Origin of the sequence: Shinella sp. (genome assembly GCF_035998705.1) — a bacterium.
Lineage (GTDB): Bacteria > Pseudomonadota > Alphaproteobacteria > Rhizobiales > Rhizobiaceae > Shinella.
In genome coordinates, this window is record NZ_DASYHH010000006.1 from 1 (window position 1) to 86,630 (window position 86,630).

The 86,630-nt window shown below is 64.3% G+C and carries 80 protein-coding genes and 2 tRNA genes; 22 read left to right on the plus strand and 60 right to left on the minus strand.

Annotated features, from left to right (window positions below; all coding sequences use genetic code 11):
- The first annotated feature begins 304 nt into the window (after nt 1–304).
- Nucleotides 305–1,249: a phosphoribosylaminoimidazolesuccinocarboxamide synthase gene (locus tag VGN93_RS01185; protein ID WP_327506068.1), complete on the plus strand. Its 945-nt coding sequence runs from the start codon at nt 305–307 to the stop codon at nt 1,247–1,249.
- On the opposite strand, the gene VGN93_RS01190 is transcribed toward VGN93_RS01185, so the two are convergent.
- The 9 genes from VGN93_RS01190 to VGN93_RS01230 all read right to left on the minus strand — a co-directional run bounded on the left by VGN93_RS01190 (nt 1,237) and on the right by VGN93_RS01230 (nt 9,172).
- On the minus strand, nt 1,237–2,064 hold the full coding sequence (locus VGN93_RS01190; protein WP_327506000.1) for an MBL fold metallo-hydrolase: 828 nt from the start codon (nt 2,062–2,064) through the stop codon (nt 1,237–1,239). The genes VGN93_RS01185 and VGN93_RS01190 overlap by 13 nt on opposite strands.
- Nucleotides 2,065–2,066: 2 nt before the next feature.
- Nucleotides 2,067–2,846: a TatD family hydrolase gene (locus tag VGN93_RS01195; RefSeq protein ID WP_327506001.1), complete on the minus strand. Its 780-nt coding sequence runs from the start codon at nt 2,844–2,846 to the stop codon at nt 2,067–2,069.
- A 7-nt stretch (nt 2,847–2,853) separates the two neighbouring features.
- Nucleotides 2,854–4,404, minus strand: a complete 1,551-nt coding sequence (gene metG / locus VGN93_RS01200) for a methionine--tRNA ligase (protein WP_327506002.1) — start codon at nt 4,402–4,404, stop codon at nt 2,854–2,856.
- A 77-nt stretch (nt 4,405–4,481) separates the two neighbouring features.
- Nucleotides 4,482–5,513: a DNA polymerase III subunit delta' gene (locus VGN93_RS01205; protein WP_327506003.1), complete on the minus strand. Its 1,032-nt coding sequence runs from the start codon at nt 5,511–5,513 to the stop codon at nt 4,482–4,484.
- Nucleotides 5,510–6,193: a dTMP kinase gene (tmk, locus tag VGN93_RS01210; RefSeq protein ID WP_327506004.1), complete on the minus strand. Its 684-nt coding sequence runs from the start codon at nt 6,191–6,193 to the stop codon at nt 5,510–5,512. The genes VGN93_RS01205 and tmk overlap by 4 nt, the downstream gene beginning before the upstream one ends.
- Before the next feature lie 107 nt (nt 6,194–6,300).
- Nucleotides 6,301–7,464 (minus strand): D-alanyl-D-alanine carboxypeptidase family protein, encoded by a 1,164-nt coding sequence (locus tag VGN93_RS01215; RefSeq protein ID WP_327506005.1) that lies wholly within the window; start codon nt 7,462–7,464, stop codon nt 6,301–6,303.
- 70 nt (nt 7,465–7,534) lie between these two features.
- Complete coding sequence (locus VGN93_RS01220) at nt 7,535–8,506, minus strand: septal ring lytic transglycosylase RlpA family protein (RefSeq protein WP_327506069.1); 972 nt, start codon at nt 8,504–8,506, stop codon at nt 7,535–7,537.
- Between the two features lie 253 nt (nt 8,507–8,759).
- Nucleotides 8,760–8,975, minus strand: coding sequence for a hypothetical protein (locus VGN93_RS01225; protein ID WP_327506006.1), 216 nt, complete (start codon nt 8,973–8,975; stop codon nt 8,760–8,762).
- A 107-nt stretch (nt 8,976–9,082) separates the two neighbouring features.
- Nucleotides 9,083–9,172 (minus strand) — tRNA-Ser (locus tag VGN93_RS01230).
- Nucleotides 9,173–9,523: 351 nt separating this feature from the next.
- Between VGN93_RS01230 and VGN93_RS01235 the strand changes: the two genes are divergently transcribed.
- The 5 genes from VGN93_RS01235 (at nt 9,524) to ybaL (ending at nt 13,163) form a co-directional block, all read left to right on the plus strand.
- Nucleotides 9,524–9,736, plus strand: coding sequence for a hypothetical protein (locus VGN93_RS01235; RefSeq protein ID WP_319323716.1), 213 nt, complete (start codon nt 9,524–9,526; stop codon nt 9,734–9,736).
- A gap of 198 nt (nt 9,737–9,934) precedes the next feature.
- Complete coding sequence (locus tag VGN93_RS01240) at nt 9,935–10,459, plus strand: DUF992 domain-containing protein (RefSeq protein ID WP_327506007.1); 525 nt, start codon at nt 9,935–9,937, stop codon at nt 10,457–10,459.
- Between the two features lie 183 nt (nt 10,460–10,642).
- Nucleotides 10,643–10,906 carry a hypothetical protein gene (locus VGN93_RS01245; protein WP_327506008.1) on the plus strand — a complete coding sequence of 88 codons (264 nt, stop codon included), beginning with the start codon at nt 10,643–10,645 and terminating at the stop codon, nt 10,904–10,906.
- Between the two features lie 26 nt (nt 10,907–10,932).
- The gene (locus VGN93_RS01250; RefSeq protein WP_327506009.1) at nt 10,933–11,280 is read left to right on the plus strand and encodes a hypothetical protein; all 348 of its coding nucleotides are present in this window, start codon (nt 10,933–10,935) and stop codon (nt 11,278–11,280) included.
- A gap of 95 nt (nt 11,281–11,375) precedes the next feature.
- A complete protein-coding gene (gene ybaL / locus VGN93_RS01255) occupies nt 11,376–13,163 on the plus strand; it encodes a YbaL family putative K(+) efflux transporter (RefSeq protein ID WP_327506010.1) in 1,788 nt (595 codons plus the stop codon).
- Here the strand turns inward: ybaL and VGN93_RS01260 are convergent, their stop codons facing one another.
- The 7 genes from VGN93_RS01260 to pcsA all read right to left on the minus strand — a co-directional run bounded on the left by VGN93_RS01260 (nt 13,164) and on the right by pcsA (nt 20,526).
- The gene (locus tag VGN93_RS01260) at nt 13,164–13,871 is read right to left on the minus strand and encodes a FadR/GntR family transcriptional regulator (protein ID WP_327506011.1); all 708 of its coding nucleotides are present in this window, start codon (nt 13,869–13,871) and stop codon (nt 13,164–13,166) included.
- Between the two features lie 199 nt (nt 13,872–14,070).
- On the minus strand, nt 14,071–15,141 hold the full coding sequence (locus tag VGN93_RS01265; RefSeq protein ID WP_327506012.1) for a BMP family ABC transporter substrate-binding protein: 1,071 nt from the start codon (nt 15,139–15,141) through the stop codon (nt 14,071–14,073).
- Between the two features lie 40 nt (nt 15,142–15,181).
- The gene (locus VGN93_RS01270; RefSeq protein ID WP_327506013.1) at nt 15,182–16,102 is read right to left on the minus strand and encodes an ABC transporter permease; all 921 of its coding nucleotides are present in this window, start codon (nt 16,100–16,102) and stop codon (nt 15,182–15,184) included.
- Entirely contained in the window at nt 16,102–17,196 is a 1,095-nt protein-coding gene (locus VGN93_RS01275; protein WP_327506014.1) for an ABC transporter permease, read from the minus strand. The genes VGN93_RS01270 and VGN93_RS01275 overlap by 1 nt, the downstream gene beginning before the upstream one ends.
- The gene (locus VGN93_RS01280) at nt 17,186–18,760 is read right to left on the minus strand and encodes an ABC transporter ATP-binding protein (RefSeq protein WP_327506015.1); all 1,575 of its coding nucleotides are present in this window, start codon (nt 18,758–18,760) and stop codon (nt 17,186–17,188) included. Before VGN93_RS01280 ends, VGN93_RS01275 begins: the two co-directional genes overlap by 11 nt.
- Before the next feature lie 50 nt (nt 18,761–18,810).
- Nucleotides 18,811–19,782: a quinone oxidoreductase gene (locus VGN93_RS01285; protein ID WP_327506016.1), complete on the minus strand. Its 972-nt coding sequence runs from the start codon at nt 19,780–19,782 to the stop codon at nt 18,811–18,813.
- A 21-nt stretch (nt 19,783–19,803) separates the two neighbouring features.
- Nucleotides 19,804–20,526 (minus strand): phosphatidylcholine synthase, encoded by a 723-nt coding sequence (gene pcsA, locus VGN93_RS01290; RefSeq protein ID WP_319323705.1) that lies wholly within the window; start codon nt 20,524–20,526, stop codon nt 19,804–19,806.
- Nucleotides 20,527–20,775: 249 nt separating this feature from the next.
- On the opposite strand from pcsA, the gene VGN93_RS01295 reads away from it, so the two are divergent.
- The gene (locus VGN93_RS01295) at nt 20,776–21,972 is read left to right on the plus strand and encodes a UbiH/UbiF family hydroxylase (RefSeq protein ID WP_327506017.1); all 1,197 of its coding nucleotides are present in this window, start codon (nt 20,776–20,778) and stop codon (nt 21,970–21,972) included.
- Here the strand turns inward: VGN93_RS01295 and VGN93_RS01300 are convergent.
- Nucleotides 21,940–22,902: an AEC family transporter gene (locus VGN93_RS01300; protein ID WP_327506018.1), complete on the minus strand. Its 963-nt coding sequence runs from the start codon at nt 22,900–22,902 to the stop codon at nt 21,940–21,942. The two genes, VGN93_RS01295 and VGN93_RS01300, sit on opposite strands and share 33 nt — an antisense overlap.
- Before the next feature lie 42 nt (nt 22,903–22,944).
- Entirely contained in the window at nt 22,945–23,694 is a 750-nt protein-coding gene (locus VGN93_RS01305) for a cytochrome c biogenesis CcdA family protein (protein ID WP_327506019.1), read from the minus strand.
- A gap of 231 nt (nt 23,695–23,925) precedes the next feature.
- On the opposite strand from VGN93_RS01305, the gene VGN93_RS01310 reads away from it, so the two are divergent.
- A tRNA-Lys gene (locus tag VGN93_RS01310) sits at nt 23,926–24,001 on the plus strand.
- A 67-nt stretch (nt 24,002–24,068) separates the two neighbouring features.
- Here the strand turns inward: VGN93_RS01310 and VGN93_RS01315 are convergent.
- From VGN93_RS01315 to VGN93_RS01340, 6 genes are all read right to left on the minus strand, one after another.
- Complete coding sequence (locus VGN93_RS01315; protein ID WP_327506020.1) at nt 24,069–25,595, minus strand: caspase family protein; 1,527 nt, start codon at nt 25,593–25,595, stop codon at nt 24,069–24,071.
- Nucleotides 25,595–27,172, minus strand: coding sequence for a caspase family protein (locus VGN93_RS01320; RefSeq protein ID WP_327506021.1), 1,578 nt, complete (start codon nt 27,170–27,172; stop codon nt 25,595–25,597). Before VGN93_RS01320 ends, VGN93_RS01315 begins: the two co-directional genes overlap by 1 nt.
- A complete protein-coding gene (locus VGN93_RS01325) occupies nt 27,169–28,062 on the minus strand; it encodes an OmpA family protein (protein ID WP_327506022.1) in 894 nt (297 codons plus the stop codon). Before VGN93_RS01325 ends, VGN93_RS01320 begins: the two co-directional genes overlap by 4 nt.
- A 67-nt stretch (nt 28,063–28,129) precedes the next feature.
- Nucleotides 28,130–31,477 carry a c-type cytochrome gene (locus VGN93_RS01330; protein ID WP_327506023.1) on the minus strand — a complete coding sequence of 1,116 codons (3,348 nt, stop codon included), beginning with the start codon at nt 31,475–31,477 and terminating at the stop codon, nt 28,130–28,132.
- 47 nt (nt 31,478–31,524) lie between these two features.
- Nucleotides 31,525–32,784, minus strand: coding sequence for a ferredoxin reductase family protein (locus VGN93_RS01335; protein ID WP_327506024.1), 1,260 nt, complete (start codon nt 32,782–32,784; stop codon nt 31,525–31,527).
- Between the two features lie 239 nt (nt 32,785–33,023).
- The gene (locus VGN93_RS01340; RefSeq protein WP_327506025.1) at nt 33,024–33,266 is read right to left on the minus strand and encodes a hypothetical protein; all 243 of its coding nucleotides are present in this window, start codon (nt 33,264–33,266) and stop codon (nt 33,024–33,026) included.
- A 164-nt stretch (nt 33,267–33,430) separates the two neighbouring features.
- Here VGN93_RS01340 and VGN93_RS01345 point away from each other — a divergent pair, with 164 nt between their 5' ends.
- Together VGN93_RS01345 and VGN93_RS01350 are read left to right on the plus strand one after the other, a co-directional pair.
- Nucleotides 33,431–34,786: a M10 family metallopeptidase gene (locus tag VGN93_RS01345; protein WP_327506026.1), complete on the plus strand. Its 1,356-nt coding sequence runs from the start codon at nt 33,431–33,433 to the stop codon at nt 34,784–34,786.
- Between the two features lie 156 nt (nt 34,787–34,942).
- Nucleotides 34,943–35,563 carry a GntR family transcriptional regulator gene (locus tag VGN93_RS01350; RefSeq protein WP_327506027.1) on the plus strand — a complete coding sequence of 207 codons (621 nt, stop codon included), beginning with the start codon at nt 34,943–34,945 and terminating at the stop codon, nt 35,561–35,563.
- Between the two features lie 51 nt (nt 35,564–35,614).
- On the opposite strand, the gene VGN93_RS01355 is transcribed toward VGN93_RS01350, so the two are convergent.
- The 5 genes from VGN93_RS01355 to cysG form a co-directional block, all read right to left on the minus strand.
- Entirely contained in the window at nt 35,615–36,427 is an 813-nt protein-coding gene (locus VGN93_RS01355) for a ferredoxin--NADP reductase (protein ID WP_327506028.1), read from the minus strand.
- Between the two features lie 193 nt (nt 36,428–36,620).
- Nucleotides 36,621–37,112, minus strand: a complete 492-nt coding sequence (locus VGN93_RS01360; protein WP_327506029.1) for a DUF934 domain-containing protein — start codon at nt 37,110–37,112, stop codon at nt 36,621–36,623.
- Between the two features lie 11 nt (nt 37,113–37,123).
- Nucleotides 37,124–38,797 carry a nitrite/sulfite reductase gene (locus VGN93_RS01365; protein WP_327506030.1) on the minus strand — a complete coding sequence of 558 codons (1,674 nt, stop codon included), beginning with the start codon at nt 38,795–38,797 and terminating at the stop codon, nt 37,124–37,126.
- Nucleotides 38,798–38,807: 10 nt separating this feature from the next.
- Entirely contained in the window at nt 38,808–39,125 is a 318-nt protein-coding gene (locus VGN93_RS01370; protein WP_327506031.1) for a DUF2849 domain-containing protein, read from the minus strand.
- A gap of 1 nt (nt 39,126) precedes the next feature.
- Nucleotides 39,127–40,566: a siroheme synthase CysG gene (gene cysG, locus VGN93_RS01375; RefSeq protein ID WP_327506032.1), complete on the minus strand. Its 1,440-nt coding sequence runs from the start codon at nt 40,564–40,566 to the stop codon at nt 39,127–39,129.
- 197 nt (nt 40,567–40,763) lie between these two features.
- Here cysG and VGN93_RS01380 point away from each other — a divergent pair, with 197 nt between their 5' ends.
- Nucleotides 40,764–41,351 carry a nucleoside deaminase gene (locus tag VGN93_RS01380; protein WP_327506033.1) on the plus strand — a complete coding sequence of 196 codons (588 nt, stop codon included), beginning with the start codon at nt 40,764–40,766 and terminating at the stop codon, nt 41,349–41,351.
- 9 nt (nt 41,352–41,360) lie between these two features.
- On the plus strand, nt 41,361–42,197 hold the full coding sequence (gene mazG / locus VGN93_RS01385; RefSeq protein WP_327506034.1) for a nucleoside triphosphate pyrophosphohydrolase: 837 nt from the start codon (nt 41,361–41,363) through the stop codon (nt 42,195–42,197).
- A 169-nt stretch (nt 42,198–42,366) separates the two neighbouring features.
- On the opposite strand, the gene hflX is transcribed toward mazG, so the two are convergent.
- The 9 genes from hflX to dusB form a co-directional block, all read right to left on the minus strand.
- Complete coding sequence (hflX, locus tag VGN93_RS01390; protein WP_327506035.1) at nt 42,367–43,689, minus strand: GTPase HflX; 1,323 nt, start codon at nt 43,687–43,689, stop codon at nt 42,367–42,369.
- Between the two features lie 77 nt (nt 43,690–43,766).
- Nucleotides 43,767–44,009: an RNA chaperone Hfq gene (gene hfq / locus VGN93_RS01395; protein ID WP_023514954.1), complete on the minus strand. Its 243-nt coding sequence runs from the start codon at nt 44,007–44,009 to the stop codon at nt 43,767–43,769.
- A 97-nt stretch (nt 44,010–44,106) separates the two neighbouring features.
- Nucleotides 44,107–44,970, minus strand: coding sequence for a D-amino-acid transaminase (locus tag VGN93_RS01400; RefSeq protein ID WP_327506036.1), 864 nt, complete (start codon nt 44,968–44,970; stop codon nt 44,107–44,109).
- Nucleotides 44,971–44,978: 8 nt separating this feature from the next.
- Nucleotides 44,979–46,355, minus strand: a complete 1,377-nt coding sequence (trkA, locus tag VGN93_RS01405; RefSeq protein ID WP_327506037.1) for a Trk system potassium transporter TrkA — start codon at nt 46,353–46,355, stop codon at nt 44,979–44,981.
- 27 nt (nt 46,356–46,382) lie between these two features.
- Nucleotides 46,383–47,747: a sigma-54 dependent transcriptional regulator gene (locus VGN93_RS01410; RefSeq protein ID WP_319323682.1), complete on the minus strand. Its 1,365-nt coding sequence runs from the start codon at nt 47,745–47,747 to the stop codon at nt 46,383–46,385.
- Nucleotides 47,737–50,007 (minus strand): PAS domain-containing sensor histidine kinase, encoded by a 2,271-nt coding sequence (locus VGN93_RS01415; RefSeq protein ID WP_319323745.1) that lies wholly within the window; start codon nt 50,005–50,007, stop codon nt 47,737–47,739. Before VGN93_RS01415 ends, VGN93_RS01410 begins: the two co-directional genes overlap by 11 nt.
- A gap of 207 nt (nt 50,008–50,214) precedes the next feature.
- Nucleotides 50,215–51,669: a nitrogen regulation protein NR(I) gene (gene ntrC / locus VGN93_RS01420; protein ID WP_319323681.1), complete on the minus strand. Its 1,455-nt coding sequence runs from the start codon at nt 51,667–51,669 to the stop codon at nt 50,215–50,217.
- Nucleotides 51,669–52,814, minus strand: coding sequence for a nitrogen regulation protein NR(II) (locus tag VGN93_RS01425; RefSeq protein ID WP_327506038.1), 1,146 nt, complete (start codon nt 52,812–52,814; stop codon nt 51,669–51,671). The genes ntrC and VGN93_RS01425 overlap by 1 nt, the downstream gene beginning before the upstream one ends.
- On the minus strand, nt 52,811–53,836 hold the full coding sequence (gene dusB / locus VGN93_RS01430) for a tRNA dihydrouridine synthase DusB (protein ID WP_327506039.1): 1,026 nt from the start codon (nt 53,834–53,836) through the stop codon (nt 52,811–52,813). Before dusB ends, VGN93_RS01425 begins: the two co-directional genes overlap by 4 nt.
- A 146-nt stretch (nt 53,837–53,982) precedes the next feature.
- Here dusB and VGN93_RS01435 point away from each other — a divergent pair, with 146 nt between their 5' ends.
- Nucleotides 53,983–55,194 (plus strand): bifunctional 2-C-methyl-D-erythritol 4-phosphate cytidylyltransferase/2-C-methyl-D-erythritol 2,4-cyclodiphosphate synthase, encoded by a 1,212-nt coding sequence (locus VGN93_RS01435; RefSeq protein WP_327506040.1) that lies wholly within the window; start codon nt 53,983–53,985, stop codon nt 55,192–55,194.
- A 2-nt stretch (nt 55,195–55,196) separates the two neighbouring features.
- Nucleotides 55,197–55,691, plus strand: coding sequence for a CinA family protein (locus VGN93_RS01440; RefSeq protein WP_414713979.1), 495 nt, complete (start codon nt 55,197–55,199; stop codon nt 55,689–55,691).
- Here VGN93_RS01440 and VGN93_RS01445 read toward each other — a convergent pair.
- The 13 genes from VGN93_RS01445 to VGN93_RS01505 form a co-directional block, all read right to left on the minus strand.
- Entirely contained in the window at nt 55,688–56,497 is an 810-nt protein-coding gene (locus VGN93_RS01445) for a hypothetical protein (RefSeq protein WP_327506042.1), read from the minus strand. The genes VGN93_RS01440 and VGN93_RS01445 overlap by 4 nt on opposite strands.
- Nucleotides 56,498–56,528: 31 nt before the next feature.
- Complete coding sequence (locus VGN93_RS01450; protein WP_319323675.1) at nt 56,529–56,981, minus strand: type II toxin-antitoxin system RatA family toxin; 453 nt, start codon at nt 56,979–56,981, stop codon at nt 56,529–56,531.
- 9 nt (nt 56,982–56,990) lie between these two features.
- Nucleotides 56,991–57,551, minus strand: a complete 561-nt coding sequence (locus VGN93_RS01455; protein WP_327506043.1) for an AAA family ATPase — start codon at nt 57,549–57,551, stop codon at nt 56,991–56,993.
- Between the two features lie 73 nt (nt 57,552–57,624).
- Nucleotides 57,625–58,602 carry a lipoyl synthase gene (gene lipA / locus VGN93_RS01460; RefSeq protein ID WP_327506044.1) on the minus strand — a complete coding sequence of 326 codons (978 nt, stop codon included), beginning with the start codon at nt 58,600–58,602 and terminating at the stop codon, nt 57,625–57,627.
- A gap of 90 nt (nt 58,603–58,692) precedes the next feature.
- Complete coding sequence (gene lpdA, locus VGN93_RS01465) at nt 58,693–60,138, minus strand: dihydrolipoyl dehydrogenase (RefSeq protein WP_327506045.1); 1,446 nt, start codon at nt 60,136–60,138, stop codon at nt 58,693–58,695.
- 58 nt (nt 60,139–60,196) lie between these two features.
- The gene (locus tag VGN93_RS01470; protein WP_327506046.1) at nt 60,197–60,838 is read right to left on the minus strand and encodes an SGNH/GDSL hydrolase family protein; all 642 of its coding nucleotides are present in this window, start codon (nt 60,836–60,838) and stop codon (nt 60,197–60,199) included.
- A 16-nt stretch (nt 60,839–60,854) separates the two neighbouring features.
- Nucleotides 60,855–62,189: a pyruvate dehydrogenase complex dihydrolipoamide acetyltransferase gene (locus VGN93_RS01475; protein WP_327506047.1), complete on the minus strand. Its 1,335-nt coding sequence runs from the start codon at nt 62,187–62,189 to the stop codon at nt 60,855–60,857.
- 15 nt (nt 62,190–62,204) lie between these two features.
- The gene (locus VGN93_RS01480) at nt 62,205–63,626 is read right to left on the minus strand and encodes a pyruvate dehydrogenase complex E1 component subunit beta (RefSeq protein WP_327506048.1); all 1,422 of its coding nucleotides are present in this window, start codon (nt 63,624–63,626) and stop codon (nt 62,205–62,207) included.
- 19 nt (nt 63,627–63,645) lie between these two features.
- Complete coding sequence (gene pdhA, locus VGN93_RS01485; protein WP_327506049.1) at nt 63,646–64,692, minus strand: pyruvate dehydrogenase (acetyl-transferring) E1 component subunit alpha; 1,047 nt, start codon at nt 64,690–64,692, stop codon at nt 63,646–63,648.
- Between the two features lie 149 nt (nt 64,693–64,841).
- Nucleotides 64,842–65,150 (minus strand): septum formation initiator family protein, encoded by a 309-nt coding sequence (locus VGN93_RS01490; protein WP_319323667.1) that lies wholly within the window; start codon nt 65,148–65,150, stop codon nt 64,842–64,844.
- A 457-nt stretch (nt 65,151–65,607) separates the two neighbouring features.
- Complete coding sequence (gene eno, locus VGN93_RS01495) at nt 65,608–66,882, minus strand: phosphopyruvate hydratase (RefSeq protein ID WP_319324857.1); 1,275 nt, start codon at nt 66,880–66,882, stop codon at nt 65,608–65,610.
- A 129-nt stretch (nt 66,883–67,011) separates the two neighbouring features.
- On the minus strand, nt 67,012–67,851 hold the full coding sequence (gene kdsA / locus VGN93_RS01500; RefSeq protein ID WP_327506050.1) for a 3-deoxy-8-phosphooctulonate synthase: 840 nt from the start codon (nt 67,849–67,851) through the stop codon (nt 67,012–67,014).
- Nucleotide 67,852: 1 nt separating this feature from the next.
- Nucleotides 67,853–68,746 carry a VOC family protein gene (locus VGN93_RS01505; RefSeq protein WP_327506051.1) on the minus strand — a complete coding sequence of 298 codons (894 nt, stop codon included), beginning with the start codon at nt 68,744–68,746 and terminating at the stop codon, nt 67,853–67,855.
- Nucleotides 68,747–68,803: 57 nt separating this feature from the next.
- Between VGN93_RS01505 and VGN93_RS01510 the strand changes: the two genes are divergently transcribed.
- Nucleotides 68,804–70,135 (plus strand): FAD-binding oxidoreductase, encoded by a 1,332-nt coding sequence (locus tag VGN93_RS01510; protein ID WP_327506052.1) that lies wholly within the window; start codon nt 68,804–68,806, stop codon nt 70,133–70,135.
- 9 nt (nt 70,136–70,144) lie between these two features.
- Here VGN93_RS01510 and VGN93_RS01515 read toward each other — a convergent pair whose 3' ends face one another.
- On the minus strand, nt 70,145–71,104 hold the full coding sequence (locus tag VGN93_RS01515) for a GlxA family transcriptional regulator (RefSeq protein WP_327506053.1): 960 nt from the start codon (nt 71,102–71,104) through the stop codon (nt 70,145–70,147).
- Nucleotides 71,105–71,204: 100 nt separating this feature from the next.
- On the opposite strand from VGN93_RS01515, the gene VGN93_RS01520 reads away from it, so the two are divergent.
- Both VGN93_RS01520 and VGN93_RS01525 read left to right on the plus strand, forming a co-directional pair.
- On the plus strand, nt 71,205–71,744 hold the full coding sequence (locus tag VGN93_RS01520; protein ID WP_327506054.1) for a cysteine hydrolase family protein: 540 nt from the start codon (nt 71,205–71,207) through the stop codon (nt 71,742–71,744).
- 196 nt (nt 71,745–71,940) lie between these two features.
- A complete protein-coding gene (locus tag VGN93_RS01525) occupies nt 71,941–73,086 on the plus strand; it encodes a ceramide glucosyltransferase (protein WP_327506070.1) in 1,146 nt (381 codons plus the stop codon).
- A gap of 3 nt (nt 73,087–73,089) precedes the next feature.
- Here the strand turns inward: VGN93_RS01525 and VGN93_RS01530 are convergent, their stop codons facing one another.
- A complete protein-coding gene (locus VGN93_RS01530; protein ID WP_327506055.1) occupies nt 73,090–73,680 on the minus strand; it encodes a TetR/AcrR family transcriptional regulator in 591 nt (196 codons plus the stop codon).
- Nucleotides 73,681–73,798: 118 nt separating this feature from the next.
- Between VGN93_RS01530 and VGN93_RS01535 the strand changes: the two genes are divergently transcribed.
- Nucleotides 73,799–75,025, plus strand: coding sequence for an MFS transporter (locus VGN93_RS01535; RefSeq protein ID WP_327506056.1), 1,227 nt, complete (start codon nt 73,799–73,801; stop codon nt 75,023–75,025).
- A 61-nt stretch (nt 75,026–75,086) separates the two neighbouring features.
- On the opposite strand, the gene VGN93_RS01540 is transcribed toward VGN93_RS01535, so the two are convergent.
- Nucleotides 75,087–75,842 carry an SDR family NAD(P)-dependent oxidoreductase gene (locus tag VGN93_RS01540; RefSeq protein ID WP_327506057.1) on the minus strand — a complete coding sequence of 252 codons (756 nt, stop codon included), beginning with the start codon at nt 75,840–75,842 and terminating at the stop codon, nt 75,087–75,089.
- Nucleotides 75,843–75,976: 134 nt separating this feature from the next.
- On the opposite strand from VGN93_RS01540, the gene VGN93_RS01545 reads away from it, so the two are divergent.
- Nucleotides 75,977–76,870, plus strand: coding sequence for an AraC family transcriptional regulator (locus VGN93_RS01545; protein WP_327506058.1), 894 nt, complete (start codon nt 75,977–75,979; stop codon nt 76,868–76,870).
- Nucleotides 76,871–76,921: 51 nt separating this feature from the next.
- Here the strand turns inward: VGN93_RS01545 and VGN93_RS01550 are convergent, their stop codons facing one another.
- From VGN93_RS01550 to VGN93_RS01565, 4 genes are all read right to left on the minus strand, one after another.
- On the minus strand, nt 76,922–78,550 hold the full coding sequence (locus VGN93_RS01550) for a CTP synthase (protein ID WP_327506059.1): 1,629 nt from the start codon (nt 78,548–78,550) through the stop codon (nt 76,922–76,924).
- Nucleotides 78,551–78,698: 148 nt separating this feature from the next.
- The gene (gene secG, locus VGN93_RS01555) at nt 78,699–79,172 is read right to left on the minus strand and encodes a preprotein translocase subunit SecG (RefSeq protein ID WP_327506060.1); all 474 of its coding nucleotides are present in this window, start codon (nt 79,170–79,172) and stop codon (nt 78,699–78,701) included.
- Nucleotides 79,173–79,295: 123 nt separating this feature from the next.
- Nucleotides 79,296–80,066 (minus strand): triose-phosphate isomerase, encoded by a 771-nt coding sequence (gene tpiA / locus VGN93_RS01560; protein ID WP_327506061.1) that lies wholly within the window; start codon nt 80,064–80,066, stop codon nt 79,296–79,298.
- A 52-nt stretch (nt 80,067–80,118) separates the two neighbouring features.
- Nucleotides 80,119–81,003 (minus strand): alpha/beta hydrolase, encoded by an 885-nt coding sequence (locus VGN93_RS01565; RefSeq protein WP_327506062.1) that lies wholly within the window; start codon nt 81,001–81,003, stop codon nt 80,119–80,121.
- 210 nt (nt 81,004–81,213) lie between these two features.
- On the opposite strand from VGN93_RS01565, the gene parE reads away from it, so the two are divergent.
- A complete protein-coding gene (gene parE / locus VGN93_RS01570; RefSeq protein WP_327506063.1) occupies nt 81,214–83,277 on the plus strand; it encodes a DNA topoisomerase IV subunit B in 2,064 nt (687 codons plus the stop codon).
- A 15-nt stretch (nt 83,278–83,292) separates the two neighbouring features.
- Here the strand turns inward: parE and VGN93_RS01575 are convergent, their stop codons facing one another.
- Nucleotides 83,293–83,865 carry a hypothetical protein gene (locus tag VGN93_RS01575; protein ID WP_327506064.1) on the minus strand — a complete coding sequence of 191 codons (573 nt, stop codon included), beginning with the start codon at nt 83,863–83,865 and terminating at the stop codon, nt 83,293–83,295.
- A 170-nt stretch (nt 83,866–84,035) separates the two neighbouring features.
- Between VGN93_RS01575 and VGN93_RS01580 the strand changes: the two genes are divergently transcribed.
- The gene (locus VGN93_RS01580) at nt 84,036–84,467 is read left to right on the plus strand and encodes a hypothetical protein (RefSeq protein WP_327506065.1); all 432 of its coding nucleotides are present in this window, start codon (nt 84,036–84,038) and stop codon (nt 84,465–84,467) included.
- Here VGN93_RS01580 and VGN93_RS01585 read toward each other — a convergent pair whose 3' ends face one another.
- Nucleotides 84,468–85,595: a DUF2336 domain-containing protein gene (locus VGN93_RS01585; RefSeq protein WP_327506066.1), complete on the minus strand. Its 1,128-nt coding sequence runs from the start codon at nt 85,593–85,595 to the stop codon at nt 84,468–84,470.
- A gap of 132 nt (nt 85,596–85,727) precedes the next feature.
- Here VGN93_RS01585 and VGN93_RS01590 point away from each other — a divergent pair, with 132 nt between their 5' ends.
- A complete protein-coding gene (locus VGN93_RS01590) occupies nt 85,728–86,378 on the plus strand; it encodes a hypothetical protein (protein ID WP_327506067.1) in 651 nt (216 codons plus the stop codon).
- Nucleotides 86,379–86,630 lie beyond the last annotated feature (252 nt).

Consider the following 86,630-nt stretch of genomic DNA (forward strand, 5'->3'; position numbering starts at 1 on the left):
CGGAACACTTCGTTCGACCAACTGATGGAGGCGGCGACGATCGGCGAGGGTGAGCTGTAAATAGCATCGAGACATCCAAAAATCTCCAGGGCGAAGCCGTTGAAATTACTGGCATGTCGCACTTGGAAATAGAATGTACCAGACCCTATCCATAAATCGGATAAGATAGATTATGGAACTAAACGATATGCCGAAATGCCCAAAGACGCTGGAAATCCGGTTTCCGCCTTGACCCGGCACCTCTCACAGCCTTAAGCGAAACGGCAGACGGAACCAACAGCGAAAGCCTGCACCGATGAGCGAGTTGCGCATTCTCTCCGACGCCCACATCCCGGAACTGCCGAACCGCTACAACGGCAAGGTCCGCGAGAATTACGATTTGCCGGATGGCAGCCGTATCATCATCGCGACGGATCGGCTCAGCGCCTTCGACGTCATCCTGACGGCCATTCCCTTCAAGGGCCAGGTGCTGACGCAGACGGCGCGCTACTGGTTCGAGGAAACCGCCGATATCTGCCCGAACCATGTGCTGGCCTATCCGGATCCGAACGTCGTCATCGGCACACGGCTCGATATCCTGCCGGTCGAGGTCGTTGTGCGCGGTTATCTCGCCGGCACGACCAGCACCTCGATCCTGACGAAATACCGCAAGGGCGAACGCCAGATGTATGGCATGACGCTGCTGGATGGTCTTCGCGACAACGAGAAACTGCCCGCGCCGATCATCACGCCCACCAGCAAGGCTTTTGACGGCGGGCATGACGAACCGCTTTCCGGTGAGGAAATCCTCGCACAGGGCCTGCTGACGGCCGAGCAATGGGAAACGGTGTCGCGTTATGCGCTGTCGCTCTTCGCGCGCGGCCAGGCCCGCGCGGCCGAGCGCGGCCTGATCCTCGTTGACACCAAATACGAATTCGGCACGGACAAGGACGGCCGCATCGTGCTCGCCGACGAGATCCACACGCCGGATTCAAGCCGCTACTGGATCGCCGAGAGCTACGAAGAGAGTTTTGCCAAGGGCGGCCGCCCGGCGAGCTTCGACAAGGACTTTGTCCGCGCCTGGGTCACCGAGCGCTGCGATCCCTACAAGGATCCGATCCCGGAGATCCCGCGCGACCTGGTCGAGCAGACGTCGAGGGTCTACATCCAGGCCTTTGAACAGATCACCGGAAAGACCTTCGTGCCGGATCTCTCCGGCGCGACCGTGCTGGAGCGTATCCGCAAAAATCTCGCGCCTTATTTCGCCTGATCGTCGGCGAGTTCCACCTCGAAGCGCAGGCCGTCGAACGCCGGTTCCACATGGGCCGGCGTTTCCTTTTGCACGGTGTCGTAGTCGAGCGGCACATGCATATGGGTCAGGATGGCGCGCGCCGGCTTCAGGCGTTCGATCCATTCCAGCGCCTGGCTGAGCGACAGATGGCTCGAATGGAAGCGGTATTGCAGCGCATCGACGATCAGCACGTCCAAGCCTTGCAGGCGCGGCACCGTCTCGTCCGGAAAGTCGCTGATATCGCTGCAATAGGCGATGTCACCGATGCGAAACCCCAGCGAATGGATCGAGCCGTGCACCTGGAGCAGGGGCTGGAACACGATCGAGCCCCCTGCTCCCGATATCGTCACCGGCGCGTCCATCGGTTCGATCAGGTTCTCCGTCACGATCGGCGGATACATGCTGCCCGCCGGCGTCTTCAGGCAATAGCCGAACCCCTCGCGGATGCGCTCCATGGTGATGGCATCCGCCCAGATCGGCACCTGCTTGCGATTGAGCAGCACGAAGCCGCGGATATCGTCGATGCCGTGGATATGGTCGGCATGGGCATGCGTGTAGAGCACCGCGTCGATGTTTTCGACGGCGGCGGCGATCATCTGCGTGCGGAAATCCGGCCCCGTATCGATGACGACGGTGGTGCAGCCGTCCGGCCCGAACTGCTCGACGAGGAAGGCCGCGCGGGTGCGGCGGTTTTTCGGGTTGGCCGGGTCGCAGGCGCCCCAATCCCCGGTGATGCGCGGCACGCCGGGCGACGAACCGCAGCCGAGAATGGTGAAGCGCCGCCGACAGACCACGGCTACACCCGCGGCATTTTCGAGAAGATGCGGAAGGCGTTTTCGGTGGTGATGCGGGCGATCTCGTCTTCGCTGACACCGACCGTCTCGGCGAGCACCGCCGCGGTATGCGCCACATAGGCCGGCTCGTTGCGTTTTCCGCGGAACGGTTTTGGCGCGAGGTAGGGCGCGTCCGTTTCCACCAGCATGCGCTCCAGCGGCACGGTCTTGGCGATCTCGCGCAGCTCTTCCGATTTCGGGAAGGTCAGGATACCGGAGAAGGAAACATAGCCGCCGAGTTCGACGCCGACGCGCGCAAGCTCCGGGCCGGAAGAGAAACAATGCAGCAGGAAGGGGAAGGCGCCCTTCCCTGTTTCCTCCGTCAGCATCGCCGCCATGTCCTCATCCGCCGCGCGGCTGTGGATGACGAGCGGCAGGCCCGTTTCGCGCGCGGCCGCGATATGGTTGCGCAGGCCGATCTGCTGGGCGTCGCGCGGTGCATTGTCGTAAAAATAGTCGAGGCCCGCCTCGCCGATCGCCACCACGCGCGGGTGTTGCGAAAGTGCGATCAATTCCGAGACCGGGATATCCAGTTCCTCATCCGCATTGTGCGGATGTGTGCCGACCGAGCAGAAAACCGACGGGTACTTTTCGGCGATCGCGAGGATCGTCGGGAATTTCCGCACCCGCGTCGAGATCGTGATCATCTGCTTCACGCCGGCCGCGTGCGCCCGCGCGACGATGTCGTCGCGCTCCGCTTCGAAATCCGGAAAATCCAGATGGCAATGGGTGTCGATCAGCATCGCCGCGTCACGCCTCGGGCGCCACGTAGCGCGGGAAGACCGGCGTGGGCGCCTCCAGCGGCGTGCCGCTGACGAGACGACCGGCCTCGCCGAGTGCCGCAAAGTCGCGTTTTTCGACGGGAGCCGCGACGAGATCGAGCATCTTGCGGCTGGACTTCGGCATGAACGGCTGCAGCAGGATGGCGATCTGGCGCACGACTTCCGCCGTCACGTAAAGCACGGTGCCCATGCGGACCGGATCGGTCTTCTTCAGCGCCCAGGGCGCCTCGCCGGCGAAATAGCGGTCGGCCTCCGAGACGACGGCGATGATCGCGGCCAGCGCCTTGTGGATCTGCTGCCGGCCCATTTCCTCGCGGGTCAGCGCATGAAGCGCGTCGACGGAGGCGAGCATCGCGCGGTCGGCATCGGTGAGTTCGCCGCAGTCCGGCACCTTGCCGTCGCAGTTCTTGACGATCATCGACAGCGAGCGGCTGGCGAGGTTGCCGATGCCGTTGGCGAGGTCGGAGTTGATGCGGGTCGCGATGCCCTCCTCGCTATAGCTGCCGTCCTGGCCGAAGGAGACTTCACGCAGGAAGAAGTAGCGGATCGGGTCGAGCCCGAAATGGTTCACCAGGTTGACCGGATCGACGACGTTGCCGAGCGACTTCGACATCTTCTCGCCCTTGTTGAGCAGGAAGCCATGCGCGAAGACGCGTTCGGGCAGCGGCACGCCGGCCGACATCAGGAAGGCCGGCCAGTAGACGGCGTGGAAGCGGATGATGTCCTTGCCGATGATGTGGATGTTCGCCGGCCAGTATTTTGCCCGCGGGCCTTCCGGGTCGGTCAGGTAGCCGGTCGCGGTAATGTAGTTGGTCAGCGCGTCGACCCAGACATACATGACATGCGCCGGGTCACCCGGCACCGGAATGCCCCAGTCGAAGGTCGTGCGCGACATGGAGAGGTCCTTGAGGCCGGACTTCACGAAGGAGATCACCTCGTTGCGGCGCTCGGCCGGGCCGATGAAATCCGGATTGTCCTCATAGTGCTTGAGGAGCTTGTCCTGGTAGGCGGAGAGGCGGAAGAAATAGCTCTCCTCCTCGACCCATTCGACGGGCGTGCCCTGCGGTCCGTAGCGCACGCCGTCGTCGCGCTTCTCGGTTTCGCTTTCCTGATAGTAGGCCTCGTCGCGCACGGAATACCAGCCGGCATAGCTGTCCTTGTAGATGTCGCCATTGGCGGCCATGCGGCGCCAGATCTCGGCGCAGGCCTCGTAATGGCGCTCTTCGGTCGTGCGGATGAAGTCATCGTTCGACGCATTAAGAAGAACGGCCATATCCTTGAATTCTTTCGAATTCCGATCGGCAAGTTCGCGCGGGGAAATGCCCTCCTTGCGCGCAGTCTGCTGCATCTTCTGGCCGTGTTCGTCTGTGCCCGTCAGGAAGAACACGTCGCGCCCGTCGAGCCGCTGGTAACGTGCCATGGCATCCGTCGCGATCAGCTCGTAGGCGTGGCCGATATGCGGCTTGCCGTTCGGATAGGAAATGGCGGTCGTGATGTAGAAGCGGGACGTATCGGTCATGGCAGCGTTCTGTCTTCGGTTGTGCAATGCCGCAAGGTATTAGACCATGCAGGCGGAGAGGGAAACAGCAAGTTGACTTAAAGCGAGGCGCGGATGTCGTCGAGCACGCTGATGATCGTCTGTTTTCGATCGAGATTATAGGCCTGCGCGACGGTGATGCGCTCGTTAAGCAGCGATGAGAGCTGGGCGAGGCGATCGGCGCTGGACATGTCGCCGGCAAGGGCGGCGGCGCGGGCGGCGTCGGTCACGAAATCGGTGGCGTGCTGGCAGAAGAAGGAAAAGACGGTGTCGCTGTCCTTCGCCGACAGCACGTCGGCGAGTTTGTGCACGTCCCGGCGCGGCGGCTCGGCGGGGGCCGTGACGATGGTGCGAAAAGCCTCGACGATGTCGAAGCCGCCGTAGTTCACCAGCTTCAGCGCTTCGGAAACGCTGCCCCTGGCGGCGGAGAGCACGTCCCCTGCCCGCGGACCCGACGGCGCCGCACCGAGACTGTCGAGCGCTGCGGCCAGATCGTCTTCCGACAGCGGCGACAGCGCCAGCGGCAGGCAACGCGAGCGGATCGTCGGCAGCAGTTTTCCGGGCGCATGGGTCAAGACGAGGAACAGCGAGCGTTTTGGCGGCTCTTCGAGGATTTTCAGGATGGCGTTGGCGGCGTTGCGGTTCAGGTCATCCGCCGGGTCGATGATGATGATGCGCCAGTTGCCGGTGCCCGAGGTCTGCGCCAGGAACTTTCCGGCCTTGCGCACCTCGTCCACCGTGATGGCCGATTTCATCTTGCCGGACTTCTCGTCGACCGGACGGGTGAGATGCAGCAGGTTATGCGAAGCACCCGCAGCCAATTGACGGGTGATGGGTGCTGCGGGTGACGGGTCGGCAATCGTCTCCGGCGCCTCGGCGGGCTCCGAGTGATGCAGCACGTGGTTGGCGAAGCGGAAGGCGAGCGTTGCCTTGCCGATGCCCTGCGGCCCCTCGATCAGGATGGCGTGGTGCCCCTTGCCGGAGCGATAGGAGCGCGCCAGAAAGGCCTCCGCTTCGGCATGGCCGAAAAGCTTCGTCTGCTCGGCGGGGTGAACCGCGCCATCGAGAATGCCAGGCCGCTCGTCGCTCACGAGACGTGCTCCGGCCGACCCTCGGCGGTGATCGGCAGCAGCGGCTCGACGATGGAATACACCTGCGCGGCGATTGCCTCCTGCGTCTGCGTCGCATCCACCACCCGGCAGCGCAGCGGCTCGCGCTCGGCGATGTCGAGGAAGGCCTCGCGGCGTTTTTCGTGCGTTTCCAGCTCTTCCTTCTCGAAGCGATCGGGCTCGGCACTCTCGCCCGCCCCAGTGCTGCGCTTGCGCGCGCGTTCCAGGCCGATGGCGGCCGGCAGATCGAAGATGATCGTGCAGTCCGGCACGACGCCGTTGACGGCCACGCGCTCCAGCGCTTCGATGAACGGCTGCTCCAGATTGCCGGTGATGCCCTGGTAGACGCGCGAGGAATCCATGAAACGATCGCAGAGCACGACGGTGCCCGCCGAAAGCGCCGGGCTAATGACCTGCTCGACATGATCGCTGCGCGCGGCGGCAAAGAGCACCGCCTCCATGCGAATGCCGTAAGGCTCCGCGGCACCGGAAAGCAGCACGTGGCGCACCGCCTCCGCCCCTTTTGAGCCGCCGGGTTCGCGTGTCATCAGCACGGTGAGGCCGCGTTCACGCAGGGACGCTGCCAGAAGCCGGATCTGCGTCGACTTTCCGGCGCCCTCGCCGCCTTCGAACGTGACAAACAAACCCGGTGCGGCAGACAAATCCTACTTCCATTTCCCTGGCAATATCCGGCAAGGCCGGGATGACTCGGGATCACTACTAACCCATGTTTCCGGCAGGCGAAACGCTTTTCGCCCCGCTTTGCCCCTCAGATCCAGAAGAAGAACAGTTCGATCACCGCGTCGAGCGCGCGGGCGCGCAACGTGCCCTCGCCCACGCTGCCCGCCGTCGTCACCGGCACCTCGCGCAAAAGCTGCTTGTCGTTCCAGATTTTCAGCGTGCCGACCGCCTGCCCCGGCGTGACCGGCGCGCGCACCGGCCAGTTATAGACGACGCGCGCGACGAGGCGCTGCGAATTGTCCTTCGGCAGAAACACGTCCACCTGCTCGCCGGCGACCAGCGGCACCGTCGAGGCATCGCCGCCATAGACGCTCGCATCCGCAATTGCCTCGCCCGCCTTGAACAGCGTGCGCCGTTCGAAGGAGGAGAGCGCCCATTCGATGATGCGGCGGGATTCCTCGATGCGCGTCTTCTCGTTCTCCATGCCGCCCATGGCGAGCAGCAGGTGTTTGCCATCCCGGTTCACCGCGGCCACGATGGAATAGCCGCCCTCCTCCGAAAAGCCGGTAACGAAGCCCGTCACGCCGATATTCAGCGCCAGCAACGGATTGCGGTTGCGCTGCTTGATCTTGTTCCACTCGAATTCCGGCTCGAGATAGTAGCGCATGTGCTGCGGATAGGTCGTCTGCAGGTGGCGCGCGAGCAGCACCATCTCGCGCATCGTCACCTTGTTATCCGGGTTCGGCAGGCCGGTCGCATTGGCGAAGTTCGATTTCACCAGCCCGAGCGCCCGCGCCTCCTCCGTCATGCGTTCGGCAAAAGCGCTCTCCGAGCCGGCAATGCCCTCGCCCAGGATGATGCAGGCATCGTTGGCGAACTGCACGGTGACGCCGCGGATCAGATCCTCCACGCGCACATTCGATTTCAACGCCGCAAACATGGTGGAGGTGCGCGACGGCGCGCCGCCGGTCCGCCAGGCATATTCGGTCACGTTGTATGACGTCTCGAGCGTGATGCCGCCGCCGGCCAGCGCCTTGAACACCGTTGCCATGGTCATCAGCTTGGCGAGTGACGCGGCCGGAACGACCTCGTCCTCGGCGCGGGCGAACAGCACCGTGCCCGTCTCCGCCTCGATGAGATAGACCTGCTTGGCCTTGACGTCGAAGCCGGCTTGCGGCGCTGCGGACTGGGTGTGCGCGACGCTGATGAGGGACAGGAAAAAGACGAGGACGGCGAAAAGGCGGCGATGCATGGCGACTCCGGATGTCGTCACACTCCCACAGCCGCCCGCATTGCGCAAACGGCTTTGGGAACGCGGGAGGTCAGCCCGCGTTATCGGCGAGCGCGGAGAGCGGCGTGAGCTTTCCGTCGATCGTCAGGATGGCATCGAAGGCGCCGGCCGCATCGCGCACGCGCTCGTCCGCATAGGCGGCGGCATAGCTCGGGTCGGCGGAAAGCTGCGGAACGAAATTCGGCCGTTCCATCGGCAGCGGACCGATCTCCGGCAGCATGACGAACTGCTCCATCGCCTGGAAGGCATCCGCCGCCGGCGTCGTCTTGGCAAGCGCCGTCATCGTGCTCTTCCCGGGAACCGTAAGCGTGCCCTCACCCACACCCGGCAGCGCGCTGTCATCGGCGGAAGCCACCATCACGCCGGTCGCGATCTGGCCGCCCGGATCGACAGCCGGCACGCGCGAGCCCTTGGTGACGTAAGAAGCCATCAGGTAGGGCATGTCGTTGCCCTCGAGCGGCGCCTTGCCGACATATTGCACGCGCACCTTGGCCGTGCCGGTGCGCTTCATGTCGAGCAGGTCGGCGGTCTTCGAGGAAACGTCGATCACGCGGCCTTCATGGAACGGACCACGATCGTTGACGCGCACGACGACCGACGTGCCGTTCTCCATGTTCGTGACGCGGGCATAACTCGGCAGCGGAAATGTCGGATGCGCGGCGGAAAGATGGAATCGGTCGTAGACTTCGCCATTCGCCGTCCTGCGGCCGTGGAAGGCGGAGCCGTACCAGGATGCAAGGCCGGTCTTGTTGTAGCCAAGCTCTTCCTGCGGCTTGTACCACTTGCCGCGCACCTGATAGGCCTTGCCGAGCTGGTAGCGGCCGCCGCCCTTCGGCACGGCCTGCCCGTCCTCGACGACGCGCGGGCTCGCCTTCACGCCATATTCGGATTCGGAGAAATATTCCTTGCCGCGCACCTTCTTCTTGGTGGGCGCCGGTGTCGTCGTGGCACAGGCCGCAAGGCCCGCGCAGACCAGCGGAATAGCCAGCAACCGCAGGCCCATGCCAAACCGGGTCACGTTCTTCTCGAAGTATTTATGTCCCACGCCGCTATTGTCCCCGACGGTGCGCCAGCCAACCTGCCTTGCCCCTGCAAGCCGGCCGTCAATGCCACTCAGTAAATAACAGTCCATTAATCATGCCAATAAGATGGCAAAATTGCGAATGGATGTGAACCCTGCGACGAGCTTCGATGGATTATGGTTTCCATATGGTTAAAGCGCGCGCAGTTTCATCGGCGCGCTTGGCCCATCGCGCTCAAGATGTCGGTATATGCAGCACGTCGAAGAGCTGTTCGGGATCACGCACGCCGTGTCGGTACAGGGTGATGATCGAGCGGGCGAGCGAACGGGCCCGCGCCTCGTCGAGGCTGGGGCTCTTGGCCGCCGTCAACCGGATGAAAACACCTTTCAGGATATCGAGATCCTGCGGTTCAAACATGCCGATATGCGTAGGGTCCCGAAGCACATCCATTGCCGCCTCCCCATTCTCGCATCCCAGCCGGCAAACATTGCCCGTGGCTGCGTGATAAAGCTAGGACGACAATGCGTCAGCAACAAGTCGGGAAAAGTTGCAGGGTATGGCGGAAGAGGTGGGATTCGAACCCACGGTAGACTCTCGCCTACGCCGGTTTTCAAGACCGGTGCCTTAAACCGCTCGGCCACTCTTCCAGGAAGGCGATCTTTTCCCGGTTCTGGAAAAGCTGCGACACCGGTTGCACGCCGGTTTGCCGCCCCTTCGGCGATGCGGCTTTTTAGCAGCTTTGCCTGTCTCGTCAATGTGGGACTTGTTTTCAACACAATGGCTCCCTATATCACCGTCATCGGCCTTGCTGATGAGCGCTGGAAAGCTTCTGCCGCTCGCGATGGCCGCATCACCTGATGCTTTTGACCACGGATGTACTGGCACGGGTGAACAGGTGATGATGAGGAAGGTCGGTGCGGTTTCGCCCCGGCCTTTTTTATTGCCGGAACAATCGGCGGCGGCAACGGTTTTGGTTCCGTCACCAGAGGAGGCTGGCCATGGAACAGACATCCACCGCAAAACTCGCCGCAGACTATGTCCGCCTCGGCGGGCGCCGGCTCGGAAAGATCGACGACAACCATGTCAGCACGCGGCAGTGGAAACACGAGACGCGCGCCGCCGAAGCGTTCTGGAACGCCCATATCGCACCGCTCGATGAAAAGCGCCGCGACGAGGTGATCACCCATCTGCCGACGATCAACGAGGTGTGAGGGCGCGTCGAACGGGCGCCTCCCCCATATGTTGTTGAAAAGCCTCAACCGGCGGGCCCCGTTTACCCCGACGCGCACTATTTGTTAGCAAAACGTTACTTGCCCACACTCCGCCACGATCTTCACCATGAGATGCGGTGCGACCGGAACCAAAGCACCGGATTCGCCGTTATCGTGCCAGTTAGAAGGAGTGCACAGATGAACAAGAAGCTTGGAACGGTCCTCGCGCTGAGCCTTGCACAGGCTCTCGCAACCACGGCTGGCGCTGCGGACATGGTTATTCGCGAAGAAGCGCCGGTCTCCATCGACCGCGGCGATCGCGACGGTGTCAAGATCGGCATGCTGACCTGCGACGTGGGCGGTGGCGTCGGCTATGTGATCGGATCGGCCAAATCCGTCGATTGCGTCTTCTCGTCGACCCGCGGCGAGCACGACAGCTATTCCGGCGTCATCCGCAAGATGGGCGTCGACCTCGGATTCACCACGCAGGGCCGTATCGTCTGGGCGGTTTTCGCGCCGACGGCCGGCTACCACAATGGTTCGCTCGGCGGCCTCTACCAGGGCGCCACGGCGGAAGCCACGCTCGGCTTCGGCGTCGGCACCAACCTGCTCGTCGGCGGCACGTCCGGCTCGATCCATCTGCAAACGATCAGCGTCAGCGGCCAGATCGGCCTGAACCTTGCCGCCACCGGCACGTCGGTGACGCTCACGCCGCAGGGCTGAGACACGAAACGGGCGGCTTCGGCCGCCCTTTTTTATGGATGCGCGCCGGCGATCTGCTAGAGTTTGTCAGGGAAAAGTGGGAACCGGTTTCCCGAAAAGACAAACGAAAACAAAAGAAACTAGAGTCTGCCTTCAGTCTGAACCAGGCAGACTCTAGATTTCGAGAGGACAGGAGTTCTTACCATGGTCCGCATCGTCCTTGCCTTTGTCGCCGTCGTTTCACTCGCCGCCTGCACCACCGGCTCTCCCCGTGCGATCGAGCCCATTCCCGGCAGCATCACCTATGGCGGCCAGCCGCGCGCGAAACTCGTCAAGGCACCCATCGGCAGCACGTTCGACCACACGTTCAATGATCAATATGGCCGCCCGGTCGTGGAAACCTATCGCATTGAGCCCGATCGCTCGTTAGTTCTGATCCGCCGATACGTGCGAATCGAGTATTTCTGAGGCGATTACGGCAACGGAGACGACCCATGCTTGAAAGCACCGACATCGAACTGGAAGACGAACGGCTGAAGCAGCTCGACATTCTGGCCGAAGAGCGCGCCATGACGCCGCCGGAACTGCTTGCGCATTACACCTCCAGTTCCTTCGGCTTCCATGAGGCGGTGCACACGACCTCGATCGTGCTCGATCTCGTCGACGACCAGCTGCTCCACCACCCCGCCATTGCCGGCAACACGGAATGGTTCCGCCTTGCGGCGCGCGCCAGCGAATCGCTGTTCAACCTCTACCAGGCGATGGGCGCGGCACAGCTCGCCACGCGGGCGGCGGATGAGGGCATGCGGCCGGAAGAGCTGAACGCCAGCAACGACGACTGAAGCGCGTCGCGATCTTTCCGATTCGCGTCTTGCGCGGGGCGGCGGGCCGCCCTACCCTATCCTCTTGAATTCCCACGGAATCAGGATAGACGCGCTTGCCCCATGCGACACCGCTGATCGCCACGCTGGTTGCCGGTATCTGCCTCGCCTTCCTCGCGGGGCTGGTCGCCCATCGTTTTCGCCTGCCGCCGATAGCCGGCTACCTTTTGGCGGGCGTCGTCATCGGCCCCTTCACGCCCGGATTCGTCGCCGACCAGAATCTGGCAAACGAACTGGCGGAGATCGGTGTCATCCTGCTGATGTTCGGCGTGGGGCTGCATTTTTCGCTGAAAGATCTTCTCTCGGTGCGGGCGATCGCCATTCCGGGCGCGCTTGGCCAGATCGTCGTCGCGACGGTCTTCGGCCTGCTGCTGGCGCTTGCGATGGGATGGTCGGCGGGCAGCGGTTTCGTTTTCGGCCTGTCGCTCTCCGTCGCCAGTACCGTGGTGCTGCTGCGCGCGCTGCAGGAGCGCCGCATGGTGGAGACGGAAAAGGGGCGCATCGCGGTCGGCTGGCTGATCGTCGAGGATCTCGTCATGGTCTTGACGCTCGTCCTCCTGCCGCCGCTTGCCGGCGTGCTGGGCGGCACGGCGCAGACCGCCGATATCGACCCGGACCTGACGCGCGCGCTTGGCATCGGCGCGGTCTGGACGGCGGTCGGGGTCACGGCGCTCAAGGTTTCCGCCTTCATCGCGCTGATGCTGGTGGTCGGCCGCAAGGTCATTCCGATGATCCTGCATTACGTCGCGCATACCGGCTCGCGCGAGCTGTTCCGGCTTTCGGTCCTGGCGATCGCGCTCGGCGTCGCCTACGGTTCGGCAAAACTCTTCGGCGTGTCCTTCGCGCTCGGCGCCTTCTTCGCCGGCATGGTGCTGGCGGAATCGCAGCTGAGCCAGCAGGCCGCGCGCGAAACCCTGCCGCTGCGCGATGCCTTCGCGGTGCTGTTCTTCGTCTCCGTCGGCATGCTGTTCGATCCGGTCAACCTCGTCGAGCGGCCGCTGGCGATCCTCGCGACCTTCGTCACCATCGTCTTCATCAAGTCGGCGGCAGCCTACCTGATCGTCAAGGCCTTCGGTTATCCGCGCACGATCGCTCTCACCATTGCCGCGAGCCTGGCGCAGATCGGCGAGTTCTCCTTCATCCTCGTCGTGCTTGGCGTCGGCCTGGACCTGCTTCCTGCCGTGGCACAGGATCTCGTCGTCGCGGGCGCGCTGTTTTCCATCCTGGTCAACCCGCTGCTGTTCATGGCGGTCGACCATTATGGCGCAAAGCTGCATGCCGCGGAGGAAGCGGAGAGCGGCGAGGATGCCGCCGCACAGCCGGAGGAACCGGACGAGGACGAGCCGGAACCGACCACGCTCACCGACCACGCGGTGGTGGTGGGCTATGGCGGCGTCGGCAGGCGTGTCGTCGAACGTCTGCGCGGGGCCGGCATTCCTCTCATCGTCATCGAGGAGCGGGCGGGCGTCGCCGACGCGCTGCGCGAACAGGGAATCGAGGCGATCGGCGAACCGGCGGGCAATCGCGGCGTGCTGGCGCAGGCGAACATTGCCGGCGCGCGCTGGTTCGTGGCCGCCATTCCGGATGCCTTTGCGGCCGGCACGCTGATCGAGCAGGCGCGCTCGGCGAATGGCGCGATCGCCATCGTGGCGCGGGCGGCGTCCCGGGCGGAGGAGGTTCATCTGCGGCAGTTCGGGGCCAATCACATCGTCATCGCCAAGGAGGAGGTCGCCTCGGCCATGGCCGAGCAGTTGCTTGCCTTGGAGGCGGAAAAGGCGCGTCGGTCGACCGATGGCGGTGGCGCGCAGGGCGAGCTGGATCTCCCCGCGCCCTCCCCGACCTGACTAGTTTTCGTGCCGCAGCGCCTGGACGACGCGCTCCCGCCCGACCCTGATGACATTCTCCATGGCGCGGCGTGCGCCCTCCTCGTCCCGCTTGTCGATCTCCTCGACGATGCGGATATGGCTGGTCGACACGTCGGCGATCTTGCCGCGGTCGGCGGCGGGCGACGAGAGCTTGAAGGCGCCGACGAGCCCGGCCTCGATCAGGCTGCCGAGCGTGCGCAGGAAGGGGTTGCGCGAGGCTTCGAGCACGGAAAGGTGGAATTTCAGGTCCGCCATGGCGAGCGTTTCGGCCGTATGCTCCGGATCGCCCATCGCGACGGCAAGGCGCATCATCTGGCTGATATCGGCCTCGGAGGCATGGCGGGCTGCCAGCGCCGCCGCGTGCGGTTCGAAGGCGAGGCGCACTTCGGAAAGGTGCAGCAGAAATTCCTCGTTGACGCCGACGGCGAAATACCAGGTGAGGATATCGCCGTCGAAGAGGTTCCACTGGGTATTTGGCGTGACGCGGGTGCCGATCCGGGCGCGCGGCACGACGAGGCCCTTGGCGGCGAGCGTCTTCATCGCCTCGCGCAAAACCGTGCGGGAGACCTTGAAGCGGGCGGCGAGATCGGCATCGCCCGGCAAGGTCGCACCGACCGGGTAGTCGCCCGCGATTATGGCTCTTCCGAGTTCGTTGACGACCTGCGCGTGACTGGTGCGCGTGTTCATCCCGCTGATGACGGTTTCTAGCAAACCCCTGCGCAAAGACGTCCCTCCTGCGCCCCGGACCCACCCCTTTTGGTCCGGAACATCAGGCAGATATAGAGCGCGCCGCCGATTCCGCAAAGGCCGATCGTGTCATCGCGCTTTCACAATGAAAAAGGCGCCTCTAACGAGGCGCCCCTTTATCGTCGCGGGTCGGGAAAGCTTATTTCGGCAGCTGGTCATCGACGCCGGCGATGTAGAAATTCATGCCGAGCAGCGTGCCGTCGTCGGAGACGGCTTTGTCCGCCAGCCAGTCCGAGCCGTCCTGCTTCTTGATCGGGCCGGTGAAGGGGTGAAGTTCGCCGGCGCGGATTTTGGCTTCCGCCTCTTCCGCGAGCTTCTTAACGTCGTCCGGCATGTTGGTGTAGGGCGCCATGGTGAGGATGCCGTCCTTCAGGCCGTCCCAGACCTGTTCCGACTTCCACGTGCCGTCGATAACGGCCTTGGTGCGCTTGATGTAATAGGCGCCCCAGGTGTCGACGATGGCGGTCAGCTGCGTTTCCGGGCCGGCCTTGATCATGTCGGATGCCTGGCCGAAGGCCTTGATGCCGCGTTCGGCGGCAACCTGCATCGGCGCGGTCGTGTCGGTGTGCTGGGTCAGGATGTCGACGCCCTGGTCGATCAGCGCCTTGGCCGCATCGGCTTCCTTGCCGGGGTCGAACCAGGTGTTGGCCCAGATGACCTTGACCTTGAAGTCCGGGTTTATCGACTGCGCGCCGTGCACGAAGGCGTTGATGCCCATGACCACTTCCGGGATCGGGAAGGAGGCGATGTAGCCGGCGACGCCCTTCTGGGACATTTTGGCCGCGATCAGGCCCTGGATGTAGCGGCCTTCATAGAAGCGCGAATTGTAGGTCGCGACGTTCGGGGCGGACTTGAAGCCGGTCGCATGCTCGAACTTCACGTCCGGGAATTTTTCGGCGACCTTGATCGTCGCGTCCATGAAGCCGAACGAGGTGGTGAAGACCAGCGCGCAGCCGGAGCGGGCCATGCGCTCGATCGCGCGCTCGGCATCCGGGCCTTCCGGCACGTTTTCCAGGAACGGCGTTTCGATCTTGTCGCCGAATTCGGCCTGGAGCGCCTGGCGGCCGATGTCGTGCGCCTGAGTCCAGCCGCCATCGGTCTTGGAGCCGACATAGATGAAGCAGATTTTCGTCGTGTCCTGGGCGTTTGCGGCAGCGGCGAAGCCGAGGACGGCGGCCGAGGTGGCGAGAGCGAGAATGATTTTCTTCATTTTATCCTCTGGGTTGGAAGTGGCTGTTTTTTCTTGTTTTCTATCGATCGGGCACGAAGGGCTTGCCGAGCGAGGCGGGCGTGTTGATCAGCGTGGTGCGCCGATTGTGTGAAATCAGGACGAGGACGATCACCGTGGCGGCGTAGGGAAGCGCCGACAGGAATTGCGACGGGATACCGAGGCCGAGAGCCTGGGCATGCAGCTGGCTGATCGACACCGCGCCGAAGAGATAACCGCCCGCAAGCAGCCGCCAGGGCCGCCACGAGGCGAAGACGACGAGCGCCAGCGCGATCCAGCCGCGCCCGGCCGACATGTTCTCCACCCATTGCGGCGTATAGACCAGCGAGAGTTGCGCACCGGCAAGGCCGGCGCAGGCGCCGCCGAACATTACGGCGAGATAACGCGTGCGGATGACATGGATGCCGAGCGCATGCGCCGAGCCGTGGCTGTCGCCGATGGCGCGCAGCTTCAGGCCGGCGCGGCTCTTGAACAGGAACCAGTTGACGCCGAAGACCAGCGCGATCGACAGGTAGAAGATCAGGTCCTGCTTGAAGAGCAGCGGTCCGAGGACCGGAATGTCGGAAAGCAGCGGGATGACGATCGGTTGCAGCTTGATGCCCGACATGCCGACATAGGGCTCGCCGATCTGGCCGGAAACGCCGAGGCCGAGAATGGTGAGCGCGAGGCCGGTCGCCACCTGGTTGGCGACGAGCGTCAGGGTCAGGAAGCCGAAGAGCACGGAAAACAGCGCGCCGCAGGCGATGCCGGCGAGAATGCCGATATAGGGCGAACCCGTCGCCTGCGTGGCGGCGAAGGCGAGCACGGCGCCCATCACCATCATGCCCTCGACGCCGAGATTGAGCACGCCCGACCGTTCGGTGACGAGTTCGCCGAGGGACGCCAGCACCAGCGGCGTTGCGGCGGTGATGACGGTCAAGAGGATCGCCTCGATGATACCCATCAGTGCGCGCTCCCTTCCGTCGTCTGGCTGAACCGCGAGAAGACCAGCCGGATCCTGTATCGGATGAGCGTATCGCAGGAGAGCACGAAGAACAGCAGCAGCCCCTGGAAGACGCGCGTCACCTTGTCGGAGACGCCGAGCGTCAGCTGCACCGCCTCGCCCCCCACATAGGTCAGCGCCAGGAACAGGCCGGCGGCGATGATGCCGATCGGATTGAGGCGGCCAAGGAAGGCGACGATGATCGCGGTAAAGCCGTAGCCGGGCGAAATGATCGGCTGGAGCTTGCCGATCGTGCCGCTGACCTCGGAAATGCCGGCAAGCCCGGCCAGCGCGCCGGACAGCAGCATCGAAAACCAGATCATGCGCTTCGACGAGAAGCCGGCAAAGCGCCCTGCCCGCTCGGATTGGCCGAGCACGGTGATCTCGAAGCCTTTCAGCGTGTAGCGCATCATGATCCACAGCCCGACTGCGGCGATGATCGCGAAGGCGAAGCCGAGATTGGCGCGGCCGGAGGCGATCATTTCCGGAAGGATCGCTTCCGGCGCAAAATCCCGCGTCACCGGAAAATTATAGGCGTCCGGGCTGCGCCACGGCCCGCGCACCAGCCAGTCGAGGAAGAGCTGGGCGATATAGACCAGCATCAGGCTCGTCAGGATCTCGTTGGTGTTCATATGCGCCTTGAGAAAGGCGGGAATGCCGGCATAGAGCGCGCCGCCGACCATGCCGAAGATCAGCATCAGCGGCAGGACGAGCGACGAATGCCAGTCATGGAAGACGACGGGCACGATGGCGCCCGCAATGGCGCCGGCGATGAACTGCCCCTCGGCGCCGATATTCCAGTTGTTCGAGCGGTAGCACACCGAAAGCCCGACGCCGATCAGGATCAGGGGTGCTGCCTTGATGGCGATCTCGTGCAGCGACCAGATGTCGAGCAACGGCTCGATGAAGAAGGAGTAAAGTGCTGCGACCGGGCTCTTGCCGATGAGCGCGAACATGATGCCACCGGCCACCACCGTCAGCGCCAGCGCCAGGAACGGCGACAGGATGGAGAAGAGCGTCGAGGGATTGGCGCGTTTTTCGAGTTCAATGCGCATGGGCCACCTCGCCGCCTTCCGTCTTGCCGTACATGCCGCCCATCAAGAGACCGATCTTTTCGCGCGTCAGGTCGTGAGCCGGATAAACATCGGACAGCCGCCCCTCGCTGACGACGGCGATTTCCGTCGCCACTTCGAAGATTTCGTCGAGATCCTGGCTGATCACCAGCACCGCCGAGCCCGATTTGGCGAGATCCACCAGCGCCTGGCGGATACGGCTTGCGGCCCCCGCGTCGACGCCCCAGGTCGGCTGGTTGACGATCAGCACCGCCGGCTGGCGGTCCAGTTCGCGCCCGACGATGTATTTTTGCAGGTTGCCGCCGGAAAGCGAGCCGGCCGCCGGGTCATCGCCGCTCTTGCGCACGTCCATCGTCTCGGAAATGCGCTTGGAGGCGATGCGCACGACGGCGTGCCTGATAATGCCGAGCACGCCGCCGGCAAGGAAGGTTTTCCGGTCCGACTGGTTGCGCGCCAGCACGAGATTGTCCGACAGCGGCAAAGCCGGCACCGCGGCGTGGCCGTGGCGCTCCTCCGGCACGAAGCCCGCGCCCATCAGGCGCCGCGCCGTGATGCCGAGATTACCGGCGGCCTTGCCGCGAATGGCGACGGCGGAGGCTTCCGCCACCGGATATTCACCGGAGAGCGCGTCGAAAAGCTCGCCCTGCCCGTTGCCGGCTACGCCAGCGATTGCCAGCACTTCGCCGCCGCGGACCTTGAGACAGACATTCTTCAGCGCAACGGCAAAGGGCGTGCGCGCCGCCACGCTCAGATGGTTGGCTTCGAGCAGCACCTCGCCCTTGGTGTTGGTGCCGGCGGCCGTCACCGAGGCGACATCGCTGCCGACCATCATGCGGGCGAGCGAGGACGGCGTTTCCTGCCGCGGATCGCAGGCGCCGGTCACCTTGCCGTGGCGCAGCACGGTCGCGCGGTCGCAGATGCGCTGCACCTCTTCCAGCCGGTGGCTGATATAGAGCACCGAGCGGCCTTCGGCCTTCAGCTTGGCGAGCGTCTCGAACAGCCGGTCGGCCTCCTGCGGCGTCAGCACCGAGGTCGGTTCGTCGAGGATGATGAGTTCCGGGTTCTGCAACAGCGCGCGCACGATTTCGATGCGCTGGCGTTCGCCCACCGAAAGGTCGGCGACATGCGCCTTCGGATCGAGCGGCAGGCCGTAGAGATGGGACAGGCGCGAGGCCTCTTCCGCCACCTTGGACAGCGAGATGCCGGGGCTCAGCGACAGCGCGATGTTTTCCGCGACCGTCAGCGCCTCGAACAGCGAAAAATGCTGGAAAACCATGCCGATGCCGAGGCGCCGCGCGGCACCTGGGCTCGGGATGCGCACGGGCTCGCCCTTCCACAGGATCTGCCCGCTGGTCGGCGAAAGCACGCCGAAGAGCATTTTCACGAGGGTGGATTTACCGGCGCCGTTCTCGCCCAGCAGGGCGTGGATTTCGCCGGGCCGGATATCGAGATCGATGCCGTTGCATGCGGCAAACGAACCAAAAAGTTTCGTCAGGCTACGGACAGCCAGCAACGGGCTGCCCTCGGACGCTCCAACGGCTGACACTCTGCCCCTCTTTCCTGCGGTCTCAGCCCTCGCCGCCCATTCGGGTCGTGTCAGGGAATGAGCAACGTCGTTCCACTCGTTTTTCTTGCTTCCAGATCCGTGTGCGCCCGTCCTGCCTCGGACAACGGATAAGTCTGATTAATATTGATACGCACTTTGTTGCTTTGCACAATATCAAAGAGCGAGTTTGCACATGCATCGAGTGCATCGCGCGTCGGGATGTAGGCGAAGAGCGTCGGCCGCGTCGTGTAGAGCGAGCCCTTCTGCGCCAGGAGGCCGAGGTTGAAGGCATCGACGGCACCGGAGGAATTGCCGAAGCTGACGAACAGGCCGCGCGGCTTCAGGCAGTCCAGCGACTTCGGGAACGTGTCCTTGCCGACGGAATCGTAGACGACATCGACGCCCGCCCCGCCGGTCAGTTCGCGCACCCGCGCCACGAAGTCTTGCCTGCCGTAGTCGATGACGTGGTCGTAGCCATGCGCCAGCGCGAGATCGATCTTCGCCTGCGACCCCGCCGTGCCGATCACCGTTGCGCCGAGCGCCTTCGCCCACTGGCCGGCAATGAGGCCGACGCCGCCCGCGGCCGCATGAAACAGCAGCACGGTGCCCGGCTTCACCTGATAGGTCTGGAGCAGCAGGTACTGCGCCGTCATGCCCTTCAGCATCATGGCGGCCGCCGTTTCGAGCGAAATGCCCTCCGGCACCTTCACCAGATGTTTCGTCGCCACATTGCGTTCCGCCGCATAGGCGCCATCCGCCGAGGCATAGGCGACGCGGTCGCCGATGGCGAAATCCGTGACGCCCTCGCCGATCGCGGTGATCGTGCCGGCGCCCTCCTTGCCGGGAACGAAGGGCAGCTCCGTCTTGTAGAGGCCGGTGCGGAAATAGACGTCGATGAAGTTGAGGCCGATGGCGGCCTGCCTGATCTGCACCTCGCCGGGGCCGGGTGCCGCAAGCGGCACGTCCTCCAGCTTCAGGACTTCCGGTCCGCCGAGACTGCGGATGACAATCGCCTTGGTCATGCTGGTTCTCCCGAGTGTTGGCTACCGCCCGAGGCTGGGAAAGGCCTGCAGGACGGCGCCGATGACATAAAGATAGAGCCCCGTCGCTACGACACCCCAGACCACCCAGGCCGGCGTGTCGAAATGCAGCAGAAGCGCGTAGCCGCTGAGCAGCGCCCACAGGAAGAAGACGCCGAGGTTGATCGCCCTCAGCCGCTCGACGCGCACGGGATGCAGGAAATTGATCGGCATGAAGGTGAGGACGACGGAGACGAAGACGATGATCGACGCCGTCAATTCGCTTGCCTGGATGACGAAGAGCGTGAACACCACCATGTTCCAGACGACGGGAAAGCCGGAGAAGAAATATTCGTCCGTCTTCATGCCCATATCGGCATAATAGATCGCGCTGGAGACGACGATGGCGCCGGCCGCCACGAAGGACCACGGCTCGCCGATCATGCCGCTCTGGTAGAGCGCGAAGGCCGGCAGCAACACGTAGGTCACATAGTCGATGACATTGTCCAGCGTATCGCCGGACCAGTTCGGCAGCACTTCCTTGACCCGCACTTTTCGCGCGATCGGCCCGTCGATGCCGTCGACGACGAGCGCCAGGCCGAGCCACCAGAACATGTCGACGAAACGGTGTTCGGCCGCCGCCACGACGCCCAAGAAGGCGAGGAACGACCCGGATGCCGTCAGGATATGGACGGAAAAGGCACGGATTTCCGCGTAGGGCACGCGTTTGTAGTTGAAAAACTTCATTGCCTTTGGCTGTCCATCCCTTGAGGGGCTTTCATCGGCCGCAGTCCGCCGAACACGCCCTCTTACGCGGTCACAGCCGGTAATATGCATTGATTGCCCGGCATCGCCAGTAGAAATCGGCTTCCCGTCGGGTGGTTCCCTCGCCTGCGCCGATTCATCCCATGGAAATTGCCTCTTTGCGGGCCTAGTCTTCCCGCAGTAGAAGCACCCAAATCTGTGGGTAACACTTCGCTGCTTCGGAGGTCGGTCATGAAGGAATTCGATATCGCGATCGTCGGCGCTGGCCTTGCCGGCAACCTTGCCGCCCTCGCGCTCGCCGATTCGGGGCGGAAGGTCGCGCTCATCGCCCCGCCGACGCGCGCCGCCGATGGCCGCACGACGGCGCTGATGGACCAGTCGATCGCCTTCCTGAAGGCCCTTGGCCTCTGGGACGAGATCGCCCGCCATGCCGCCGCCCTCGAGACCATGCAGATCCTCGACGGCACGACGCGACTGTTGCGCGCGCCCCCGGTCGCCTTCCGCTCCAGCGAGGTCGGCCTTGCCGCCTTCGGCTACAACATTCCGAATGCGCCCTTCCTCGACGTGCTGAACACGCGGATCATCGCCCGTGAAAACATCGTCCGGCTGGAAAGCGGCGTGACGGCCGCCACCGCCTTCGAGCACGGCGTCGAACTCGTGCTCGACGACGGCGAACGCGTCACGGCGCGCCTCGTCGTCGGCGCCGACGGCAGGAAATCGAAGATCCGCGACAGCGCCGGCATCGCCGTCCGCGCCTGGTCCTATCCGCAGGCCGCCCTCGTGCTCAATTTTGCGCATGAGCGGCCGCACGGCAATGTCTCGACGGAGTTCCACACGGAAAGCGGTCCTTTCACCCAGGTCCCCCTGCCCGGCCGCCGTTCCAGCCTCGTCTGGGTCCTGCCGCCGAAGGAGGCGGCGCGGCTCTGCGAACTCCCCGTCATCGAGCTTAGTCGTGCCGTGGAAGAGCGCATGCAATCCATGCTCGGCAAGGTCACCGTCGAAGGCACGCCGCAGAGTTTCCCGCTCTCCGGCATGACGGCCCGGCATTTCGGCAAGGGCCGTTTCGTGCTGGTGGGCGAAGCCGCGCACGCCTTCCCGCCGATCGGCGCCCAGGGCCTCAATCTCAGCCTGCGCGACATCATAGCGCTGAAGGACCTCATCCCGGAGGGCGATGACGGCATCGGCGAGCGCTTCGATCGGAAGCGCCAGGCGGACATTCGTACGCGCACCATGAGCGTCGACCTGCTCAACCGCTCGCTGCTGTCCGACTTCCTGCCCGTGCAGTTCCTGCGCTCGGCGGGCCTGCACCTGCTCTCGGCACTCGGGCCGCTGCGCAGCATCGTCATGCGCGAGGGCATCGAGCCCGGCGGCTCGCTAAAAGCGTTTCGCGACGGTTTACGGGAACGGGTCGCCCGCAAGCAGGCCTGATTTGATCAGGTAGAGCAGGATCGTCACGGTCGCGACGGAGAGCACCGTCGTGATCAGGATCGTCGCGGAGGCCCGCTCCTGCCACACGCCATATTGCTGGCCGATGACAAACACGTTCGTCGCCGTCGGAAGTGCCGCGAGCAGGACGGCGGTGAACACCCAGACCGGATCGAAATTGCCCGCAAGGCCGAGCACGAAATACATGGTAACCGGCAGCAGCAGCAGTTTCGCCGGCACGATATAGCCGATCTCCATCGGCACGCGCTTCAAGGGCCGCAGCGCCAACGTGACGCCCATGGCGAAAAGCGCGCAAGGCGCCGCCGCCTGGGCCAGATAGTCGATCAATCGTTGCAGCGGCGCCGGCGGCTCGAAGCCGGCGAAGGCCGCGACAAAGCCCGCCGCCGTGGCGATGATGAAGGGATGCGTGACGATCTTGTGCACGATCCCGCCGGCAATCTGCATCGCCGGCCGCTTCTCCCCGCCGGCCAGCGCCATCAGCGCCGGCGCGACCATGAAGTGCAGCATGTTTTCGAAGCAGAAGACCAGCGCCACCGGCACTGCCGCCGGCTCCCCGAACGCCAGCAGCGCCAGGCCCGGTCCCATATAGCCGATATTGCCATAGGCGGCCGCCAGCCCCTGGATCGTCGCCTCGCCGATCGTCGCGCGCCGCAGCCACAGCCCGACGGCGAAGACGAGGCCGAAGATCAGGTAGGTTGCGCTGATATTGGCGACGATGAAATCGACGCGCGTCAGCTGCTCGATCGGCGTCTTGGCCACCAGCTTGAAGAACAAGGCGGGCAGCGCGATGTAGATGATGAAGGTATTGAGCCAGCCGAGCGCCTCGACCGGCTGCCGGGTGATCTTCGCGACCACGTAACCCAGCAGGATCATGCCGAAGAACGGCAGGACCAGTCCGATGATGTCAGCCATGCGCCGTCGTCGAGTCCCGCTTGCCGAGGATGATACCCCGGACTAGCCGATTTGCGAGAGAATGGGAAATGTTTGCTGGAACCAGATGGCGACCGCGCTGATATAGCCGAAGATGAAGGCAAGGCCCGTCAGGATGAGCAGTACGCCCATCACCTTCTCCACCGCGCCGAGATGACGGCGGAACCGCACGAGGAAGCGCATGAAGGCGCCCGAAAAGCCGGCCGCGATCCAGAACGGCACCGCAAGCCCAAGCGAATAGACCGCCAGCAGCGCCGCGCCGTCGCCGACCGTCTCGCGCGCCGCCGCCACGCCGAGGATCGCCCCCAGCACCGGCCCGATGCACGGCGTCCAGCCGAAGGCGAAAGCGAGCCCCATGATATAGGCGCCCGACGCCGTCGCCGGCTTGCCGCCACCCTGGAAGCGCGCCTCGCGAGAAAAAAGCCCGATGCGCAGCAGCCCGAGAAAATGCAGCCCCATCAGGATGATGACGACACCACCGATCTGCGCGAGGATGTCGAGATGCCGGCGCAAGACCATGCCGATCGTCGAGGCGCCGGCGCCGAGCGCCACGAAGACCGTCGCAAAGCCGAGCGTGAAGCAGAAGGCGGCGAGCAGCACGGCGCCGCGCGTATCGCGGCGCACCGCCACCGCATCGTTGCCGCGAAACTGCTCGACCGAAATGCCCGCCATGTAACAGAGATAGGGCGGCACGAGCGGCAGAACGCAAGGCGACAGAAACGACAGCGCCCCGGCCAGAAGCGCGCTCAACAGGGAAATATCGGCGATCGACAAGGGTTACTCCGCGACGGCGAACCGGAACCGGCCAAGACCTTCCTTACGGCCTCGCCAGCTTCCGCATGTGCGCCTTCTGATATCCCCCGCCACCCCCTCCTGCCAATCACCTTTTGGGGAACGCGGCGAAATGCAGCAAAACCTGTTTTTCGCCGCATTTTACGGGTTGACCCGGCAAACCCTCCTGCCTATGTTCCGCGCACTTCCGCGGGGCACATCTGCACCGCCTGGGAGCGTGTAGCTCAGCCGGTAGAGCAACTGACTTTTAATCAGTAGGTCCAGGGTTCGAATCCCTGCGCGCTCACCACGAAAAACCTCTCGCATACCGTCCCGTAATCTCGATGACGCCGTTGAGAACCGGCCGCGGCGCTTTTTCAGTAGATCGTGTATTTCAGCAATCCCAGCGACCAGTTCACGCTGCGGTTCTCGGTGTCCCTTGTCCAGGTCTGCTTCAGCGTGCCGGCGATGTCGGCGATGGTGGTTCGGGCGTCGAGTTCCTTGGTCAGGCCGTAGTCGTTGGGGGCGACCTTGGTGAGGTCGACGTCGTCGGCGACGACGATGGCGACGAGCACGTTTTCGCTCGGGCCTTCGGCCTCGAAGTCGAAACCGTAATAGTCGTCCGGGATGGTGATCGGCATGTTCGCGGTGAGCGGCGTGATCTTCTGGGCGGATTCGTTCGGAAAAATCTGGGTCGCCTTGCCGTCCTTGGCGACGTCGTAGAGAATGAGGTGGCCGCCGGTGCTGCTGGTCACGGTGATCTGGAAGACGTCGCCGTTCTTCAGATAGTCGGACGAAAGCGCGACCTTGACGTCGCCGGTCTGGGGCTTGCCGAGAATGTCGCCGACGGCATCGACCGGGTCGGCGGCGACATAGGCGGTCTGCTGCGTGTTCTCGACCTTCACCTCCTCGACCTTGCCGTAGTCGGGCGTCTGTTGCTGCGTCTGCTGGGCGGTCGTGTCGGCGGTGGGTGTGGAGGCGCTGGCGCCGAGCAGTGCGTAATTGACCTCCAGTTGGGGATCGAGGCCCTGGCATTGCGTCTGCGCGGCGCAATAGGTCTGCGACTGCTTCTTCACATATTCGAGCAGCTCGGCATTGGAGACGATGCCGTTGCCGTTGCTGTCGGCGGCGGCGACATCGTGGCCGTTCACATAGGAGAGCGTGAAGACGCCGTGGCGCTCTTCCGGCGGCAGGCGCGTATCGTCCCAGGCGACCTGGTAGGAGGACGCGGCACTCCAGGCTTCCACGCCGTTCTGCTTGGCGATATCCGGCTTGTCGACCACGGCGACGTCGATGCGCAGGCCGCGCATCTTCACCGCATCCACGGGCTTGGCGAAGGGGCGCGGCAGGAAGCGAGCGCTTTCCAGCGCCTCGCCGACATCCGTCGAGAGCGAGCGGGAAATGGTGCCGGAATGGCAGGCGTCGATGACGATGGAGACGGCGCGGTCCTTCAGCTTGACCAGCATCGCGTCGATCTCGTCGTCGAGAATGACATTGGTCCAGTCGCCATCGCCGGCGGCGATATCGAAGGTGGAAAGCGCCTCGTCGAGCCCGTCCTCCTCGTCGCCGCTGACATCCTTCACCTGGAGGCCGTGACCGGAGAAGTAGAAATAGACGCGGTCGCCCGGCTGCGTGCCGTTGACGAGCCATTCGTCGATGCTGGCGAGGATCGCGGCGCGGGTCGCATCCTTGTCCAGCAGCACGCGGATCGATTCCGGTGCAAAGCCTTGTTTTTCCTTTAGCAGCTTCTCGATCAGCGGCACGTCGTTCTTCGGCCCTTCGAGAAACATCTTTTCGGGCAGCGTGGCATAGGTGCCGATGCCGATCAGGAGTGCCTTGTCGGCGGCGTGGACACCTGAGAACAGGCAGAGCGAAAGAAGAAGGGCTGCCGCGTAACGGATCATCAGAGCGTTTCCCGCGTATAGAGAGGTTGGATGGCGACACTTGCCTCCTTGCCGTCGAGCCGTGTCAACAGCGCCTTCAGCAGGGTTTCAGACGTCACGCTGCGGTCGGCGAGCACCGCACCGATCGCGTCCACCGGCTCGGCGGTCCAGATCGTGATGAGGTGGTCGGCGCCGAAGGGTTTGACGATCTCGACATCGGTCAGCTTGAACTGCGAGCTGCTGGTGCCGGCCGCCTGCATGTCGAGGAACTGCACCTCGCCCGTATTGGCGAGGTTGAAGACCAGCATGTTCGGATAGCGGCCGGGCGGCGCGTCGAAGCGCAGGCGCGTGCCGGCGGCATAGATGTCCTTGACCGGCGTCAGCGAAACGGAGCCTGGATTCTGGCTCGCCAGCGCCTTCAGGAAATCGAGCAGGACATATTTGTCGACCACGGACTGGATGCGCTCCGCGTCGACGTTTTCCGCCGCGACGTCGCCGTTCGGCGTGTAGAAGACGCCGCTTGCCACATCCCAGCGGAAGGGCGTGCCGGTACCGTCGGCATTCTTCGGCTTGTCGCCGGCGCCGTCGATCTGCAAGGCGATATTGCCGGTCCAGCCGAGGTCTTTTGCGGATTTGATGGTCTTTTCGGCGACCGGCGTCGTGGCGCCGTTGTCGGCCGTCTGCGTCGTCGTGCCGTTGTTGACCGGAATGCCGCGCGTCAGCGTGACGACGACCTCGCTCTCCGAGCGCGCCACCTGCGGCATGAAATTCGGCACCTGCAAGGCTTCCGAGCGGTTTTTCACGTTCGAGAAGATGTAGTCTTCGAGCTCGATGCGCGTGATGATGCCGTTGCCGTCGCGGTCGGCGCTGCCTTCCACCGCGCGGGCGAAACTCCAGCTGAGCGCGCCGCGCGGCTCGCCGTCGATGATGACCTCCGGCGTCGGCTGGCTTTCCAGCGACGCGGCCAGAACCGTCACCTGCTTGAAGTCGATGTCCTTGAGGTTCGCGCCGGCAATCGCCTCCTGCGAGGGCGGCGCGAGCTTCACCGTGACGGCGGGCGCCAGCCGGGTCTTGCCGGTGACCGAGCGGCTCATGCCGCCGGAAAAGCAGCTGTCGGAAACGAAGAGCACATGCACGCCCTTGCCTTCCGCTTCGCCGAACCAGGCGTTCATCTCGTTGTCGACGATGATTTCCTTGGACGTCTCCTCGTAGCGATTGCGGTCGAAGCCCGGCAGCTGGAGGAATTCGTCGAGCCCGTCCGCCTCGTCGCCGGCAATGAGCTCGGGCATCTGCGCGCCGTGGCCGGCATAGGTGAAGATGATCGTGTCGCCGGAGGCGGCCTGCGCCACCATGTCGGTCCAGGCCTTGCGGATATCGTCCTTGCGGGCCTCGGCATTGGTGAATTTCGTGACCGTGAAGCCCGCCGCACTCATCGCGCGATAGACGTCTTCTGCGTCGCGCACCGCGCCATCGAGGCTGACATCGTTCGGATATTGGTCGACGCCGACGACGAGCGCGAAGGTCTGCGCCGCGAAGGCGGGACCCGGCAGGGCGACGGCGAGGGAAAGCGCCAGCAATCGAGGCAGCATTTTCATCATTCCACGTCCACTTCCACGCGGCGATGCAGCTGGTTCATCGTATCCGTATCGTAGGCGCTGGCATCGTCCGGCTTGAAGGGCTGGTCCTCGCCCTTGCCCTCGGTGGTGATCGCGCCCGCATAACCGGCGGTGGAGAGATAGGATTTCAGCGTCTCGGCGCGGGCGAGCGAGAGCTTGTAGTTAGCGTCCGCCGAGCCGACGGGGTCGGTGTGGCCGATCAGCTTGATCGAACCGGGCTTCATCGCCTTCAGGCATTCCGCCAGGTCTTTTGCCGCCTCGACGCCCTCGGGCGTGAAATCCGCCGTGCCGAAGACATAGCGCACCGGGGTCGACTTCTTCTTGATCTTGACGCCGCGGAAGGAGACCTTGCAGCCGCCGCGCATGGCGAGTTGCACCGGCCGGGGCGAGGCAAGCCGCATTTCGCCCGCGAGCTTGTCGAGCCGCAGGATGTACTGCTCGTCCGGCGCCATCCAGTCCGGCGTCATCGTCTCGTTCGAGCCGTCTTCCAGCGCCAGCTGGTAGAAGCGCGCGGCCTGTTCGTAATCCTTGCGATCGCGGGCAAGGTCGCCGAGCGCGTCATAGACCTGCCAGGGGCCGCCATACTGGCGCTGGAGGTCTTCCAGTTCCTGCTGGTGATCGGCAAGTTTTCCGCCGCTGCCGACGGTGGTCGCGATGCGGTTGAAGGCGGTGAGCGAGGCGACGCGGCCGGTCAGCGTGCGCTCGTTGGCGCTGCAATTGGCCGTGCTCGCCGTCTCGGCGATGGAGCGGGCCTTCTGCTCGTCGCCCGCATTGAACGCTTCGACGACGCCGGTGAAGGCATCGCAGGCGGCCGCGGCCGGGGCGGCTCCGGCCATTACGAAGAGTGTCATCGCCAGGGATCGCATCAGCATTGTCGGTCCAGCCCTCATGTCGTCGTGGAAAGATCGGGCAGGGATCCAAAGACCCCTGCCCCGTTTGTCACTTGATCTCGAAGGTCACCATCTGGAGACCGCTTGCCCCGTTGTCCTTATCGGCCTGCTTGGCGAGATTGATGGCGAGGCCGCGCGTCAGCGGCTGCTTCGAGTTGGCGACCAGTTCCTTGGCCTTTTCGGCCGTCAGTTTCTGGTCACCGAGACCGCCGATCTTGCAGAAGGCGATCATCGTTTCGCCGGGCGACGGCGAATCGAAGGTCAGGTTACCCGTTCCCGGCTGCGGGATCAGGCGTTTTTCGCCGGCATTCAGCGTCGTCGAGCCGATCATCACATCCGGCACGATTTCGACATTGCCGGTGTCTTCGACATACATCAGCTGAAGTTCGCAGGCGTGGTTGGTGCTGAGTTCGAAGCTCAGATAATCCCCGACCTTGGCGCTTGTCGATGCCACATGCACGGCAAGTTTCACCTTGTCGGCCTGCGCCTTGTCCTCCTGCTTGTAGGCCGGCACGACGTAAGCGGTGTTGGCGGTCGCCCCGGCATACTGGTCGCCCGTCGCCTGGCCTTGTGTCGCCTGGCCCTGCGTCTGCTGCTGGTAGGCGTCGTTGTTGACGGCCTGCTCCTGCTTCTGCTCGGGCTGCTGGTAGCCGGCATTGTTGTCGACCGGCTGCTGGTAGGCATCAGCCGTCTGGCCCGCATTGGCATCAGGGTTGACGCCCCGCTTCAGCGGATCGAGCTGGAGCAGCGGTTGCAGCATGAAGGCAAATTGCTCCTCGACCTCGACGCGCGGGATCGTGGCGCCCGATTCGAGCGTTGCGACCCAGTCGATGCCGATGCGCAGCGCATTGACGTCGGTGAGGCGACGGATGTCGGACGAAAACTCCTCCGGCGTCATGTCGAACTCCGCCGCCAGCTGCTCGAAGTTCAGCTCGTCCTCATACTTGTCGGCGAAGTAGGTGAAGATCTCGGCACCGCCGGGAGCCTTCAGGCTGGTCAGGCCGCCACCCGAGGTCGGCTCGGTGATGCCGAGGCGATCGAGGGCCGCGACGAAGCGGTCCGTGTCACGCTTGTAGACCTCGTTCAGCTCCTCCTGCGGCACGTAGACGGCGAGCAGCTCGTCCTGCTGGTCCTTGGAGAACAGCGTGGACGTTTCGATATGCTCGCGCAGCTGGTCGCGCTTAGAGAGGATGCCGTCGAAGTGGCAGTCGAAGCACGAGCGGGCATTGATGATCTCGACGCCCTTGCCGATCGGCCGCTTGCGGAAGGAGACGATCGCCGTCGGGCCGATGTCGAGCTGGTCGCCCTTGTCGGTCGAGAGATAGTAGCCCTGCATGCCGTTCGGAAGCGAGAAGATCATTTCGCCGCCGTCATGATCGAAGGGTTCCAGGCCGGCCTTCAGGCGAACGCCCTCCGGACCCGCGGGGAAGCGCTTCAGCACCTGCTTGCCGACGTCGCCGGCAAAGTCATAGGACTTCCAGTAGTAGCCGCCGAACGGCATGTCGTGCCGTTCCAGCATGCGGTTGTGGTCGGATACGCCCGAGGAACCATCCGCAAAGCCTGCGCGAACGATACGGCGGCGTTCGATGTTCTGGTCGACCGGCACCCCGAAGCGCTTTTCGAGTTCGGCGATATTGGTCGGCAGCTTCATCAGGCGGTTATAGACCTTCGGCCGTGCGCCGTTGCTCATGAACCAGTCGACACGCATGATCGGCAGCTGCGTCTGCGTCGCCTTGGCCAGCGAGTGCAGCTGCGCATCGCTCTGCGGGTCGACGCCGTAGAAATACTCGTTGATCAGGAAGTTGTAGTCGTCCTCGCTCCATTCGAGATCGCGCAGGTCGACGCGCACGAGCAGGCCGTCGGTCCCCTCGACTTCTTCCGGAAGCACGAGTTCCGGCCCGTAGGAGAGCGAGTTGAGCAGTTTCTTGAAGCCGCCGGCGAGAACCTTCATGCGCTTCAGGAAGGTCTCGTGCGATTCGCAGCTCATCATGCCGTTGTACTGGTCGCGATAGCTGAAGTAGCGCATGAACGGCTGGTTGTGTTCGTCGACCTTGGAGATGTCGCGCAGCGCCAGTTCGACGAAATCGAGATATTTCAGCATCGGCCGCGAGCGCTTGGCTTCCGTCGCGGCGACAGCCGTCGGGATATCCGACTGGTTCAGCGAGTTGATCCAGGTGGCGAGGCTCTGCACTTCTTCGTCGCTAGGACGCTTGCCGAGCGGCATGCGGCCGCTGGTGACGCTGGTATAGAGCAGCGACTTGGCGGCATCGCCGGGTGTCACGAAGGCCGGATTGGCGGCGATCGAGGCAAGGTCGCCCGCCGGGAAGGACCCTTGCGAGCTTTCGCCCGGGCCGTGGCAGTTGCGGCAATATTTGCCGATGAAGGCATCGGCGGCGGAAGCGGATTCCGCGTTGCCACCGCCGGCACTCAGCGCCGTTTCAGGCGTCGATTCGCTGCAGACAGGCGTTTGGCTCTGCTCGACAGGTGCCTCAACCGGTATCTCGCGATCCGCAAGGAACGCGTACATGGCCTGCTTGTCCTCGTCGGGCAGCGTCGAAAGGCCCTGGGCGATGCGCCGCATGACTGGATCGGACAGCGGCGAACCGGAGAGCTTCTTGCCCTCGTCGATCAACCCCTTGGTGAAGACGGTATGCGAAGCAAGACCGCTGATGCGGGCCTTTGTGATATCCGGCGCGACCGCGCCGGTCAGGCCCTTCTCGCCCTCATAGGCGCGGGTGAGATCAAGACCGTAGGTCGTGGTGCGCGGCGTGTGGCAATCGCCGCAGCCGCCGACATTCTCGATCAGGTAGCGGCCGCGCTCCATCTGCGTTTCCTCGCGCGGCTGGAAGGCCTGCACGGTGAAATGGCTGCGCTTCCAGAGCGTGATCGTCGTCTGGCGGCTGAACGGGAAGGCGATCTCGTGTTCCTTCGAGGCGGCATCCGATTGCGGCAGCGAATCGATGTAGGCCTTGATGTCCAGCACGTCCTCCGGCTTCATGCCGCCGTAGGACGTATAGGGCATGACCGGATAGAGGTTGTCGCCGTTCTTCTTGAGGCCGACCATCACTGCGTTCAGGAAGTCAGCATTGGACCAGCCGCCGATGCCGTTCGGATGGGCGGAAATGTTCGGCGCGAAGAACTTTCCGATCGCCGTCTGCATTTCCATGCCGCCCGAAAGCAGTTCGATATTGTCGCCTGAGCCATGGCAGGCGCCGCAGCCGGCGGCGCCGAACAGGATCTTGCCGTTATCGGCATTCGCCTGGTAGGTGCCATAGGCGTCGGCCGCGAACTGGTCGATGGCATAGGCCCCCGCGGGACAGAAAAGTGCCAATGCAAGGCCGAGAGCGGCCACAAGCCTGGCGCCGGGACGGACAAATGATGTCTTGAACATGCGCATGGCTTGTTCCTTTCGCTCCAAGAGGCCGGCGGACCGGCTGGAAATCTTCACCGAAACTCGAAACGCTCGAACTCGACACGGCGCGGCGCCTTGCCGAGTTCCTTCAATCCCTTCTCGATCGCCAGCCGCAAGGGTGGCGGCCCGCAGAACCACAGGTCCGCTTCTGCCGGATTCATGCTGGTGCCGGCCACGAGCTTCGTCGCGTCGAAGCGGCCGTCGATCGCCGAATTGTGCAGAACGAAATTGAAGTTCTCGAGCTTTTCCGCCTGCGCGCGGAACGTGTCGAGGCCGATCGCCTCCGCCCCGTCGCGCACGCAGTAGACCATGTGGATATCCTGCCCCTCGTCGCCCTTCAGCCGGCTCGCCATGGCGAGGAACGGCGTGACGCCGATGCCGCCGGCAAGCCAGATCTGCTTCTTGCCGCCGCGCTTGTGGTTGAAATGCCCGTAACCGCCTTCCAGCGTCAGTGCATCGCCGACAGCGACGCCCTCGCGCAGCGCCTTGGTATAGTCGCCGAGCGGCTTGATGGCGAAGCGGACCGAACCGTCCTCGTCGATGCCGGCAATGGTGAAGGGATGCGGCTCGCGCAGGCCCGGCTTGTTCACCCGGAAGAAGCCGAACTGGCCGGGCATGGCCCTGAGCTTGCGGTTGATCGGCCTTGCGGAAATGATCGTCGCGCCCTCGTGGCGCTCGACATTCACCACCTCGTAGCGGCGGGTGCGAAGCCAGGGCAGCAGCTGCGTATAGGCGTAGCTGACGATGCCGACGGCCGCGAAGAGGTTGAGATAGGTCGCCAGGAACGCCGTGCCGTCATAGGGCCGCTTGATGAACATCTGGTGGAAGGCCACCAGTACGAAAAGCAGGCCGATGAAGCGGTGCGTGATGCGCCAGTACTGGTAGGGAATCTGGAAGCGCGTCTTCGGGATGACCTTCACGATGCTGAGGATGAGCAGGAAGACGAAGCCGTAGAAGGCCCACTCGCCCATCGTTGCCGCCAGGATGTTCAGCCCGCTGGTAACGGCAAGGCCCTGGAAATCCGGTGCAATGAAATAATGCACCAGGATAAGACAGAGCACCGCGATGCCGATCTTGCGGTGAAACTGGTAGATGCGGTCGAGCCCGCCGAACAGCCGCTCGACGAAGGGCGGGCGCGTCGCCATGAACTGCGCGATCCCCATGGCGACGAAGGCCATGGAAGAGGCCATCAGCGAAAAGGTCGTGCCCGCATTGGTATGGCTGACGGCCGGCACGGCCAGCAGGCCGGCAAAAACAATCAGGATTGTTGCGATGATGGAACCCGCAGTCAACGTATGCCCCCACAATTCAACTGGACGGTCCGAATTCCAGGGGCATGCTGGCAAGGCCCATGACGTTCGTCAACCGCATTCGTCCTATCGACGCGTGGGCGAGCGGCTTTATTCGGGTTGGTTTCGCAAGGGCGAGAAAGAGATCGGAAAACGTATCCCGGGGAACACAAACAAGGCCGGGACAGACGCAAAAAAGGACGCCTTTCGGCGCCCTTCAATCTGCGGTTTCAGGAATGCAGCTACTTGCCGAGCCGCTTGATGTCCTCGCGCGCCCTGTCGGCGAGCGGATGTTCGGGATGGCGCGCGATGAACAGTTCGAGCGCCTCGCGCGTGCCCTTGGACTTCAGATTTTCATATTCCGCCTGTACGGCTTTCTCCGGATCAGACGGTCGCGCCATGATGCCGCCGGTGCCTTCGGGCGCCTCCCCGGCTGCGGCGAGGACAAGGCAGGTCGTGGCGACAATGGTTATTTTCGAGAACAATTTTAACCTCCGGTCGAATAGCATTCGGCGATCATCCGTTCTGTGCTACGAGTTGCCCATCCGATCACAGGTGGAGTGGGTGTTCAAGCATCTACAGAATCGGAGTGAATTGCGGTCTATCCAAGGCACGCAACAAAAGGTCCGGCATAACAGGAGAACGTGACATGACAGGCACCGGTAAGGTCACCAAGACCATCAACAAGACTGGTATAACAGCAATCGATGGCGTGTTGTCTGGCTCTGCCTGGTCAGGTTCCCTGACCTTTGCTTTCCCGACATCGTCGAGCGCCTATGATTACACGGGCGAACCGGACAGCGGCTTCGGCACGATCTCCTCCCTGCAACAGACCGCCGCCCGCTTCGCGCTGGACACGGCCTTCGGAAGCACCGCGAACAACGGCTTTTCCGTCGAAGGGTTCACCAATCTGGCGGTCTCGCAGGGCGGCGCCACGACGTCCAACCTGCGCTTTGCCGAATCGGACATGCCGTCCACGGCCTGGGCCTACTATCCTGGAAACAGCAGCGAGGCCGGCGATCTCTGGTTCGGCCGCCAGTTCGACTACCGCTCGCCGGTCGCCGGCAACTATGCCTGGGCGACGATGCTGCACGAGATCGGCCATGCGCTCGGCCTCAAGCACGGCCATGAGGGCGAAGACGGTTTCCCTGCTTTGCCCGCCAACCGGGACTCGATGGAATATTCCATCATGACCTACCGCTCCAACATCGGCGGCCCGGCTGACGGCTACCGCAACGGTGAGTTCGATTACGCGCAGTCCTACATGATGTCCGACATCGCCGCCTTGCAGCGCATGTACGGCGCCGACTTCACCACCAACGGCACCAACACCGTCTACAAATGGAACCCCGGCAGCGGCGATACGCTCGTCAACGGCAAGGTTGCCATCGATGCCGGCGCCAACCGCATCTTCGCCACCATCTGGGACGGCGGCGGCAGAGACACCTACGACCTGTCGTCCTACAAGAACGGCGTCAGCGTCGACCTGCGCCCCGGTCAGCATTCGAAATTCAGCGACGTCCAGCTCGCCCTCCTCAACTTCGAAAGCGACGCCTATTCGCGTGGCAACATCTTCAACGCCCTGCTCTTCAAGGGCGACACGCGCTCGCTGATCGAAAACGCCAAGGGCGGCAGCGGCAATGACGTGCTGCGCGGCAACCAGGCGAACAACACGCTGCAGGGCAACAACGGCAACGACAAGCTCTTCGGCATGGTCGGCAACGACAAGCTCGACGGCGGCAAGGGCAACGACCAGCTGACCGGCGGTGCCGGCGCCGACGACTTCGTGTTCAAGAAGGGTTATGGCCGCGACACGATCATGGACTTCAAAAACAACATCGACGACATCGATCTGCGCAGCTACAATTTTGCCAGTGTCAACGCGGTGCTCAACAAGGCAACGCAGGTCGGTGACGACGTTCACATCAAGTTCTCCAGCACGGACATCCTCATCCTCGACGACTTCAAGCTGAAAGATCTCGACGCCCGCGACTTCCTGCTCTGATTTCCAGCAACGATCCGAGCACAGCACGGCCGGAACCCCTGAGGTTCCGGCCTTTTTTGTTGCATGTCACCGCCCAGAACCACCTCTGATATATCAGCGCAATGGACATCCGTTTTGCGACATGCCACCATGTGATATATCAATCGGGATTCGGGAATGACGGAAACCGCGGCGTCGCAAGCCCACCTCGCCTATCTCGCCCTCGAAGGGCTGATCGTCACGCTGAAGTTGAAGCCGGGCTCGCTGGTCAACGAACGCCAGCTCGTCGCGCTCGCCGGCCATGGCCGCACCCCGGTGCGCGAGGCGATCCAGAAGCTGGAATGGCAGGGCTTGATCGCCGTGCGCCCGCGCGCCGGCCTCCAGATCACGGCGATCGGCCCGGATGATCACGCGCATGTCATGGCGACGCGCCGGCAGCTGGAGCCGCTTGCCGCAGATCTCGTCGCCCGGCACGCGAGCGACGAACATCGACAACAGCTCGTCGCCTGCGCGCAGACGATGACGGCCTGCTCGATCCATTCCGACATGGAGGGGTTTCTCGGCGCCGACAAGACCTTCGACGAGATCATGGAGCAGGCCTGCCCCAACCGCTTCGTGACCTCCGCGCTCGCCCCCTTGCAGACCCATGCGCGCCGGCTCTGGTTCGCCCGCGCCGACAACCGGCAGATGGACCGCGCGGTGGATCTGCATGTGAAGGTCATCCGCGCCATCCGCAACGGCGATAGCCCGGCGGCGGCCACGGCAATGTCCGATCTGCTCGATTCGCTTTCCGCCTGAAACGAAAAAGGGCGGCCCGAAGCCGCCCTCACTATCCCATATGCCCGTCGCTCAATCGACGAAGGCGCGCTCGATGACGAATTCGCCGGGCTTGTTGTTCGAGCCCTCGATGAGGCCCGCCTGCTCCAGCAGCCCCTTGGTTTCCTTCAGCATCGCCGACGAGCCGCAGATCATGCCGCGGTCGACCGCCGGGTCGAAATGCGGCACGCCGAGATCGGCGAACATTTTTCCATTGCTGATGAGGTCGGTGATACGGCCCTGGAACGGATAGTCCTCGCGGGTCACCGTCGCATAGTGGCGCAGCTTGTTGCCGACGACTTCCGCCAAAAATTCGTGGTTGCGGATTTCCTCGACGAGGTCGAAGCCGTATTTCAGCTCGGAGACTTCGCGGCAGGTATGCGTCAGGATGACGTCATCGAACTTTTCATAGGTTTCCGGATCGCGCATCAGGCTTGCGAAAGGCGCAATGCCGGTGCCGGTCGAGAACATGTAGAGCCGCTTGCCGGGCGTCAGCGCGTCGAGCACCAGCGTGCCGGTCGGCTTCTTGCGCATCAGCACGGTGTCACCCGGCTGGATCTGCTGGAGATGCGAGGTCAGCGGGCCGTCCGGCACCTTGATCGAGAAGAATTCCAGTTCCTCGTCCCAGGACGGGCTTGCGATCGAATAGGCGCGGTAGACCGGCTTGTCGCCGACCATCAGGCCGATCATGGCGAATTCGCCGGAGCGGAAACGAAAGCTCTCGGGGCGCGTCATGCGGAAGCTGAACAGGCGATCCGTATAATGCTGCACGCGCGTCACCGTCTCGGCGAATACGCCGGCGGGAATGGCGGGCACGAAATCTTCGGTCTTGGCAGGTGCGTTCATTTCGGGATCGATCCTGGCTGCGTCGGAAAGTCTTGACGATAGGCAGATATTACATGTTGAGCCGCGAAGGAAGGTATTGTGTTCCAATGCGCCGATTGGCCGCGCATCGCTTTTCTAACAACGCTTGGCGGCCTTTCTTATTCCGGCGTAAGCCTAAAACACGATTGCGGCGTTTCGCCGGTCGCGCCTTGAATCAGGCCCGCCGCCGCCAGCTGTAGGAACCGGCATCTTCCGATGCCCGTGCCGTCGGCTGGTAGTGGTTGTCGATGCCCGGCAGCCGGTTTTCCGCAAGCCGCTTCAGCGCCGTCGCGTTGGTCACGGCAAAGCTGTCGATGCCACAGCGCAGCATCAGCGGAATCTGGTCGATCAGCACGTCGCCGACCGCCCTCACCTCGCCGGTAAATCCGAGCCGCGAACGCAGCAGCGAGGCATGGCTGAAGGCGCGGCCGTCGTTGAAGGCCGGAAAGGCGACGGCGACCAGCGCCAGCCGGTCGAGATGGCCTTCGAGCTTGCGCACGTCGTCCGCCGGGTTGATCAGCACGCCGAGGCCCGTTTCGTCCGTCTTCGCCAGAAAATCGTCGAGACCGAGTACCGCCTTCTCGTTCGAGCCGGCCTTGACCTCTTCGGTTTCGAGGATCCAGGGATCGTCGGTCACGAAGCCGGCTTCGTTCCAGATTTTCGTCATCATCGCGCTCCTCAGGCTGCCGCCGCCGTCTTATCACCGTAGAGCGCATCCTTGAAGGGCTGCGGTCCAACGCGACGATAGGCATCGAGGAAGATTTCGGACGGATCGAGGCGCAGGCGCAGATAGGTGTCGACGATCACCTCGACGGCATCCGTCACCTTTTCCGGCTCGAAGCCGCGACCGATGATCTCGCCGATCGAGGTGTTCTCGTCCCCCGAGCCGCCGAGCGTGATCTGGTAGAGCTCCTCGCCCTTCTTCTCGACGCCGAGCAGGCCGATATGGCCGACATGGTGATGGCCGCAGGCATTGATGCAGCCGGAGATCTTGATCTTCAGCTCGCCGATTTCGGCCTGCCGCTCGGGCGCGCCGAAACGCAGCGAAAGCTCCTGCGCGACGGGAATCGAGCGGGCGTTTGCCAGCGCGCAATAGTCCAGCCCCGGACAGGCAATGATATCCGTGATGAGACCGGCGTTCGCCGTCGCCAGGCCTGCCGCAACCAGGCCGCGATAGATCGGCTCGAGATCGGCCAGCGCCACATGCGGCAGGATCAGGTTCTGCTCGTGGCTGACGCGGATCTCGTCGAAGGCATATTCCTCCGCAATGTCGGCAACCGCCTCCATCTGCACATCCGTCGCATCCCCCGGAATGCCGCCGATCGGCTTCAGGGAGATCGTCACCATGCCGTAGTCGGGATGCTTGTGCGGCTGCACGTTCTGGTGCACCCAGCGGGCGAATTCCGCATCCGCCTTCTTCCACTGCGCCAGGCTTGCCCAGCCTTCCGCGCGCGGCGCCAGTGCCGGCGGGGCGAAATAGGCGGTGATGGCGGCAATATCCTTTTCCGGCAGCTTCAGCTCGGTGTTTTTGAGTTCGGCGAACTCGACCTCCACCTGCCGCGACAATTCCTCGACACCCGTTTCGTGCACGAGAATCTTGATGCGCGCCTTGTACTTGTTGTCGCGCCGGCCGTGCAGGTTGTACACGCGCATGATGGCCGTGGTGTAGGACAAGAGGTCCTCTTCCGGCAGGAAATCGCGGATCTTCTTGGCGATCATCGGGGTGCGCCCCTGCCCGCCGCCGACATAGACGGCAAAGCCGATGCGGCCGGCGTCGTCCTTCTTAAGGTGCAGGCCGATATCGTGCACCTGGATGGCCGCGCGGTCGCGTTCCGCACCGGTGACGGCGATCTTGAACTTGCGCGGCAGGAACGAGAATTCCGGATGCACGGAGGACCACTGGCGCAGGATTTCCGCATAGGGCCGCGGGTCGGCGACCTCGTCGGCGGCAGCACCGGCAAAATGGTCAGCCGTGACGTTGCGAATGCAGTTGCCCGAGGTCTGGAGCGCGTGCATCTCGACCGTCGCGAGATCTGCCAGCGCATCCGGCAGCTCGTTGAGCTTCGGCCAGTTGTACTGGATGTTCTGGCGCGTGGTGAAATGGCCGTAGCCGCGGTCGTATTTGCGCGCGATATGCGCCAGCATGCGCATCTGGCGGCCGTTCAGCGTGCCATAGGGAATGGCGACGCGCAGCATGTAGGCGTGAAGCTGGAGATAGACGCCGTTCATCAGGCGCAGCGGCTTGAACGCGTCCTCGGCAAGCTCGCCGGAAAGGCGGCGGCCGACCTGGTCGCGGAACTGCTCAACGCGGTCGGAAACAAAGGCGTGGTCGAATTCGTCGTAGCGATACATGCAGAGATCCTCAAGCCGCCGGTGCGGCCGTCGCGGTCAAGCCGGAATAACCGGCGGCATAGAAAATGGTCGGGCCTTCGGCGCGGATGCGCTCGCGCATGCGCAGCGGCCGCAGCACACCGTCGACTTCTTCGACGTCGACGACGTTGACGTCAACCACTTTGTTGTCGGCCAGCGCCTGCTTGCCGGTGGCTTCCAGTGCATCGACCGCCTCCTTGTGGCGCGCCACGAAGGCGGCCTGGAGCTGCTCGTTCCAGGTGCCGGCGGCATCCAGCCAGACGGAAATGCCGTCGGAAAGGCGGTTGGCTGTCAGAACCTTGTCGGCCATGTCATGCTCCCAATACTGCTGTGCTGCGCACGGTCTCGCGGATGGCGAGCGGTGCGGAATGTTCGAAATTGGCGCCGGCGACGGCGTCGCCGATGATCACCATGACCGGACCGGAAAGCTCGTCGCGATGTTCGAGCCCCGGCAGGTCCTTGAGTGTGCCATGCAAAAGCCGCTTGTCGCGACGGCTGGCATTTTCCACCACGGCGACCGTGGTTTCCGCCGGCAGGCCGGCATCCATCAGGCGCGCGGCGACGGAGGCCGCGACGGTACGGCCCATATAGACGGCGACGGTGGCGCCGGAAATCGCAAGCCGCGCCCAGTCCGGCAGGACGGCACCCGTCAGGTCGTGCCCCGTCGTGAAGACGAGGGACGAGGCGACGCCGCGCAAGGTCAGCGGCAGTTCGAAATCGGCGGCGGCCGCAAACGCCGAGGTAATGCCGGGCACGATCTCATAGGTCACGCCCGCCTGACGCAGTGCCGCCATTTCCTCGCCGGCACGGCCATAGACGAGCGGATCGCCGGATTTGAGCCGCACGACACGCTTCCCGTCCTTGCCGAGTTCGACCAGCAGGTCGTTGATCTCTTCCTGCGACTTGGAATGACAGCCCTTGCGTTTTCCAACGGAAAGGCGCTCGGCATCGCGGCGGCCCATGTCGACGATCGCCTGCGGCACCAGCGCATCGAAGACGATGACGTCGGCTTCCATCATGACGCGCTGGGCGCGCAGCGTCAGCAGGTCTTCGGCACCCGGGCCGGCGCCGACGAGCCAGACATGGCCCGCGGCCTTGCCCTGCGAATTCAGCAACGTGTTGGCGGAGTGGCGGGCGAGATCGATATCGCCATTGTTGACGGCATCGGCGACCGCGCCCTGGAAGAAGCGGCGCCAGAAGACGCGGCGGGTAACGCCGCGCGGCAGCACGCGATCGACGGCGTCGCGATAGCCGCTGGCGAGGCTCGCCAGCCGGCCGAGCGACGGGGACAGAATCTGGTCGACCTGCGCGCGGATCATCTGCGCCAGCACCGGGCCGGCGCCTTCCGTGCCGATGGCGACGGCGACGGGCGCGCGGTTGACGAGCGCGGGCGTGAAGAAATCGCAATAATCCGGCTGGTCGACGGCATTGACTGGAATGCCGAGCGCGCGGGCGGCGGCGGAGATGGCGCGGTCGGCGGCAGCATCGCCGGTTGCGGCGAAGACGAGCGTCGCGCCGGCAATCGCCTCGCTGGAAAACGGTTCGCGGACGAGCACGAGGCCGTTATCCGCGATGAAGCGGGCGAAATCGGCTTCCGGCGCTTCCGCCAGAACGACGATCCGGGCATCCGTGTTGAACAGCAGGCGCGCCTTGGCAAAGGCCTCGTCGCCTTCGCCCACGACAACGACCGTCCTGCCGCTCGTGCGGAAGAACGCCGGGAATGTCGAAAGCTTCTGCTGCGGTTCAGTCATGGGTTCGTCCGTTAGGAGTGTGCGCACTATCGCGAAAAATGACCATAAACGAAAGAAACATAAATCCTGAACCTTATGGAGGCGCGTATTGTTTTGCTCGCACCTTCCGCATTTTGAGCATAAGTCACCGGCCGCCCTTGCCTCTCCGCCGCGGCGACCGCTAAGGATGCGCCATAAGACCAACCGGGAATCCCATCATGGACCAGGCCGCCCTTGCAAAGCGCCTTCTCGACGTCATCGAATTCGACATCCTGCCATTGACGCGCGACGGTGTCGCCGCCGGCAACAAGGTGTTTGGCGCGGCGATCCTCAAGAAGTCCGACCTCTCGCTGGTTCTCGCCGAAACCAACAACGAGACGGAAAACCCGCTCTGGCACGGCGAAGTGCATGCGCTGAAGCGGTTCTACGAACGGGCTGAAAAGCCCGATACGAAAGAGCTGGTGTTCCTCTCGACGCACGAGCCCTGCTCCATGTGCCTCTCGGCGATCACCTGGGCCGGCTTCGACAATTTCTACTATTTCTTCAGCCACGAGGATTCGCGCGACGCCTTTTCGATTCCGCACGACCTGCGCATCCTGAAGGAGGTTTTCCGGCTCGATCCCGGCGGCTACGCCAGGACCAACGCCTTCTGGCGCTCCGCCGCCATCGCCGATCTCATCGCGACCTCGGATGAAGCCGCGAAGGCGGACCTTAAGAAGCAGGACGCCGAAATCCGCGCGGCCTATGACGGATTGTCGGAAAGCTACCAGTCCGGCAAGGCCGGCAACAGCATCCCGCTGAACTGAGCGACGGCCATGGAACCGAGCCGCGAGATAAAACGCCTGATCGAGATCATGGCGGCGCTGCGCCAGCCGGAGACCGGCTGCCCCTGGGATGTCGTCCAGACCTTCGAGACGATCAAACCCTATACGATCGAGGAGGCCTACGAGGTCGCCGATGCGATCGAGCGGAACGACATGGACGACCTCTGCGAGGAGCTGGGCGACCTGCTCCTTCAGGTGGTTTTTCACGCCCGGATGGCGGAGGAACGCGGCGAGTTCGATTTCGGCAGCGTCGTCGAGGCCGTCACGCGAAAAATGATTCGCCGCCATCCGCATGTCTTCGCCCGCTCGGATGCGGACACGCCCGAGGCGGTGAAGCTGCAATGGGACGACATCAAGCAGGCGGAAAAGCGCGAGCGCAAGGAGCGCCGCGCCAGACGCGGCCTGCCGGAGGACCCGCTGCGCGGCCATCTCGGCTCCGTGCAGCGCTCCTTCCCGGCGCTGGTAGAGGCGCTGAAGCTTCAGGAGCGCGCCGCCAAGGTCGGCTTCGACTGGTCGGAACCCGCGCCCATCCTCGACAAGATCGAAGAAGAAATCGGCGAACTGCGTGAAGCGCTCCGCAACGATGATCAGACGGCTGTCGCCGACGAGTTGGGCGACCTGATCTTTGCTTTGGTCAATATCGGCCGCCATGTCGGCGCCGATCCGGAAATGGCGCTGCGCGGCACGAACACAAAATTCCGCAACCGCTTCTCCCATATCGAGGACAGCCTCGCCGCGAACGGCGAGAGCCTCGAAGCGGCGACGCTGGAGCGCATGGAAGAACTGTGGCAGGCCGCCAAGCAGATCGAACGGCAGTTGGTGAAGTAAAAACCCCTCATCCGCCTGCCGGCACCTTCTCCCCGCAAGCGGGGCGAAGGGGGCGGATGCACCGGTTTCCCCAAAACGGGACCGCCCTGGATGGAAGGAAGCTTTTCGTCTTGCCCCTTCTCCCCGCTTGCGGGGAGAAGGTCGCGGCAGCGGGATGAGGGGCTGCCCCTCAGCGTTCCCAGTCTTCGCGTGACGTCTTCTGGCCGATGCCGAGGCGGCGGTCGAGTTCGGCGGCTTCTGTTTCGGTCAGCCGCAATTCCAGCCGCACGTTGCCGTCTTCCATGTCCTCGCGGTGATCGACGATCGAGTGATCGTAGATCCATGGCAGCAGCTGTAGCTGCATCACCGGCACGACGATATCGCGATCGACGAGCACGCCGGAAAGCCGCTGGTTGATTTCGGCGAGCAGCGTATCGACGCCCTCGCCCGAAATCGCCGACACGGCGATGACGGTCGGCTGCGTTTCCGCCTTCTGCACGAGCGCGGCGCGGCCTTCCGGCTCCAGCCGGTCGATCTTGTTCCAGACTTCGAGGATGCGTTCCGCGCCGTCCTTCTCGTCGATGCCGAGATCGGTGAGAATGCGCAGCACGTCCGTGGACTGGGCGCCGTTGTCCGGGTCGGACATGTCGCGCACATGCAGGATGAGATCGGCTTCCAGCACCTCTTCCAGCGTCGCGCGGAAGGCGGCGACGAGATGGGTCGGCAGGTTGGAGATGAAGCCCACGGTGTCCGACAGGATGACGGTGCGGCCCTGCGGCAGCTTCATGCGGCGCAGCGTCGGGTCGAGCGTGGCGAAGAGCATGTCCTCGGCCAGCACGCCTGCCCCGGTGATGCGGTTGAACAGCGTCGACTTGCCGGCATTGGTGTAGCCGACGAGCGCCACGATCGGATGCGGCACCTTCTTGCGCTTGGAGCGGTGCAGCTGGCGGGTGCGGCGCACCTGCTCCAGTTCGCGCTCCAGCTTGATGATCTTGTCCTGGAGCAGCCGACGGTCGGCTTCGATCTGCGTTTCACCCGGACCGCCCATGAAGCCGGCGCCACCGCGCTGGCGTTCAAGGTGGGTCCAGCTGCGCACCAGCCGGCCCTTCTGGTAGTTGAGATGCGCGAGCTCGACCTGCAGCGTGCCTTCCTTGGTGGAGGCGCGCCGGCCGAAGATTTCGAGGATCAGGCCCGTGCGGTCGATGACCTTGGCGTTCCATTCCTTCTCGAGATTGCGCTGCTGCACCGGCGTCAGCGGATGGTCGACGATGACGAGGCCGGCATCGTTTTCGTCGAGCGCCGCCTTGATCTCCGCGATCTTGCCGCTGCCGAGCAGCGTGCCGGGCTTCGGCTGGCTGACGGGCACGAGCGCCGAATGGGTGACGGTGAGGTCGATCGCGCGCGCAAGGCCGACGGCCTCTTCCAGTCGCGCCTCTTCGGAGCGCGCCATGGCGCCCTGGTCGGACTGGCCGCGTGCGCCCTTCAACACGGGGGCGATCACGACAGCGCGCATATCGTCCCGGTGCTTTTCAGCTTCCGGAACGATGGATTCCTTGTCTGTATCGGATTTTTTAATGTTCGTGCGTCCTGTCAGGAGCCGCTTTCCTCGGTCTCGAACATCTGCAACGGCTGTCCCGGCATGATGGTGGAGATCGCGTGCTTGTACACGAGCTGCGAATGACCGTCGCGGCGGAGCAGCACACAGAAATTGTCGAAGGAGGTGACAACCCCGGTCAGCTTGACCCCGTTGATGAGAAAGATCGTGAGAGAAATCTTTTGCTTGCGAACGGTATTAAGAAAAAGATCCTGCAGGTTCTGAGAACGTTCCGCCATCGCGCCGCTTCTTTCTGATTGCCGGCCCTCGAGACCGGTTGAGTAAAATAAATTGTCCCCGGGCCCGGCAAGAACTGCCGAACCGTCGATTTTGGTATCAAATCGCAGTCTTCTCCGCAACGGCGAAAAAGGCTTCGCGAATTTTCTGCGCCGTCATGCCCGGATGGCCGTTGGCGATCGTCTCGCCGTCGACGGAAACCACCGGCAGGCAGATCGTCGTGGCGCCGGTGACGAAGATTTCCCGCGCCTCCAGCATCTCCGCGACGGAGAATCGACGCTCCGTGACCGGCAATCCAAGCCGTTCCGCGACATCCATCAGCGTCATGCGGGTGATACCGCCGAGGATGCCGTGATCGGCCGGCCTTGTGACGAGGTTTCCGGCCTTGTCGACAATCCAGAGATTCGTAGCGCCACCCTCTGTCACATTGCCCTCGGCGTCCACAAAAATCGCTTCCTGCGCGCCTGAATCCTTCGCCCGCTGGCGCGCCAGCACGTTCGGCAGCAGGCCAACGGTCTTGATATCGACCCGGCCCCAGCGATTGTCCGCGACGGTGATCGCCTTGATTCCCGTCGCATATTTTGCCGCGTTCGCCGCCGGGTTCAGGCTCTTGGCGGTAACGACCAGCGAGGCCCGCACCTCGGGCGACGGAAAGACGTGGTCGCGCCTGGCGACGCCGCGCGTCACCTGGAGATAGACCATGCCGTTGACGACATGGTTGCGGCGCAGCACCTGCCGCATGATTCCCGAAAGTGCTGCGCGCGGCATCGGCGGGCGGATGCGGATTTCGGAAAGCGAACGGTCGAGCCGGTCGAGATGGCGCGTCAGGTCGATGATGAACCCTTGCTGCACCTGGCAGACCTCGTAGACCGCGTCCGCGAAGACGAAACCCCGGTCCTCGATATGCACCGCGGCATCGGCATGGCGGACATAACGGCCGTTGACATAGGCGATACGCGGCATCGGAAATCCTAGAAATACTGAATGCTGACGCGGAAGAGCTGCTCGACATGGCGCACGGCCGCAGCGGCCGCAAAAAGCACCACGCGGTCCTTCGCCTTGATCTTGGTGTTGCCGTCCGGCCGGATCACCGTCTTGTCGCGATATATCGCGCCGATGCGGATGCCCGGCGGCAGCTCGATCTCGCGCAGCGGCTTGCCGACGAGCGGCGAGGTTTCGAGCGCCTCCGCCTCGATCACCTCGGCGGACCCCTTCTGCACCGCATAGACGGAGCGGATACGGCCCTTGCGCACATGTTGCAGGATGCCGGAGATCGTCACGGCGCGCGGATTGATATGCGCGTCGATGCCGAGCGTCTTGGTAAAATCCTGGTAGCTCGGGTCGTTGATCAGGACGAGGTTCTGCTTGCAGCCGAGGCGCTTGGCCATCACGCTGCCCAGGATGTTGATCTGGTCGTTGTTGGTGAGCGCCACGATCAGGTCGGCATCCTGGATATCGGCCTGGAGCAGCATCTTCTGGTCGAGCGCCGAGCCGTGCAGCACGACGGTGTTGCGCAGCTTGTCGGCGACCGCCACGGCGCGCTCGCGGTCGCTCTCGATGATCTTCAGCCGGGTCTTCGGCTGATAATCCTCGATCGCCCTGGCGACGAAATAGCCGATATTGCCGCCGCCGGCGATGACGATGCGCGCCGCCTCCTGCTCCTCATGGCCGAACAGCGCCAGTGTGCGCCGCACATGGCCCTTGTCGCAGACCACATAGGCGAGATCGCCGGAATGCAGCTGGTCGGAGGAATTCGGCACGAAGAGCTTTCCGTTGGAAAAGATGCCGGTGACGGTGGCGTTCAGGTCCGGAAAGAGTTCGCTCAGCTGCTTCAGCGGCGTCTCGACGACCGGGCAATCCTCCATGCACTCGATCGCCACCATGACGATCCGGTCGTCGGCAAAGCGCACGACGTCGGTCGCGCCCGGGAAGGAGATGCGGCGCAGCACCATCTTGCCGACCTCCACCTCCGGCGAGATGGTGACGTCGATCGGCATGTTCTCGCGTGAAAACAGGTCGGAATATTCCGGCGCCAGATAGCTCTGCGAGCGGATGCGGGCGATCTTGGTCGGCACGTTGAACAGCGAATGGGCCACCTGGCAGGCGACCATGTTGATCTCGTCGAACAGCGTGACAGCGATCAGCATGTCGGCCTGGTCGGCGCCGGCCTTCGCCAGCACCTCCGGGTGCGCCCCGTGGCCGACGACGCCGTTGACATCGAGCGTCTCGGTTATGGCGGTGATGAGCGACGGCTGCGTATCGATCACAGAAACGTCGTTGCCCTCTTCCGAGAGCCGTTCTGCGATACCGTAGCCGACGCGACCGGCGCCGCAGATGATGACCTTCATAAAGAATCCCTCAAAACCCAGAGGGCCTTATACGCCAAGCGATTTCAGTTTGCGATGGAGCGCGGAGCGTTCCATGCCGACGAATTCGGCGGTGCGGGAAATGTTGCCGCCGAAGCGGTTGATCTGGGCGATGAGATAATCGCGTTCGAACATTTCGCGCGCCTCGCGCAGCGGCAGCGTCATGATGTGCTGGTCGCCCTGCGTCGAAATCTTCGGCAGCATGTCGCCCACTTCCGTCGGCAGCATGTCGGCGGTGATCGCCGTATCGGGGCCGTCGCTGCGGGCGAGAATCATCAGCCGCTCGATATTGTTGCGCAGCTGGCGGATGTTGCCCGGCCAGTCGTGCGCCTGGAGCACGGCCAGCGCATCGTCGCCGATTTTTCGCGCACGGATGCCGGCCTGTTCGCTGATCTGGCGCATGAACATGTCGACGAGGAAGGGAATGTCCTCGCGCCGCTCGGCAAGCGGCGGAACGCGCACCGGCACGACGGCGAGGCGATGATAGAGGTCCTCGCGAAAACCACCCTCGGCGATCAGGCTTTCGAGATTGTAGGCGGTGGACGAGAGGATGCGCACGTCCACCTTCACCCGCTTGGAGCCGCCGACACGCTCGAACTGCTGGTCGACGAGCACGCGCAGGATCTTGTTCTGCGTCTCGCGCGGCATTTCGCCGATCTCGTCGAGATAGAGCATGCCGCCATGCGCCTCTTCCAGCGCGCCCGTCTTGCGCGTCTGGCCGGGGGTGCCTTCGGTGCCGAACAGTGCGACCTCCATGCGCTCCGGCGTGATCGCCGCCGCATTGAGCACCACGAACGGACCGGCCGCCCGGCTCGACTTGCGATGGATCATGCGTGCCACCAGTTCCTTGCCGGAACCGGAGGGGCCGAGGATCATGATGCGGCTGTTGGTCGGCGAGACCTTGTCGATCGTCTGGCGCAGCTGCGAGACGGCGACGGAGGTGCCGATCAGCTCGCCCGGGTCGCCGGAGCGTTTTTTCAGCTCCGTCACCTCGCGACGCAGTTTCGAATTCTCCAGCGCCCGCTCGGCGATGAGAATCAGCCGGTCGGCCTTGAACGGCTTCTCGATGAAATCGTAGGCGCCGCGGCGGATCGCCGAAACGGCCGTTTCGATATTGCCGTGGCCGGAGATCATCACCACCGGCAGGTCCGGATGGCGGCTCTTGATCTCGTCGAGCAGCGCCAGCCCGTCGAGCTTGCTGCCCTGCATCCAGATGTCGAGGAAGACGAGGCGCGGCACGCGGTCGCTGATGGCGGCGAGCGCGCTGTCGCTGTCAAAGGCCGTGCGCGTCTCGTGGCCCTCGTCGGACAGAATGCCGGAGACGATCTCGCGAATGTCCTCTTCGTCGTCCACCACAAGAATATCAGACGCCATGGCTCACTTCCTTGCTCTTATTGTCCGCATCGACGGCCGCCGTTTCCTCGTAGGGCAGGATCACGCGGATCATCGCCCCATGGCCGTTGTCGAAATCCGCAGGGGCATCATGCAGTTCCAGCTGCCCGCCATGGTCTTCGATGATCTTCTTCACGATGGCGAGGCCGAGCCCCGTGCCCTTGTCGCGCATCGTCATATAGGGTTCGAGAATCCGGTGCCGGTTCTCCATCGGCAAACCCTTGCCGTTGTCAATCACATCAACGACGAACCGCCGTCCCGCGTCGTCGGGCGTCGCCCGCACGAGGACCTTGCGCTCGTCGCGCGTCGCGTCGGGCGGCAGCGCCTCGATCGCCTCCACGGCGTTCTTGATGAGATTGCCGAAGGCCTGGCCGAGCATGCGCGCGTCGAACAGGCCCTCGAGCGGCACCTCGCCGAGATCCTTGCGGAAGACGACGTGGTTGTTGCCCATCTCGCGCAGGAAAACCGCGTCCTTCAGGATGTTGCGCAGGTCCGAGCGTTCCTTGGTGGGCTTCGGCATGCGCGCGAAAGCCGAAAACTCGTCGACCATGCGGCCGATATCCTCGACCTGGCGCACGATCGTATCCGTACACTGGTCGAAGACCGCGCGGTCCTCCTGGTCGATCTGCTTGCCATAACGCCGGCGGATGCGCTCGGCGGAAAGCTGGATGGGCGTCAGCGGGTTCTTGATCTCGTGCGCGATGCGGCGCGCCACGTCCGCCCAGGCGGTCGAGCGCTGCGCGATGACGAGATCGGTGATGTCGTCGATGGTGACGACGTAGGATTCCTGCGCATCCTTCGCCTCCTCGCGCGTCACCTGCACGTTGAGCGTGCGCTCCTTGCCGCCATGCATGACGTTGATCTGCTTGCGGTAATTGTTGCGGTGGCGGGTCGAGCCCTCGTTGAGAACCGCTGCGATCTCGGGCGCGACTTCGGTCAGCGGCTGTCCGATCAGGTCGTTGGCATTGCGCCCCAGCAGGATTTCCGCCGAAAGATTGGCGATCGTCATGCGCCCGTCGTCCTCGACGCCGATCACGGCCGCCGTGACGCCGGACAGCACCGCCTCGATGAAGCGGCGGCGGTGATCGACCTCGTCCTTGGCATCGAGAATCTGGTCCTGCTGGGCGCGGATTTCCGCGATCATCTTGTTGAAGGTGCGCGACAGGTTACCGACGTCGCCGTCCGCCGTGCGCACCGGCACGCTGACGTCGAGATTGCCGGACGCCACGCTGTCCGCGGCACCGATCAGCTGGCGGATCGGCCGCACGATCCGATCGGCCACCGCGATCGCCGTCCAGATGGCGGCCAGAAGCACGATCAGCGCGAAACCGAGATAGAGCACGCCGAAGGCGATCTGCAGGGTCGTGCGGCCGGCCTCCAGCACTCGGTATTCCGCCGTGTTTTCCTCCATCAGCCGCATGGAGCGCATGACTTCCGGATCGACGGTGCGGATCGTGTAGAGGAAGGCGTCGGGAATATTGTCGAGCTTGATGATGGCGCCGACGAGGTTGGTGGCCCCCGGCGGGATCAGCGTCGGCTGGCCGGCGGCGGACGCTTTCAGCGCATCCTCGGGCACTGCCGGCAACGGATTTTCGATCTGGATATTGGCCTGGACAAGGGTCGAGCCGTCGGCGCGCAGCAGGAAGGCGCCGAGCATGCCGCGTCCCCTCGCCTGGCGCGTCATCAGCTCGATGAAGCCGGTGCGGTCGAGGCTGTAGAGCTGGCGGTTGCGGTCGAGGTCGTTCGCCATCGAGGCCGTCTGGCCCTGAAGATAGCTCGCATTTTCCAGCACATAGGCCTGCGCCACGTTGAGCGAGGAGCTGACGATCGACTGGGTGCGGATGGAGAACCAGCGGTCGAGGCCGACATCGAGCGTGATGGAGGCGAAGATCGCCACGAGCACCGCAGGCGTGATCGCGACGATGGAGAAGAGTGCGACGATGCGCACATGCAGCCGCGCGGCGGCACGGCCGCGGCTGCGGGCACGCAGCAGCCGCAGGATCTCGCGGCCGATCAGGAACATCAGGCCGACGATGAAGACCGCGTTGATCGCCGCCGAGGCGATGACGACATTGGCTTCCGGCTTGATCGGCGTCAGCCCGAGCAGGATGAACAGCGAGATCGTCGCGGCAACCAGCGCCCCGCCCGCAAGCACCAGGCCGGGCAAGGCGAAGGAGGCGCGCCGGTCGGCGCCCGTTCCCTTCTCATTTCCGCTCGAAAGCAGGCTCACGCCGTCCGTCATCTGCCGCATCGCTTCCCCACCGTGCGCCCTGGAAAGGCACCGGCGTATGTCTCATGTTTTGCGGAGTAGCGCCGACCGCGCGAAGGTCCGGCCGCCGTTGCACCCGAATCCAGGACGATCAGGCACGCGAACCTATTCGATCGCAAACCCCTCTGTTACCCTCAAGCAACAGATTGTGGCCAAAATGCAACGCCCGCTGCCGTTAAGTCAAGCAGAGCGCGAACTTCTGTACACGGATACACCCAGTTCGCGAATTTTCTTGCGCAGCGTGTTGCGGTTGAGGCCAAGCAGGTCGGCGGCCTTGATCTGGTTGCCGCGCGTGGCGGTGAGCGCTGCGAGAATCAGCGGATATTCCACCTCCGCCAGCACGCGGTCGTAAAGCCCGGCCGGCGGCAGCCCATCGCCGAAACTCGAAAAATACTGCCGCATGTTTTCTTCGACCGCCTGCGAGATGGACAGCGAGCCGCCGCGCACCACGGCCTTTTCGATCGGGCTGTCGGGAATATCGGCGCGCAGCTCCGTCTCGATGATCTCGCGGGAGATGACGTCCTGCGGGTAGAGCGCGGTCAGCCGGCGCACGACGTTTTCCAGCTCGCGCACGTTGCCGGGCCAGGGATGCGCCTTCATCAGTTCCAGCGCTTCCTGGTCGAAGCGCTTGGCGTCGAGCCCTTCCTTCTCCGCCTGCTGCACGAAATGGCGCACGAGATCGGGAATGTCCTCCGCCCGGTCGCGCAGCGGCGGCAGGCGCAGCGGCACGACGTTCAGGCGGTAATAAAGATCCTCGCGGAAAAGCCCCTGGTTGATCGACTGTTTCAGGTCCTTGTTGGTCGCAGCCACGATGCGCACGTCGGTGCGGATCGGCGTGCGGCCGCCGACGGTGGTGTATTCGCCCTGCTGGAGCACGCGCAAAAGCCGGGTCTGCGCATCCATCGGCATGTCGCCGATCTCGTCGAGAAACAGCGTGCCGCCCTCGGCCTGCTCGAAGCGGCCGGTCGAGCGCGTCTGCGCGCCGGTAAAGGCGCCCTTCTCGTGGCCGAACAGTTCCGATTCGATGAGGTCGCGCGGGATCGCCGCCATGTTGATCGCGACGAAGGGGCCGTTGCGGCGCTTGCCGTAGTCGTGCAGCGCGCGGGCGACGAGCTCCTTGCCGGTGCCCGATTCGCCGGTGATCATCAGCGTCAGGTCCGTCTGCATCAGGCGGGCGAGCACGCGATAGATTTCCTGCATGGCGGCCGAGCGGCCGACGAGCGGCATGCCGTCCTGCGTGTCGTCGTCCAGACGGGCGGGCTTGCGCTTCGGCTCGGACAGCGCCCGGCCGATGATCGCGATCAGCTCGGTAAGGTCGAAGGGTTTGGGAAGGTAGTCGTAGGCGCCCTTCTCCGAGGCCTTGATCGCCGTCATGAAGGTGTTCTGCGCACTCATCACCAGCACCGGCAGGTCCGGCCTTGCCTTCTTGATGCGCGGCAGCAGGTCGAAGGCGTTTTCGTCCGGCATCACGACGTCGGTGACGACGATGTCGCCCTCGCCGGCGGCGATCCAGCGCCAGAGCGTCGCTGCGTTGGAGGTGATGCGCACGTCGTATCCGGCGCGGCTCAGTGCCTGATTGAGAACCGTGCGGATCGCGGCATCGTCATCGGCAACGAGGACTGTGGCGCCTGTCATCAGATATGTCCTTTGGTCTTGGGAAAGTCGTCGTCTTCGCTGATGCCGCGCGACGCCGGCATCAGCACGCGGAAGGTGGTGCGGCTGCCCTGGCTGTCGCATTCGACGATGCCGCCATGGCCGCCGATGATTTTCGCAACCAGCGCAAGGCCGAGGCCGGAGCCGTTGGTCTTGGTCGTGATGAAAGGATCGAAGAGATGCGGCAGCAGGTCCGACGGCACGCCCGGCCCGTTGTCGTGCACGCAGAATTCCAGCGGCAGAGAAATCTTCTCCCGCGTGCCGGCGACCGAAAGCCGGATGCCCGGGCGATAGGCGGTGGTGAGCTGGATTTCGCCCTCCGGCCGGTCGCCGATGGCTTCCGAGGCGTTCTTGATGAGGTTCAGGAAGACCTGCACGAGCTGGTCGCGGTTGGCGAAGACCGGCGGCAGCGACGGGTCGTAGAGCTCGGTGATCTTGATATTGCGCGCAAACCCTGCCTTGGCGACGACCTTCACATGGTCGAGCACGGCATGGATGTTGAGCGGCACGCGATCGACCGGTCGCTCGTCGGAAAACACCTCCATGCGATCGACCAGCGAGACGATGCGGTCGGTCTCCTCGCAGATCAGCCGCGTCAGCGCCCTGTCCTCGTCGATGACGGACGTTTCCAGAAGCTGCGCCGCACCGCGGATACCGGACAGCGGGTTCTTGATCTCGTGCGCCAGCATGGAGGCGAGCCCCGTCACCGAGCGCGCCGCACCCCGATGGGTCAACTGCCGGTCGATCTTGTCCGCCATGGAGCGTTCCTGGATGACGACCACCACCGAACCCGGCTCGGTCGTCACTGGCGCCACATAGATATCGACCAGTTTTTCCGCACCCAGCCGCGGCGAGCTCAGGTCGACGCGGTATTCGCTGACCGGCGCCTTGCGCTCGCGCACCTGGTCGATCAGCGTCAGCAGCGGGCTGCCGAAGGGAATGACGGTGGAGACGTTGTGGCGGGCAAGATGGGTGGCGCTCGCGCCGAAAAACGATTCGGCCTCCCAATTGGCAAACGCGATCAGGCCGATCGCATCGACGAGGATCACCGGGTTCTGGATGGCGTTGAGCACGGCGAGCGCCAACTCGGGCGCTGCCGCATGCGGCTCTCCGGTCTTTCCCGTCATGCGGCCTCCTCGAGCCTCGCGGCTCCATCGCTGAGCAACGCCGCGGACAACCGATCGGCGACGAAGCCGCTGTCGCGCGCCGTCATGATCTCCGCCTTTGCCGCGCCCGGCAGGCCCGGTGCAAAACGCTCCAGATACCAGCCGACATGTTTTCGCGCATGGCGCAGCCCGGCTTCGGCGCCGTAGAAGTCGAGGATCATGCGATAGTGCTCCACCGCGACCGCCGCGATCTCTTCGCTCGACGGATGCGCGCATGCACCGGCAAGCACCGCCGGATGCCACGGCCGACCCTGCGCCGAGCGGCCGACCATCACCGCGTCCGCGCCCGAGCGGCGCAGGATATCCAGCGCATCCTCCGGCGTATCGACATCGCCATTGGCGACGAGGGGAATGGTCAGCACGTCCCGCACCGCGCGGATGGCGTCCCAATCGGCCCGGCCTTCGTAAAACTGCATGCGCGTGCGCCCATGCACGGTGATCATTGCGGCACCCGCTGCCTCGGCGCGCTGGGCGATGTGCGGCGCGTTGAGCGAATCGTGATCCCAGCCAAGCCGCATCTTCACCGTCACCGGCACCTTCACCGCATTGACCGTCGCCTCGATCAGGCCGAGCGCATGGTCGGGATCGCGCATCAGCGCAGAGCCGGAATAGCCGCCGATCACCTTCTTGGCAGGGCAGCCCATATTGATGTCGATGATATCGGCGCCCTCGCCTTCGGCGATTTTCGCGGCTTCCGCCATCCAGTGCGCCTCGCGGCCGGCGAGCTGCACCATATGCGGCCGGATGCCGCAATTGCGGATGCGCGACCAGCTTTCGCGCGCATTCAGCGCCAGTTCCCGGCTCGCCACCATCTCCGTCACCACCAGCCCCGCGCCAAAACGCCAGGCGAGATCGCGGAACGGCAGGTCCGTGACGCCGGACATCGGCGCCAGCACGACCCGGTTGCGGAGGGTCCGGCCGTCGATCTCTAGTGGCGCTGCCAACGTGGGGGTCGTCAAATGCTCATCTTTCAAGCAGGTCATCTCTTTGCACTATTTTTAGCCATTGTTGCCGTTCTTGCCAAGCCGCAATCACATCGGACCGCAATTTTCCACGCAGGCGCTGGAACTGCGCCTTCCTTCCGGCTAAACCACCCAAAACGCTTTGAAATGGAAGATATAGGACCGAAATGCTGGCGGAAAAGACGCTATCCTGCGGTGTGGTGATCGTTGCCGCCGGGCGCGGCGAACGGGCAGGCAGCCACGCCGAGGGCCCGAAGCAATACCGCCGCATCGGCGGAAGGCCGGTCATCTCCCATACGCTCGATCTCTTTGTCAATTGGCAGCCGGCCCGACATATCGTGGTCGTGATACATGCCGATGACGAAGCCATTTTCGAGGCGGCGCGTGCGGCGTCGCTCCCCGCCGGCGATCGCCTGACGGTCGTGCACGGCGGCGAGACGCGCCAGCAATCCGTGCTCGCCGGCCTGGAAGCGCTCGCCGACAGCGATATCGGCCACGTCCTCATCCAGGATGCGGTGCGCCCCTTCGTCGAGCCCGCCATCCTGGAGCGCACGCTTGCCGCCTTCCACGACGGTGCGCGCGCCGTGCTGCCCGCCGTCGCCGTCGCCGACACGTTGAAGCGGGCGGATGCCAGCGGCAATGTTATGGAGACCGTTTCCCGCTCCGGCCTTTTTGCCGCGCAGACCCCGCAATCCTTCGATTTCGCGGCGATTCTCGAAGCGCACCGCCGGGCAGCCGCCTCCGGCTGCAGCGATTTCACCGACGACGCATCGATTGCCGAATGGGCCGGGCTGGGCGTGCATCTCATCGAAGGCAGTGCCGGTAACGTCAAGCTCACCTTGCGAGAGGATATCACCATGGCCGACCAGCGCCTTTTCCAAAGCCTGCCGGATGTCCGCACCGGCAACGGCTACGACGTGCACCAACTCGTGCCCGGCGACGGGGTGACGCTCTGCGGCATCCTCATCCCGCACGACCAGAAACTCTCCGGCCATTCCGATGCGGACGTCGCGCTGCATGCCCTGACGGACGCCCTGCTCGCCACCTGCGGCGCCGGCGATATCGGCGATCATTTTCCGCCCACCGACATGCAATGGAAGGGTGCGGCCTCGCGCATCTTCCTGGAGCACGCCGCCGCCATCGTGCGCAAGAACGGCGGCACGATCATGAATGCCGACGTCTCGCTGATCGCCGAGGCGCCGAAAGTCGGCCCGCACCGCGAGGCGATGCGCAAAAACCTTTCCGACATGCTCGGCATTTCACTCGATCGCTGCTCGGTGAAGGCAACCACCAACGAGAAGATCGGCTTCGTCGGCCGCCGCGAGGGCATTGCGGCGATCGCGACTGCGACCGTCGTCTACAGGGGAACCGACCTATGAGCATCTGGCCCGCCGATATCGAAGAATCCGCCCGGCGCATCGTCGCCGATTTCACCGAGCGCAAGCTCCTGCTCGCCACCGCCGAATCCTGCACGGCAGGCCTCATCGCCGCCGCCATCACCGAAATTGCCGGCTCGTCCATCATCTTCGACCGCGGCTTCGTCACCTATTCCAACGAAGCCAAGCGGGAGATGATCGGCGTCGCCAATGCAACGCTGAAGGCGCACGGTGCCGTCTCCCGCCCCACGGTCCTCGAAATGGCCCAGGGCGCAATCGGCAACTCCGGCGCCAATATCTCCGTCGCCGTCACCGGCATTGCCGGCCCCGGCGGCGGCTCGGATGACAAGCCGGTCGGCCTGGTCCATCTCGCCGCAGCCCGCACCGGCCAGGAAACACTGCACCGGGAAATGCGCTACGGCGACATCGGCCGCAGCGCGGTACGCCTCGCGACCGTGCGCACGGCGCTGGAAATGCTGGTCGAAATCGGCAAGGATTAATTGGGGCAGAGCGCGTAGATACTCATGGCGAAATTCGCCTCGTAGAGTGCGGTATCTCCCCAGAAAGCCTGGCCGGCTGGAAAATTCTTCGCGAGGAAAGCATCGACGCTCGCCCTCTGCTTTTGGGCGAGCGCCTTGTAATCAGGCGTCTTGCGCTTTTCGCTCACACATTTCGTGAAATCCGGAATGGGGCTTGTCCGCTCCACGAAGAGCGCCTCGAAATCGCTGGAACTCAATGCCTTGCCGGTCTCAAGCGCAGCGATCTTGCGGGCCGCCGGTGCGGACAGCACGATATCGAACGTCTCGACATGGAAAAAGTCGCCGAGACGCCGGTCCTCGTCGCCAAGTTCGGCCCCCTCGACGGTATAGGCCTTGCCGACGAGCTTGTAGCCGCTCACCTCGAAGGCCAGACGCGCCGAAACCTTCACCTTCAGCGCCTTCTCGCGCTCCGGTTTCTCGTCCTTGAAGAGCGGAGGCTGCATCGTCTCCGTGTCCACAATGCGCATCTCGCCGCCGACGTCGATCGCCGCCGGATCGGAGGAATAGGCGTGACGCGCGTTGTAGAAGGCCAGCATCTCCGCTTCGCGTATGGGGAAGAAGGCGCGATCCAGATAAACGGGATTTCGTGGCAAGCCGCCGTCTCTGCCTTGGATCGTCATCTTCACATCCGGCCCGATACGATAAGTTCCGGCGAGCGGCCGGTTCTGTTCGTCGAGAAGCAGGATGTAGTCTCCCGGCGCCTCCTGCGCGGTCGCAGGCGTGCAGATGAAGGCGATCAGGGCGAAGGGCGCAAACCGGGTGATCATGCCCCGGTAACGGGCGAGCGGACGAAAAAATTCAGGCGGCCGGATAGATCGCCGCCGCGCGCTTTTCGAAAGCATCCGTGAACATGCGGAAGGCGCGGTCGAACATCGATCCCATCAGGGCGCCCAGAATGCGGCTCTTGAACTCGTAATCGATGAAGAAATGCACGTTGCAGCCGCCCTCCGGCAGCGGCTCGAAGCGCCAGCGGTTGTCGAGATAGCGGAACGGCCCGTCAATATATTTAACGTCGATCGCAAGCTCCGCCCGGTTGAGCAGCACCTGCGTGGTAAAGGTCTCGCGGATCGCCTTGTAGCCGACGGTCATGTCGGCGACGAGCAGCTCCTTGCCGTCGCGCTCCTTGCGCGAGCGCACGGCGAGCCCCTCGCAGAGCGGCAGGAATTCCGGGTAGCGCTCGACATCGGCGACGAGGGCATACATCTGCTCGGGCGTATGGGGAACCGGGCGGCGGGTTTCGAACTGGGGCATGGCCGAGAGCTAATGAACCTCGGCTAGTCTTGCAAGTAGGCGGTCGTTTTCGCCCCGCGATTTCAACACGCAAACCGGTACGTCGCGGCCATAGGCCGCAAGGTTCTGCTCGATCTCCGGGCTCTCCGTCTTCTCGAAATTCCAGACATAGGTCAGGAATTCGCGATTGATACGCTCCGGGCAGTTTTCCGCCATTTCCGGCCGCGTGCGCCCGCGATAGCGCAGCCAGCGTGAGATCACTCCATAGACCGTCATCCAGCGCGGCGGGCGCAGCCAGAGAACCAGATCGGCCCGCGGCAGGCGCAGCGGCAACGTTCCGGGGCTGGTGCCGTCCATGATCCAGCGCTCCTGCGCGACGAAGGCTTGCAGGCGAACCAGCGCCTCTGCACGCGGCCGCTGCTGCCAGCCGGGCAGCCAGAAGATCTCGCGATCCATGGAGACATAGGTGAGGCCGAGCCTGTCGGCGAGCTGGCGCGCCAGCGTGCTCTTGCCACTGCCCGAACAGCCGATGACAAGCACGCGCCCGGCCGTCTTCAGTCGCTTGGCCGCCGCATCGATCGTGATCGCCATATCCCGCCTCCTGAAACGAAAAACCCCGCCGTCGGGCAGGACGGCGGGGCTTAAAGGAGGATGACGGAAAAGTCTATTCCGCAGCGGCCAGAACTTTGCGCTCGCGGGCGGCGCGAAGCCGCGCGAAATCGTCGCCGGCATGGTGCGAGGAGCGCGTCAGCGGGCTCGACGAGACCATCAGGAAGCCCTTGCTGTAGGCGACGGTCTCATAGGACTTGAACTCATCCGGCGTCACGAAGCTCATGACCGCGTGGTGCTTGCGGGTCGGCTGGAGGTATTGGCCGATGGTGAGGAAATCGACGTCGGCGGTGCGCAGGTCGTCCATCAGCTGGAGCACTTCGTTGCGCTCTTCGCCAAGGCCCACCATGATGCCCGACTTGGTGAACATGGTCGGGTCCAGTTCCTTCACGCGCTGCAACAGGCGGACGGAGTGGAAGTAACGCGCACCCGGACGAACCGTCAGGTAGTTGCCCGGCACGGTTTCCATATTGTGGTTGAAGACGTCCGGCTTGGCGGCGACGACGCGCTCCAGTGCACCAGGCTTCTTCAGGAAGTCGGGCGTCAGGATTTCGATCGTCGTCAGCGGCGAGGCCGCGCGGATCGCCCGGATCACCTTTTCGAAATGCTCGGCGCCGCCGTCGGCGAGATCGTCACGGTCCACCGAGGTGATGACGACGTGCGAAAGTCCCATCTGCTTGACGGCCTTGGCAACGTTTTCCGGCTCCGCCATGTCGAGGGCGTTCGGCTTGCCTGTCGCCACGTTGCAGAAGGCGCAGGCGCGGGTACAGATCTCGCCCATGATCATGAAGGTAGCGTGCTTCTTGTCCCAGCACTCGCCGATGTTCGGGCAGCCCGCCTCCTCGCAGACCGTCACCAGCTTGTGGGCGCGCACGAGATCGCGCGTTTCCTGGTAGCCCTTGGAAACCGGTGCGCGCACGCGGATCCATTCCGGCTTGCGCAGCACCTCGGTGTCCGGCCGGTTGGCCTTTTCCGGGTGGCGCACCCGCTTGCCATCGGGCGAAGGATTGGTGCGGTCGAGAATGGTGACCATATCGTTTCCACTTCCTGGCGGGCTCAAGCGCCTGCCCTGCGGACCCTGAAAGAGTGAGCCCGCCTCATGTGGAGGCGGGCTTTAGCACGTTCAAGCGTTCAGCGCACGCCCATAGGCATCCAGCACGCTTTCCTTCAGCGTTTCGGAAATCGTCGGATGCGGGAAGATCGTGTGCATCAGCTCTTCCTCGGTCGTCTCGAGGTTCATGGCGATGACGAAACCCTGGATGAGTTCGGTGACTTCCGCGCCGACGAGGTGCGCGCCGAGCAGTTCGCCGGTCTTCTTATCGAAGATCGTCTTCACGAGCCCCTGGTCTTCGCCAAGCGCAATCGCCTTGCCGTTGGCGACGAAGGGGAAGCGGCCGACGCGGATGTCGCGGCCCTGTTCTTTCGCCTTGGCTTCGGTGAGGCCGACGGAGGCGACCTGCGGGTGGCAATAGGTGCAGCCCGGGATCTTCGACTTGTCCATGGGGTGGACGTTCGGCAGGCCCGCGATCTTCTCGATGCAGATGACCGCCTCGTGCTCGGCCTTGTGGGCGAGCATCGGCGGGCCGGCGACGTCGCCGATCGCGTAGATGCCCGGCACGTTGGTCTTGCCGTAGCCGTCGATGGCGATGAAGCCGCGGTCGGTCTTCACGCCGATGGCTTCGAGGCCGATATTTTCCACGTTGGCCTGGACGCCGACAGCCGAAATCATCCGATCGGCGGTGATCTTCTCGACCTTGCCGTCCTTCATCTCGACATGCGCGGTCACCAAATTGGCACCCTTCTCCACCTTGGTGACCTTCGCCTCCAGATGGATCTTCATGCCCTGCTTTTCGAACTGCTTCTTGGCGAGCGCCGAGATTTCGACGTCCTCGACCGGCATTACCGTCTTCATCACCTCGACCACCGTCACATCGACGCCGAGCGTGCGGTAGAACGAGGCGAACTCGATGCCGATGGCGCCCGAGCCCATGACGAGCAGCGACTTCGGCATCTCTTCCGGCTTCATCGCTTCGAAATAGGTCCAGATCAGCTTGCCATCCGGCTCGATGCCCGGCAGCGCGCGCGGGCGGGCACCGGTCGCGATGACGATATGCTTGGCGGTATAAGTGCCTTCCGGCAGCACATTCTTCGGCAGCGGCGCCTGCGGCTGCTGGATCGCCTTGGTCGTCTTGGACACGACGATCTCGCCCGGCTTGGTGATCTTGGCCTCGCCCCAGATGATATCGACCTTGTTCTTCTTCATCAGGAAGCCGACGCCGCCGTTCATGCGCTGCGCGATGCCGCGCGAGCGGGCGACGATCGCCTTCAGGTCCGGCGTCACCGCGCCTTCGATCTTGATGCCGTAGTCGCCCGGATGCTGGGCGTAATGGAAGATTTCGGCGGAGCGCAGCAGCGCCTTGGTCGGGATGCAGCCCCAGTTGGAGCAGATGCCGGCGAGGTGTTCGCGCTCGACGATGGCCGTCTTCAGGCCCAACTGGGCGGCGCGGATCGCGGCGATATAGCCGCCCGGACCCGAACCGATAACGATGACGTCGTAAGTCTGAGCCATGTCGTTTCCTGCCTTGTTTCTCGCGCGGGCACAAACACCGCGTCTATGTTCTCTTCGTTCACAATCCGAGCATCATGCGCACGACGGGCTCCAGCCCGCGGCCGATCGCCCGCGTGTTTTCCGCATCGAGATGCACGCCGTCGAGTGGCGTCGTCTGCGCCACCGAACCCGCATCGAAGAAGCCGCAGCCGCTCTCGTCCGCAAGGTCCGCATAAAGGGTCGCCAGCATCGCCGATTGCTCGACGCCACCGGCAAACATCGCCGCAAAAGCGGTGTTCGCCGTCTCGCAGATCGGCGGCGGCGACACGAGCAGGATCTCCGGCCCGGCCTCGCCGCCGAACGACCAGGCATGGTGGCGCACCAGTTCCACCAGCCGCTCCATGCCCTGCACCGCGCCGAATGCCGTGCCGCAGATCGTGGGCTTCATGTCATTGGCGCCGAGCAGGATGATCACGAGGTCGATCGGGTCGTGGCTGTGCAGGATCGTCGGCAGGATGCGCGCGCCGTTGCGGTCGCAATCCGCCAGGTGATCGTCATAGGCGGTGGTGCGGCCATTCAGGCCCTCGGCAATGACGGTGACCTCCGGCCCCAGCGCCTTGGCAAGCACGCTCGGCCAGCGATCCTCGAAGGAATGCCGGTCGAGCGCTTCCGCGTTATAACCCCAGGTCAGGCTATCGCCGTAGCAGAGAACCGTCTTCATGGCCGCACTCCGCTTGTCAGACGAGCATCCCCATCGGGCTTTCGATGTAGCGCTTGAAGGCGCCGAGCAGTTCGGCACCGAGCGCGCCGTCGACGCAGCGATGGTCGGTGGAGAGCGTTACCGTCATCGCGTTGACGATGACCATCTGGCCCTTCTTGACCACGACCCGCTCCGTGCCGGCGCCGACCGCGAGGATCGTCGCATGCGGCGGGTTGACGACAGCGGCGAAGTTCGAGACGCCCATCATGCCCATGTTGGAGACCGCGGTCGTGCCGCCCTGGTATTCCTCGGGCTTCAGCTTGCGTTCCTTCGCCCGCTTGCCGAGGTCCTTCATCTCGTTGGAGATGGCCGACAGGCTTTTCAGCTCGGCCTTGCGGATGATCGGCGTGATCAGGCCGCCCGGGATCGACACGGCAACGCCGACATCGGCATGCTTGTGCTTGACCATGTTGGTGTCGGTCCAGGAGACGTTGGCATCCGGCACGTCGCGCAGCGCAAGGGCCATGGCCTTGATGACCATGTCGTTGACCGAGAGCTTGTAGGCCGGCCTGTCGTCCTTGCGCGGTGCAGAATCGTTGATCTGCGCCCGCAGCGCCAGCAGCGCATCGAGCTCCACGTCGACCGACACGTAGAAGTGCGGGATCGTCTGCTTGGATTCCTGCAAACGCTTGGCAATCGTCTTGCGCATGCCGTCATGCGGCACGAGCTCGTAGGAACCCTGCTCGAACAGCTTGAGCACGGCCTCTTCCGACATGCCCTTGGGGGGTGCTGCGGGTGCAGCCGAGGCGGCAGCAGCCGGGGCTGCGGCAGCGGCAGGCTTTGCACCGCCGGAGGCGACCGCCTTTTCCACGTCGCTCTTCACCACGCGGCCATGCGGGCCGGAACCGGTGATCGCCTTGATGTCGATGCCGGCATCCTTGGCGATGCGGCGGGCGAGCGGCGAGGAGAACAGGCCGTTGCCGTCCTTGGCAGGCGCTGAAGCAGCGGCAGCCGGCGCTGCCGCAGCAGCAGGCTTTTCCGCTTCCTTCGGCGCTTCGGCCCTGGCTTCCGCCTTCGGCGCCTCGGCCTTTGCCGAACCACCGCCGGCAGCCGCTGCCGACACATCTTCGCCGTCGGCGGCGAGGATGGCGATGAGAGTGTTGACCTTTACGCCTTCCGTACCGGCCGGCACGACGAGCTTGGCGACAACACCTTCGTCGACGGCTTCGACTTCCATCGTCGCCTTGTCGGTCTCGATCTCGGCGATGACGTCACCGGATTTCACGGTGTCGCCTTCCTTGACGAGCCACTTGGCGAGGTTGCCCTCTTCCATGGTGGGCGAAAGCGCCGGCATCGTAATGTTGATCGGCATGGATGCGCCCTCCCCTTATTTGTAGCAGACGGTTTTGACCGCCTGGACGACTTCGCCGACATTCGGCAGCGCCAGCTTTTCGAGGTTTGCGGCATAGGGCATCGGAACGTCCTTGCCGGCGATCGTCAGGATCGGCGCATCGAGATAGTCGAAGGCCTGCTGCATGACGCGGGTCGCGATCTCGGTGCCGACGGAGGACTGCGGATAGCCTTCCTCGACGACCACCAGACGGCCGGTCTTCTTGACCGATTCGATGACGGTCGGCAGGTCCATCGGACGGATGGTGCGAAGGTCGATCAGTTCGACGTCGATACCGTCCTTTTCCAGTTCCGCAATCGCCTTCAGCGCATAGGTCATGCCGATGCCGAAGGAGACGACGGTGACGTCGCTGCCCTTCTTGTGGATGCGCGCCTTGCCGATCGGCAGCACGAAATCGTCCATCTTCGGCACTTCGAACTGCTGGCCGTAGAGGATTTCGTTTTCGAGGAAGATGACCGGGTTCGGGTCGCGGATGGCGGCCTTCAGGAGGCCCTTCGCATCGGCAGCCGTGTAGGGCATGACAACCTTGAGGCCCGGAATATGGCTGTACCAGGCGGCATAGCACTGCGAGTGCTGGGCCGCGACGCGCGCTGCCGCGCCGTTCGGGCCGCGGAAGACGATCGGCGCGCCCATCTGGCCGCCCGACATATAGAGCGTCTTGGCGGCGGAGTTGATGATCTGGTCGATCGCCTGCATGGCGAAGTTGAAGGTCATGAACTCGACGATCGGCTTCAGGCCCGTCATCGCCGCGCCGACGCCTACGCCAGCAAAGCCGTGTTCGGTGATCGGCGTATCGATGACGCGACGGTCGCCGAACTCCTGGAGAAGACCCTGCGTGATCTTGTAGGCGCCCTGGTATTCGGCAACTTCCTCGCCCATGACGAAGACGTCCTGGTCGCGGCGCATTTCTTCCGCCATGGCGTCACGCAGCGCTTCGCGCACCGTCGTCATCACCATTTCGGTGCCAGCCGGGATATCCGGATCGGCGGCGACTTCGCCCTTCGGCTGGGCCGGAACCTTGTCGGACGCGACCGAAGCCGGCTCCTCGGATGACGGGCGGGCCTTGCCGCCTGCGTCTTCTGCGGCGGCGGCCGGCGTATCGGCGTCGGCCTTCGGTGCCGATGCCTTCGGCTGCGATACGGCATCGGCGCTTTCGCCGTCCTGCAGCAGCACGGCGATCGCCGTGTTGACCTTGACGCCCTCGGTGCCGGCGGCGATCAGAATCTTGCCGATCACGCCTTCATCGACGGCTTCGACTTCCATCGTCGCCTTGTCGGTTTCGATTTCGGCGATCACGTCGCCGGACTTGACGGTGTCACCCTCGTTCTTGATCCATTTGGAGAGCGTGCCCTCCTCCATGGTCGGAGACAGGGCGGGCATGAGAATCTCGATTGGCATTTTTCGTCCCTCCCCGGATTTACAGCAGGATGTCGGTGTAGAGCTCGGATGCATCCGGCTCCGGATCGGCCTGCGCAAAATCGGCGCTGTCGGCGACGATGTCACGGACGTCCTTGTCGATCTTCTTGAGATCGTCCTCGCTTGCCCACTTGTTTTCCAGAAGACGGGCGCGCACCTGCTCGATCGGGTCGTGCTCGGAGCGCATCTTCTGCACTTCGTCCTTCGAGCGGTACTTCGCCGGGTCGGACATCGAGTGGCCGCGATAGCGATAGGTCTGCATCTCGAGGATGACCGGACCCTTGCCGGCGCGGCAATGTTCGACGGCTTCGTCGCCGGCAGCCTTCACCGCACGAACATCCATGCCATCCACCTGGAAACCGGGGATGTTGAAGGACGCACCGCGATGCGAGAAATCGGTCTGGGCGGAGGCGCGCGAAACGGACGTGCCCATGGCGTAGCGGTTGTTCTCGATCACATAGACGACCGGCAGTTTCCACAGAGCCGCCATGTTGAAGCTCTCGTAGACCTGGCCCTGGTTGGCAGCGCCGTCGCCGAAATAGGCGAGCGAGACATTGTCGTTGCCGCGGTAACGGTTGGCGAAGGCCAGCCCCGTGCCGAGCGAGACCTGCCCGCCGACGATGCCGTGGCCGCCGTAAAAATTCTTCTCCTTGGAGAACATGTGCATGGAGCCGCCCTTGCCCTTGGAAAGGCCGCCGCGCCGTCCGGTCAGTTCCGCCATCACGCCGCGCGGGCTCATGCCGCAGGCGAGCATGTGGCCGTGGTCACGATAACCGGTGATGACCTGGTCACCCTCCTTCAGCGCCAGCTGCATGCCGACGACGACCGCTTCCTGGCCGATATAAAGGTGACAGAAGCCGCCGATGAAGCCCATGCCGTAAAGCTGGCCGGCCTTTTCCTCGAAACGCCGGATCAGCAGCATCTCGCGATAGGCCTTGAGGTCGTCTTCCTTGGAGAATTCGCCGATGGTGCCGCCGGTGAAGTCTTTTTTGACAGGCTTAGCCGCCGTCTTGCGGCTGGACGTGGACGCGGTTTTACGCGGAGCCATGCGTTCCTCCCTATGTTTGCCTCTTGACGGAAACCATAGGGGAGAAATTCCACCTCAGCAATGCCATAAATGCATGGCTTGTATTCTTTGTAAGTCGCTGATTAGTAAGGGAGATTTACGATTAACCAGATTTCGGTTAATCCACCTCCTCAGTGGAAAATCACGATTTCGTCGGCCCGCGACATGTTGAGATACGAGCGTGCCTTTTCGTCCAGCATGTCGCGCTCGAGCGAGCCGTCGCTCATCAGAGCCACTTCTTTTTCCAGGATCTGGCGCTGGCGAACGAGCACGTCCAGGCGCGCCTGACGCTCCACCCTCCGCCGCTCGAATTCCTCCATCCCCCTGAGGCCGAAATCGCCGTGCACGGAATGATAGCCGAAGTAGGAAAGGAATGCGACCGTAATTACCGGCAGGGTAAGTCGGCCGAATTTCCGCTTTTTATGGTGTTTGGTCCACATGCAGGTGCCCCGATACGCAATACGGATTCGATACTAGCGCCAAGGGGTTAACCGATCATTGACCATGATGGGCGGGGCGCGGAAAAGCCGCGCGGTCCGCGGCACGACACAGGGAGCGTCCGTGCGCGCTGAGTGGATCCTCGGGTCAAGCCCGAGGATGACGAAGGAGAGGTTGGTGGGGAAAGCGGGAGGAACGGGACGGCCAGAGGAGGATAGTGTCTATTCCGCGCTATGGTCTCCACGAATGGATAACGCCGCCTGCGGCGCCCCTCCTCCGACAGGACGGGAAGCCCGTCCCTCCCCACTGTCATCCTCGGGCTCGATCCGAGGATCCACGCCGCAGCCGCGAGTGACATCGGACACGAATCCACCGAGCAAATGGACCCGTCACCTCCCCAAAAACAAAACCCGCACCTTGCGATGCGGGTTTTGCCGTTTTGGAGAAACTGTTTGTCGATCAGCCGCGCAGGATGCCGCGGCCGGCGAACTTTGCCTGCGGGCCGAGCTGTTCCTCGATGCGGATCAGCTGGTTGTACTTGGCGGTGCGGTCGGAGCGGGCGAGCGAGCCGGTCTTGATCTGGCCGCAGTTGGTGGCGACCGCGAGGTCGGCGATCGTCGAATCCTCGGTTTCGCCGGAACGGTGCGACATGACGGCCGTGTAGCTCGCCTTGTGCGCGGTCTCGACGGCGTCGAGCGTCTCGGAGAGCGAGCCGATCTGGTTGACCTTGACGAGGATCGAATTGGCGACGCCCATCTTGATGCCGTCGCGCAGGCGCGCGGAGTTGGTCACGAACAGGTCGTCGCCGACGAGCTGGACCTTTTTGCCAATCTTGTCGGTCAGCGACTTCCAGCCGTCCCAGTCGTCTTCCGCCATGCCGTCCTCGATCGAGAAGATCGGGTATTTTGCAGCAAGCTCCGCCAGGTAGTCGGCCATGGCCTCCGGCTCCAGCGTGCGGCCTTCGCCTTCGAGCACGTATTTGCCGTCCTTGAAGAATTCGGTCGAGGCGCAATCAAGCGCGATATACATGTCCTCGCCCGGCTTGTAGCCGGCCTTCTCGATCGACTTCATGATGAAATCGAGCGCGGCCGGAGCCGACGCCAGACCCGGCGCGAAGCCGCCTTCGTCACCAACGTTCGTGTTGTGGCCGTCGGCAGCAAGCTGCTTCTTCAGCGTGTGGAACACTTCCGAACCCATGCGCACGGCGTCGCGGATGTTGTCGGCGCCGACCGGCACGATCATGAATTCCTGGAAGTCGATCGGATTGTCGGCATGCGCGCCGCCATTGATGATGTTCATCATCGGCACCGGCAGGATGCGGGCGTTCGGGCCGCCGACATAGCGGTAGAGCGGCAGGTTGGCAGCCTCGGAGGCGGCCTTGGCGACGGCAAGCGACACGCCCAGGATGGCGTTGGCGCCGAGGCGCGCCTTGTTCGGCGTGCCGTCGAGCTCGATCAGCGTCTGGTCGATCAGGATCTGGTCTTCGGCTTCGAGCCCGCCGACCGCTTCGAAGATTTCGCCGTTGACGGCGGCGACCGCATTTTCGACACCCTTGCCGAGGTAGCGCTTGCCACCGTCCCGCAGTTCGACGGCTTCATGCGCGCCGGTCGAGGCGCCCGAGGGAACGGCGGCGCGGCCGAAGCTGCCATCTTCCAGATGCACGTCCACTTCGACGGTGGGATTGCCGCGGCTGTCGAGAATCTCGCGGCCGATGATGTCGATGATAGCGGTCATGGATATCGTCCTGTTCTGGGTTTATAAATCGATTAAAATCTCTCTTAATCGATGATGCGGAAATTACAATGGCTGAGCCGCGCCGAGCGGCAACGGATGACACGCCTCTGTGTCATCCGTTTGAAATCGTCACGCCTTGGTGATGTCGTCGAAGGCGATGAGCTTTTCGAGAAGCCGCGGCATGTCCTTCAGGTGCACCATGTTCGGGCCGTCGGAAGGCGCGTTGTCCGGGTCCTCATGCGTCTCGATGAAGAGACCGGCAACGCCCACGGCAACGGCCGCGCGCGCAAGCGTCTCGACGAATTCGCGCTGGCCGCCGGAAGAACCGCCCTGCCCGCCCGGCTGCTGCACCGAATGGGTCGCGTCGAAGACGACCGGCGCGCCGAGCGAGGCCATGATCGGCAGCGAGCGCATGTCGGAGACGAGCGTGTTGTAGCCGAAGGAGGCGCCGCGTTCGCACAGCAGCACGTTCGGATTGCCGCTCTCGGTGAATTTCGCCAGCACGTTCTTCATGTCCCAGGGCGCCAGGAACTGGCCCTTCTTGACGTTGATCGTGCGGCCGGTCTTGGCGGCGGCGATGAGCAGGTCCGTCTGGCGCGACAGGAAGGCCGGGATCTGCAGGATGTCGACCGTTTCGGCGACGATCGCGCATTGTTCCTCGGTGTGGATGTCGGTCAGCACCGGAAAGCCGAAATCCTTCTTGAGGTCGGCAAAGATTTCCATCGCCTTTTCAAGCCCGATGCCGCGCTTGCCGGAGAGCGAGGTGCGGTTCGCCTTGTCGAAGGAGGACTTGTAGACGAGGCCGAGGCCGAGCTTGTCGCAGAGTTCGACGAGCGTGCCGGCGATCATATAGGCGTGGTCGCGGCTCTCCATCTGGCAGGGGCCGGCGATCAGCGAAAACCGCTTGTCCTGGGCAAAGGTGACCGTCTTGGCGCCTTCGCCGACGACGACTGTAGAATTGGTGTTCATCTCATTCTCCGAAGACAAAAAGGACGCCCTGCCCCGGTGCCGGCGGCACGAGAAGGCGGTTGTCCCGTTGATGGAAGGCGACACCGCGCTCCGTAAGCAGGCGGTGACATTCCTTTAGATCTGCAACCTTGAAAACGACCGCCCGTCCCTTGAGGCCGCGGTCCGTGCCGGCAAGCGGCGAAAGACCGTAAAACCCTTCAAGCCCAGCATCGTTCAACACGGTGATGCGGCCGCGCGGCGTATCGACGGACATGCCGAAGGACAGGGCCTCGACCTCGCGCTCGTCCGCCGCCTCCTGCACGAGATACTGGAAATCGGTCGGGTTCTGCTCCGAGAGCACGACCTCAGACAGGGCGGTCACGCCATTCTCATGACCTTCCAGCGCCTTGCGGTCGGACGGCAGCGGCAGGATGCGCTGCGAGGCGAAGAAGAAGAAATCGGGGCTGCGCAGATCGGCGGCGAAGGCGAGGCGAAAGCTGCCGGTCGCCTTGGTGCCGTCGGGCAGCACCATGTCGCGGGAGAATTCCAGAACCTCGCCGCCGGAAATCCCGGACGTCGTGTAGCGCTGGTCGTCCTCCCAGGCGTCACTGCTCGCCATGGCGATGCCGGAAAATCCTTCGATACCGCGGCGGAAGCGAAACGCCTGGTCGCGCGCGACGAAGACATTGCCGCCGCGGGCGGCTTCCTCGCATTCCTCGCGATTGGCGATGCCGAGCGGCTCCAGATAGCTGCCGTCGGCGAGGAAAACGCAACAGTTTTCCGTGCCGAAGGGATGGCGCGCATCCTTTGCGACGGTGAAGCCAAGCTGTGTGAGGCGCTCGCGGGCAAGGCCGAGATCGGACACCGGCAGCACCAGATGATCGATCGGGCGGGGCGTTCTCGAACTCACGGTCATGGGTAAAAATCCGGTCGTGTTTCAGGCGCCCCGTGCTTTGCATGCTTTCCGCCCGCAATGCAAGCACCAGCGCCGCGCACGGCGGGCACCCGGAACTTTTCCGCCCTCGAACCATTCCAGTGGACCTCTTCCGACCGGAGCATTCCCATTTCCAAGACCAACGACATTACCCGGCAGCGCGATCTTCACGAGTCACGCCCCGTCTGGGCCGGTTCGCCGCGCATTACGCTCCGCACGCGCCAAAAGCCCGCCCGTGACAGCTATGACGTCATCATCGTCGGCGCCGGCATTTCCGGCGCGCTGATGGCGCATGCGCTGGCGGACGGCCGCCGCTCCGTGCTCGTCGTCGATCGCCGCCGCCCGGTGCATGGCAGCACGCTCGCCAGCACCGCGATGATCCAGCACGAGATCGACATTCCCCTGCATGTGCTCATCGGCATGATCGGCGAAGAGAAGGCGCGCCGCGCCTGGCAACGCTCGGGACGCGCCGTCGAGCAATTGACGCGCATCGTCGCCGACCTCGACCTTTCCTGCGGTTTCGAGCGCAAGAAGACGCTGTTTCTGGCCGGTGACGAATATGGCAGCCGCGCCCTGCGCACGGAAGTCGACGCCCGCCACGCCGCCGGCATCGAGGCGGATTTCCTCGACACAGCAGCCCTTCGCGACGGCTTCTCCATAGACCGCACCGGCGCGATCCTCAGCGACATTTCCGCCTCCGCCAACCCCGCCCAGATGGCCGCCGGCATCCTGCGCGCCGCCGTGTCGCGCGGTGTCGAGGTGGTAAGCCCGCTTGAAATCACCGATGTGCGCGCGACGACGCAGGACGTCTTCCTCGCGACCGCCGACGGCAAGATCATCTCCGCCGGCCACGCCGTCTTCTGTTCCGGCTATGAATTCCTGGAAGCCGTCGCGCACAAGGACCATGCCATCATCTCCACCTGGGCGATCGCCACCCCGCCGGCAACCGATCTGCCCGGCTGGCTGAAGGATTGCATCGTCTGGGAGGGCGCCGATCCCTATCTCTACCTCCGCCGCTCCCGCGACGGCCGGCTGATCGCCGGCGGCGAGGACGAGGAGGACGAAGAGGCTTTCGCCTCGCCGCAGAAGCTGAAGAACAAGGCGAAGACCATCCGCAAGAAGGCCGAAACCCTGCTTGGCCTTTCGCTGCCGGAGCCCGAATATTCCTGGGCCGCGCCCTTCGGCACCACGCGCACCGGCCTGCCGCTCATCGGCCGCGTGCCCGGCATGGACAATGTCTTTGCCGTCATGGGCTTCGGCGGCAACGGCATCACCTTCAGCCAGATCGCCGCCGAGATCGTGTCGTCGCAGATTGCAGGCCATGGCGATGCGGATGCCGACCTCTTCGCACTTAACGGCAGCGGTGCTTAAGCGGGCGGCTCACGACCGAAACCGCTTGCGGTATTCCCCCGGCGTCAGGCCGACGATGCGGGCAAAAACCTTCCGGAACGCGCCCGGATCGACATAGCCGACATCGCCGGCCACGCTGTCGACCGAACGCGTGGTGAATTGCAGCATCTCCTGCGCCTTCGCCACACGCAGCCGCTGGCAATAATCGGTCGTCGTCAGCCCCGTCGCCTTGCGAAAACGCCGCAGGAACGTGCGCGCCTCCAACCCCGCCTGCGCCGCGAGCCCGTCGAGGCCGATCTCCTTCGCCTCGCTTGCCTGCAACCAGTGCTGCACCTTCAGGATCGCCGCGTCGCCATGCAGCAGGCGCGGCGAAAAGGTGCTGTAGTAGCGCTGCTCGCGCCCCGGCGGATCGATGACGAATTGCCGCGCGATCTCCAGCATGACCGTCGGCCCGAGAAAGTGGTCGATCAGCTTCAGCCCGAGGTCGACCCAGGCCATCACGCCGCCCGCCGTGAAGATATCGCCGTCGTCGTTGAGCAGGCGGTCCGTATCGACAAGCACATCCGGAAAGCGCATCTCGAACGTCTCCGCGATCACCCAGTTGGTGGTGATCGTGCGGCCGGTCAGAAGCCCGGTCTCGCCGAGCAGAAAGGCGCCGGCGCAGATCGAGGCGAGCTGGATGCCGGCGGCATGGCAGTCGCGCAGCCAGGCGGCGAAGGGTGCCGCATCCTCCCGGCGGATCGGATCGCCAAGGGCGGGCGGCAGGACGAGCACACAGGGCCGCGACGCCCCGTCGATGGCGCCGCCAGCGTCGATGCGCACGGGCGCACCGTCCTCCAGCCGCCAGTGGCTGACCACCAGCGTCGGCCCCGCCCGCCCCTTCCTGCCGGCAAGTTCCGTCGCCGAATTGAAGAGATCGGTCATGCCGAGCACGGCGGCCATCTGCACGCCGGGATAAAGCACCAGTCCGATCTCGGCCGCGTCTGCCATGTCACTTTCACCCTCTATTATGTCGGTATCGCCAATGGCGAGACATGGCAGGGCGGAGGCACAATGTCCATGACATCAAGTAACAGGGAAAGGACACCCCATGAGCAAACGCGCCGTCATCATCGTCGACCTCCAGAAAGACTATCTCGCCACCGGCAAATTCGCGCTGACCGGCATCGACGCCGCCACCGCCAATGCGGCCCGCGTCGTCGAGGCTGCGCGCGAAAAAGGCGACCGGATCGTGCATGTCCATCACATCGCCAAGGACGCCGCTTCGCCGCTCTTCGCCCCCGGCACGGATGGCATCAACCCGATCCCGGCCATCAAGCCGCAGGACGGCGACACGGTCATCGTCAAGAACTATCCGAACTCGTTTCGCGAGACGACGCTGCAACAGGCCTTACAGGGCATCGAGGAGGTGGTGGTCGTCGGCGCGATGAGCGACGTCTGCATCGACGCGACGGCGCGCGCGGCCGCCGATCTCGGCTACGGCCTCACCGTGGTGCACGACGCCTGCGCCACGCGCGACAAGGCCTTTGGTGATTCGGTCGTGCCGGCCGCCCAAGTCCATGCCACGATCATGTCGGCGCTGGAATTCGGCTACGGCAAGGTCACGACGACGGCGGATTTCCTCGCATAATCCCGAAAAACCAAACGAAAATCGTCACCTCCGCCGTCGGCGGGGGTGACCAACGTCCGTGCACCTTTGTCCCGGCGGGCCACGCCAAGGCGGCCCGTCATTCCCATGTCATGTGACAATGGTGTTTCTTCCCGCGTGACTGAATCCGGCTGCCGCCAGCATGGCCCGGCGCCTTTCGGAGTATGCGTGAATGGACATGGCTCAGGCCTTCGCCCTTGCCTCGGGCGCTCTCGTCGCCACCAATGCCGCCAGCATCCTCATCGCCGGACGGCGGCTGAAGGCCGCCGATGCCGCATCGCCGGAAATCGAGGAAAAGCCGCCGGTATCGATCGTCGTGCCCGTGCGCGGCATCGAGAACTTTTCCGCCGAGACGCTCGCCCGCGCCTTCCGCCTCACCTGGCCGGACTATGAACTGCTGTTCTGCGTGGCGCATGCCGGTGATGCGATCATCCCGGAAATCGAAAAGACCGCGGCGGCGCATCCGCGTGTCGCGGCCCGCATCCTGATCGGCGACGACCGCATCAGCGCCAATCCGAAGCTCAACAATTGCGTCAAGGGCTGGCAGGCGGCGCGCCACGACTGGGTGGTGCTGGCCGATTCGAACGTGCTGATGCCGCCGGATTATATCCAGCACCTGATGGGCGGCTGGCGGAGCGATTCGGGTCTCGTCTGCTCGACGCCGCTCGGCTCGCGCCCGGACGGGTTCTGGGCGGAGGTGGAATGCATGTTCCTCAACACCCAGCAGGCGCGCTGGCAATATGCCGGCGAGGCGATCGGCCTCGGCTTCGCGCAGGGCAAGAGCATGCTCTGGTACAAGCCGATGCTCGACGCCAACGGCGGCATCCATGCGCTGAACGCCGAGATCGCCGAGGATGCGGCCTCGACGAAGCTCGTCAGCCGCCTCGGCCTGAAGGTCCACCTCGTCTCCTCGCCCTTCGAGCAGCCGCTGGGGCGGCGCACCGGCCAGGAGATCTGGTCGCGCCAGTGCCGCTGGTCGCGCCTGCGCCGCGTCACCTTCCCCGGCTTCTTCGCCCCGGAAATTCTTCTGGGCGCCCTGCCGCCGCTGCTGCTGGCGCTGGCCACGGCGCTGATCGGCGACGCGACGCTCGCGCCAGCCGCCCTGCTGGTGCTCGCCGCCATCTACCTGCCGGAAGTCGCCCTTGCCCTAGCCAAGGGCTGGCGGCTTTCCGTCTGGTCGGTGCCGGCGATGATCGTGCGCGACTGCATGATGCCGGCCGTGTGGCTTCGCAGCTGGGTCGGCGGCGATATCGACTGGCGCGGCAACACGATGACGATCGGCACGACCGTCTGCGAATTGAAGGAAGCGCCCGCGGGCTCGTAACCGTCAGGCCTTCACCCGCAGCCCGTCCAGCAGGGTCCGGAAGCCGTGGACCGCCCGTTTCGACGTCTCCTCCGGCGTCTCGGACTTGGCGATCCACAGCGCCGCGTGGCTGCTCGCCCCGTTGATCAGGCGGGCGGCCGTCTCCGTGTCGATATCGGCCATCACGCCGTCGGCCTTCAACTGTTCGATGCTGTGGCTGAGCGCCGCGATGCAGCCGCTCGTCGTCTGCCATTGCGAGACGTCGCCGAGCACCGCCGGCCCGTCGCGAAACATGATGCGCTGGATTTCCGGCTCCAGCGCCATTTCGATATAGGCGACGCACTCCTCGACGAACCCGTCCCATCGGCTTGGCGCACCGGCCGAAATCAGGTTCAGCCGCGCCGTCATCTCCGCGTCGATCTGCTGGATGACCGCCTGGAGCAGGCCCTTCTTGTCGCCGAAATGATGGTAGAGTGCGCCGCGCGTCAGCCCTGCGCCTGCGGTGAAATCGTCCATCGACGAGCCTGCATAGCCGACGGTGCCGAAAGCAAACCGCCCGGCAGCGATCAGCTTGGCCCTCGTTTCGGCGATCATTTCCTCGCGCGGCTTGCGCATGGCAGCTCCTTTTTACATACGCCGCGTATTTTATTTGACATACGCTGCGTATGCAACTATCTCTTCGACATACGCCACGTATGTAAGTGGCTGACCATCCATTTGCGAGGAACAGGCCATGGCCAACCCGTACAAAGAGATTTTCAGCGTGCCAGGAACCGTGGGCTTCTCCGCCGCCGGCTTCCTCGCGCGCCTTCCCATCGCCATGGCGCCGATCGGCATCGTCGCCATGCTGTCGCAGACGCGCGGCGAATATTGGCTCGCCGGCGCCGTCTCCGCCACCTTCGCGCTGACCAACGCCCTCATCTCGCCGCAGGTCTCCCGCCTCGTCGATCGCTACGGCCAGGCCGCCGTGCTCACCCCGGCAACCATCGTCTCGGTCGTCGCCTTCCTGCTGCTGATCGCCGGCACGAACCAGGGCTGGCCGGTCTGGACGCTCTTCGCCAGCGCCTTCCTCGCCGCCGCCATGCCGAGCATCCCGGCCATGCTGCGCGCCCGCTGGAGCGAGATTTTTCGCGATCGGCCGGAGCTCAACACCGCCTTTGCCTTCGAATCGGCGGCGGACGAGCTGGTCTATATCGCCGGCGCCTCGCTGTCGGTCGGCCTTGCCGTCGCGCTGTTTCCCGAAGCCGGCATGCTGATCAGCACCGCCTTCCTCGCCGTCGGCAGCTTCTTCTTCCTGCTGCAACGCGGCACGCAGCCGCGCATACACTCTGTCGCCGGCGGCAAGCCGCAGACATCGGCGATCCGCCTGCGCCCGGTGCAGATCATCACGCTGGCGCTGATCTTCGTCGGCTCCACCTTCGCAACCGCCGAAGTGAGCGCGGTTGCCATCACCAAGGAACTCGGCCAGCCGAATGCCGCAAGCCTCGTCATCGGCGTCTATGCCATCGGCTCCTTCGTCGTCGGCCTCGTCCTCGGCGCGCTGAACCCGAAGATGGCGCTGCAAAAGCAGCTTCTGATCGCCGTTACCGTGCTGGCGCTCACCGCCCTGCCGCTGCCCTTCGCCGGCACGGTGCCGCTCCTGGCCGTCGCCGTCTTCGTCAGCGGCATCGCCATCTCGCCGACCTTCATCACCGCCTTCGGCCTGGTCGAGCGCCGCGTGCCCGGCGCCATGCTGACGGAAGGCGTCACCTGGGTCACCACCGGCATCGGCATCGGCATGGCCCTCGGCGCCTTCGTCGCCGGCTGGGCGGTCGATAATTTCGGCGCCCAGAACGGTTTTTGGGTCTCCGTCGCCGCCAGCATCGGCGCCCTCACGACCATCGGCCTCGGCCAGCGCACGCTCGCCGGAGAAAAAAATTGCGCCGACGGCGTCTGCCCGCCGGCACAGGCCGCCGAGTAACCCTCGTCCCCGAAAACAGAAAGCCCGGCCTGCGCCGGGCTTTTCCGTTTCGGCGATGGCGTCAGATCACCTGCCCGCCCGACACCTCGATGCGCTGGCCGGTGATCCAGCGATTGTCCTCCGACAGCAGGCTCGCGATCATCGGGCCGATATCGTCCGGAACGCCGACCCGGCCCAGCGCGGTCATGTCGGCGAACACCGTGTTGAGATCGGGCATGTCGCGCACCGCGCCGCCCAGGAAATCCGTCTCGATGGCGCCGGGCGCGACCGTGTTCACCGCAATGCCACGGCTGCCGAGCTCCTTCGCAAGATAGACGCTGAGGATTTCCACCGCCCCCTTGGCCGCGGCATAGGCCGAGAAGCCGGGATAGGAGACGCGGGTGAGGCCCGAGGAAAGATTGACGATGCGCCCGCCATCGGCAATCAGCGGCAGCAGCGCCTGTGTCAGGAAGAACACGCCCTTGAAATGCACGTCGACCAGGCTGTCGAACTGCGCCTCCGTCGTCTCGGCGATAGAAGCCATGTCGCCATGGCCGGCATTGTTGACGAGATGGTCGAAGGTCTCGCGCTGCCACGTCTCGGCGAGCGCCTTGCGAAGCGCTTCGACGAACGGCGCAAAGCCGGCGACCACGCCGGTATCGAGCCGCAGTGCGACAGCCTTGCGGCCCAGCGCCTCGATTTCGGCGACGACGATGCGGGCATCCTCCTCGCGGCTCCGGTAGGTGATGATGACGTCGCCGCCGCGGCGGGCGATGCTGAGGGCGGTATTGCGTCCGAGTCCGCGGCTGCCGCCGGTGACGAGAGCGATCTTGGTCATGGGAAACTCCTTCGGTTGGAATGGCCGATTGATACCAATTGACCCCCGCCACTGGCGTTACCGGAAGCTCGCCAATCCTTGCCTGATCCTCCAAACGGATTTACGCGGGCGCCGGACGCGGCTAGGATGCCGGCATGACAGAGACGCTCCTTGCCACCGTCCGCCGCTATGTCGAGGCCAATGCCGATGCCACGGGCATCGCCCGCACGCCCGTGCCCGGCCTCACCACCATTCGCACGACGCAGCCGACCGGTCTCGACTATATGATCGCCCGCCCGCTGGTCTGCCTCGTGCTCCAGGGCAGCAAGCATGTGACGATGGGCGCGAACAGCTTCACCTTCCACGCCGGGGATTCACTCTTGATCACCGCGGACGTGCCGACCGTCAGCCAGATCCTTGAGGCAAGCCCCGAGGCGCCCTACCTCTCGCTCGTGCTGGACCTGAACCCCGTGGTGATCGCCGAACTCTGCGTGGAGATGCAGGCAACCGCCGCGCCCGGCGGGCTGCCGATACGCTCCGCGCCGACTGACAGCGAGGTGAGCGATGCGGCGCTTCGCCTGATGCGCTTGCTCGATCGTCCGGCCGCCGTGCCGGTGCTGCATGCGCAGCTCGTGCGCGAACTGCATTACTGGCTGCTCGAAGGCCGCCACGGCGCGGCCATCCGCCAGCTCGGCTATCCGGATGGGCAGGCGCAGCGTGTGGCCCGCGCCGTCGCGCTGCTGCGGGCGGAGTTCGCCCAGCCGCTGCCGGTCGACAGGCTCGCCGCCATCGCCGGCATGAGCCCGTCCTCCTTCCACCAGCATTTCCGCAACGTCACCTCGCTGTCACCCCTGCAATTCCAGAAGCAGTTGCGGCTGATCGAGGCGCGGCGGCTGATGCTGTCTGAAGGTGCCAATGCCAGCACCGCCGCCTATGCCGTCGGTTATGAGAGCGTGCCGCAGTTCACGCGCGAATACCGCCGCATGTTCGGCCTGCCGCCGGCGCAGGAAACCCAGACCGCCCGCAGCCTCACACTCGAATCGGCCTGACGCAAAAAGCCCGGCTAGAGGCCGGGCTTGAATTCTCTCAAATCTGCACTGTTAGACCAACCGGCTCTGTTCCAGCGCCGCTTCCACGAAGCTCGCGAAGAGCGGGTGCGGGTCGAGCGGGCGGCTTTTCAGTTCCGGGTGATACTGCACGCCGATGAACCACGGGTGATCCGGATATTCCACCGTCTCCGGCAGCACGCCGTCCGGAGACATGCCGGAGAAGACGAGGCCACAGCCTTCCAGCCGGTCCTTGTAGTCGACATTGACTTCGTAGCGGTGGCGGTGGCGTTCGGAAATATCCGTCGAGCCGTAGATGTCGGCGATCTTCGTGCCGCCCTTCAGCGAGGCGCGGTAGGCGCCAAGCCGCATCGTGCCGCCGAGGTCGCCGGAGGCCGTGCGCTTCTCCAGCTCGTTGCCCTTCACCCATTCCGTCATCAGGCCGACGACCGGATCGGCGGTCTTGCCGAATTCGGTGGAGGACGCCTTTTCGATGCCGGCGAGGTTGCGCGCCGCTTCCACGACCGCCATCTGCATGCCGAAGCAGATGCCGAAATAGGGCACCTTGCGCTCGCGGGCAAAGCGCGCCGCATTGATCTTGCCTTCCGAACCGCGCTCGCCGAAACCGCCGGGAACGAGGATGCCGTGCACCTTTTCAAGATACGGCGCCGCGTCTTCCTTCTCGAAGACCTCCGACTCGATCCATTCGAGCTTGACCTTGACGTGGTTGGCGATGCCGCCGTGGTACAGCGCCTCGATCAGCGACTTATAGGCGTCCTTCAGGCCGGTATATTTGCCGACGATGGCGATCGTCACCTCGCCTTCCGGCGTCTTGATGCGATCGGAAACCGTCTGCCAGGCTTCAAGCCGCGGCTTCGGCGCCGGCTCGATGCCGAAGGCGGCGAGCACTTCGTCGTCCAGGCCTTCCTTGTGATAGGCGAGCGGGACGTCGTAGATCGACGCGACGTCGAGCGCCTGGATGACGGCGGTCTGGCGCACGTTGCAGAACAGCGAGAGTTTCTTGCGCTCGGCTTCCGGGATTTCGCGGTCGGCGCGCACCAGCAGGATATCCGGGTGGATGCCCATCGCCTGCAACTCCTTGACGGAGTGCTGCGTCGGCTTGGTCTTGAGTTCGCCGGCCGCCGGAATATAGGGCATCAGCGTCAGGTGGACATAGACCGCAGTGCCGCGCGGCAGGTCGTTGCCGAGCTGGCGGATCGCCTCCATGAAGGGCATGGCCTCGATGTCGCCCACCGTGCCGCCGATCTCGCAGATGACGAAGTCGTAGTCTTCGTTGCCTTCGATGACGAAATTCTTGATCTCGTTGGTGACGTGCGGAATGACCTGCACCGTCGCGCCGAGATAGTCGCCGCGGCGTTCCTTGTCGATGATGTTCTTGTAGATGCGACCGGTCGTGATGTTGTCGGTCTTGGTGGCCGAGCGGCCGGTGAAGCGCTCGTAATGGCCGAGGTCGAGGTCGGTTTCCGCACCGTCGTCGGTGACGAACACCTCGCCGTGCTGCGTCGGGCTCATGGTGCCCGGATCGACGTTCAGATAGGGGTCCAGCTTCCTGAGGCGCACGCGGTAACCGCGGGCCTGGAGGAGAGCTCCGAGTGCAGCGGCGGCAATGCCTTTTCCGAGGGAGGAAACCACGCCGCCTGTGATGAATACATATCGCGCCATGGGAGTCACCGGATACCTTTTCAAAATCGATTCCGCCACCGAAAAATCACCTTGGGCGTGATTTCGGAAGACGCAATCGGCGTTTTACACAAGAAGAAGGCCGGTTGGATTTCGCCAACCGGCCGGTTTGTTGTTCAGCCCCTGCGGCTTACTGGCCGCTCGGGACGCCGGAGTTCTGCTCCGTACCCGTCGCGCCACCGGTCGTACCGGTGCCCGTCGTCGTGTTGCCCGTGCCGGTCGCGGCGCCGCCTTCGGTCGGAACGGCGTCGGTGCCGGTCGTCGCAGGCGTCTGGTTGGTGTTGGTGTTGCTCTGCGTGCCCTGCTCGGCCCCGCCGAGCGCGTCGAGAACGCCACCCGTGCCGGTTGTGCCCGGAATACGGTCGAGAATGTCGGTCGGCTGCGTCTCGTAGCGGGCGATGATGCCCATGCCGAGCGCCAGCACGAAGAACAGTGCCGCCAGGATCGCGGTCGTGCGCGTCAGGGCATTGGCCGTGCCACGGGCCGACATGAAGCCGGAGCCGCCGCCGATGCCGAGGCCGCCGCCTTCGGAGCGCTGGATCAGCACGACGCCGATCAGCGCGACGACGACCATGAGATAGATGACGAGCAAGATGGTCTGCATGTTTCAGGATCCCGGCCAGACGGCCCAAATTTCAGGTTTGCGGCTCAATATACCAAGCCGCGCACCATTCCAAGCCCTTACCGGCCAATCCGCCCGCCCTTTTGCGGGCAGGCCGTTGGCGTCTCAGGCCGTGAGCTCTTCGTATGCCCGGTAGATGGCAAGGAAGTCGTCGGATTTCAAGCTCGCGCCGCCGATCAGCGCGCCGTCGACATTGGCGACGCCCATCAGTTCCTTCGCATTGCCCGGCTTCACCGAACCACCATAGAGAATGCGCATCTTGGCGCCCTCGCCGGCAAAACGCGCCTTGAGTTCCGCGCGCATGAAGGCATGCGCCTCTTCCACGTCGGCCGCCGTCGGCGTCAGCCCCGTGCCGATCGCCCAGACGGGCTCGTAGGCGATCACGGTGTTCTCTGCCGTCGCACCGTCCGGCACGGAGCCGGCAAGCTGTGTCTTCAGCACGTCCAGCGTCTTGCCGGATTTGCGCTCGTCGCCGGTCTCGCCGATGCAGACGATGGCGACGAGGTCGTTCTGATGCGCGATCTCGGCCTTGGCGCGCACCAGCGCGTCGCTTTCCTTGTGGTCCGTGCGGCGCTCGGAATGGCCGACGATGACGTGGCTGCCGAAGCAGTCTGCGATCATTTCCGCCGAAACGTCCCCCGTATGCGCGCCGGACGCCTTTTCATGGCAATCCTGCGCGCCGATCAGCAGCGGGCTGTCGTCGCAAAGGGCGGTCGCCACGTAAAGCAGCGTCGCCGGCGGGCAGATCAGCGTCTCGACCTTTTCGGAAAGCGGTCCCTTCACGCCTTCGGCCATCGCCTTGATCTGGTCGAGCGACGCGCGCGTGCCGTTCATCTTCCAGTTCCCGGCAACGAGCGGGGTTACGTCCGGTGTCATGAGGCCTCCCTGTCCTTAAAGATTGTTGGCTTGCGGCGTAGCAAATCGAAGCCTACTGCGCAAACAGCCAGTTGAGCGTTTCGCGCCAATCGGTCATGCGCACCGGCGTGCCATGGCCGCCCGTCTGGAACAGCACGAAGCGCGCCGGAATGCCCGCCTTGCGCAGCTTCCGGAACACGGCGATCTGGTCGTTCGCCTGGTAGACGCTGTCGCTGTCGCCATGGGTGAAGAAGACCGGCAGCTTCGCCTTGAAGGCCGCGGTCTTGGCATAATCGCCATCCGCCGCCCCGCCCATCAGCACCATGCCCGAGAGGCTCTTCACCGCCACCGGATCGCGCGCGACGCGGGCGCAGATGAAGCTGCCCATCGAGGCGCAGGCAAGGATGACCGGTGCATCCGGCGAAAGCGCCTTGGCGGTCAGGATGAGGCCGGAAATGCGCGCCGCCCCCTTGTCGTCGAAGGAGGGCACGCTTGCCGCGTAATAGACCCCGCCGCCGCGCACCGCGAGGTTTTTCAGCCGGTTGAAATTGCCGCCGAAATTCCAGTCGTTGTTGCCGAGCCGCCGGTCGCCGCCGCGGCCGTGGATGAAGATGACGGTGAAGGCCGCCCCCTCGCCCTTGCCGGTCATCGCCGCGTCGATGGGTCCGGCGGGCGTGTCGAGCGTCGCATTCTTCTGCGCCGTCTTCACCGCCGTCGAGACATAGGCCGATTTCACCCGCCGCTCCGGCACCTGGTCACGCCCGTTGATGTCGCGCATCTCCTGGTAATCGACGACGCTGAGCGCCCCGTCATCCGACGTCTCGATCACCGTGCCATAGCCGAAAAGCTCGTCCTTCCAGGGTTTCAGCGTCAGCGCCGCCGCGTCCTGAACCGCAAGCGCGGTGAAAACCGCGGCGAAAACCAGGCGGCGAAGGCAATGAACTGTGGACTGAGGCATGAACTATCGCTCCCTGGGGCTGGCGATACTTGCCATCCGCCCGCGCGCAACGCAATCCTCGCCCAGCGGTTGGCGCGGCCCGGCATCGCGAAAACCCACGGAATCTGGCAGAGTCGCGAGTGATTCGCTTGACGACCTCATTTGTGCCAAACCCCGATCTTCCCGGATCGGCGGGAGAAAATGGCAAACGGAACAAAATCTGAACGGCCCATGCAAGACGACAGCAACGACCTTTTCGCCAACGTCCCCCCCCAACCCGCCGCCGCGTCGCCCGCACCGGCGGAAAAGCCGGCTGCCGCCCCGCCGCGCGAGGCGCGCGCCGTGCAGCCCGTCAGCGAAGGCTCCGGCGGCTATGATGCCTCGGCGATCCGCGTGCTGGAGGGCCTGGAGCCCGTGCGCATGCGCCCCGGCATGTATATCGGCGGCACGGACGAAAAGGCGCTGCACCACCTCTTCGCCGAAGTCATCGACAACTCGATGGACGAAGCGGTCGCCGGCCACGCCAACTTCATCGACGTCAACCTCGACGCCGAAGGCTTTTTGACCGTCACCGACAACGGCCGCGGCATCCCGGTGGAAAACCATCCCCAGATGCCGGGCAAATCGACGCTCGAAGTCATCCTCACCGTGCTGCATGCCGGCGGCAAGTTCGACGGCAAGGCCTATGAGACCTCGGGCGGCCTGCACGGCGTCGGCGTCTCCGTCGTCAACGCGCTCTCCGACCATCTCGAAGTCGAGGTCGCCCGCAACAAAAAACTCTACCGCCAGCGTTTTTCGCGCGGCAAACCGGTCGGCGGCCTGGAAGAGCTCGGCGACGTGCACAACCGCCGCGGCACCAAGGTGCGCTTCCACCCCGACCCGGACATTTTTGGCGCCCACGCCCGTTTCGATCCCGGCCGCGTCTTCCGCATGGCCCGCTCCAAGGCCTACCTCTTCGGCGGCGTCGAAATCCGCTGGAGCTGCGACCCCTCGCTGCTACCGGAAGGCTCGGAAACGCCGGAAAAGGCCGTCTTCCACTTCCCCGGCGGCCTGAAGGACTATCTCCAGGCGACGCTCGGCAAGGAATATACCGTCACCCGCGAGATCTTCGCCGGCAAAAGCGAAAAGTCCGGCGGCCACGGTTCGCTCGAATGGGCGGTCACCTGGTACGGCGGCGATTCGCTGATCCACTCCTATTGCAACACCATCCCGACGGCCGACGGCGGCACGCACGAGGCGGGTCTCAGGATCGCGCTCACCAAGGGCCTCAAGGCCTATGCCGAGCTGACGCAGAACAAGCGCGCCAAGGATATAACGACCGACGACGTGATGATTTCCGCGGTCGGCATGCTGTCGGTCTTCATCCGCGAGCCGGAATTCGTCGGCCAGACGAAGGACAAGCTCGCGAGCGTCGAGGCCCAGCGCATCGTCGAAAACGCATTGCGCGACCCCTTCGACCACTATCTCGCCGACAATCCGGGCGAAGCGGCCAAGCTTCTCGAATGGGTGATCGAGCGCGCGGAAGAGCGCATGCGCCGCCGCAAGGAAAAGGAAGTCAGCCGCAAGACCGCCGTGCGCAAGCTGCGCCTGCCCGGCAAACTGGCCGACTGCTCGCAGAATTCCGCCGAAGGCGCCGAACTCTTCATCGTCGAGGGCGATTCGGCCGGCGGCTCGGCCAAGCAGGCGCGCAACCGCGCCAACCAGGCCATCCTGCCGCTGCGCGGCAAAATCCTCAACGTCGCCAGCGCCGGCCGGGAAAAGCTCGGCGCCAACCAGCAGATTTCCGATCTCGTGCAAGCGCTCGGCTGCGGCACGCGCACGAAATACCGCGAAGAGGACCTGCGCTACGAGCGCGTCATCGTCATGACCGATGCCGACGTCGACGGCGCGCATATCGCCTCGCTGCTCATCACCTTCTTCTATCAGGAAATGCCGGATCTCGTGCGCGGCGGCCACCTCTACCTCGCCGTGCCGCCGCTCTACCGCCTCAGCCAGGGCGGCAAGACGCTTTACGCCCGCGACGACCCGCACCGCGAAGAGCTGATGCGCACCGAGTTCAACGGCCGCGGCAAGGTGGAGATCGGCCGCTTCAAGGGTCTCGGCGAGATGCTGCCGGCGCAACTCAAGGAAACCACGATGGACCCGGCGAAGCGCACGCTCTTGAAGGTCGCGATCGACGATGTGGATTTCGAAGGCACCCGCACCGCCGTGGACGACCTGATGGGCACCAAGCCGGAAGCCCGCTTCCGCTTCATCCAGGAGCGCGCCGTCTTCGCCGACAACCTCGATATCTGAGGCGGTGCCGCCGCCTCAAAGTGCGACCGCACCCATGGTTTTCGTGTCGAAATCCGTCCAGCCGTCACCATAGAGGCCGTGCACCGGCACGTCCTCTCCCGCCTGCGCCTGCCATCTGAAGAACGTCATCGCCGCCTCGTGCATGTCCGTCAGGCTGGAAACGGTGTATCGTCCATCGTCGAGCGCGTGAATAAGCTCATCGAGATCGACAAGCCGCTCGGCAACGGCGGCGGCATGCCGCGCCGGCAGCGCGCAACCCGGCAGGCTTATCAGCAGGAGAACGAGAAGCGGCTCGTCCGGGGTTTCCGGCCATTGCCCGGCACGCATCGAGTCCGTGATTGCCATGGCATGCGCGCCACCAATCGAATCAGCGCGTAGCACATCCAGCCGTTCCGGCATCCGGTAATCCGGGACGGTTCGCGTTGCCCGGAAAGGCGCTGCGTGCACCCGATAGACGACCGTGGCACCAACCATATCGGCAAGCGCCAGCCGCCACGGCTGAAAATCCTTCCACCATTTCCCGTGGTAGAACCGGTCGATCGAGAGCCTGAGCAGGCCCGCGCTCGCCGCTTGCTTTTCAGTCCCCATCCAGAATTTCCCCTGGCCTCGATTTCATCCTGACGAAGGCACCCGGCAAAAAATTCTGCCATGCCGACGAAAAGCGCGTGAGCACCTGCAAGCCCCCGGCACGCTTCGCGCCTTATTTTCGCGGCAATGCCTGCCTCTAACCGGCAGCAACGAAGGCGGAAAGGACGGCCATGAAAGCTGCGCTCATCGTCATGACGATCATGGGCTGCGACGACAGCGCGACCCAGTGCCACTATATCGATACGGTCGGCAAGAGCTGGCAGACCGTGGCGCTCTGCGACGCGCAGGCCGAAACCTATATCAACCGCCACCAGGACAAGAACTATCCGGTGATCGTCGCCGTCTGCGAAAGCTCCGGCGACCGCATGACCGCGGATGTGGCAAAGCCGACGCCCGAGGCCAAGCCCGCCGAAACGGCGACCGCCGTCGAAGTGCCGACGCCGGCCGAAACCGCCGAGGCCAAGCAGGGCCTCGCCGCCCGCACGCTGAATTTCGTCAGGAAGGCGATCCCCGACAAGGCCGCGCTGAAAAACGCCGTCACCACGCCGGTGCGCTATGCCGAGGACGGTTATTCCTGGGTGGTGAAACGCTTCGCCGACTGATCAGGCCGCTTCCCGCGCCGCAATAAGCGCGTAGCTGCGCGCCGTCTGGCGCTGCTCGGCGATGGCCAGCCGCTCGACCAGTTCCAGCATGGACTGGCAGGAGGCATTGCCCGCCGCCCGCGCGCGCGACAGCAGGTGCTCGGACACCGAAAGCCCGTCGTCCTCGCCCTTCGCCTCGCGGCGCCAGAGCATGGTCGCCTCGGCGAAGAGCGCGCTGATATCCCGCCCGAGCCCGGCCGTTTCATAAAGCGCCCGCACCGCCGCCTCGCGGCCATCCGACAGGATGGAGCGGACGCGCCGCTCCGCCTGCCCCGAAAGATTGGTGATCGCCGAGGCGAAGAACTCGACGCGGCCGGTGCACAGCGCATGCATGAGGAAGACGGGCGTCAGCCGCCCGTTCAGGCGCAGGTGCTCGACCAGGGCCGGCATTTCCGCCGCAGCCACTTCGCCCACCATGCCGATCGTCGCCACGTCGCAGGCTTCGCGCGTGATGCGCTCGACGCGGCCGGTGCCGACGGCAGCCCGGATAAGCCCGAAGCCAGCCAGCGCCGTGCCGATCTTTTCGACCAGCGCATGGCGCGCATCGCTCGGCAGGTCCTCGCGGTCGAGCAGCAGCGCCCGGATTTCCGCATCGTCGCCGAGACGATCGGCAATCCGCACCAGGCTGCGCCGCGAAACCACCGCGCCTTCGTTCTCCAGAAGCGCCAGCACATCGGGCACCTCGCCGATCTCCGCAAGCGCTGCCGAAACGGCGCGCGAGACGAAGGAGCGGTTGGCGATCAGCATGCGCGTCACGTCATTGCCCTTGGCGGCCAGATCGACGAGATCGGCATCCGTCAGTAGCGACGAACATAGAATGATATGGGCGGCGATTTCCGGCTGGTCCTCCGCCAGCGGCAGGATCACGGCGCGCGGCGCGTCCTCGCAGTCGGCCAAGGCTTCGGCCATTGCAAGGCGCACTTTCGGCGCCGGATCGTCGAGCAGGAAGATCATCGCCATCTCGGCGGCGCGGCGATCGTCCGCACAGATCCGCGACCGTGCGTAAGCGCGCGCCAACACACTGGCCGCCTTCGCCCTGTCGGCTGCCCGGGCTGTCTCGACCCAACGGAGGAAAGCATGAACGATCAATGGACGCCCCAAACGCCTGCACCACAACTGTTACGAAAAACACGCTAGCGGCAAAGTGTTTAAGATTGGTTCACCATATCCGTTAACCGGATGGCCGTTGCCACGCCCGGGCGCAAAGCCCTATGAAAAGACATGGAGAAGCTGCCCCACGCCCTGCTTGAGACCGTCCCGCCCCCGGCGGGACGCCGCGCGCTGGTTTATGCCGGCGACTCAGGCATCGAAAGTCGTTTTGTCGTCGTCGAGCCAGACGCCAGCCTCGAAACGCTTCGCCAAGCCATTGCAGGCGGCGCCACCGGCATCGCCCTCGCCGGCTGCCGTACGGGCGCCGACATCCAGCGGCTCGCCGTCCTGCTGTCCGTAGCAGAGGCGGAAGAAAACCTCGCGGAAGGCAGCACCGCGATCCTTGCGATCACCGACGGCATCCTGCCGGCGCCCGCATCGCCGCAAGGCTTCTCCGGCAAAACCACACGGCTGGCCGGTCTGATCTGGGACCAGAGGGGCCTTGTAAAAACCCTCGGCGTAGAACCGGCGCGCACCGCAAACGGCGAATGGCCCCCCACCTTCGCCGCCGCCCGCGCCGCCGTCCTGCTCGCCGCAGCCGCCGCCGGCATCCCGGCCTACGATTCGGACTCGGACCTCGCTGGAGAGGCGTTCCTGGCGGATTGCAAACGCTCACGCGACGACGCCTTCTTCGGGCGCCTCACAAGCGACCCGGCACAGATTTCCGTTATTGAGACGGTGTACGCAGGTGGCCGTGGATCCTCGGGTCAAGCCCGAGGATGACGGAGGATGTGGGGACGGCCGGCGAAACAGCACGGTCGTGCCGGGGATGCATCAAGGGCGTTGGGTATATCAATAGGTGCGCTCCCCCAAACACAGGGCACCACCTCTCCTCCGTCATCCTTATCTGTGCGTGCCGCCTGATTTGTTATGATGGAGCGGTGGGCAGCGTACCATTGTCATCCCAGGTCTTCAGAAGACCGTGTCCGAGCACGGTCCGCTGCCCCTTGTCGCGTTTTCACCCGAACAGTTGAC

Coding starts and splice junctions, on each gene's coding strand:
- VGN93_RS01195 (WP_327506001.1), bottom strand. CDS start 2,846: ATGCTGATCGACACCCATTGCCATCTGGATTTTCCGGATTTCGAAGCG.
- metG (WP_327506002.1), bottom strand. CDS start 4,404: ATGACCGATACGTCCCGCTTCTACATCACGACCGCCATTTCCTATCCG.
- VGN93_RS01215 (WP_327506005.1), bottom strand. CDS start 7,464: ATGCATCGCCGCCTTTTCGCCGTCCTCGTCTTTTTCCTGTCCCTCATC.
- VGN93_RS01220 (WP_327506069.1), bottom strand. CDS start 8,506: ATGGGCCTGCGGTTGCTGGCTATTCCGCTGGTCTGCGCGGGCCTTGCG.
- VGN93_RS01225 (WP_327506006.1), bottom strand. CDS start 8,975: ATGGATGTGCTTCGGGACCCTACGCATATCGGCATGTTTGAACCGCAG.
- VGN93_RS01235 (WP_319323716.1), top strand. CDS start 9,524: ATGGAACAGACATCCACCGCAAAACTCGCCGCAGACTATGTCCGCCTC.
- VGN93_RS01240 (WP_327506007.1), top strand. CDS start 9,935: ATGAACAAGAAGCTTGGAACGGTCCTCGCGCTGAGCCTTGCACAGGCT.
- VGN93_RS01245 (WP_327506008.1), top strand. CDS start 10,643: ATGGTCCGCATCGTCCTTGCCTTTGTCGCCGTCGTTTCACTCGCCGCC.
- VGN93_RS01250 (WP_327506009.1), top strand. CDS start 10,933: ATGCTTGAAAGCACCGACATCGAACTGGAAGACGAACGGCTGAAGCAG.
- VGN93_RS01260 (WP_327506011.1), bottom strand. CDS start 13,871: ATGAACACGCGCACCAGTCACGCGCAGGTCGTCAACGAACTCGGAAGA.
- VGN93_RS01265 (WP_327506012.1), bottom strand. CDS start 15,141: ATGAAGAAAATCATTCTCGCTCTCGCCACCTCGGCCGCCGTCCTCGGC.
- VGN93_RS01270 (WP_327506013.1), bottom strand. CDS start 16,102: ATGGGTATCATCGAGGCGATCCTCTTGACCGTCATCACCGCCGCAACG.
- VGN93_RS01275 (WP_327506014.1), bottom strand. CDS start 17,196: ATGCGCATTGAACTCGAAAAACGCGCCAATCCCTCGACGCTCTTCTCC.
- VGN93_RS01285 (WP_327506016.1), bottom strand. CDS start 19,782: ATGACCAAGGCGATTGTCATCCGCAGTCTCGGCGGACCGGAAGTCCTG.
- pcsA (WP_319323705.1), bottom strand. CDS start 20,526: ATGAAGTTTTTCAACTACAAACGCGTGCCCTACGCGGAAATCCGTGCC.
- VGN93_RS01295 (WP_327506017.1), top strand. CDS start 20,776: ATGAAGGAATTCGATATCGCGATCGTCGGCGCTGGCCTTGCCGGCAAC.
- VGN93_RS01300 (WP_327506018.1), bottom strand. CDS start 22,902: ATGGCTGACATCATCGGACTGGTCCTGCCGTTCTTCGGCATGATCCTG.
- VGN93_RS01315 (WP_327506020.1), bottom strand. CDS start 25,595: ATGATCCGTTACGCGGCAGCCCTTCTTCTTTCGCTCTGCCTGTTCTCA.
- VGN93_RS01320 (WP_327506021.1), bottom strand. CDS start 27,172: ATGATGAAAATGCTGCCTCGATTGCTGGCGCTTTCCCTCGCCGTCGCC.
- VGN93_RS01325 (WP_327506022.1), bottom strand. CDS start 28,062: ATGCTGATGCGATCCCTGGCGATGACACTCTTCGTAATGGCCGGAGCC.
- VGN93_RS01330 (WP_327506023.1), bottom strand. CDS start 31,477: ATGCGCATGTTCAAGACATCATTTGTCCGTCCCGGCGCCAGGCTTGTG.
- VGN93_RS01345 (WP_327506026.1), top strand. CDS start 33,431: ATGACAGGCACCGGTAAGGTCACCAAGACCATCAACAAGACTGGTATA.
- VGN93_RS01350 (WP_327506027.1), top strand. CDS start 34,943: ATGACGGAAACCGCGGCGTCGCAAGCCCACCTCGCCTATCTCGCCCTC.
- VGN93_RS01355 (WP_327506028.1), bottom strand. CDS start 36,427: ATGAACGCACCTGCCAAGACCGAAGATTTCGTGCCCGCCATTCCCGCC.
- VGN93_RS01360 (WP_327506029.1), bottom strand. CDS start 37,112: ATGACGAAAATCTGGAACGAAGCCGGCTTCGTGACCGACGATCCCTGG.
- VGN93_RS01365 (WP_327506030.1), bottom strand. CDS start 38,797: ATGTATCGCTACGACGAATTCGACCACGCCTTTGTTTCCGACCGCGTT.
- VGN93_RS01370 (WP_327506031.1), bottom strand. CDS start 39,125: ATGGCCGACAAGGTTCTGACAGCCAACCGCCTTTCCGACGGCATTTCC.
- cysG (WP_327506032.1), bottom strand. CDS start 40,566: ATGACTGAACCGCAGCAGAAGCTTTCGACATTCCCGGCGTTCTTCCGC.
- VGN93_RS01380 (WP_327506033.1), top strand. CDS start 40,764: ATGGACCAGGCCGCCCTTGCAAAGCGCCTTCTCGACGTCATCGAATTC.
- mazG (WP_327506034.1), top strand. CDS start 41,361: ATGGAACCGAGCCGCGAGATAAAACGCCTGATCGAGATCATGGCGGCG.
- hflX (WP_327506035.1), bottom strand. CDS start 43,689: ATGCGCGCTGTCGTGATCGCCCCCGTGTTGAAGGGCGCACGCGGCCAG.
- hfq (WP_023514954.1), bottom strand. CDS start 44,009: ATGGCGGAACGTTCTCAGAACCTGCAGGATCTTTTTCTTAATACCGTT.
- VGN93_RS01400 (WP_327506036.1), bottom strand. CDS start 44,970: ATGCCGCGTATCGCCTATGTCAACGGCCGTTATGTCCGCCATGCCGAT.
- trkA (WP_327506037.1), bottom strand. CDS start 46,355: ATGAAGGTCATCATCTGCGGCGCCGGTCGCGTCGGCTACGGTATCGCA.
- VGN93_RS01410 (WP_319323682.1), bottom strand. CDS start 47,747: ATGGCGTCTGATATTCTTGTGGTGGACGACGAAGAGGACATTCGCGAG.
- VGN93_RS01415 (WP_319323745.1), bottom strand. CDS start 50,007: ATGACGGACGGCGTGAGCCTGCTTTCGAGCGGAAATGAGAAGGGAACG.
- ntrC (WP_319323681.1), bottom strand. CDS start 51,669: ATGACAGGCGCCACAGTCCTCGTTGCCGATGACGATGCCGCGATCCGC.
- VGN93_RS01425 (WP_327506038.1), bottom strand. CDS start 52,814: ATGACGGGAAAGACCGGAGAGCCGCATGCGGCAGCGCCCGAGTTGGCG.
- dusB (WP_327506039.1), bottom strand. CDS start 53,836: ATGACCTGCTTGAAAGATGAGCATTTGACGACCCCCACGTTGGCAGCG.
- VGN93_RS01435 (WP_327506040.1), top strand. CDS start 53,983: ATGCTGGCGGAAAAGACGCTATCCTGCGGTGTGGTGATCGTTGCCGCC.
- VGN93_RS01445 (WP_327506042.1), bottom strand. CDS start 56,497: ATGATCACCCGGTTTGCGCCCTTCGCCCTGATCGCCTTCATCTGCACG.
- VGN93_RS01450 (WP_319323675.1), bottom strand. CDS start 56,981: ATGCCCCAGTTCGAAACCCGCCGCCCGGTTCCCCATACGCCCGAGCAG.
- VGN93_RS01455 (WP_327506043.1), bottom strand. CDS start 57,551: ATGGCGATCACGATCGATGCGGCGGCCAAGCGACTGAAGACGGCCGGG.
- lipA (WP_327506044.1), bottom strand. CDS start 58,602: ATGGTCACCATTCTCGACCGCACCAATCCTTCGCCCGATGGCAAGCGG.
- lpdA (WP_327506045.1), bottom strand. CDS start 60,138: ATGGCTCAGACTTACGACGTCATCGTTATCGGTTCGGGTCCGGGCGGC.
- VGN93_RS01470 (WP_327506046.1), bottom strand. CDS start 60,838: ATGAAGACGGTTCTCTGCTACGGCGATAGCCTGACCTGGGGTTATAAC.
- VGN93_RS01475 (WP_327506047.1), bottom strand. CDS start 62,189: ATGCCGATCAACATTACGATGCCGGCGCTTTCGCCCACCATGGAAGAG.
- VGN93_RS01480 (WP_327506048.1), bottom strand. CDS start 63,626: ATGCCAATCGAGATTCTCATGCCCGCCCTGTCTCCGACCATGGAGGAG.
- pdhA (WP_327506049.1), bottom strand. CDS start 64,692: ATGGCTCCGCGTAAAACCGCGTCCACGTCCAGCCGCAAGACGGCGGCT.
- VGN93_RS01490 (WP_319323667.1), bottom strand. CDS start 65,150: ATGTGGACCAAACACCATAAAAAGCGGAAATTCGGCCGACTTACCCTG.
- eno (WP_319324857.1), bottom strand. CDS start 66,882: ATGACCGCTATCATCGACATCATCGGCCGCGAGATTCTCGACAGCCGC.
- kdsA (WP_327506050.1), bottom strand. CDS start 67,851: ATGAACACCAATTCTACAGTCGTCGTCGGCGAAGGCGCCAAGACGGTC.
- VGN93_RS01505 (WP_327506051.1), bottom strand. CDS start 68,746: ATGACCGTGAGTTCGAGAACGCCCCGCCCGATCGATCATCTGGTGCTG.
- VGN93_RS01510 (WP_327506052.1), top strand. CDS start 68,804: ATGCAAGCACCAGCGCCGCGCACGGCGGGCACCCGGAACTTTTCCGCC.
- VGN93_RS01515 (WP_327506053.1), bottom strand. CDS start 71,104: ATGGCAGACGCGGCCGAGATCGGACTGGTGCTTTATCCCGGCGTGCAG.
- VGN93_RS01520 (WP_327506054.1), top strand. CDS start 71,205: ATGAGCAAACGCGCCGTCATCATCGTCGACCTCCAGAAAGACTATCTC.
- VGN93_RS01525 (WP_327506070.1), top strand. CDS start 71,941: ATGGCTCAGGCCTTCGCCCTTGCCTCGGGCGCTCTCGTCGCCACCAAT.
- VGN93_RS01530 (WP_327506055.1), bottom strand. CDS start 73,680: ATGCGCAAGCCGCGCGAGGAAATGATCGCCGAAACGAGGGCCAAGCTG.
- VGN93_RS01535 (WP_327506056.1), top strand. CDS start 73,799: ATGGCCAACCCGTACAAAGAGATTTTCAGCGTGCCAGGAACCGTGGGC.
- VGN93_RS01540 (WP_327506057.1), bottom strand. CDS start 75,842: ATGACCAAGATCGCTCTCGTCACCGGCGGCAGCCGCGGACTCGGACGC.
- VGN93_RS01545 (WP_327506058.1), top strand. CDS start 75,977: ATGACAGAGACGCTCCTTGCCACCGTCCGCCGCTATGTCGAGGCCAAT.
- VGN93_RS01550 (WP_327506059.1), bottom strand. CDS start 78,550: ATGGCGCGATATGTATTCATCACAGGCGGCGTGGTTTCCTCCCTCGGA.
- secG (WP_327506060.1), bottom strand. CDS start 79,172: ATGCAGACCATCTTGCTCGTCATCTATCTCATGGTCGTCGTCGCGCTG.
- tpiA (WP_327506061.1), bottom strand. CDS start 80,066: ATGACACCGGACGTAACCCCGCTCGTTGCCGGGAACTGGAAGATGAAC.
- VGN93_RS01565 (WP_327506062.1), bottom strand. CDS start 81,003: ATGCCTCAGTCCACAGTTCATTGCCTTCGCCGCCTGGTTTTCGCCGCG.
- parE (WP_327506063.1), top strand. CDS start 81,214: ATGCAAGACGACAGCAACGACCTTTTCGCCAACGTCCCCCCCCAACCC.
- VGN93_RS01575 (WP_327506064.1), bottom strand. CDS start 83,865: ATGGGGACTGAAAAGCAAGCGGCGAGCGCGGGCCTGCTCAGGCTCTCG.
- VGN93_RS01580 (WP_327506065.1), top strand. CDS start 84,036: ATGAAAGCTGCGCTCATCGTCATGACGATCATGGGCTGCGACGACAGC.
- VGN93_RS01590 (WP_327506067.1), top strand. CDS start 85,728: ATGGAGAAGCTGCCCCACGCCCTGCTTGAGACCGTCCCGCCCCCGGCG.